Origin of the sequence: Pseudonocardia sp. TRM90224 (assembly GCF_021245725.1) — a bacterium.
GTDB lineage: Bacteria > Actinomycetota > Actinomycetes > Mycobacteriales > Pseudonocardiaceae > Pseudonocardia.
Genome location: NZ_JAJGSX010000018.1, coordinates 57185 through 144827 on the forward strand (window position 1 = coordinate 57185; position 87643 = coordinate 144827).

Consider the following 87643-nt stretch of genomic DNA (forward strand, 5'->3'; position numbering starts at 1 on the left):
CCTCGGCCGGCGTCCGGGTCAGCGCCGCGCGCAGCCCGGCCATGCCGCCGTGCAACTCGTAGTCGTCCACCGAGAGCGGGTCGATGATCCCGACGCGCTCGAAGGTGAGCCGCTGCTGGCGGCGCATCCACGGCAGCTCCTCGACGAGCCCGAGGCCCGCCGCGGTGCCGTCGAGCAGGCCCGCGGCGAGCAGCCCGTCGACCTCCTCCGGCGCGACGGGGCCGTACCCGACCCGGCCGGCCGCGGTCTCGACCTCCACCAGCGGTTCGAGCCAGAGCATGCCGCGCGAGCCGGTCCGGACGATCTCGACGCCGGGCCCGGCGATCGCGGCGATCCGCTCGGCGACCTCGTCGGCCCCCACGGAGCGGGCCGCGGAGTCGCGCGGGACGTACACCTTCATCGGGCATCTCCCAGCAGCGCGTCGAATCGGGCGGGTGCGACCCGGCCGTGCAAGCGGTCGCCGACCTGCACCGCAGGCCCCAACGCGCAGTTGCCGAGGCAGAACACCTCGTCCAGGGTCACCGCGCCGTCGGCGGTGGTCTCCCCGAAGCCGACGCCGAGCGCGGCCTTCGCGTGCTCGACGAGCGCTTCCGCGCCGACCGACTGGCACGCCTCCGCGCGGCAGATCCGGACGGTGGTGCGGCCCGGCGGGGTGCTGCGGAAGTCGCGGTAGAACGTCACGACGCCGTGCACTTCGGCGATCGAGAGGTTGAGGGCGTCGGCGAGCACCGGGACGACCTCGGGGTCGACGTAGCCGAGCTCGGCCTGGATGTCGTGCAGGATCGGCAGCAGCGCACCGCGCTCGCCGTCGTGGGCCCGCGCTGCGGCGAGCGCACACTCCTTCGGCGAGCGCACGTGCGGCGAGACACTGGTCATGCTGGCACTTTCGCAATCGAGGAACCGCAGGTCAAAGCACGGTTTTGGATGGGGTGATAATCGCGGCCTATCACGGCTGTGTGCTCTCCACCTCGGTGATCGTGAAGCTCCCCGCGTCGAGCACGAACCCGCGGACCACCGTGTCGGGCAGCAGGAACGGGTCGTGCCGCAGGCGGGCCATCCCGCGGCGGACGTCCACCACCGGGTCGGCGAAGGCGTGCGTGCGCCACTGCGGGCGCATGCCGACCTCCGCGGCCAGCTCCTCGGTGAACTCGTCGTCGGTGAAGCTCGCCATGCCGCAGCCGAGGTGCTGCAGCAGCACGACGTTGCGGGTGCCCAACTTGCGCTGGCTGATCGTCAGCGAGCGGACGACGTCGTCGGTGACGACCCCGCCCGCGTTGCGGACGACGTGCACCTCCCCGAGCTCGAGCCCGAAGAGCGTCAGCACGTCGATCCGGGTGTCCATGCAGGTCACCACGACCGAACGCAGGACCGGTACGGCGGGCAACCCCGGCGCCATCGCCGCGAGGCGATCACCGATCGCGTCGTGGCGGCGCACCATGTCGTCGATGCTCAACGGCTGTCCTTCCCCTACAAACGAGGACTGCGGAGGCGCGACCACACCGCGCCCCCGCAGTCCCTCGGACCCAAGGAACGCCCTGAGCAACTCCGACCTGCTGCGCGGGCCGGAGTTGCCCAGGACCCTCCTTGCTACGAGTCCGTGCCCTTGCCGATCGGCACGGGGTCGCCCGTGCTGGTTGTCGACTTGGGACGACCCGGCTGGGTCAGGAACAGCGCCACGAACGCTGCGAAGAGCGAGATCGAGCCGGCGAGCGTGAACGCACCCGCGTGGCCCCACGTGCCGACCACCACGGCGCCCATACCGGAGCCGGCGAGGCCGGACACCAGCTTGGAGCTGTAGACGAGGCCGTAGTTGGAGGCGTTGTTGTTCTCGCCGAAGTAGTCCGCCGTCATCGCCGCGAACATCGGGAAGATCGCGCCACCACCGAAGCCGGAGATGCTGGAGAAGATCAGGAAGAACAGCAGGCTCTTCTCGTTCGCCGACCAGAGGATGCCGTACTGCGACAACCCCAGGACGATGCAGACGAAGATCAAGCACCGCTTGCGCCCGTACCTGTCGGACAGCCAGCCGATGACACCGCGCCCGGTGCCGTTGACGATGGCCTTGAGCGACATCGCCGTTGCGACGATCCCGCCCGCGAACCCGGCTTCCTGCCCGATCTCCACCTGGAACGCGATGCCGAAGATGTTCACGCCGGAGGTGCAGAGCAGGCAGAACCACATGAGCGCGACACGGCCGGTCTGCCATGCCTCACGCGGGGTGTACTGCCGGACCGCGGGCGGGTTCATCTTGAGCGCGCGCTGGGCGCGCGGGTCGTTCGACGGAGCCAGCGGGTCGACGTCCGCGGGCCACCAGTTCTTCGGCGGGTCCTGGAAGAAGTAACCCGACACCGCAACCGTCGCAGCCAGGAACAGACCGACGGCGACCAGGACCCACTTGAAGTTCGTCAGGTCCATGTAGCCGGTGAAGAGGAACACGAACGGCACCGAACCGTAGGCGAAGCCGCCGTTGACGAACCCGGTCTTCCCGCCCTTCCGTTCCGGATACCACTTGCCGACCATGTTCACGCAGGTTGCGTAGACCATGCCGGCACCCATACCGGAGAACGCGCCGAACCCGATGTACGCGACGACGACGTGCGGCGCGTACGCGAGCGACAGGTACCCGATCAACGTGCCGACCGCACCGAGCATCATCGCCCAGCGAGCCGGCAGCTTGCCGCTCTCCCTCAGTTTCCCGGCCGGGAAGGCCACCGCGGCCTGGAAGAACACCCACACCCCGAGCATCCAGAAGATGTGCAGGCTGCTCCAGCTGTGCGCGATATGCAGCGTCTCCTCGGCCGAGGCGAACGCGTACTCGGCCGAACTGATGCCCATCATGCCGATCCACGGCAGGATGACCATCCACTTGCGCTTGCAACCCATGATGTCGATGTCGGTCTCGCCAAGCCGGTATATCCGGCCGTTGGCGTCAACTACCTCGCGGTACGGCTGTGCTGTGGTGGTCACGCTCGACGTCTCCTTTGACGGACAAGTGCGCGGGGAGTGCGGCCTCTTTCCTGCTGCAATACGTGCTGTGGTTCCTCAGATCAGGCCTGCAGCGCGGGCCCATCGGTACTTGGCGCCGAGCACGGCAACCGGCTTCTCGGTCGTGTAGGGGTAGGCGACGACCCCGTGCTCGTAGAGGTACTGGCTCGCCTGCTCGACCTCGGTGTCGCCGGCGAGCGATGCCACGATCGGCTTGTCGATCCCCGCTGCCCTCGCCTCGGCGGCGACCTTCGCCACCAGCTCGGCGAAGACCATCGGCGGCGTGACGATGGTGTGCCAGTAACCCAGGATCAGCGCGTGGATCCGGGGGTCCTGCAGCCCGAGGCGGATCGTCGCCTCGTACGTGCTCGGCGGCTCACCACCGGTGATGTCGACCGGGTTGCCGGCCGCACCGAACGGCGGGATGAACGCCCGGAAGGCCTCGTCGAGGTCCTGCGGGATCGTCATCAGCTGCAGCCCGTTCGCCTCGCAGGCGTCGGAGAGCAGCACACCGGAACCACCTGCGCCGGTGATGATGACGACGTTCTCGCCCTTGGGTGTCGGCAGCACCGGCAGCCCTCGTGCGTACTCCAACATGTCGTTCAGGCCGTACGCCCGCACGACGCCCGCCTGCCGGAGGATGTCGTCGTAGACCTTGTCGTCGCCGGCGAGCGCCCCGGTGTGCGAGCTGGCTGCCCGCGCTCCCGACGCCGTCCGGCCGGCCTTCAGCACGACGACCGGCTTCTCCTTGGTCGTGCGCTGTGCTGCTGCGACGAATGCCCTCCCGTCTTTGAGGTCCTCGAGGTGCATCGCGACACACGTGGTGTTGTCGTCGGTCGCGAAGAACGTGAGCAGGTCGTCCTCGTCGATGTCGGACTTGTTGCCCAGCCCGACGATCGCCGACACACCGGTGTTGGTGCTGCGGGCGAAGCCGAGGATCGCCATGCCGATGCCGCCGCTCTGCGAGGTCAGCGCGACCCCGCCCTTGACGTCGAACGGCGTGCAGAAGGTCGCGCACAGGTTGTCGTGCGTGGAGTAGTAGCCGTAGATGTTGGGGCCGAGCAGCCGCACCCCGGATTCGCGGGCCGCGGTCACGAGCTCTTCCTGCAGCTCGACGTTGCCGGTCTCGGCGAACCCGGAGGGGATCAGCACCGCTACCGGCACACCTTTGGCGCCGACCTCGCGCACCGCGCCGACGACGAACTTCGCCGGCACCGCGAACACCGCGACGTCCACGTCACCGGGCACGTCCCCGATCTTCGCGTAGGCCTTGCGGCCCAACACCTCGTCGGCCTTGGGGTTGATCGGGTAGATCTCGCCGGCGTACCCGCCGTCGACGAGGTTGCGCATCACCGAGTTGCCGATCTTGCCCGTCTCGTTGGACGCGCCGATCACCGCGACGGCCCGCGGGTGCATCAGCCGGTTCATCACCGCGAGGATCTCCTCGGGCGAGTGCTGCACCGGTGCGACGGTCTCCTCGGTCTCCAGCAGGATCCGGACGTCCGCGGCCGACGCGCCGTCTGGCCGGGCGAAGACCGGGTTGAGGTCGATCTCCCGGATCTCGGGGAAGTCGCTGACCAGGTCCGAGACCCGCACGATGACGTCGGCGAGCGCGCCGGCGTCGGCCAGCTCCGCACCGCGAGCGCCCTTGAGCACCTCGGCGGCGGCGATCGAGTCGAGCATCGACCGCGCGGTGTCGAGGTCCATCGGGGCGAGCCGGAACGTGACGTCCTTCGTGACCTCGACGAGCACGCCGCCGAGCCCGAAGACGACGACCTTGCCGAAGGTCGGGTCGGTGGTCGCCCCGATGATCACCTCGTGCCCGCCGGAGAGCATCTGCTGCACCTGCACGCCGTCGATGTCGGCGTCGGCGTCGTACGCCTTGGCGTTGGCGATGATCTCGTCGAAGGCAGCCTTCACCGCGTCGGCACCCTCGACGCCGATCTTGACGCCGCCGGCCTCCGTCTTGTGCAGGATGTCGCGTGAAACGATCTTCATCGCGACCGGTCCGCCCAGGTCATCGGCTAGGCGTACAGCATCGTCGGCCGTTGTGGCGAGACCCTCCCCGGGTACCGGGATCCCGTAGGCCTCGCAGATCAGCCGTCCTTCCGGCGCGGTCAGCGAGTCGCGGCCCTCTGCGCGCGCCTTGCCGAGCGCCTCGCGGACCACGTCGCGGTCGTACGCCACCTCAGATCACCCCTGCTTCCTGCAATTGCGCGAAACGCTCGGGGTCCAGCCCCAACTCGTCCACGAAGACGTCCTTGTTGTGCTGTCCGAGCAGCGGCGAGGTCTCGATCTTCACCGGGGAGTCGGAGAGCTTGATGGGGCAACCGACGGTCGTGAACGAGCCCCGCTCGGGGTGCTCGACCGTCACGATCATGTTGTTCTCGGCGAGCGACGCGTCCTCGATCAGCTCCTTGGTGGAGAGGATCGGGCCGCAGGGGATGTTGTGCGCGTTGAGCTGCGCCAACACCTCCCACTTGTCCAGGTGCATCGACCATTCCTCGATGAGCTGGAACATCTTGCCGAGCTTGGGCAGGCGCGCCTCCGGGGTGGCCCACTCCGGGTCCTCCGTGAGGTCGGGACGGCCGATGAGCTGGCTGATCGGCGCCCACCCCGGTGGCTGGACGATCACGTAGATGTAGTCGTTCGGGCCACCGGGAGCGCACTTGACCGCCCACCCCGGCTGCCCGCCGCCCGACGCGTTGCCGGAGCGCGGCACCTCCTCGCCGAAGTCCTCGTTCGGGTACTCGGCGAGCGGGCCGTGCGCGAGCCGCTGCTGGTCGCGCAGCTTCACGCGGCACAGGTTGAGCACCGCATGCTGCATCGCGACGGAGACCCGCTGCCCGCGACCGGTCGAGTTGCGCTGCACCAGCGCCGCGAGGATGCCCGCGACGGCGTGCATGCCGGTGCCGGAGTCACCGATCTGCGAACCGGTGGCCACCGGCGGGCCGTCCTCGAACCCGGTGGTGCTCATCGAGCCGCCCATGGCCTGCGCGACGACCTCGTACGCCTTGTAGTGCGTGTACGGGCCCTCGCCGAAACCCTTGATCGACGCGTAGATCAGCTTGGGGTTGAGCTCCTGCAGCCGGTCCCACGTGAAGCCCATGCGGTCGACGGCGCCGGGTCCGAAGTTCTCGACGAGTACGTCGGACTCCTTCACCATCTGCGTGAAGAGCTCCTTGCCCTCGTCGCTCTTCATGTTCAGCGTGATGCTGCGCTTGTTGCAGTTGAGCATCGTGAAGTAGAGGGAGTCGACGTCGGGGAGGTCGCGCAGCTGCTTGCGCGTGATGTCCCCGCTCGGGGCCTCCAGCTTGACGACGTCCGCGCCCAACCAGGCGAGGATCTGGGTTGCGGAGGGACCGGACTGGACGTGGGTCATGTCGAGGACGCGGACCCCTGCGAGTGCACCGTTGCCGTCGCTCATGATCGTCACCTCACTTGTACATCGTCTGGTTCATGGTTCCGGGCGCGTACACGTCGGGATCGACCCAGACGTTGATCAAGGACGGCTTGCCGGACTCGCGGGCGCGCTGCAATGCCGGGCCGATGTCGGCCGGGTCGCGCACCTCTTCGCCGTAGCCGCCCAGCATCTGGGCGAACTTGTCGTAATGGACGTCGCCGAGCGTGTTCCCGACCCGGCCGCGGTCCTCGCCGTACTTGGCGATCTGGCCGTAGCGGATCTGGTTCATCGACGAGTTGTTGCCGACGATCCCGACGAACGGGAGGTTGTAGCGCACGAGCGTCTCGAAGTCCCAGCCGGTGAGGCTGAAGGCGCCGTCACCGAAGAGCGCGACGACCTCCTTGTCCGGCCGCGCGAGCTTCGCGGCGAGCACGAACGGGACGCCGACGCCGAGCGTGCCGAGCGGACCCGGGTCCATCCAGTGGCCGGGCGACTTCGGCTGCACGACCTGCCCGGAGAAGGTGACGATGTCGCCGCCGTCCCCGATGTAGATCGAGTCCTCGGTCAGGAACTCGTTGATCTCGTGCACCAGCCGGTACGGGTCGATCGGCGAGGCGTCGGAGTGCTGGCGGGGCAGCCGCTTCTCGACGGCGGCGGTCTCCACGGCGCGCAGCTCGGCGACCCAGTTGGAGCGGTTGGGGTGCTGGCGGCCCGACGCCGCGGCCGTCACGGCGGCGAGCACTGCGCCCGCATCGCCGACGATGCCGAGGTCGATGTCGCGGTTCTTGCCGACCGTGCGGTAGTCGAGGTCGATCTGCACGACCTTCGCGGTCGGGGAGAGTCGGCGGCCGTAGCCCATCCGGAAGTCGAACGGGGTGCCGACGATGATGATCAGGTCGGCCTCGTTGAACGCGTGCCGGCGGGCGAGCTGGAAGTGCATCGGGTCGCCGGGCGGGAGCGTGCCGCGGCCGGCACCGTTCATGAACGCGGGGACCTCGAGCGCGCGCACGAACTCGATGGCCGCGTCGGTGGCGCGGCACGTCCAGACCTGGCTGCCCAGCAGCACGCACGGCTTCTCCGCGCGGGAGACCAGCTCGGCGAGCTTCTCGATCGAGGCGGGATCGCCGATCGACTTCGTCGAGGCGCGGTAGGCACCGGCCGTGGGGATCCGGGCCTGCTCCGCGGGGACCTTGGCGTCGAGCACGTCGCGCGGGATCTCGAGGAACGCGGGGCCGGGGGCGCCGTTGTAGCACTCGCGGAACGCCATCGAGACGAGGTCGGCGACGCGCGCGGTGTGCGGGACGGTCGCGGCGAACTTGCTGATCGGGGTCATCATGTCGACGTGCGGGAGGTCCTGCAGCGAACCCATCTTGTGCTGCGAGAGGGCACCCTGGCCGCCGATCAGCAGCATCGGGCTCTCGGCGCGCAACGCGTTGGCGACACCGGTCACGGCGTCGCTGGTGCCGGGACCCGCGGTCACGACCGCGCAGCCGGGGCGTCCGGTGATCCGGGCGTAACCGTCGGCCGCGTGCGCCGCCACCTGCTCGTGGCGGACGTCGATGACCTGGATTCCCTCGTCGACGCACCCGTCGTAGATGTCGATGATGTGGCCGCCGCAGAGGGTGAAGATCGTGTCGACGCCCTCCGCCTTCAGCGCCTTCGCCACCAGGTGGCCACCCGAGATGGTCTCCGGTACTGCCGGCGCATCCGCCCCGTTGAGGGCGGTGCCGTCGGGGATTGTCTGCGTCATCGTCAGCGTCATCTCCTGGCTCGTTAGCTCGACCACCGGCACTGCCCGGCAGCCCAACGGGGGTGATGACCAGCGTTGATGCCGATCACCCCATACTGCATACCGTATGGTGGATTCCTACCTCATGAGAGGTTCCACGTCCAGGCCTTCTGAAGAAGTCGTGCTTACTGCATACTGCATACAATCGACCGAAGGGGTGCGACGTGAAGGTTGCGGTACTGGGCGCCGGTGCGATCGGCGCATACGTGGGAGCGGCCTTGTGCCGGGCGGGTGTCGAGGTCCACCTCGTGGCCAGAGGCCCGCACCTGGCGGCCATGCGCAAGTCGGGCGTGATCGTGCACAGCCCGCGCGGCGACTGGGTCGCCCACCCGCACGCCACCGACGACCCGGCCGAGATCGGCCCCGTCGACCACGTCTTCCTGGGGCTCAAGGCCAACGCCTACGCGGCGGCCCGCGACATGGTCGCTCCCCTGCTGCACGAGAAGACCACGCTGATCGCCGCGCAGAACGGCATCCCGTGGTGGTACTTCCACAAGCTGAAGGGCCAGTACGAGGACCACCGGATCGAGAGCGTCGACCCGGGCGGTGCCGTCACGGCCGCGTTGCCGCTCGAGCGGGCGATCGGCTGCGTCGTCTACGCGGCCACCGAGATCGAGTCGCCCGGCGTCGTCCAGCACCTGGAGGGCACCCGCTTCTCCATCGGCGAGCCCGACGGCAGCATCTCCACCCGCTGCACCGAGTTCGCCGACGCGATGGCCGCCGGCGGCCTCAAGTGCCCTGTCGAGCCCGACCTGCGCAACGACATCTGGGTCAAGCTGATGGGCAACATCGCCTTCAACCCGATCAGCGCGCTCACGCGGGCGACCATGGCCGGGATCTGCCGGCACCCCGGCACACGCGGGATCGTCGCCCAGATGATGGAGGAGACCGTCGACGTGGCGCGGCGGGTCGGCGCGAACCCGCAGATCTCGGTGGAACGTCGCCTCGCGGGCGCCGAACGCGCCGGGGAGCACAAGACCTCGACGCTGCAGGACCTCGAACGCGGCCGCCCGATGGAGCTGGACGTCCTCATCACCGCGTGCGTCGAGCTCGCCGACCTGACCGGTGCCGAGGCACCGACCCTGCGCACCATCGCCGCCGTCGCCGACCTGCTCAGCGAGAACGTGGCGTAGCGCCTCAGCCGCTCCCCACCGCGACGAACGGCACCCCCGACCAACTCGGCGGGGGTGCCGTTCGCGCATGTCGTGGGGTCTCCGCACATCGACGACGCTGTGCGGAGGCCCCATGACGTAAGGACAAAGAAACTTCCCCACCGTTTTGCCTACTTACACAGGCCCGAGGGTGTGCAGGTTGGCAAAACGGTGGGGAAGTTCGGGGGTCGGCCACGAAGTTCCCCACCGTTTTGGGTGGATGCGCGCTCGCAGGGCGCGCATGTGCCCAAAACGGTGGGGAAGTTGGCGGTCAGCCGCGCTCGCCGGCCTCCAGGAGCTCGGGGACGGGCTCGAACTCCTTGACGGCGTCGAGGGAGGGCCCCATCGCCGCGTTGGCCTCCCGCTCCACCATCACCTCGACGAGGACGGGCAGCTGCGCCGCCTCCGACTCGAGCGTCGCCCAGCTGAGGGCGTCGGCGAGGTCGGCGGGGTCCTCGACCCGCCTGGCCGGGCAGCCGAACGCCTCCATGAGCTTGACGTGGTCGATGCCGCCCTCGCCGTAGTGCAGGTCGACGGCGTAGTTCATGTCGTAGGGCAGCTCGGCCTGGCGGATCAGCCCGAGGTACTCGTTGTTGACCATCACGATGACGAACGGGATCTTGTACTGCGCCGCGACGGCGATCTCCTCCATGAGGAACTGGAAGGAGTAGTCGCCGACGACGGCGACGACCTTCCGGTCGGGGTAGGCGCACTTCACCCCGATCGCGGCCGGGATCTCCCAGCCGAGCGGCCCCGCCTGCCCGCACACCAGGTAGTGGCGCGGCTTGAACGTCTGCTGGAACTGCCCCGACCAGATCTGGTAGAGCCCGATCGCCGTGACGAACGTCGTGTCCGGCCCGAACGCCTCGTTGATCTCCCGGTAGACGCGCGGTGGCTTGATCGGGATGTCGTCGAAGTCGTCGCGGCGCAGCAGCGTGCCGCGCAGCTCCGCCACCCGGGCGGGCCACTCCCCCGCCGCCGCGACGGGCGCCACCTTCTTCGCCTGCTCGGTGAGCGCCGCGAGGGTCGGCTTCGCGTGCCCGACGATGCCGAGGTCGGGCTCGAACACCTTGCCGATCTGCGTCGGCTCGATGTCGACGTGGATGAACTGCCGACCGCGCCGGTAGGTCTCCAGGTCGCCGGTGTGCCGGTCGCCGAACCGCGCGCCGATCGCGAGCACGAGGTCGCTCTCCAGGAACGCCGCGTTCCCCCACCGCGTGGAGGTCTGGATGCCGGCCATGCCGGCGAACAGCGCGTGGTCCTCCGGGAAGGCCCCCTTGCCCATGAGGGTGACCTGCACCGGCACCTGCAGGTGCTCGGCCAGCTCCCGCAGCTCGTCCCACGCCTCCCCGACGATCACACCGCCACCGGCGAGGATCATCGGTCGCTGCGCTTCGAGGAGCATGTCGACCGCAGCCGCGACCGGTTCCGGACGCGGCTGCGGGACGTCGATGGGCAGGGGCGCGTCGATCGCGGCGTCGTAGAGGCACGTCCCGCGCTGGACGTCGATCGGGAGGTCGATCAGCACCGGCCCGGGCCGGCCCGACCTGGCGATGCGGAACGCCTCGCGGAACACCCACGGCGCCTGCGCCGGCTCCTTGAGCTGGACGGCCCATTTGGTGACGGGTTTGGCGATCTCGACGATGTCGACCGCTTGGAACGCCTCCTGGTGCAGCTTCGAGCGTGCTGCCTGGCCGGTGATGCAGATGATCGGGATCGAGTCGGCGAGCGCCGTGTACAACCCGGTGATCATGTTGGTGCCGGCCGGGCCGGACGTCCCGATCGACACCCCGACCTTGCCGGTCGCGCGCGCCCACCCGTCGGCGGAGTGCGTCCCGCCCTCCTCGTGGCGAACCGTGAGGTGCTTGATGCCGCTGTGCTGCAGCGCGGCGTAGAGCGGGAGGATCGCGGCGCCCGGTATGCCGAAGACGGTGTCGACGCCCTCGGAGCGGAGCACCGAGGCAACCGCTTCCATGCAGGGGATCCTGGTTGCGGTCATGTGGTTGCCCTTCCCGAGACGTTCTCCAGCACCTTCAGCAGCACCGAGTGGTCCTGCCCGCCGTAGCCCTGCCCGCGAGCCGCGGCGACGAGCTGGGCGACAAGCCCCGTCACCGGGAGCGCGACGTCGGCCTCCCGCGCGGCGGCGAGCGCGATGCCCATGTCCTTGTGGTGCAGGTCGATGCGGAACCCGGGCGCGAACCGCCGCTCGACCATCGACTGCCGCTTGAGCTCCAGGATCCGGCTGCCGGCGAGCCCGCCAGCAAGCACGTCGAGCCCGGCGGACGCGTCGACGCCGGACGCCTCCAGCAGCACGATCGCCTCGGCGACCAGCGCGTACGTGCCGGCGACGACCAGCTGGTTCGCGGCCTTGACGGTCTGGCCCGCGCCGCTCGCCCCGACGTGCACGACCGTCGTCCCGAGCACCTTGAGCACCGGCAGCGCCGCGGCGAACGCGGCCTCGTCGCCACCGACCATGATCGAGAGCACGCCGTCGATCGCGCCCTTCTCCCCGCCGCTCACCGGCGCGTCCAGCGCGCGCACGCCCTGGACGGCGGCCCGCTCCGCGACGGCGCGTGAGGTCTCGGGCCGGATCGTGCTCATGTCGATGAGCAGCGCGCCGTCGACGGCGTTCTCCAGCACTCCGCCCGGCCCGAGCACAACCTCCTCGACCTGCGGCGAGTCCGGAAGCATCGTGATGACGATCTGGGCCTTGGCGGCGGCCGCGATGTTCGGCGCCGCCATCCCGCCCGCGGTCACGAGCTGCTCGACGCGCTCGGCGCTGACGTCGTAGCCGAGCACGCGGTACCCGGCGGCGGCGAGGTTCGCCGCCATCGGGCTGCCCATGATCCCGAGACCGACGAATCCGATGGTCGTGCCCGAACCGCTTCGCTCGCTGGCGTCGCTCATGCCGCCTCCTCGCTGTCGCTCGTCGGCCGCATTCGCTGCGCTGCTGTGCCGAACGGTGAACTCGCAAGCTCGTTCACGCAGCCTCCTTCAGGGTCGAGAGCCAGCCGAAGCTGGCCGCGCTGGGGCCGACGGGCCGGTACTCCAGCCCGACGTGCCCGCTGTAGCCACTTGCGTCGAGCCCGCCGAGCAGCGCGGGCCAGTCGAGCTCGCCGGTGCCGGGCTGCCCGCGGCCGGGCGTGTCCGCGATCTGGACGTGCCCGAACGTCGCGCCCTCGGCCTCGACCAGCCGCTGCACGGGCTCCCCCATGCGCGCGAGGTGGTAGAGGTCGGCGAGGAAGCCGACGTTCTGCTGGCCGGAGCTGCGGACCCGCTCGACGAGGTAGTTCGCGTACTTCGACGTCGTGACCGGGTAGTTCGGGCTCTCGAACGAGTTGAGCGCCTCGATCACGACCGTGGCCCCGACCCGCTGCGCCGCCTGCGCGGCCAGCACGAGGTTCTCCGTCGCCAGCTCCTCCTGCGCCTGCGCGCCGACCTCCGGGTCGCGGTTGCCGTAGAGCGCGTTGAGCACGGTGGTGCCCATCTGGCCGGCGAACCCGGTCGCGACGTCGATGTTGGCGAGGAACCGGGCGCTGTCACCGGGCCGCGAGAGCAGCCCGCGGTTGCCCGCCGCCATGTCGCCGGCGTCGAAGTTGAGCCCGACGAGCTGCGTCCCGGCATCGGTGATCGCGCCGGCCAGCGCGTCGAGCTCCTTGTCGGACGGCTCGGGACCGTCGAACGGCCACCACATCTCGACGGCGTCGAACCCGGCCTCCGCAGCGGCGGCCGGGCGCTGCAGCAGGGGCAGCTCGGTGAACAGGATGGACAGGTTGACGCCGAATCGCAGACTCAGTTGGGAGGAGAGTGTCATGCCGCAGCCACCAGCAGCGCACGCAGCAGCGACGCGGTCTCGCTCGGCGTCCGCCCGACCCGCACGCCGACGGCCTCGAGCGCCTTCGCCTTGGCCTCCGCGGTGCCTGCCGAGCCGGAGACGATCGCGCCGGCGTGGCCCATCGTCTTGCCCTCCGGAGCGGTGAACCCCGCGACGTACCCGACGACGGGTTTGCCGACCTCGGCGTGGATGAACTCGGCCGCGCGCTCCTCCGCGTCGCCGCCGATCTCACCGATCATGACGATCGCGTCGGTCTCGTCGTCGTCCTGGAAGGCGCGCAGGCAGTCGATGTGCGTCGTGCCGACGACCGGGTCGCCGCCGATGCCGACGCACGTGGAGAAGCCGATGTCACGCAGCTCGTGCATCAGCTGGTAGGTCAGGGTGCCCGACTTCGAGACGAGCCCGATCCGCCCGGCACCGGTGATGTCCGACGGGATGATGCCGGCGTTCGACTTCCCCGGCGAGATGATCCCCGGGCAGTTGGGACCGATGATCCGGGTCGTGCCGCCGTTCGCGACGGCGTGCGCCCAGAAGTAGGCCGAGTCGTGCACCGGGATGCCCTCGGTGATCACGACGGCCAGCCCGACGCCGGCGTCGATCGCCTCGACCACCGCGCCCTTGGCGAACCGCGGCGGCACGAACACGACGGTCGTGTCGGCTCCGGTCGCCGCGATCCCCTCCTCGACGGACCCGAAGACCGGCAGCTCGACGTCGCCGATCCCGACGCTCTGGCCGCCCTTGCCGGGGGTCACCCCGCCGACGACGGTCGTGCCGGCCGCGAGCATCCGCGTGGTGTGCTTGAGGCCCTCCGAGCCGGTCATGCCCTGCACGAGCACCCGCGACTTCTCGGTCAGGAAGATCGCCATCAGGAACGCCCCTCACTCGCGAGCTCGGCAGCGAGCTGCGCGGCCGCATCCATCGTGTCCACCACTCTGACCAGCGGGTGTGTCGCCGCATCGAGGATCGCGATCCCGGCATCGACGTTGTTGCCGTCGAGCCGCACGACGATCGGCTTGGTCGCACTCGCGCCGAGGATGCCCAGCGCCGCGACGATCCCGTCGGCCACCTGGTCGCAGGCGGTGATGCCGCCGAAGACGTTCACGAACACAGAGCGCACGTCGGGGTCGCGCAGGATGATGTCCAGGCCGTCGGCCATGACCTGCGCGTTCGCGCCGCCGCCGATGTCGAGGAAGTTCGCCGGGCCCACGCCGTGGGCCTGCCCGGCCAGCGCGACGACGTCGAGCGTGGCCATCACCAGCCCGGCGCCGTTGCCGATCACGCCGACCTGGCCGTCGAGCTTGACGTAGTTGAGGCCACGCTCCGCCGCGGCGGTCTCGAGCGGGTCGCGGGTGGCGGGGTCGTCGAGCTCGGCGTGGTCGGGGTGGCGGAAGGCGGCGTTGCCGTCGAGGGTCACCTTGCCGTCGAGCGCGGTGATCCGGCCCTGGCTGTCGGCGGCGAGCGGGTTGACCTCGACCAGCGTGGCGTCCTCCGCGACGAACGCGTCCCACAGCGCGACGAGCACGTCCGCGGCGTCCGGCGGGAGCAGCGCCGCGGCGGCGATCTCCTTGGCCTTGGCCTCGTCGCAGCCGGTCAGCGCGTCGACCGGGATCTTGGCGAGCGCGTCGGGACGTTCGACGGCGAGCTGCTCGATCTCCATGCCGCCCTCGGCGGAGGCCATGGCGAGGAACGAGCGGTTCGCGCGGTCGAGCAGGAACGACACGTAGAACTCGCGCGCGATGTCGGACGCCTCGACGACGAGCACGCGGTGGACGGTGTGGCCCTTGATGTCCATGCCGAGGATCGCCTCGGCCGCGACGGCCGCTTCCTCGGGTGTGCGGGCGAGCTTCACACCGCCGGCCTTGCCTCGCCCACCGGTCTTGACCTGCGCTTTGACGACCACGGCTGTGCCGAGCTCGCCGGCGATCTGCTCTGCCTGCTCGGCACTGGAGGCAACGCGCCCGCGCGGTACGGCAACGCCGTGTGCCGCAAAGAGGTCGCGCGCCTGATGTTCGTAGAGATCCACGTTGTTCTCTCCCGTCTCGTCGCAGTGTCGACCGTATGCAGTATGCAGAAATCTGTCCAGAGGCCTTGTGCTCCACGTCACTCAGGTTCACCATTCCGCATACAGTATGGAAGGAGCCGTCATGACTGAGGTCCGCGACTGGAACGGCCGCACCTACCGCGTCGGCGAGCAGCCGGAGGAGCTCATCGGGCGACCGCGCTCGGCCGTGCTCCGCAACGCCTGGGCGGCGATGGCCGCGGTCGGGGTGCTGCAGTACGGATTCGGCGCGGCCGTGCCCGCGCTGACCGAGCGCAACGGCTGGTCACTCGTCGAGACGTTCTGGCTGCTCGCGGTGTGGGTGGTGTTCCAGGCCGGCGCCGGGTTCCCCGTCGCGCACCTGCGCGAGCGCGGACGGCTCGGATCGCGATCGGTGATGGTCGCCGGCGCCGTGCTGTGCGGGATCGGGGTGCTCAGCCTCGCCCACGGGACCGATCTCGTCGTCGTGCTGCTCGGGTACTCCGTGCTGGGCGGGACGGGCGCCGGGCTGGTCTACGCGGCGTGCACCTCGACCGTCGCGAAGTGGTACCCGGACCGGATGGCGGCCAAGGTCGGGCTCGTGACCGGCGCGTTCGCGTACGGGTCCGCGCCGCTCGTCATCGCCGCGGTGATCGGGCTGGACGCCGCGACCCTGCCGATCGCGCTCGACGTCGTCGCCGTGCTCGTCGTGCTGCTGGTGCTGGTGCCCGGTGCCGGCCTGCAGGAGCCGCCGGCGAACTGGTGGCCCGCCGACGTCGACCCGCGGGCGTGGGCGCTCGCGCGGCGCAGCAACCCGCCGGCCGTCCGGGACTACTCGGCGCAGCAGGCCCTGCGCACCCGCGCGCTGCCGGTGATGTGGGCGATCCTGCTGTGCGCCGGCGCGGTGGCGCTGTTCAACGCGGCGTTCGTCGTCGTGTTCGCCGCGGGCATCGGCGCGGGAACGGCGGCCGTGGCGCTCGCCGCGGGCCTGCTCGTCGGGGTCGGCGGTGCGAGCCGCGCGGTGGCCGTCGGGATCTCGGAGCGTCGCGGCCGCTGCCGGACGATCGCGGTGGTGCTGCTCGTGCAGGCGCTCGGGCAGGCACTGCTCGCGGCGGCTTCGGCGTCCGGTTCAGCGGCCGTGCTGGTCCTGGTGCTGGGAGCGTGTGTCGCCGGGATGGGCGGCGGCGGCTTCTACCCGCTGTTCGCGAGCCTGGCCAGGGAGTTCTTCGGCGAGCGCAACGCGCTGACCGTGCATGCCGTGGTCTACAGCGCCAAGGCCGGTGGCGGTCTGCTCGGGATCGGGCTCGCCGCCTCGGCCGTCGTGGCCTGGGGCTTCACCGGGACGTTCCTGCTCGCCGCCTGCGTCTCGCTCGGCTCGGCGTGGGCGACCGGCGCCCTGCAGCGTCCCGGCCTGCGCAGCCTGCTGCCCCTGCACCGCCCGATGCCGGCCGGCTGACCCCAGGGACCCGAAACTTCCCCACCGTTTTGCCGACTTGCACGCCGTTTCGGGTGTGCAGGTTGGCAAAACGGTGGGGAACTTCGTCGTTGTGGCGGCGCGTCAGCCGGCGGCGTCGCCGTCGAGCTGCTCCGGGACGTCGCTCAGCTCGCCGGCGGCCTTCTTCTCGAAGTACGAGGTGCGGGTGTGCTCGGTGTGCGCCCGCATCACGGCGCCGGCCTTCTCGGCATCGCCGGCTGCGATCGCGTCGATGAGCTCGGCGTGCTCCTTCCACGACTGCGCGCCGCGGTGCCGGGCGACGGGCGTGTAGTACCACTGCACCCTGCGGTCGACCTGCGCCGCGAGCTCCAGCAGCACGGTGTTGCCGGCCAGTCGCATGACGAGCGCGTGCAGCTCCGCGTTCGCCGCGACGACGGCCGGGATGTCCTGCCCCGTCCACGCCGCGGTGCCGCGCTCGCACACCTCACGCAGCTGGGCGACACCGTCCTCGGACGCGTGCAGGGCAGCCAGCCGCGCCGACTCCGCCTCCAGCAGCCCACGCACGGCGAGCAGCTGGTCGGCCTCCTCGTCGCTGGGGTTGTGCACGAACGCACCGTGGCCGGGGCGCAGGTTCACCCAACCGTCGTTGCTGAGCGCCTGCAGCGCCTCCCGCACGGGCTGGCGCGATACGCCGAGCGTCACCGCGAGCTCGTTCTCGACGAGGTGTTGGCCGGGCCGCAGGCTCCGGCTCACGATCATCTCGAGGATCGCCTCGTACGCGCTCTCGCGCAGCGGGACCGGCCGCGCGATGCGCCGCCCGGGTACGTCGTGCGCCGCTCGCATCTGTTCAGCTCCATGCAGTCGGAGTGTCTACTGGTTACAGCATACGATCTACCAAGTGCGAACCTGCGGGTGAATCCCCTCACGTCCGCACAATTACCCATTGAGGTGCCGAGCAAGCAGCTCACCGAGCGCGCCGCTCACGTCCACCATCCCAGCAACGTCCACCAGCGCACGAGCCAGCATCGGCTGCGGCTCGCGCTCGGTGAGCACCAGCCCTATCCGATGGGTGCGGGCCGGCCCGTCCACCGGGATCACCCGCATGCCGTCAGGCACGCCGAACAGGTGCAGCCACGCGTGCGCGACGACCGTCGACCACCGGCGGGTCGCCACGTGCGCGTAGAGCGCCGAGACGGTGTCGGCCTCGACCGAGGGCGTCAGCTCGACGCCGGCCGCGGCGCAGTAGCGGTCGATGATCCGCCGGTTCTGCATGACGGGCGAGAGCAGGCACATCGGCGTGTCCACCAGCTCCGCCCATCCGACGGCCCGGTGCTCGGCGAACGGGCCGTCGGCGTCGGTGAGCAGGAGGTAGCGCTCGCGGTAGAGCGGGACCGTGCGCACCGCGCCGAGCGGCTCGCCGTCGACGTAGGTCAGCCCGACGTCCAGGTCGAACTCCGCGAGCCGGTTGACGATCTCCCGGCTCGACAGCGACTCGATCGAGAGCCGCACCTGCGGGTGCTGCGCGCAGAACGCGGTCGTCAGCAGCGTGACCGCGGCCAGCGCCGTCGGGATCGCACCGACCCGCAGCACGCCGGACAGACCCTCGCGCATGCTGGAGATGTCGCCGCGCAGGGCGTCCTGGTCGGCGACGATCCGCTGCGCCCAGACGACCGCCCGCTCGCCCTCCGGAGTGAAGCCTTCGAAACTGCGCCCGCGGAGCACGATCTGCACACCCAGCTCGGCCTCCAGCCTGCGGATCCCCTCCGACAGCGCGGGCTGCGAGACGTGGCACGACTTCGCGGCGCGGCCGAAATGCCGCTCGCGCGCGAGCGCGCTCAGGTACTCCAACTGTCGCAGCAGCACCGCACAGGACTACCCGCTGAGAACGGCCGTGTCGAACACCAGCGTGTCGGAGGCGATCCGCCCGTCGCGCACGGCGACGTGGTCGACAGCGCGGATCGTGCCGAACGGGCCCGTCGCCATCTCGTAGACGACGACGGCCTGCTCGGCGTCGCCGAGTGCCGCAACCACCTTCACACCGACGACGACCTGGGCGAACTCGGCCATCGCCGCCACCACGGGCCCGACCCCGGCCAACGACACCCGCGGGCTCTCGAACACGACGTCCTGCGCGAGGCACGCCGAGACGGTCTCCATGTCGCCCCGCCCGAACGCTTCGATGAACCGCACAGCGACGTCCACCGGCTGACGAGATCCGCTCACGTTGATGCTCCTACCGACGATCGAGCGGGCAAGCGGACGCCTGCCCGGTCGGTAGGACGGGCCCAGGCGCCAGAAGTCATCACGCTGCACCAAACTTCGGGGTCCGGCCTCGCAACTTGCCCACCGTTTTGCCAACTTGCAGACCTGCGGGGCCGTGCAGGTTGGCAAAACGGTGGGGAAGTTCGCTACTCGGGCGGCACGATGCCCGCGCGGTAGGCGATCACGACGAGCTGGGCGCGGTCGCGGGCGTGCAGTTTCGTGAGCAGGCGGCTGACGTAGGTGCGCGAGGTCGCGGGGCTGATCGTCAGCTCGCGCGCGATCTCGTCGTTCGACAGCCCGCCCGCGACGAGCACGAGCACCTCGCGCTCCCGCTCGGTCAGCCGCTCGAGCTCGGGGGACGGCCGGGGCCGCACCTGGTCGCGGGTCGCGTCCATGAGTCGCCGGGTCACCGAGGCCGACAGCGTCGCCTCGCCCTTCGCCACAGCGCGTACGGCGGCGCGCAGCTCGTCGGGGTCCGTCGTCTTGAGCAGGAAGCCGGCCGCGCCCGCACGGATCGCGTCGAAGACGTGCTCGTCCGTGTCGAACGTCGTCAGCACGAGCACGTGCACGGACGCGAGCCGCTCGTCGGCCATGATCGCCTTGGTGGCCCCGATGCCGTCGAGGCCCGGCATCCGCACGTCCATCAGCACGACATCGGGGACGTCGCGGCGCACGAGAGACAGCGCGGCGTGCCCGTCGGCGGCTTCCCCGATCACCTCGATGTCGGGCGCGCGTTCGAGCAGCGCACGCAGCCCGGCCCGGACGAGGTGCTGGTCGTCCACGACGGCAACCCTGATCACGACAGCTCCACGGGGAGGGTGGCACTGACCTCGAACCCACCGCCGGGCAGCGTGCCGGCGCTGACGGTACCGCCGAGCAGCGCGGCCCGTTCCCGCATCCCGGAGATGCCGTGCCCGCCGTGCTCACCGGACCCGCCGGCGCCACCCCGCCCGTCGTCGGTCACCCGGATCGCGAGCCGTGTGTCGCCGTAGCGGATGCACACCTCCGCCGCGGTCGCGCCGGCGTGGCGGATGGTGTTGGTCAGGGCCTCCTGGACGATCCGGTACGCCGTCGAGTCGACGGCCGCGGGCAGCGGCTCGCGCTCCCCCTCGACCCGCAGCGTCACGGGCAGCCCGCCCGCGGTCGCGGAGGCGACCACCCGGTCGAGCTGGTCCAGCCCGCCGACGGGCGCCGAGCGGTCGGGGTCGTCGGGGTCGCGCAGCAGGCCGACGGTGCTGCGAATCTCGCGCATCGCCTGCTCGCTCGCGGTGCGGACGTGCCCGAGCGCGACCTTCGCGCCTTCCGGGTCGTCCTCGACGGCCTCGGCCGCGACACCGGCGTGCAGGGATATCACCGAGACGGTGTGCGCGAGGACGTCGTGCACCTCGCGGGCGATCCGCAGCCGCTCCTCCTCCACCCTGCGCGCCGTCTCCAGCTCACGCTCGTGCAGCAGCTGCCGCTCGCGCCGGCGCTGCTCGGAGCGCCACATGCGACGCGCCCGGGTGCCGGCGCCGAGCGCGACGGCGGCGGCCATCGTCGAGATGCTGGTGGCGAGCTCGTACCCGAAGACGAACCGCGGGTCGTCGCCCTCCGCCAGCCGGGCGACGGTCGAGATCACGATCAGCCCGGCGATCGTCAGCACCGCCCACCAGGTCAAGCCGGCCTCCGCCGCGCTGTAGAGCGCCAACGCCACCGGCACCGCGAGGCCGATCATCGGGTAGCCGGCCGCGTAGTAGGCGATGATCCCGATGGCGCTCGCCAGCAGCGTCAGCAGTGGATACGAGCGGCGCACCAGCATCAACGCGCCCAGCCCCACCGCGAACATGTACGCGGTGAGGTCGGGCCGGCGCTCGCCGCCGAGGTTCACGTAGATCGCGAGCGAGACGACCACCGCGACTGTGACGCCCAGTGCGACGTCGACCGCAACGGCCGTCCGGCCGCTCGTCAGCCGCTCCGCCAGGCTCGCCATGGAACGAGCGTATTCAGCTGTTGCGCGATGCGACATCAACCGGATGCGTCACCGCATGTCGCTTCTCGACGTACCGAGGTCGCGATTCAGGCACGACGTCTCCACGCCGGTCGCTCCATACGGTCCCTCGCCATGAGGACGCTCGGGATCGCCGTGCTCGGACTGTTCAGCGGCCTGCTGCTCGGCTTCGTGCTGACGGATGTCATCGCCGTCGCCGCCGGTGCGGCCAGCGGGAAGCTGCCCGACTCGCTGTGGCTGCTGCTCTTGCTGGGCTGGCTGACACCCGGCTGTGCCGTCGTCGGTGTGGTCGTGGCGATCACCATCGACCGGAAGCGGCGGGCGCGATGACAATCTCGCGGCGTTCGTTCGTCCGGCTCGGCGCGGCCGGTCTGCTGCTTCCGGCAGCCGCGGGCTGCGGCGTGCGCCTCGGTGGGCTGTCCGCCGGCAACAACTCGGCGCAGGGCAGCGCGGGCAGCGAGCTGAGCAGCGCAGCGCCGCTGCCGGCGCCCTTCACCCGCCCGCTGCCGATCCCCGACGTGCTCGCCCCGGTGCGCAGCGACGCCGAGGGCGATCACTACGAGATCACCCAACGCGCGGCGCAGGCGGAGCTCCTGCCGGGGCTCCCCACCGAGGTCTGGGGCTACAACGGCACGTTCCCCGGCCCGACGATCGTGTCGCAGCGCGGCCGGCCGACGATCGTCACCCATCGGAACGAGCTGCCGGTGCCGGTTGTGGTGCACCTGCACGGCGGGCGCACTCCCGCCGAGCACGACGGCTACCCGACCGACATGATCCTTCCGGTCGGCGGTGCGGATCACGGCCATCAGATGGGCGGGATGTCGGCGACGGGCAGCCGGGCCTACGTCTATCCGATGGACCAGCCCGCGGCGACGCTCTGGTACCACGACCACCGCATGGACTTCACGGGCCCGCAGGTCTACCGCGGGCTGGCCGGCTTCCACCTCGTCCACGACGACGCCGAGGACGCGCTCGGCCTGCCGGCGAGCGATCGCGACATCCCACTGATGATCACCGATCGGGCGTTCGCCGCCGACGGCTCGTTCGCCTACCCCTCGGTGGACCCGTCGCTGACCGGGACGCCGGGAGTCACCGCCGAGTACATGAGCGGTGTGCTGGGCGACTGCATCTTGGTCAACGGTGCGCCGTGGCCCGTGCTGGAGGTCGACGCCGCGCGGTATCGGTTCCGGCTGCTCAACGCGTCGAACGCGCGGCGCTACCAGCTGGAGCTCGACCCGCCGGCGCCGATGGTGCAGGTCGGGAGCGACCTCGGACTGCTCGCAGCACCGGTCGCGCACGAGCGGATCGACATCGCGCAGGCGGAGCGGTTCGACATCGTGATCGACTTCTCGCGGTACGCCGTCGGCGACGAGGTGACGCTGGTCAACCGGTACGGCTCCGGCGGCGCCGCGTACGTCATGCGGTTCCGGGTGGCCCGCCGCGCGCCCGACGGCAGCCGGATCCCGCAGCGCCTCGCCGACGTCCGCCTGCTGACGCCGTCGGACACGATGGTGCGGCGCTCGTTCGTCTTCGCGCGCGGTGGCGCCGAGGCGCACGGCATGACGCTGTGGACGGTGAACGACCAGCCGTTCGACCCCGCCTTCTCGCACGCCGACCCCCGGCTCGGATCGGTCGAGCTGTGGCGGGTGCGCGCGTTGAACGTCGAGCACCCGTTCCACATCCACCTCGCGCAGTTCCAGGTGCTCGGCAAGGGCGGGCAGGGCCCCGGCCGGTTCGACGGCGGCTGGAAGGACACCGTCAACCTCGACAACGGCGATCACGCCGACCTGCTGGTCCGCTTCGACGGCCACCGCGGCCGGTACGTGCTGCACTGCCACAACCTGGAGCACGAGGACATGATGATGATGGCCAACTTCGACGTGGTGTGAACGGCCTTCCGCACGCGAGGGCAGGAAAGCCACTTTCCGGCCCCCACAGGGCAGGAAAGTGGCTTTCCTGCCCTCCCCCAACCTCCGGTGAGCTGCGCGGAGGGGGTCCGATCCCGGGCCTGGCCGAACCGACGGACCAGCTGCCCGCCCGCGGGCTGGCTACGCCGGCTTCGGTACCCGCCGGCTGCTGACGAGCGTCAGGGCCGTCAACGCCGCCACCCCCGCGAGCCCCGCCGAGACCAGCAGCACCGTTGTCGCGGCCGTCGCGTAGCCCTGCTCGGCGGGCCCGGCCGTCCCGACGAGCCGCGCGGTGAACAGCGCGCCGAGCGCGGCGGTGCCGATGCCCGCGCCGAGCGACGCGAGGCTGGTGACCGTGCCGGCGACCATCCCGGCACGCGACTTCGCGGTGACGTTCATGGCCACCGTGAAGACCGGCGAGCCGGCGAGCCCGCCGCCCAGGCCCCAGAGCAGGAGCGCCGGCAGCAGCGCGAGCGGGTGCACGGCGGGTGAGATCACCACCGCGGCCCAGACCGCCCCGGCCGCCTTGATCCCGTAGCCGGCGGCGATGAGGTGGCCGGGCGCCATCCGGGCCTGCAGCTTGCCCCCGACCAACCCCATGCCGATCTGGGCGAGGAATACCGGCGCGAGCAGCAGCCCGGTCTGCGTCGGCGCCAGGTGCAGCGAACCGTCGAGGAACTGCACCAGGTAGACGGTGCCGCCGATGGTCAGCACGCGGGAGAGGAAGATCGCCACCGCGGCGCCGGTGAAGGCCGGCACCCGGAAGAGGTCCAGGTCGAGCGTCGGCGCTGCGACCCTGCGCTGGAGCACGAGGAAGCAGACGATGCCGGTGCCCGCGACCCCGAGCTGGACGAGCGTCGCCGCGGACGTCCAGCCCTGCTCGCCACCGCGCAGCAGCCCGTACGTCAGCAGCCCGAGCGACCCGATGAGCAGCAGCGTCCCGGCCCGGTCCAGCGGCTTCGGGTCGGGCGAGCAGACGTCGGACGGCAGCACCCGCCACGCCAGCACCAGCGCGCCGATCCCGAACGGGATGTTGATCAGGAACATCGACCGCCAGCCCAGCGTGTCCACCAGCACGCCGCCGAGCAGCGGCGCGACCAGCCCGGCGGCGCTGGCCAGCGAGCCCCACTTGGCGATCGCCATCGCCCGCGCGCTGCCCTCGTACGCGTGGCTGATCAGCGGCAACGCGTTCACCATCAGGATCGCGCCGCCGATGCCCTGCACCGCGCGGGCGGCGTCGAGCTGCACGATGTCACCGGCGAGACCGCACGCCAGCGACGCGAGCGTGAAGAGTGCGAGGCCCCCGAGGTGGACCCGGCGCCGGCCCCAGCGGTCGGAGAGGCTGCCGACGGCCTGGTTCACCGCGCCCATCGTGATGACGTAGGCGACGACGACCCACTGCACGCCCGCGAGCGGACCGCCGAGATCGGCGTGGATCGCGGGCAGGCCGATCGTGACGATGGTCAGGTCGATCACGACCAGCCCGCTGCCGATGGCGACCAGCCCGAGCACGGCTCGCGCCCGCGGCGTGACGGGCTCGGTTGACGGCGTCGAACGCACCCTGCATACCTCCCTGCCGAACGAACTCGGCGAGAACGCTATGCAGCCCCTCGCTGACTCGAACCGCGTACGCAGCCAAGCCGTATCGCGTTCCGGCCAAACCGGCGTCACCAGGTGACGTGGACGGCCACCGGGCCGGTGTCGGCGTGGGCACGGACCCACTCGATGTCGTGCACGGAGCCGACCAGCCGCAGGTCCGGGAGCTGTCGCGACAACGCGGCCAGGGCCACCCCGAGCTCCAGCCTGGCCAACGCCGCCCCGAGGCAGTGGTGCGGGCCGCGGCCGAAGGCGAGCTGGCGGTCCACCTCCCGCTGGAAACGGCCGGGGTCGAACCGGTCGGGATCGGCGAAGTGCTCCGGGTCGCGGGCAGCCGCACCGAGCCGGGCGAGCACCAGGTCACCCGCCCGGATCCGGACCCCGGCCAGCTCGACATCGGCGTGCGCCCACCGCGGGAAGACCTCGCCGATCAACCCGATCTGCATCCGCGCGACCTCCTCGACGGTTGCAGCCAGCTCGTCCGGCGGCGCGATGCCGACCTTCGCGAACCGCCCCTCCGTGACGAGCAGGGTCGCGCCGACGGCGATCGCATTGGTCGCGGTGAGGTAGCCGGACGCCAGCACGGTGAGCGCGAGCGTGGTCAGCTCGGCGTCGTCCAAGCGCCCGTCGTCGGTGTCGCGCACGGTGATCAACGCGCTGAGCAGATCGTCGCCGAGCGACCCGCGTTTGGCCGCGACCAGTCCCGCGACATACGCGCCGAACTCCGCCCACGCCTGCTGCACACCTGCTTCGGCGGCGCCGGCGACGAAGTCGGCCCGGCTCGCCGCGTCGGCGAGCGCGCGGAACCGCTCCCGGTCGGTCGGCACCACCCCGAGCAGCTCCGCGATCACCCCGATCGAGAGCGGCGCGGCGAAGTCGGCGACCAGGTCGGCGGGCGGCCCGGTGTCCTCGACCCCGGCGGCGAGCTCGGCCGCCAGCTCCTCGACGCGGGGCCGCAGCGCCTCTACCCGGCGCGGTGTGAACGCCTTGCCGACCAGGCGCCGCAACCGCGAGTGCGGTTCGCCGTCCTGCAGCAGGGTCGCGCCGCCTTCGCCGCCCGTGCCCGGCGCCGCGACGCCGAACCGCGGGTCGCCGAGCACGGCCGCGACCGCGTCGTACGAGGTCACCAGCCAGGCCGGGCGACCGTCGGCGGTGGTCACGGCGGCCACCGGAGCCTCGGCCCGCAGCTCGGCGTAGGCCGGTGGTGGTTGGAGCGGCTCGGGGAGATCGAGCGGGAGGGTCCTGGTCATCGTCAGCACCTTTCGTTTTACGTTGCAGTCGCAATGTAAAACAGATGCGGCGGTTTTTCAATGCAGGTGCACTGTGAAAGCATGGCCCCATGCCGAAGGTGGTCGACCACCACGAACGCCGCACCCGGATCGCCGCCGCGCTGCTCCAGGTCGCCGCCGACCGCGGGATCGAGGCGGTCAGCCTGCGGCACGTCGCCACCGAGGCCGGCGTCTCGTCCGGGATGGTGCAGCACTACTTCCGCACCAAGGACGAGATGATGACGTTCGCGCTGGCGGTGGTCGCCGAGAACGTCATGGCCCGGATGGCCGGCCAGCCCGTGGCGGAGACGCCCGCCGCGATGATCCGGGCGCTCGTGATCGAGCTGCTGCCCTTCGACGAGCAGCGGCGGATCGAGGGCCGCGTGCTGCTGGCGTTCCACGCGCACGCCACGAACAACCCGACCATCGCGGCGCTGCTGCGCGAGAACGCCGACCAGCTCCGGACGTACCTCGCCGAGCGGATCCGGACCGAGCAGGCGGCGGGGACGACCACCGCCGCCCTCGACGCGGGCCACATCGCCACAGGGCTGCTCGCGCTGGCCGACGGGCTCGGCGTCAACGTCCTCGTCGAGCACTACACCGCCGACGAGGCGCTCGCGACGTTCGACGCGTACCTGACGGCCGTGCTCGGTTGACGCTTCCCGCGTACGCTTGGCTCCCGTGTCGATTTCCGGCCAGCTGCTGCGGATCGTGCAGCCGCCGATGGGTGCGGCGCTCGTCGCCACCATCGCGCTCGGGAGGAGCGCGACGGGGCACGAGCACGCGCACGTCGGGCTGCACCAGATCGCGTGGGCACGCACGGGCGTGCTGCGCATCTCGATCGGCCCGACCACGTGGGTGCTGCCACCGAGCCGCGCGCTGTGGATCCCCGCCGACGTGCCGCACCGCACATCCGCCCCGACCCCGACCTCGCTGCAGAGCATCTACCTGCGTCGCGAGCGCTGCCCCGACCGCTGGACGGAGCCGACGGTGCTCGCGGTCGGCCCGCTGCTCGCGGCGTTGATCGACCACCTGTGCACGGTCGACCTCGGCGACGCGGAACGGGCCCGCGCCGAGGAGGTGCTGCTCGACCAGCTCGCGCCGGCGCCGGTCGCGTCCGTCGAGCTGGTGTGGCCGGTCGACGGCCGGGCGCGGGCGGTCGCCGACGCCCTCGCGGCCGACCCCACCGACCAGCGCGACACCGCTGCGCTCGCCCGCATGGCCGGCACCAGCGAGCGCACCCTCACCCGGCTGTTCCAGCAGGAGACCGGGTTCGGCCCCGGCCGGTGGCGCACCCGGCTCAGGGTGCGCCACGCGCTGGAACTGCTGGCCACGGGCGTGCCGGTGGGGGCGGTCGCGAACCGGGTCGGCTACGGGACGTCGAGCGCGTTCGTAGCGGCGTTCCGGCGAGAACTGGGGGCCACCCCCGCAGCGATCTTCGGAAGCTGACCACGACCACCCGAAGGCGCCGGCCAGGTCGGTTGCTACCGGCGGACGAGGGGCAGCGTCGCGCAGTGCAGCCCGCCGGGGAAGCGGGTGATCTCGGAGAAGTCGACCATCACGGGCGTGATGCCGCGGCGGCGCAGCTCCTCGGCGATGCGCTCGTCCGTGTGCTGGACGACGAGCCGGTCGGGTCCGAGCGCGACGGTGTTCACCGCTAGCCCGCGCACCTCTTCCGCGGTGACCTCGATCAGGTCGAAGCGCGACTCCAGGTACTCGCGGCTCTTCGCGGTGAACGCCGCCGGGTTGTAGAGCCCGACCTCCGGCGAGGCCAGCGTGAAGTGCACGTCGAGGTGCACGACGGCGAGCTGGTCGAACTCCAGCGCAACGACGTCGCGCCTGATGCCGGCCGCCACCAGCGCCGCGCGGAACGACTCGACGCCGGCTTCGTCGGTGCTCTCCCCGCGCCCCACCAGCACGTCGTCCTTCGTGACGAGCACGTCGCCGCCCTCGATGGTGCCGCTCTCCAGCTCGTGCACCTTCGACAGCCGCGGCAGCAGCGACGCCAGCCCCTTCTGCTCGCCGCGCCGGAACTCCGTCGCCGGTCGGGCGAGGAAGAACGTGTCGTCGACGGCGAACCCCATGTCCCGCGTGTAGAGCTGCAGCGCGCAGTCGACGTCGTCGGCCCAGTGCACGGTCACGCCGTGCGCCTCGAGCAGGGTCACCAGCCCGGCGTGCTGCTTCGCCGCGACCTCCGCGTCGGGCTCCTCGAGGCGGAACCGGCTGATGAAGTCGGCGGTGAACTCGTCCAGCTCCGCGGGCTCCTCGCCGAGGATCTCCTTCAGTGTGAAGGGCTTGTGCGGCCCGAGCAGCACCTCGCGCAGCTCCCCCACGTCGCTGCTGACGCCGATCTCGATGGTCGATCCGCTCATGTCTCTCCGTTCGTCGTGATGCTTGCCAGCAGCCGCCTCGTGACGGCGGTGTGCAGTGCGACCCCGTGCTCCAGCGCCTGCTCGTCGATGAGCAGGCGCGGCGAGTGCACCGGGCCGGACGGAAGGTGCGCGGCCCCCGCGCCGAGGAAGGCCATCGCGCCGGGCACCCCAGCGAGCACCGCGGAGAAGTCCTCCGAGGCCATCACCGGAGTGGGCAGCTCGTGCACCATGAGGTACTCCCGCGCGGCGGCCCCGACGTGCGCGGCGACGGCGGCGTCGTTGACCGTCACGCCGCACGGGTTGCTCCAGAGCACCGCGGCATCGGCGTCGTGCGCGGCCGCGATGCCGGCCACGACGCTGTCGAGCCGCGTGCGCACCGCGGCCCGGGTCGGCTCCGAGACCGCGCGGACGGTCCCCGCGAGCTCCGCCGTGCTCGGCAGGACGTTGGGCGCGTCGCCGGCCTTGATCCGGCCGACGGTGAGCACCGCGGGATCCCACGCGTCGGCCGTCGCGGGCACGACCGTCGCCAGCTGGCCGACGATCGCGCAGGCCACGGTGATCGGGTCGACGGCCTCGTGCGGGACGGAGCCATGCCCGCCCGAACCGCGCACGACGATCGTGAAGACGTCCGCGGAGGCCATCAGCGGGCCTGCCCGCAGCGCCACCGAGCCGGTCGGCAGCTGCGGGGTGACGTGCAGGGCGAACGCGGCGTCGACGCCGTCGAGCAGGCCCTCCTCGACCATCGCCGCGGCCCCGCCCGCGCCCTCCTCCCCCGGCTGGAACGCGAACACCACGCGGCCGGCCAGCTCGTTGCGCTGCGCGGCCAGCACGTGCGCGGCACCGAGCAGCATCGCCGTGTGCGCGTCGTGACCGCAGGCGTGCATGGCGCCGGGTACCTCCGACGCGAAGGCCAGCCCGGTCTCCTCCCACACCGGCAGCGCGTCGGTGTCGGCGCGCAACAACACCGTCGGGCCGGGCCGCGCGCCCTCCAGCGTCGCGACGACCGAGGTCAGCCGCTCGCCGGTGCGGACCTCCAGCTCGAGACCAGCGAGCGCGGCGAGCACAACCGATTGCGCGTACGGGTTGAGCAGCCCGATCTCGGGCCGCCGGTGCAGCACCCTCCGCACCTCGACGACATCGATCACGGCGCAGCCCGGACTGCAAGGATCCGCTCGTAGAGCCGCGCCCAACCCGGGTGGGCATCGAGCACAGACAGACGCTCGTGGTCCGGGCGCCCGGCGAGTGCACCCGCGACGCACGCCCAGAACGTCGGTTCCGGGTTGTCGCCGAACCCCCGCTGGATCTCACGCAGGTCCGCGACCACCGCGTCGAGACTGGTCCCAGCGACGATCCCCTGGATCGCGGCCCGCATGCGCCGGTCGGCGTGCTGGAGTGCGGCCAGCCGCCCCAGCTCGACCAGCGGCTGATGATGGTCGTCGACCCGGACGTCGACGAGCCGCTCACCGCCCGGCTCACCATCGACGACGAGCAGCGCGGCCGACTGCCTGCCGCGTACGTCACCGCCGAGCTTCTCGCCGGCCCGCAACGCGTCGAGCAGCCGGGACGCGAGGTCGCCTGTGGAAAGACCGAACCGCTCGGCCATCGCCGTCCAGATGCCGTCGGCGGCGAGCATGTTGCCCTGCGCCACCACCCCGTCGCCGGTGGCGGTGCCGGCGAACGGGACGCACGCGGTGCCCGTCCGGCCGGCCGCGGCACCGCGGGTGTCGACCAGGCCGACCTGCCGCAGCGGCGCCTGGTCGTCGGCGCCCAGCAGCCGCCGCACCGCGTCCGGCGGCGCGACCCCGGCCACCAGCATGGCGGTCAGCTCGGCCGAGTGCGCCGCTCCGGGGATCGACTGCGTGACGCCGGCCCCGACCCCCGCGACGGCCCACGGCGCCGCCGCGCCCACGGCGAACGCGTGCGACGCGACCGCCACCCCCAGCTGCCCGGTGCGGTCGCACCGGGCGGCGATCGAGAACGTCATGACCCGCCCATGACGCCCGGCTGGTGCGGCGAGCCGTGGTAGTGGACCATCTTCCAGTCGCCGTCGCGGCGCTGGTAGACCTCGGTGCTGCGGTAGGTCTGGTCGAGGTTGCCGCCGGCCTCGGCGCCGGCAGGGCCGAAGTCGATCACGAGCCGGCACATGTAGGAGACGACGGCGAGATCGCCGCTCAGCTCGTACCGCTCGTCCCACGCCGTCGAGACGGTCTCCTGTGTCGGCACGTCCGCCGCCATCACGGTCAGCCGCTCCCAGAGGTCGACGATGCCGTCGACGCCGAAGAAGTTGCTGCCCATCGTGTTCCACATGACGAAGTCGTCGGGCCCACCGGGCGCGATGTTCGCGCGCAGCCAGGCGATGTCGCCGACGGCGTTCGCGTCGACCCAGCCGCGGTGCAGCTCCTCGATGCGCCGCAGGTCGGCCTCGCGGGTGGTTGCTGTCGTCATTCCCGGTCTCCCTTCACGCCAGCCTGCGGATGGCCTGTGCCGGGCAGGCCTCGATGGCCTCCTCGGTCACGGGCACCCGATCGGCCGGGACGTCGTCCTTCGTTGCCACCGCGTAGCCGAAGTCGTCGAGGTCGAAGACGTCGGGCGCGAGGTCGTAGCAGAGCGCGTAGGCGGCACATCGGGTGCCGTCGACGTCCACACGCATGTCAGCTCTCCCTTCCATCTGGTGGGCACACCCGGAACCGGGTGGTGCCGTCGGCGCGGGGCAGCCGCGCGCAACGCGGGCACGGCGCGGCGAGGTGGGCCTCGACCTCGCCGGAGAAGTGGGCCAGCAGGCTCCCCGCGGCCGTCGCGGCGGCGTCGAGGGTTCCGCAGGCGCCACGGCCGCGGAGGTGCTGCGACCACTGCGCGAGCCGATCCAGCTGGTCGGGATCGGCCTCGGCGGTGCGCAGCCGTGCGACGACGCCGGCCATCGCACCGGTCCCCTTGACGCAGCTGCCGCACTGCCCTGCGTTGGAACGGTCGAAGAACGCGAGCACGTCGGCAGCGGCGTCGACGGGGCAGTCGTCCGCGCCGAGCGCGATGAACGCGGCGCAGCCCAGCATGCTGCCGGACTCGCGCAGGCGGGTGTCCAGCAGCGGCAGCTCGGCCGCGCTCGGCGGCAGCAACCCACCGGAGAAGCCGCCGGCGAGGAACCCACGGGTGGCGTCGAGCCCGAACCGCTCGCACAGCTGCCCGAGCCGTGTGGTCGGCTCGGCCTCGGTGAGCACCGGTCGGGTCGCCCCACCGGAGAGCGTCACCATGACGTCGGTCCGCGGCGAGCGGGTGACCAGCGCGATCCTGGCCAGCGACTCGACGTTGAGCACGAGCGTCGGGCGGCCGCCGACCCCGCGCTCGAACGGGCGCGGCGGCTTGGCGGTCGGCTTCGCCGGGCCGCCGTCGATCGCGCGCACGACCGCCGTCTCCTCGCCGGAGACGAAGCCCGGCTCCGCCGCGAAGATCTCGACCGGCGCCCCACGTTCGGCGACCGCGGCCCGCATCGACGCCAGCGAGACCTCGTCGGAGGCGTAGAGCACCATCCGCTCCGCGCCGGCCGCACGCCTGGCCAGCAACATTCCCTCCAGCACGAGGTGCGGCCGGGTCCGCATGAGGTACCGGTCCTTGACGCTCGCCGGCTCGCCCTCTTCGCCGTTGGCGACGAGCACGCGCGGACCGGTCTCCGCCGCGACAGCCTTGACCTTCGTCAGGACCGGGAAGCCGGCACCGCCGCGACCACGCAGGTCGGTGGCCCACAGCGCCGCCATGATCGCGACCGTCGTCCAGCCCGTCGCGCTGTCGCCGCCCCCGGCGAGGTGCTGCTCGTAGCACTCGCGGCCGCGTTCGTGGACCGCCCCGCCGGCGTGGCTCGATGCAACGACCAGCACGGGCTGGGTGCTCGGCGCGTTCATGGGCGGCGGATCGGTAGGCGGTCGACGCGGCGCAGTGAGGACCCCACCGCCCGCTCCACCCCACCGGGCCCCAGCTCGAACTCCGGCCACGCGGCGAGCAGCGCCGCCAGCCCGACCTGCCCTTCGAGCCGGGCGAGCGGCGCGCCGAGGCAGTGGTGCATGCCGATGCCGAACGCGAGGTGCCGCGCGCCCGTCCTGGTGATCGAGAACCGCTCCGGATCGGGGAACTCGGCGGGATCCCGGTTCGCCGCGCCCCCGATGAGCACCACTGCCTCCCCCGCCGGCACCGGCACCCCGCCGACCACCATCGGCTCCGTCGTGATCTCGACGCCGTACTGGAACGACGGCTCGTACCGCAGGACCTCCTCGACGGCGGCCGGCATCAGCTCCGGTCGGGCGCGCAGCTCGGCCAGCTCCGCCGGGTTGCCCAGCAGCGTCGCGACGGCGTTGGCGATCAGCGCCGTCGTCGTCTCGTAGCCGGCGTTGAACAGCAGCAACGCGCTCGACACGATCTCGTCGTCGGTCATCCGGTCGCCGCCGGACTCGGCTTGCGCGAGCGCGGTGAGCAGGTCGGGCTTCGGCACCCTGCGCCGCTCCTCGACGAGCCCGAGGAGGTGTTCGGTGGATTCGGCGAGCGCAGCGGTCGCGGCCGCGAGCACCTCCGGTGTCACCACCGGCGCCCCGGTGGCGCCCATCATCTCCGCGCGCCGGACGGCCGCGGCCCGATCGGCCTCCGGCACCCCGAGCAGCTCACCGATCAGCGAGCTGGTCAGCGGCAGCGCGAGGTCCGCCACCACGTCCATCTCGTCGCCCGCGGCGGCGACCAGCGCCTTCGCCTTCGCCTCCAGCCCAGGTCGCAGCGCCGTCACCGACGCCGGTGTGAACGCCATTTGGAACAGCTGGCGCAGCCGCCGGTGCTCCGGGTCGTCCATGAAGACGAACATGCTGCGCTGCATCCTGGCGAGCGGCCCGTCGACGCCGTCGAGGTGCTCCTCGGCGAACTGCTCGTAGTCGGGCCGGGCGGCCGGGTTGCTGCTGGCCCGCGGGTCGAGGTTGACCGCTCGCAGCTCCTGGTAGCCCGTGACGAGCCACAGGCCGTCGTTGCCCAGCAGCACCGGCGACTGCTCACGCAGCTTGCGGTAGAGCGGGTACGGGTCCTCGCCGGCCAGGTCGACGATCCCGACGTCGGCGGTGGGTACCGAGGCCGTCGTCACGGGCGCACCCGCAGGCCGCGCAGCAGCGCCGGGATCTCCTCCGGGGGGTTGACCAGCCCGAGCGCGACCTCGTCGATGCCGGTCGCAGCGAAGCGGCCGAGCACGTCCGCGAACGTCTCCGGGGTGGCGACCAGCGCGAGCGCCGACACCTTCGCCGTGGTCATCGGGAGCGCGCCGCGGGCCAGCTCGGCCTCGGTGAAGACATCGGGAGCAGTGGTGGCGAACCCGGCCGGGGCGAACCCCGCGAGGATCGGCGCGATCATCGCCGCGGCGGTGTCCTCGTCCGCCGCGACCGCGCCGAGCACCGTCGCGGAGATCCGGAACGACGACCGGTCGCGGCCGGCGTCGACGAGCGTCTTCACCACCGAGTCGACCGTCGAGGCCAGGTACTCCAGCGACGCGCCCGCAGTCAGCGAGACGCCGTCGGCGACCCGCGCGGCCAGCTCGAGCATCCGCGGCCGGACTGCCATGAGATCGATCGGCGGCGCCACCGGCGGCGGCGCGAACAGCCGGAAGTCGACGAACCGGTGCCCCGCGTACTCGCCGTCCACCACCTCACCCGCGAGCAGGCGGCGCAACACCGCCACGAACTCCTCCGCGGTGCGCAGGCCGCGACGGTGGTCGGCGCCCAGCGTCGCGACCATCAGGGCGTCGCCGAGACCCACCTGCACCCGCACCCGACCCGGCGCGATGGTCGCGAGGTCGGCGAGCTCCATCGCGAACAGCGCGGGGTGCCGGCTGACCGGCGCGGACCCGACGATCCCCACCTCGATCCCCGAGGTGCTCGACAGCGCGGCTGCCGCCGGCACCACAGCGTCGGTGAACCCGAGGTGCTCGCACATCCACACGCCGTCGAGCTCGGCGTCCTCCGCCGCCGTCGCCGATCGCAAGGTGGCATCGAGCGGGCCGAACCCGCTGAAACTGAGACTCAGTCGCACGACGATCGTCCTTTCACCGGATCACACGGATCCGGGTGACGGTGAATGCGGCGGCCGCGAGGAACACGGCCGACGCGATGAAGAGGCCGGTGAAGCCACCACCCACGTTGAGGATCACGGCGCCGAGCGCGGGCCCGGCCAGGCTGGGGAAGGAGTTGGCGCCCTGCAGCACACCGAGCACGCGGGCCCGGTCCGAGTCGCTCGGCAGGACGTCCGTCGCGACCACGAGGTCGATCGTCGAGTAGATGCCGAAGGCGGTGCCGGCGAGCAGGCCGGTGACGAGGATCCCCGTCCACGAGGACCACACCAGGTTGACGACGCTGAGCGCGGCGAGCGCGAGCGCGGCGTAGACGATGAACGCCTTGCGGAAGCCGAGCCGGTCCGACAGCACGCCGGCCAGCACCGAGGAGATCATCATCGCGGCCGCGTAGTAGGTGGTCATCTCGGCCATCCGGGTGGCCAGCTCGGCCGCGTCGCCGTCGCCGAACCCGAGCACCTGCTGTGCCCAGTACAGGACGAACCCGAGCGACAACGCGGTGCCGAGGAAGACCAGGAACCGGGTCGCCCACGCCCACCCGACGTCGGGATGGCGGCGCGGGTCGACCCATATGCAGGCCGTCAACTCCCGCCAGTCCCACGCGCGCGCCGTACCGGTCCGCGTCGGCGGCTCCTTGATCAGCACCAGCATGACGAGCGTCGTGAGCACGAGCAGGGTGGCGATCGCGAGGTAGGACTCCAGCACCGCGCCGCCGGCCGCGCTGATCATCCACGTGCCGAGCGCCGGCCCCAGTGCCGCCGCGATGCCCACCAGACCCGTGACGGTGCCGCGCTTGGCCGTCGGCACCTGGTCGGCGACCAGCGCGAGCGACGCCGCCACCAGCCCGGCGATCCCGACCTGCAGGAGGCTGAACCCCAGCATCAACGTCGCGATGTCGGCGGCCGCGCCCGAGACGGTCAGTCCCACGGCGGCGGCCAGCCCGCTCGCGGCGGCCCACGGCCGGCGCCGCCCCCACCGCGAACGGGTGCGGTCCGACGCCATCCCGACCAGCGGCGTCGTGACGATCGCCGCCAGCCCACCCACCGTCGAGACGACCGCCAGCGTGGTGGCCCTGCTCTCCCCCGAGAGCAGGGACGACTGCAGCGGCAGCAGGAACTGCAGCGGCGCCAGCAACGCCGTCATCGTCCCAACCGACGCCGCCACGAACCCGATGCGGAACCGGACTCCGACCCGCTCGGCCGGCTGCGCCACGACCCCGCCGGCCCCGCCGAGCTCGCCGGCCGTCACCGTCGGTTGCCGTAACGTGTGCGGCCGTGCCGAAGATCGTCGACCACGACGAACGCCGCGAAGAGCTGATCACGGCCACCTGGCGGACGATCCGCAAGCTCGGCATCGCCGGCGCGACCACCCGCGAGATCGCGAAGGAAGCCGGCATCGCGCACGGGCTGCTCGCGTACTACTTCGCCGACAAGAACGCGATGCTGGAGGCCGCGCTCGACCGCGCGTACGTCGTCGCGGCCGAGCAGCTCGTCGCCAGGATCAGCGATCTGACCGGGGTCGCCGCCGTTCGCGAGACGCTCCTGGCCGCGCTCCCGATCGGCGACAACCGCCCGGAGGTGGAGGTGCTCGTCGCGTCGTGGGGCGCGATGGTCACCGACGAGGCCCAGCGCACCCGCCGGTACACGAGCTTCCGGGAGTGGCGCGACACGGTGCGGCTGCTGGTCGCCGCCGCCGTCGCTGCCGGCGAGATGACCGCGGAGCAGACCCCCGGCGAGATCGCCGACGCGCTCGTCGCGCTGGCCGACGGCCTCACGCTGCACGCCGTGATGGCGCCGGCGGACTACCCGGCGCAGCGGCTCGTCGCAACCGTCGACAAGGCGATCGAGCGCTATCGCTGACGGCCCGCTCATCCGCGGACGAGCGGCATCGTGGCGCACCGGAACGAGCCCGGCAGCGTGGTGATCTCGGAGACGTCGATCGGGATCGGGGTGATGCCGCGGTCGTCGAGCAGCCCGGCGAGCCGGTGCGCACTTTCGCTGACGACGATGGTGTCGGGGCCGAGCGCCACGGTGTTGACCTGCACGTCACGCGCTTCTTCCGCGGTCGCCTCGATGAGGTCGAAGCGCTTCTCGAGCTCCTTGCGGGCCGCCGGAGTGAACGCCGATGGCGAGAAGATCCCGATCGACGGGGAGGCCATCGTGAACTTCGTGTCGAGGTGCATCACCCCGCCGTGCGCGAACTCGATGGGCACGACCGCACGCTCGATGCCGGCATCTGCCAGCGCCGTCCGGAACGCGGCGACCCCCTGCTCGTCGGTCTCCTCGCCGAGCCCGACCAGCACGTCGGTGTCGGTGACGATGACATCGCCGCCCTCGATCGTCCCGCTCGGCAGCGTGAGCACCCGCCGCACGCGGTCGTACACGTGCCGCATGCCGGCCTGCTCCGCCCGGCGCCAGGCCTCCCGGGAGCGGGTGCGGATCAGCACGTCGTCGACGACGACCGCCAGGTCGCGCGGGTAGAGCTGCAGCGGGACGTCGGGGACGTCCTCGACGGTGTGCACCACGACGTCGAAGCCGCGCAGGACGTCGACGAACACCGCGAACTGCTCGGCGGCAACGGCGGCGTCCTGCAGTTCCATCCGGTTGTGCGCCGCGAGCCGGTCATGGGCCGCGCTGGGCTGGACCACCCTGCGGAAGTCGGCCTCGGTCGCCGGTTTCACGATCCCGACGACGACCTCACGCAGCCGTCCGACGTCGCTGGTGACGCCGATCTCGATCACATCAGACACGGCTGCTCTCCTCCGTCGCGATGAACGAACCGATCATTCGGGCGAGCGCGGCCGGCGCCTCGACCATCGGGAGGTGCCCCGCGCCGGGTACGACCTGGAGGTTCGTGCCCAACGCGGCCGCCGCCTGCTGCGCCGCTTCCGCCGAGCACGTGCGGTCGTGCTGCCCGCGGGCGACGAGCACGGGGCAGAGAGTCCGCTCCGCGGCCGGGCGGAAGTCCTCCGAGAACCCGGCGATGATCAGCTCGGCGACGGTGTCCTCGGTGTTGTCCAACGCCACCCGGTCGGCCTCCGCGATCCACTCCGGATCGGCGCCGGGCGCGAACGTCCACTCCGGGCCGATTGCCGCGAAGAACGCGTGGACACCGACCTCGCGCAGGTAGCCGAGCGCCTGGTCGCGCATCGCGGGCGCCGGGTCCAGTGCGGTGCCGACGGCGGTCAGCGACTCGACCCGGCCGGGGTGCGCGGCCGCCAGCGCGATGCCGACCGCCCCGCCGAAGGACGAACCGACGACGTGCGGGTGCGCCCAGCCGAGCCGGTCGAGCACGGCGACGACGTCGGTGACCTGGCGTGCGCTGCCGAGCGGGAGCGCCCGGGTCGACGCGCCGTGCCCACGCAGGTCGACGGTGGCGACCGGGCGGCCGTCGAACATGGGCACGATCCGCGACCACACGCTCCCAGCGCTGTTCAGCCCATGTAGGAACAGCAACGGCGTGCCCGGGCCGTCGCCGTGCACCGTCACCGCGACCGTGCCGCCGGGCACGTCCACCCGGATCACGTGGCCGGCCCTTCGAGCGGGACGTACGCCATCACGTTGCGCTGGAAGTCCTGGATGCCGTGCTCGTAGCGGTGCGCGATCGGGCCGACCGAGAACTTCGGCGAGCGCAGGCCGCGCTGCACCGACTCCGCGCAGAAGACGTCCTCCTCCGGGACGGTCATCTTCTTGCCCTTGCGCAGCGCCGCCATCAGCGACGCTGAGTCGCGATCACCGGCGCGCACGCTCGCGGTGACGTCGACCGCGGCGTCCTTGACCCGGGCGGCCGTCCGCCCGACGAGCCCGCGCATCGCCGAGAGCACCATCTTCGTGCTGGTGCCGGGCGCGACCCTGGCGCGCAGCTCGAACGTCGTGGTCTCCGGGCCGGTCGGCACGATCTCGGCCGACGCCCAGTAGGTGGCCCCGGTCAGCACGAACAGGTTCGGGAAGATCAGCCCGTACGACGACCCGTACCAGCGGGGATCGTCGAACAGCGGTCGCATGCCGCTCCTGACGTCGTCCGGCGGCAGCTGCCCCGGCAGCTTCGGCGGCTCGTAGAAGAACCAGTGCCGGGGCGCGCACGCGCGCTGCTCCTGGCGCTTGTGGTCCATGCTCGCGAGGTTCTCCGCGTGCACGTACCCGAGGTGGTAGTTGTCGAGCGCGCCCTCCATGAACACCTTCCAGTTGCACTTCACGTCGTGCTTCTCGCCGGCGGCCGGCTCGACGAGCCGGGTGATGTCGCCGTAGGGCGCGAGGTGCGCCGGCAGCTCGCCGAGCCACTCGCTGAACGGCTGCGCGTCGGGGTCGGGGTGGACGAACACCAGCCCGCGCCACACCGCGAGCGATGCGCGGTGCAGGCCCAGCTTCGAGCGGTCGAGCTGCTTGCCGATCTCGTTGCGCTGGGTGACGGCGAGCAGGCAGCCGTCGAGCCCGTAGGTCCAGTTGTGGAACGGGCAGACGATCTGCCGCTCGACCCGACCGTCCCCCGGCAGCACGGCTGCGCCCCGGTGGCGGCAGACGTTGTGGAAGGCGCGCAGCGTGCCGTCGTGGTCGCGCACGACGACCAGCGGATGGCGGCCGACCTGGACCGAGCGGTATGAGCCGGGCCTGCCGAACTCGTCGGTCGGCCCGAGGTAGCGCCAGGTGCGGCTGAACAGCTCGGTCTGCTCGCGCTCGTACCACTCCTGCTCGAAGTACGTGCTCGGCGGCAGGAGCTGGTTGGCCCCCACGCCGCGGACGGCCGCGCCGGTCATGTCACACCCTCTTCGTTGGCCAGCTGTTCAAGAACAAGAATAAACGTACCTCCATATTTTTATTCTGTCGAGGTAGGTTGCCGAAGTGGATCTCTTCACGTTGGACGGCAAGACCGCCGTCGTCACCGGCGGCACCCGCGGGATCGGCCTCATGATCGCGAAGGGGCTGCTGCGGGCCGGCGCCGATCAGGTCGTCGTGAGCTCGCGCAAGGCCGACGCCGGCGAGGCCGCAGTGCGGGAGCTGGCGCCGTACGGCAAGGCCGTCTCGATCCCGGCCGACCTGTCGCGGGAGGACGAATGCGTGCGGCTGGCGGCCGAGGTCGCGGCACTGACCGACCGCGTGCACGTGCTCGTCAACAACGCGGGGGCGGCGTGGGGCGCGCCGCTGGAGCAGTTCCCGGCGCTGGGCTGGGACAAGGTGCTCGACCTGAACCTCAAGTCGCCGTTCTACCTGACCCGCGCGCTGCTGCCGGTGCTGGAGGCGGCGGCGAGCGCCGACGACCCGGCCCGGGTGATCAACATCGGCAGCATCGACGGGCTGCGCACCCCGTCGCTCCCGACGTACTCATACTCGGCGAGCAAGGCAGGGGTCCACCAGCTCACGCGGGTGCTCGCCCGCGAGCTCGGACCGCGCAACATCACCGTCAACGCGATCGCGCCGGGCCCGTTCGACACGAAGATGGTGTCGTCGCTCGACAAGGACCAGGCCGCGTCGCTCTCACCGCTGGGCCGGATCGGCCGCGACGACGACATGGCGGGCATCGCGGTCTTCCTGTCGAGCCGCGCCGGCGCCTACGTCACGGGCGCCGTCATCCCGGTCGACGGCGGCCTCACCACAACCACCTGACGAACTTCCCCACCGTTTTGCCAACCTGCACACCCAAAACGGCGTGCAAGTAGGCAAAACGGTGGGGAACTTCTACGTCACGTCGTGGGGGCGCTGCCGTTGCCGTTCCACTGCTGCTCCGCGGGCGGCGGTGCGGCGTGGCTCGGCGGCATGGCGGTCGGGCCGGGGTAGGCGGGCACCGCGTGCAGCGCCGGCGTCTGGGCGGGCGTCTGCGCCGGCAGGCTCATCGCGGGCTCCGGCTGCTGCGGCTGGACGTGCTGGGGCTGCTGCTGCTGCGGCGGCGGGTACGACTCCGCCTCGTGCGCGTTCGACGGCGCCGGGACGACGATGTCGCTCGCGCCCGGCGCGGCGATCTCGTCGGGACCGGAGTCGCCGGGGATCGCGCCGTTGAGCAGCTTGCGGGTGGCGTCGAGCTGCTGGGTGAGGCGCGTGCGCAGCGTGTGCAGCACACCGACCTCACGACGGGCCTCGTCGACGCGGTGGTTCACCGCCTGGCCGGCCTCGGACAGCATGGACTTCGCCCGCTCGTCGGCCTCGTCGAGCACGGCCTGCGCAGTGCGCTTCGCCTCCGAGTGCATGGCGGCGAACTGCGCCATCGCCTCGCGGCAACGCAGCGCGAGCGTCCGGCGGAACTCCTCCTCCGCCTGGCCGCGCGCGACGATCGCCTCCTCGTCGAGCCGCGCCCGCTCCTCCGCGGCCGCGATGCGCATGCGCTCGATCTCGCGCATCGCGTCGGGTTCGGCCCAGTTGTAGCCGGCGGACTGCGAGTCGAGAGCCGTCTGCAGCGGTCGGGCGAGGTCCTCGTCCCCGACGGCCGCGATGATCTCCGCGGCGTGCGCGGCCGCCTGCGCGGACACCTCGGCGCGCTTCTCGCCGAACTCGTCCTGCGAGAGCCGCAGCAGCACCTGCAGCCGCTCGCTCATCCGCTCGACGGTGTCGGCAGGGCCGCCCATGATCCGCAGGTCGGCCTTCAGCCGCTCGACCTCCGCCCGCGACGCCTCGAGCTCCTTCATCGTCGCGTCGAGCTGCATGGTCAGCTGGTTGGCCTGGGCCACCGCGGCGGCGCCGTCAGTCGCAAGGATCTTCATCTCGGCATCGAGCCGACTGAGGTGTTGAGTCACCTCTTCGTGGTCGTAGCCCTTGCGCACGACGGAGAACATCGCAGTCGCGGGCCCCCGCTCGCCTGTCGTCATGTGAGAACGGTAGGAGCACCTCTGCCTTTTTGTGCACGTCACAGGGCACGTTTCACCCCGTCGTGATCAAGATCGGGGCCCGGTCCCCCCGATGGGGTCACGTGACCACCGCTTGACACGACCAAATCGGTCGCCGAGTGTGACCTCGCGTCCCCTATAGATCCGGAGGTCGTCATCGACAACGAGCTGCGCCGCGATCTGCGCGGGCTCATCGACCGGATCTGCTCGGACTTCCCCGACGCCTACTGGCGCGGTCTGGACGAGACGCGCAGCTACCCCGACGAGTTCGTCGCCGCGCTGACCGGCACCGGCTGCCTCGGCGCGCTCGTCCCCGAGGAGTACGGCGGGCTCGGGCTCGGCCTCGGCGACGCCACCGTGCTCCTGGAGGGCATCAACGCCAACGGCGGCAACGCCGGCGCCGTGCACGCGCAGATGTACACCATGGGCTCGGTGCTGCGGCACGGCAGCGAGGAGCAGAAGCGGCGGTACCTGCCAGGCATCGCGTCCGGCGAGATCCGGCTGCAGGCGTTCGGCGTCACGGAACCGACGGCCGGCACGGACACCACCAGCATCAGCACGACGGCCACGCGCACCGACGACGGGTACGTCCTCAACGGGCAGAAGGTGTTCATCTCCCGCGTGCAGCACTCCGACCTCATGCTGCTGCTCGCCCGCACCACCCCGCGCGACGAGGTCGAGCGCAAGTCCGACGGGATGTCGATGTTCATCGTCGACCTGCGCGAGACGAAGGGCATCGACGTGCGGCCGCTGCGCACGATGATGAACCACGAGACGAACGAGGTGTTCTTCACCGACGCCCACATCCCCGCCGACGCGCTGCTCGGCGAGGAGGGCAGGGGCTTCCGCTACGTGCTGGACGGGATGAACGCCGAGCGGATCCTCATCGCGGCCGAGTGCATCGGCGACGGGCGGTGGTTCGTCGAGCGGGCGAGCCGGTACGCGGGCGAGCGCAAGGTCTTCGGGCGGCCGATCGGCCAGAACCAGGGTGTGCAGTTCCCGATCGCCCGCGCGCACGTGCACGTCGAGGCCGCCGACCTGATGCGCTGGAAGGCGGCCGACCTCTTCGACGCCGGGGAGCCGTGCGGCGCCGAGGCGAACATGGCCAAGATGCTCGCCGCCGATGCCTCGTGGGAGGCGGCGGAGGCGGCGCTGCAGACGCACGGCGGCTACGGCTTCGCCGCCGAGTACGACATCGAGCGCAAGTTCCGCGAGACCCGGCTCTACCAGGTGGCGCCGATCTCGACGAACCTCGTCCTGTCGTTCGTCGGGGAGCACGTGCTGGGCATGCCGCGCTCGTTCTGACGCGAACTTCCCCACCGTTTTGTGCATCCGCGCGCCGATTCGGCGCGCAAGTGCACAAAACGGTGGGGAACTTTGGGTGCGCCTTCGCCTGGCCTTGATCGTCGTTCACGTGTTAGACCCCTCTGGTCCATCTTCAGTTCATGTTGGGGGTCTGATGACTGGTGGGATGAACCGGCGATCGCTGCTCGCCCGCGCGGGTGCGGTCGGTGCGGGTGCGGCAGTGCTGGGCAGCGTCGACGCGCTGTTCGCCGGCAACGCAGCGGCGGCTGCGATCGCCGAGCCGGGCGGGTGGGGCCCACTGGTCCCCGACCCGGCCGGGCTGCTCGACCTGCCGGCCGGCTTCAGCTACACCGTGATCAGCCGCGAGGGCGACGACCTGCGATCGGGCCAGGGCAAGGTGCCGAGCAGGCACGACGGGATGGCGGCGTTCCCCGGTCACCGGCGCGGCGTGACGCTCGTGCGCAACCACGAGTGCCGTCCCGACGCACCGATCGGCGTCCCGCCGCTCCCGGACTTCACCTACGACCCGGCCGCGAAGGGCGGCTGCACGGCGCTCGAGCTGGACCACTCGCGGGCGCTGGTCTCCGAGCAGGTCGTGATCGCCGGGACGGCCGTGAACTGCGCCGGCGGCCCCACACCCTGGCGCACGTGGCTGACCTGCGAGGAGTCGGAGGACAAGGCCGGGAAGAACGGCTACACCCGCGACCACGGGTTCGTGTTCGAGGTCGACCCCCACAACATGACGCGCAACCGCAACCCGCAGCCGTTGAAGGCGATGGGACGGTTCCAGCACGAGGCCGTCGCGATCGACCCGGGCACGGGCATCGTCTACGAGACCGAGGACGCGTTCGAGAAGCCGTTCGGGCTCTACTACCGCTTCCTGCCGACGAAGCCGCGCGGCAAGTGGCGCAGCCTGCTCGCCGGCGGGGAGCTGCAGGCGATGCGCGTGCCCGGCGTGCCCGACCTCTCGGTCGTCCAGGAGCCCGGGACGCACTTCGAGGGGATCGAGTGGGTGCCGGTGCCCGACCCGCTCGCGCAGGAGACCCCGATCCGCCTGCAGGACTTCGGCCCCGGCGGCATCACCCACGCCCAGAAGCTCGAAGGCAACTACTGGGGCAACAACGGGGTGTACTTCGTGTCGAGCTTCGCGCGGGCCGCCGAGGGCTCGGCCGCCGAGCACAACGGGCAGGTCTGGCACTACAACCCGAAGCTCAACACGCTGACGCTGGAGATCGTCTTCGGACCGAAGATCGACCCGGAGCTGCCCGGCGAGTCACCCGACAACATCGCGCTCTCCCCGCACGGCGGCCTCTTCGTCTGCGAGGACGGGTCCGGCGGCCAGCACGTCTACGGCGTCGACCGGAAGGGGCAGGTGCACCCGCTCGCCCGCAACCGTCAGAACACCGGCTCGGCGGAGGAGCCGGAGTTCGGCGAGTTCGCCGGCGTGACCTTCAGCCCCGACGCCCGCACGCTCTTCGTGAACGTCTACAACCCCGGGACCACGTTCGCCATCACCGGGCCCTGGTGAGTGCCCGCCGCACGCCCGCCTTCCGCACGACAGGGCAGGAAAGCCACTTTCCTGCCCTGTGAGGGCCGGAAAGTGGCTTTCCTGCCCTCCCCCGCCACCAACCTCTCGGCGGCGATCCCCCGAGGGCGTTACTTCTGCAGCACACCCGCGTCGACGGGGAGCGCTATGCCCGTCACGTAGCGGGCGTCCGCCGAGACGAGCCAGGCGACGGCGGCGGCGACGTCCTCCGGCTCCACCATGGCGACGGGGAGCAGGTTGCCCAGATCGAAGTCCGCGTCGCTCTGCGCCATCACCGCAGCGAACGCATCGTTCACGACCATGGGCGTGTTCACGCCCGTGGGGTGGACGGTGTTCACCCTGATCGAGTGCGGCGCCAGCTCGACCGCGAGCGAGCGGGCGAGGCCGACGACCCCGTGCTTCGCGGCGCTGTAGTGCGCGACCCCGCGCATGCCCTTGAGCCCCGCGATCGAGCTGGTGATCACGATCGAGCCGCCGTTGCCGGCCTCGATCATCGCCGGGATGGCCGCACTGACCGTGCGCCACACGCCGGTCAGGTTGACGTCGACCATCTCCTGCCACGTCTCGTCGGGCATCGACCACGTGTTCGCGGCGTACGACACGATCCCGGCGTTGGCGCAGACGATGTCGATCCGGCCGAACTCGGCGACCGCCTCCGCTACCAGCGCGCGCAGCGCGTCACCTTCCCGTGCGTCGGCCTCGCGGGCCAGGATCTGCCCGCCGACCTCCTCGACGAGCCGCGTCGTCTCCTTCAGGTCCTCCGGCGTCGCCATCGGGTACGGCACGGACGCGAGCTGCTGGCAGACGTCGAACGCGACGACGGCTGCGCCCTCCTGCGCCAGCCGCACCGCGATCGAGCGTCCCTGCCCCCGCGCCGCGCCGGAGACCAGCGCCACCTTGCCATCGAGCCTGCCGTCGAGCTTTCCTGCCAACGTTCCCCTCCACCGATGACGGCGCCTACCCGAGCGCCTCCCGCCACTGCCTCGACCAGCCCACGAGCTGCTCGTCCGTGCCGACGTCCCCGGCGAACTGCATCCCGAGCGGCAGCCCGCGCAGCTCCCCAGCGGGCAGCCCGAGCACCGGCATCCGGGCCTGCGTCCACGGCAGGTTCATCCCGGCGTCGCCGGTCGACGCCAGGCCGGCCGGCGCGGGCCCCAGCGCAGACGGCGACACCCACACGTCGACGCCTTCCGCGCGGCTGCGCTCGGCGAGCTGCCGCGCGAAGACCTCCCGCTGCTCCAGCGCAGCGCGGTAGTCCGCGTCGGAGACGGCCCGACCGTCCCGGATCAGTTCCACGGTCGCCGGCCGGTAGCTGCCGAGGTGCACGTCGAACCACTGCGCGTGGCCACGGGCGAACTCGAACAGGTTGATCCGGTAGTGCCGCATCCGCGCCTCGACGATGTCGGGCAACATCGGGACCCGCAGGACGGTGTGACCGGCCGCGACGAGCTTGCCGACCCGCTCCTCGAAGACCGCGAGCGCGGCCGGCTCGACCTGCGCGAGGAAGGGCCCGGCGGGCACGCCCAGCACCGCGCCGCGATCGGCACGCGCGGGCGCCCAGGTGTCGCAGAGCACCGCCATCGCCGTCTCCAGCACGTCCAGGTCGGCCGCGAACGCACCCACCGTGTCGAACGTCGGCGCGTTCGCGATCACACCGTCGGTCGGGATCCGCCCGTATGTGGGCTTGAACGCCGCCACCCCGCAGAAGGCCGCCGGGCGCAGCACCGAGCCGACCGTCTGCGTGCCGATCGCGAGCGGGACGATCCCGGCCGCGACGGCGGCGGCCGAACCGGAGCTCGACCCGCCCGGGGTGTGCGCGGGGTTGCGCGGGTTGCGCGTCGGCCCGGGCGCGCTGAACGCGAACTCGGTGGTGACCGTCTTGCCGAGCACGACGGCACCGGCCGCCCGCAGGCGGCTCACCGCGCTCGCCTCCGGACCGTCGAAGAGCGCGTGCGGCAACGCCGTGCCCGCACCGGTCGGCAACCCTTCGACGCTGAAGATGTCCTTGATCCCGACGGGCACGCCGTGCAGCGGCCCCGCGGGCAGCGCCGCGACCTGCGCGGTCAGCCGCTCGCGCCGCGCCGGCTCGTCGACGAACGCGTGCAGGAGGGGATCACGGCGCTCCAGTGCGTCCAGCGCCTGGAGTGCAGCCGTTGCGCCGTTGCCCGCCACGCCCCCCATTCAGCCACATCCGAGCTGGCAAGATCCTCAAGATTCGGTCACGGCAGCACGTCGGCGTGGTCCTCCAGCTCGGCAGCCGTCGGCGGCTCGTCCTGCGTCATGTTGGCGCGCCAGTAGCCGGTGAACGCCACCGAACGCTTCTCCAGGCCACGTTCGTCGACGAGGTGCCGGCGCAGCGCGCGGACGGTGGACGCCTCACCCGCCAGCCACGCGAACACCGGTCCCGGCGGCAGCTCGGCGGCGCGGACCGCCTCGACCAGCAGGTCGGGGCCGTGCGGCCGGTCGCCGCGGTGCACCCAGTTGACCGTGACGTCGGCGAGCGGCTCCCAGGACTGCTCCTCCCTGGCGTCGACGACCTCGGCGAACACGACGGCCCGCTCCCCCGCCGGGAGCGACTCCACCCAAGCCGCCATGGCCGGCAGCGCCGTCTCGTCCCCCACGAACAGCTTGGACGTGCCCGGTTCGGCCGTCCGGAAATGGCTGATCGCGGGCCCGAGCAGGCCGATCATCGCGCCGGCCCGCGCGGCGGCGGCCCAGCTCGACGCCGGCCCGTCGCCGCCGTTCTCGCCGTGCATCACGAAGTCGATCTCGACCTGCTGCCGGTCGGCGAGGTGCCGGCGCACCGAGTACGTGCGCATCCACGGCCTGCGCTCCTCCGGGACCGCCATGAAGCTCTGGTACCAGCGCATCTTGTCGCCGTCGGGGGGCGGGAGCGGAACCTCCGGCCGCCCCCCGTCGCGCGAGAAGAACAGTTTGACCTGCTGGTCGGGCGCGAGCGGGCGGAAGCCCGCGAGCCCCGGCCCGCCGAACGTGATCCGCCGCATGTGCGGCGTGACCAGCTCGGACGAGATCACGTACACCTCGGAGTAGGACAGTTCGCTCACGGATCACCCCTCATCATGGATTAGGTGATCCTAAGCTAACTACTTCAAGGCGCCTACGCTCAAGCCGTCCTGGATCTTTCGCTGGAAGGCCGCGTAGACCACGACAACCGGCAGCAACGCGATCACCAGACCGGCGAACAGCGCGCTCCAGTCGCTGCGGTACCCGGTGTCCGACGCCAGCAGCGTGAGCCCCTGCGACAGCACCTTGTAGTCGGTCGACTTCATGATCGCCAAGGGCAGCAGGAACTGGTTCCACAACCCGAGGAAGTTGAAGATCGCCACGCTGATCAGCCCCGGCTTCGCCAGCGGCAGCATGATCCGGAAGAACGCGCCCGCGTGCGAGCAGCCGTCCAGCATCGCCGCCTCGGCCAGCGCCCCCGGCAGGGTGCGGAAGAAGCTGGTGAGGAAGAAGACCGTGAACGGCAGCGCGTACGCGGTGTAGACGAGGATCAACCCGTAGTAGGTGTCGATCATGCCCAGGTTCTGGACGATGAAGAAGAGCGGCACCAGCGCGAGGAAGATCGGGAAGGTCATCCCGCCCACGAAGGCGTAGTAGATGATGTTGCGCCCGGGGAACTCGTAGCGGGCGAGCACGTAGGCCACCATCGCCCCGAACAGCATCACCAGCACCACTGACGCCACGACGACGATCGTGCTGTTGATGAAGTACTTGCCGATCTCGGCGTTCGTCCACGCGCGCACGAAGTTGTCGAAGCGCCACTCGCCCGGCAGCCCCCACGGTGAGGTGAAGATCTCCCGGTCGGTCTTGAACGCCGTCAGCACCGCCCAGACCAGCGGCACCAGCGAGATCAACGCCCACACCACGAGGAAGCCCGTGGAGAAGAGGTTCAGCGTCCGCTCGCCTGCCGTCGGCCCCTCCGCGTTCCCAGACCGTTCGGTCGTGGTGGGGAGGGTCGATGCCCGCTCGCGCGTCTCGATCACACCTGCGTCCGTCTGGTTCATGTCAGAACTCGATCCGCTCTCGCCGGGTTGCCCGCAACGCGACGACCGCCAGCACGATGAACACCAGGCACAGCGCAACGCCGATGGCCGTCGCGTAGCCGAACCGGCCCTCGACGAACGCCTTGCGGTAGAGGTACTGCGACACGATCAGCGTGGAGTTGTCCGGGCCACCCTCCGGCAACATCGCCTGGAACAGGGTGAACCCGTCCAGCATCGTGATGCCCAGGTAGATGTAGGACACCTGGATGCTGTCCCAGATCATCGGCAAGGTGATCGAGAAGAACGTCCGCATCCGCCCCGCGCCGTCCAGCGTGGCGGCCTCGAACACGTCGGTCGGCACCGACTTCATGGCCGCGCTGAACAGCACGTAGTAGAAGCCGACCGCGCCCCAGATCAGCACCACCGTGAGCGCGGGCAACGCGAACGTCGTGTCGCCGAGCCAAGGGCGGACCGCCCAGTCCAGGCCGATCACCCGGAGCAACGCGTTGAGCAGGCCCGCCTCGGGGTTGTAGAAGAACGTGAACAGCACACCGGCGAGCACCACTGGCACGACGTGCGGGAAGAAGAAGACCACCTGGTAGAACCGCGACCCCCGCACCCCGCCCCTGGCGAGGAGGCCGCGGCGCCCACCCAATGACGTCATGGTCGCCAGGAAGAGCGCGATTCCGAGCGTCACGACCGGGACGATGATCAGCAGCAGCAGGTTGTGCCACATCGCCTTCCAGAACAGCTGATCACCGGCGAGCTCGACGAAGTTGTCGAGGCCGATGAACTTCTGGTTGGCCGAGAACCCTCGCCAGTCGGTCATCGAGATGTAGAAAGCCTGCACGTACGGGCTCACCACGAAGACGACGTACAGCAGGAGCGGGAGAGCGAGGAAGCTCGCGATGAACCGGTACTTTCCGTAGCCCATGACGCCGTCTCAGCGGGTGTACTTGGGGACGTTCGGGTCCTTGGCCAGCTTGTCGGCTTCGGCCTGCACCGTGGTGATGAACCCGTTGGCGTCGATCCGGCCGGCCAGCAGGTTGCCCAGCTGGGCCTGCAGCACCGACTTCCAGAAGTTCACGTACCAGGTGTTGATCTTCCAGCTGAAGACGTTCGACCCCGCCTTGTCGAGCACGGCCGACATGGACTCCAGGCCCGGGGTCTTCTTCGCGCCCTCCGTCGCACCCTTCACGCCGGGGACCGACGCGGTGAGCTCGGCGAACTGCGCAGCGCCCGCCTTGGAGAGCATGATCCGCAGGTACTCCATGCCGCCGTAGACGTTCTTGGCCTTGGCCGGCACGAGGAACGCCTCGGTGGGCTGGGTGTGCACGGCCTCGACGGGCAGCGCCGAGCCCGGGCCGAGCACGGGGACGGGCGCCGCGGTCATCGTGAAGTCGTCCGGCGCGATCCCCTTCATCTCGTTCTCCAGCCATGAGCCGGAGACGTAGAAGGCGGCCTTGCCCTGCACCCACGCCGTCTGCGCCTCGGTGTGCTTGAGGCCCTCGCTGCCCGGCATGAAGTAGCCCTTGCGGACCATCTCCTCGAGCGCCTTCACCCCGGCGACGACGGTGTCCTGCTTCCAGGCGTCCGGCTCCAGGTTGTCGATCTTCTTGGCGACGTCCGGGCCGCCCTGCTTGATCGCCATTCCGAGCGAGAGGTCGAAGATGTAGTCGGCCGCGTTCGTGCCGCCGTAGGCCCAGGGCGAGATGCCGGTGGCCTTGATGGTCTCGCAGAGCGCCATCATCTGGTCGAGCGTGGTGGGCACCTGCCAGCCGTTCTTCTCGAACAGCGGCTTCGAGTACCACATCGGATAGCCCGCGTAGACATAGTTGAGCATGAGGAACTTGCCGTCGTAGGTGCCCTGCTCGATCACACCGGGCAGCAGCGTGTCGCGCACCTTGACGTTCGGGTCGTCGACCGACGGCGCGTCGAGCAGCGGCGTGAGGTCGGCGCACTGACCCTCGGCGGCGAGCGTCGCGTAGTCGATCTTCTGCGCGCCGGCGTCGTCGAGCACGTCCGGCGGGTTCCCACCGACGAACCGGGGCTGCATTTCCTGCGCGATCTGTGTCGTCGCGAGGTGGGTGATCTTCGCGTTGGGGAAGCTCTTCGTGTACAGCGCTTCGTGCGCCTTGGCGTAGTCGTCGCCGTAGCCACCCTTGAAGATGACGACCTCGAGGCCGAGGTCGGCCGGCACGCCGAGCGGGTTGGTCGCCGTCTTCTCACCTTGCGCGGCCGTGGTCCCACCGCCACCGCCGCCACCACCGGTCGCGCACGCGGACAGCAGTCCGGCACCAGGGACGGCCAGCAGTCCCGCTGCAGCAAGACGCTGCAGGAACTGTCTGCGGTCCAAGCCAGAGCTCGTCATTGAATCTCCTCGACTTCGAACGGCCGGCGTCCTGGCTGACGACGGCGGGCGGGGGAACGGTTCATGCTGGGCGCCGGATCCGGCCTGCGTAGCGGGCTTCCAGTGCGTCGTTGTGCACGTCGCCCTCCGGCACGTTCGCCGAGATGTAGACGGGCGGCGTCTCGTCGGCGTCGACCATGGTCCGCACGACCTCGGCCACGATCATCTGCGCGAGCAGCGCCGCGGTGATCGAGGAGATGGCGCAGACCTGGATGTCGCCCGCCGTGAGCATCGCGTCACCGTAGGGGGCGCCGTTGTCCAGCACCACATCCGCGATCTCGAAAAGTCTTTTCCCCGAAGGGTGCCGCGATGTGACGCGGGTGGTGTGCGCCATCGACGTGATCGCGATCAGCTGGTGGCCGCGCTCCTTCACCATCTGCGCGAGCTCCACGACGGAGCCGTTGCCACCGGAGTTGGACGCCATCACGAACACGTCCGCCGGGTGGGGCGCGTTGAGCTCGTAGAGCCGGCGCGCGACGGCCGGGTCGCGTTCGAGGTGCTCGGAGTAGAGCACGTCCGGTGGGTCGCCACCGAGCAGCACCAGGTCCCGCAGCGCGATCATGTTCGTCGGGACGAGCCCGCCGGCACGACCGGCTATCTCCATGGCCAGCGCTTGCGAGTGGCCGGTCCCGAAGGCCTGCACGACCCCTCCCGCGCGCAGCCCTTCGACGACCAGCTTCGCGGCTTCGGCCACACCTGCTGCCTGCTCGGCGGCGACCCGCCGGACCGCTTCCTCTGCCGCAGCGGCGAACGCCGCCGCGGACACCTCCACCGGAGCCATCACTCTCCTTCGTCGTCGGTCGGTCGGGCTGGGGGCGCGGGCGACAGCAGCGCGCTCCCCGAGGTCGGGCGCGGCTCAGGCGGCATCCGATGCCCCGCGACGGCGTCCGCGGTGCGGGCGAAGGCCGTCGTAGCGCTCTCGTGGGTGCGCTGCGCCACCGCGAGGTAGAGCAGGTCGAGCACGAGGATCTGGGAGTGGCGCGCCGACATCGCACCCGAGCGGAAGGAGGCCTCGCGCACCGACGTGCCCAGCACGTGGTCGGCGACGTCGGCGATCGGGGAGGAGGTGAAGTTGGTGAGCGCGACCGTCAGCGCGCCGCAAGCGCGGGCCTGCGCCAGCATCTCGATCGTCTCGGTGGTGCGCCCGCTGTGCGAGAGCGCGATGGCGACGTCGCCGGGCCGCAGCAGCGCAGCGCTGGTCAGCCCGTTGTGCACGTCGGACCACATCCAGCTGGCGATGCCGACCCGGTGCATGCGCAGCTGCATGTCGAGCACCACCGCGGCGCTGCCGCCGATGGCGTAGAAGTCGACGCGCCTCGCGCTCGCGATGGCGTCGGCGACCGCGTCGACCGCGGCGACGTCGAGCACGGCGGCCGTCTCGTGCATCGCCTGCAGGTCGACCGCGACGAGCGTCTTGAGCACCCGGGCGAGCGGGTCGGTCGGCAGCACGTCGGCGCCGATGCCCAGCTCCCAGCCGGCCTGGTCGGCGCGGCCGACGTCGGTGGCGATCCCGACCCGCAGCTCGGTGTAGCCGGCCACACCGAGCGTGCGGCAGAAACGCGTGACGGTTGCCGGTGAGGTGCCGCTGCGCTCCCCCAGCTCGACGATCGTCGCGCGCGAAGCCCATCCGGGATCCTCGAGGATCACCGCAGCCACTTGCCGAAGAGCGCCGGTCAGACTGGGTACGAGGTTCCGCAGATGGACCAGAAGTCCGCTCGCGCCCGCCTCGAGGGCGGAGTCGGAGCCTGCGGCCACACCCATGGATCATCCTTTCAGCCCGGCGGAAGGTGGTGAAAATTTCCACCAGGACGGGTGAAGTGTCAATACCGCGGTAACAGATTTTGACCGGCTCGTGACGAAGGAGCACCGGATGGACCTGTTCCTGGGCATCGACGTGGGCGGGACGGGCACCCGCGTGGCCGTCGTCGACGCCGATGGGCGGGTGCTGGGCAGCGCGCTCGGCGCGGGCGGCAACCCGATCACGCATCCCCGATCCACCGCGTTCGGCGTGCTGGCCGACACGCTGGGCACCGCGGTCGCCGGGCTCGCCGCCGGATCCGTTCGTTCGGTACGGGCGATGGTGGTCGGGATGGCGGGCAGCGGTTCGGTGCCGGCCGATGTGCTCGCGAGCGAGCTGGCGACGGTCGCCGGCACCGTCGGGATCACGTGCACGCCGGAGGTGGTCGGCGACGCCGTCACCGCGTTCGCCGCCGGCACCCCGGAGCCCGACGGTGTCGTGGTGATCGCCGGGACCGGCGCCGCCACCGTGCGGATGACCGGACGGGCGTGGACCGACGGCATCGACGGCGACGGATGGCTGCTCGGAGACATCGGATCTGCGTTCTGGCTCGGCCGCAAGGGCGTTCAGGCTGCGCTGGCGGCGCTCGACACCCGCCGGGAGGCGACCACCCTGCTGCCCGCGGTGACCGCCGCGCTGCTCGGCGCCCCGACCGCGAAGCCCGGCTCGCCGGCATCCGGCCTGTGGCTGCGCGAGCGGATCGTGGAAGCCGTCACGGCGCAGGCGCCGATCGCGCTGGCCCGGCTGGCTCCGCTGGTGAGCGTGGCCGCGGCCGAGGGCGACCCGGTGGCCGAGCGCATCGTCGCCGCAGCGGCTAGCGCGCTGGTCAGCAATGTCTCGGCGATCCGCGCCCCCGACGAGCGGACGCCGATCGTGCTCGCCGGCTCGGTCGCCGGCGGCCGCACCCCGGTCGCCGCGCTCCTGCGGGCCGAGCTGGATGCCGGGTGGCCGGGATGCGTCCGGGTCGCCGGCGACTGTGGGCTGGCCGCGGCGTGGCTCGCCGCGCTGGCGGGAGGGGTCCGCGGAGCGGCCGCGACCGAGCTGCACGGGTCGCTGTTCGGACGTGTCGCGTCGTAGTGGAGCAGCGGCCGAACGTCGTATAACCTCATCCGCAATACATCCGATGTCTATGAAGGGTCGCCCTATGAGCGTTGGACAGCGGATCACCGCCGTCCGCACCCTCGACGTCCGGTTCCCGACATCGCGCGAGCTCGACGGCTCCGACGCGATGAACCCCGACCCGGACTACTCGGCCGCCTACGTCGTGATCTCCACCGACGCGGGCGACGGCCTCGAGGGCCACGGATTCGCGTTCACGATCGGGCGCGGGAACGAGGTGCAGACCGCCGCGATCGACACGATCGGATCGTGGCTCGTCGGACGCCCGCTCGCGGAGACGCTCGACGGGCTCGGCGCGGTGTGGACCGAGCTGGTGCACGATTCGCAGCTGCGCTGGCTCGGTCCGGAGAAGGGCGTCATCCACATGGCGGTCGCCGCGGTCGTCAACGCGCTGTGGGACCTGCGCGCCAAGCGCGCCGGCCAGCCGCTGTGGAAGCTGCTGTCGGACCTCTCCCCGGAGGAGCTGGTCGACCTCGTCGACTTCCGCTACCTGACCGATGCGCTGACCAGGGACGAGGCGCTGGCGATCCTGCGCGCGGCCGAACCCGGCCGGGCCGAGCGCGAACGCGTGCTGCGTGAACGGGGCTACCCGGGCTACACGACCTCGCCGGGATGGCTCGGCTACGACGACGAGAAGCTCGCCAGGCTGTGCCGCGAGGCCGTCGACGACGGGTTCACGCAGATCAAGCTCAAGGTCGGCGCCGACCTCGACGACGACAAGCGCCGCATGCGGATCGCGCGCGACACCGTCGGCCCCGACATCCGCATCGCGATCGACGCCAACCAGCGCTGGGACGTCGGGCCCGCCATCGAGTGGGTGCAGGCGCTCGCCGAGTTCGAACCGTGGTGGGTCGAGGAGCCGACCAGCCCCGACGACGTGCTCGGGCACGCCGCGATCGCCCGCGGCATCGCGCCGATCAAGGTGGCGACCGGGGAGCACGTGGCGAACCGGGTGGTGTTCAAGCAGCTCCTGCAGGCCGAGGCGATCGCGTACATGCAGATCGACGCGACCAGGGTCGCCGGGGTGAACGAGAACATCGCGAACCTGCTGCTCGCGGCGAAGTTCGGAGTGCCGGTCTGCCCGCACGCGGGCGGGGTCGGGCTGTGCGAGCTGGTGCAGCACCTGTCGATGTTCGACTTCGTGGCCGTCTCCGGTTTGCTGGACGACCGCGTGATCGAGTACGTCGACCACCTGCACGAGCACTTCGTCGAGCCGGTCGTCATGGAGCGCGGCGCCTACCGCGCACCGACCGGGCCGGGAGCGGGCGCCGAGATGCACGAGGCGACGCTGGCGCGGTTCCGCTTCCCCGACGGCGCAGAGTGGGCGGAGGGGCAGGCATGACGGACTTCGCAGGGCTCGTCGCCGTCGTCAGCGGCGGCGGCTCCGGCATCGGGCTGGCCGCGGCGCAGCTGCTCGCCGAGCGCGGCGCGCGGGTGGCCTGCCTCGACCTCGACCCGTCGGAGGTGCCGGAGCCGCTCGTCGGGATCAGGGCCGACGTCACCGACGAGGCCTCGGTCGACGCGGCGGTGGCCGGTGTCGTCGAGCGGTTCGGCGGGATCGACATCGTGGTCAACAACGCCGGCATCGGCGCGCAGGGCACCGTCGAGACCAACCCGATCGACGAGTGGCAGCGGGTGTTCGACGTCAACGTGCTCGGCATGGTGCGGCTCTCCCGGGCGGCGCTGCCGCACCTGCGCAGGTCGAACGCCGCCGCGATCGTCAACACCTGCTCGATCGCGGCGACCGCCGGCCTGCCGCAGCGTGCGCTCTACAGCGCGAGCAAGGGTGCGGTGCAGTCGTTGACGCTCGCGATGGCCGCCGACCACGTCGCCGACGGGGTGCGGGTCAACTGCGTGAACCCCGGGACCGCCGACACCCCGTGGGTGGGCCGGCTGCTCGACTCCGCCGCCGACCCGGCCGCCGAACGGGCCGCGCTGGAGGCCCGCCAGCCGATGGGCCGGCTCGTGTCGGCGGCCGAGGTCGCCGCCGCGATCGCCTACCTCGCCAGCCCGCTCTCGGCTTCGACAACGGGCACGGCCCTGGCCGTCGACGGTGGGATGCAGGGCCTGCGCCTGCGCCCCCGCACGTAGAACTTCCCCACCGTTTTGGGCACATGCGCGCCGTTGCGGCGCGCATCCACCCAAAACGGTGGGGAACTTCGGGTACCGGGGGCGAAACTTCCCCACCGTTTTGCCAACCTGCACAGCCGTGAGGGCGTGCAAGTAGGCAAAACGGTGGGGAACTTCGGTCACTCGTAGAGGACGGCCTTGATCTCCGGGCTGTCGATGTTGGACTTGTCGTACCAGAAGTAGCCGGTGTCGATGACCTTCGGCAGCTGCTCCTTGTTCAACGCCTTCACCGCCGCCGAGACGAGCTGCTCGCCCATGCCGACCGGGTTCTGCGTGATCGCGCCGATCATCGCACCGGATCGGATGGCGTCCAGCTGGGCCTTGCCGGAGTCGAACCCGATGACCTTGATCCCGGTGGCGCCGCTCTCGGCGATGCCGCGGATGACCCCGACGGCCGAGCCCTCGTTCGCGCCGTAGATGCCCTTCACGTCCGGGTTCGACGCGATGATCGACTTGGTGATGTCGGCCGACTTGGCCTGGTCGCCGTCGCCGTACTGCGGCGGGAGCAGCTGGATGCCCGGCGCGTTCTTCTGCATCCAGTCGACGAACCCGTCTCGGCGGTCGATGCCGGTGCGGCTGGTCTGGTCGTGCACGACCAGCGCGACCTTGCCGGTGCCGCCGAGCGCCTCGGACATGTGCTTGGCCGCCTCGCCCGCTGCCGCCTTGTTGTCGGTCGCGGCGGTGGTGAGCGGGACGTCGCTGTCGACGCCGGAGTCGAACGCGATCACCGGGATGTTGCGGCTCTTGGCCTGCTGCAGCTGCGGCGCGAGGGCGCGCGAGTCGAGCGCGGCGATGCCGATCACGCTGGGCTGCTTGCCCAACGCGTTCGTCAACATCGTCACCTGCGCTTCGATCTCGGTCTCCTTCGAAGGGCCGTCGAAGGTGATCTGCACCTTTTGCTTGGCCGCTTCCTGCTCCGCGCCCTTCTTGACCGCCTGCCAGAACTGGTGCTGGAAACCCTTCGAGATGATCGCGATGTAGGGCTGGTCGCCACCACCACCACCGGCGGCCGGGCCGCCACCACCGCAGGCCGCGGCCGTCAGGGCCAGCGCGGCTGCGGCCAGCCCCGCAGCCACTCGTGTGATCCGCATGTCGAGCTCCCTTGGTCGAGGTCCAGGTCAGGTGGTTGTGGTGGCGCGCCTGCGCGCCATGTCGACGTACACCGCGAGCAGGATCACGATCCCGAGGATCACGTTCTGCCACTCCTGCGGGATCGACATGATCTGCAGCCCGTTGTTGAGCACCGAGATGATCAGCGCGCCGATCACGGTGCCGACGATCGTGCCTTTGCCGCCCGAGAGCGACGTGCCGCCGATGACGACCGCGGCGATTGCCTGCAGCTCGTAGCCCATCCCGGTGGCCGGCTGCGCCGATCCGAGGCGGGCCGAGATCATCACGCCGGCCAGGCCGGTGAAGAGGCCGGCGAGCGTGTAGATGGCGATCTTCCAGCGGCCGACGTCGATGCCGGAGAGCGCGGTCGCCTCCTCGTTGCTGCCGATCGAGTACGTGTAGCGGCCCAGCACCGTCTTGTTCAGCAGCACCCCCGCGACGACGGCCGCGAACGCCAGCACGAGCACGGCGTTGGGGAAGTTCGAACCCGGCACGAGGCTGCCGATCGAGAGGTCGATGTAGGCGGGGTGATCGCTGAAGTAGATCGGCGTGCTGCGCGAGACGACCAGCGCGAGCCCTTGCGCCACCAGCATCATCGCGAGCGTCGCAATGAACGGTGGCAACCGCAGCACAGCGACGTTCACACCGTTGATCAGCCCGAGCAGGCCGCCGAACAGGATCGCCAGCAGCACGCCGAGTGGTAGCGGGATGCCGAAGTCGACGATGAACTTCCCGGACATGACGGCGCAGAGCGCCATCCCGGTGCCGATCGACAGGTCGATGCCGCCGGTGATGATCACGAACGTGGTGCCGAGCGCGAGCAGCCCGATCACGACGGTCGAGAACAGGATGTTCGTGACGTTGCCGTAGTTGAAGAAGTTGGGGCTGACCACCGAGAAGAACGCGAAGATGATGATCAGACCGGCGAACGCGAGGAACTGCTGGATGCGGCCGCGCGCGGCACGCAGGGCGGGTGCCGGCGCCGCCGTCTCGCTCTTGGTCATCGACGTGCTCATGTCTGCGCGGCCTCCGGTCGCAGGGTGGCGAGCTCCATGACGGACTCCTGGGTCGCTTGTGCCGCGGCCAGCTCCCCGGTGACCCGACCCTCGCTCATCACGATGACGCGATGGGACATGCGCAGTACCTCCGGCAGTTCCGAGGAGATCATGACGATCGACTTGCCCTGAGCGGCCAGCTCGTTGAGCAGCCGGTAGATCTCCTCCTTCGCACCGACGTCGATGCCACGGGTCGGCTCGTCGACGATCAGCACGTCACAGTCCTTGACCAGCCACTTCGCCAGCACCACCTTCTGCTGGTTGCCGCCGGAGAGGTGCTTGACCGTCTGATCGACCGACGGCGTGCGGATGCCGAGCGCCCCGACCATCTCGGTGGCCTTCGCCCGCATCGCGCCGCGGCGCACGAACCCCCACGACTGGAAGAGGTCGCGCACGGAGCTGAGCGCGACGTTCGCGGTGACGTCCTGCTCCAGCAAGAGGCCGAGGTGCTTGCGGTCCTCCGACAGGTAGCCGATGCCCAACCGGGCCGCTTCCGCGGGGTTCGTGATGTGCACGGGCTTGCCGCGCAGCGCGACCTCCCCCGATACGACGGGGTCGGCACCGACGATCGCGCGCGCCACCTCCGTCCGCCCCGCGCCCATCAATCCGGCGACACCGAGGATCTCGCCCTCGCGCAGCTCGAAGGAGACGTCCCGCAGCAGCGTCTTCGTGGTGAGCCCGCGCACGGAGAGCACGGCGGGCCGATCGTCGCGCACGCCCTCAGGGCCGGCGCCGGCCGCGATCTCCCGACCGACCATCCGGACCACGACGTCACGGACCGTCGTGCCGTCGGCGTCGAGCGTGTCGACGTAGCGCCCGTCGCGGATCACCGTGATGCGGTCGGCGATGCGCTTCAGCTCGTCCATGCGGTGCGAGATGTAGATGACGCCGGTCTCGGGGCTGCGGAAGCGGCGGATCAGGTCGTGCAGCACCTCGACCTCGGCGTCGTTCAGCGCGGCCGTCGGCTCGTCCATGATCAGGACCTTGGCGTCGTACGACAGCGCCTTGGCGATCTCCACCATCTGCTGGCGGGCGACGGTCAGGTTGCCGACGATCTCGCCGGGCTCCAGCGGGAGGTGCAGCCGGTCGATGAGCTCGCGAGCACGCGCGGTGAGCGCGTTGTCGGAGAGGAACCCGCCGAGGACCCGCGGCTCGCGGCCGATGAAGATGTTCTGCGCGACCGTCAGGTCGGGCATCAGGTTGAACTCCTGGTGGATGATGCTCAACCCTTGCGCCAGCGCGTCGCGCGGGCCGTTGACCTGCAGCGGGCGCCCGTCGAGGAAGAACTCTCCCTCGTCGGGCTGGTGGATGCCGGTCAGCAGCTTCATCAGCGTCGACTTGCCGGCACCGTTCTCGCCCACGACGGCGAGCACCTCGCCGCGACGCAGCTCGATGTGCATCCCGGCCAGTGCCTGCACACCGGGGAATCCCTTGCTGACCCCGCGTGCTTCGAGCAGGGGGGTCACGTGACCACGCTCACGGGCGGTACCGTAGACATCCGATCTCTCCCCGGTCAAGACTGTTCGGCCGGGCGTGAGAGAGACGTGACCTGCAGAGACATCCGACCTCTAGTCGTGCAAAATCGAATGCTACACCCAGCCCATGCCGTCCCGCGGCATCTGTGGTGGGGTGCGAGCCGAACATGATCCGGAAAGGCGATGGAACTCATGGCGCCACTCGGCAGGAGCAGCGTTGAGGTGAGCCCGATCGGGTTCGGCGGCGCCGCGCTCGGCAACCTCTACAGCGAGGTGAGCGAGGCGGATGCGCGCGCGACGATCGACGCGGCATGGGACGCCGGCACCCGCTTCTTCGACACCGCTCCGCACTACGGCCTCGGCCTGTCGGAGCGCAGGATCGGGGCCGCGCTCGCGGGCCGTCCCCGCGACGAGTACACGATCTCCACCAAGATCGGGCGGCTGCTCGTACCCGTCCCGGGAGGAGCCGGCCGGCAGGACGAGGAGGGCGGCTTCGCCGTGCCCGCCGACCACCGGCGGGTGTGGGACTTCTCCGCCGACGGCGTGCGTCGCAGCCTCGACGACAGCCTGGCGCGGCTCGGGCTCGACCGGGTCGACCTGCTGCTGATCCACGATCCCGACGACCACTGGGAGCAGGCGGTCGGCGAGGCCTACCCCGCGCTGCACGAGCTGCGCGCCCAGGGCGTGATCGGCGCGATCGGGGCCGGGATGAACCAGTCGGCGATGCTCACCCGGTTCGTCCGGGAAACCGAGATCGACGCCGTGCTCATGGCCGGTCGCTACACGCTGCTCGACCAGTCGGCGGAGGCCGACCTGCTGCCGGCCTGCGCCGAGCGCGGTGTCTCGGTGATCGCGGCCGGGGTGTTCAACAGCGGTGTGCTGGCGACCGACGACCCGCCGGAGAACGCCACCTACAACTACGCGCCCGCAGCGACGGAGATCCGCGAGCGCGCGCTGCGGATCGGCGCGGTGTGCCGCCGCCACGGCGTGTCCGTTCCTGCGGCGGCGATCGCGTTCGTCGCGAGGCGGCCCGAGGTCGCGACCGTCCTGATCGGGGCCCGGACCCCCGACGAGATCCGCAGCAACGCCGTCTCGGCCACCGCGGAGATCCCGGAAGCGCTGTGGGCCGACCTCGCCGCGGAAGGTCTGATCGCCGCATGAGCGTCGTCGACGCGCACCACCACCTGTGGGACCCGGCGACCGGCGACAACCAGTGGCTGGACTCGCCCGGCCTCGAAGGGATCAACCGGGCGTACACGCTCGACGACCTGCGCGCCGTCGCACCCGCCGACGTCGAAGCGACCGTGCTGGTGCAGACGCTGAACTCCACAGCGGAGACCGAGCGGCTGCTCGCCGCGGCGGCGGGCTCGGCGCTCGTCGCGGGTGTGGTCGCGTGGGTCGATCTGACCAGCGCCGACGTCGGTGCCCAGCTCGACCGGCTTGCCGCCCAGCCCGGCGGCACGAAGGTCGTGGGCATCCGGCACCTCGCGCAGGACGAGCCCGACCCCCGCTGGCTGGCCCGCGAGGACGTCGCACGCGGGGTGGCCGAGCTCGGCCGGCGCGGGTTGACCTACGACGTGCTGGTGCGCGCGCCCCAACGAGCGGCGGCGCTGGAGCTCGCGCGGGCCGTCCCCGACGTGCGGCTGGTGCTCGACCACGCCGGCAAGCCGGGCATCGGCGACGGCGAGTGGGACGGCTGGGCGAGCTGGCTGACCGAGCTGGCCGCCTTCCCGAACGTCGACTGCAAGCTCTCGGGACTGCTGACCGAGGCCGCGCCGGGCAAGCAGGACGTCACCACCTTGCGCCCGTACGCGGAGCACGTCCTGGGCGCCTTCGGCCCCGACCGCGTGCTCTACGGCTCCGACTGGCCGGTGTGCGAGCTGGCCGGCGGCTACCCGGCGGTGTGGGCGAGCACGCAGGAGTTCCTCGCCGGCCTGTCGGAGGCGGAACGCACCGCCGTCCGATCCGGGACGGCCCGGCGCGCCTACGCGCTGCCCTGACGCCAACTTCCCCACCGTTTTGGGCACATGCGCGCTCAGGCGGCGCGCATCCACCCAAAACGGTGGGGAGATCGGCGAACTTGCCCACCGTTTTGCCTACCTGCACGCCCTCGAGGGTGTGCAGGTTGGCAAAACGGTGGGGAAGTTTACTGTTCGACCAGCGCGCTGCGGAGCCACTTCTCGACGTCGGCGATGTGGACGGTGGCCCAGGAACGGGCGACGTCTGGCTGGCGGGCCTCGATGGCGTCGCAGATCGCGGTGTGCTGCTCGATGGTCCGTGCGACCGCGCCCTCCTGGGTGAGGCCGCGCCAGATCCGCGCGCGGGTCGTCGGGCCGGAGAGCCCTTCGATCAGCGAGCAGAGCACGGCGTTGCCGCTACCCGCGGCGACCCTGCGGTGGAACTCCAGGTCGTTCGCGACGAGCGCTTCGACGTCGGGGTCGGGGTCGAGCTCGGCCAGCACCTCGCGCAGGCCTGCGACGTCTTCGGCCGGCATCGTCAGCGCCGCCATCGCCGTCGCCGCAGGCTCCAGGATCCGGCGCACCTCGAAGAACTCCAGCACGGTGTCGTCACGGTGGAAGTCGACGACGAACGTCATGGCGTCGAGCAGCAGGTCGGGGTCGAGGCTGGTGACGTACGTGCCGTCGCCCTGCCGCACGTCGAGCACCCTGATCAGGGACAGCGCCTTGACCGCCTCGCGCAGCGAGTTGCGCGAGAGCCCGAGCCGTTCGGCGAGATCCGCCTCGCGGGGCAGGCGCGCGCCCGGCCCCAGCTCGCCCGAGACGATCATCGCCTTGATCTTCTCGATCGCTTCGTCGGTGACCGGCACTCAGCCCTCCTGAACATCGGATGTCTGTGGAGGGTACGGGTAAAGCCGGCTATACCGCCGCAAGGGCGTCGATCTCCACCAGCATCACTTCGTGGGGGAGGTCGACGAACACGGTCGTCCGGCAGGGCAGCTCGCCGCTCGGCACGTGCTCGGCCATGTACGCGGCGTAGACCTCGTTCATCGCCGGGAAGTCGGCGCGGGTGGTGAGGTACACCCGCATCATGATCACGTCCTCCAGCGTCGCGCCGCCGGCCTCGATGATCGCCCGGACGTTCTCCAGCGTGCGCAGCGTCTGCTCCCGGACGTCGCCCTCGCCGATGTAGGTGCTGGTCGCCGGGTCCATCGGGCCCTGCCCCGACACCTGCAGCAGGCCGCCCTTGCGCAGGCCCTGGCTGTAGGTGTGGGCAGGTGCGGGTGCCGCGGTCGTGCTGACGACGATCTTGCCGGTCATGCGGGATGTCCCTTCCTCGGTTCGACAGGTCGCCACCCGCAGTCACGGGAGATGCGCTCGGTGACGGAGAGCAGGGCCGGCAGCAGGTCCAGCAGCCGGTCGTAGGTCATGACGATGTCGGGCACGGACACCGAGACGGCGGCAACCGCGCGGCCCGACGCGTCGCGGACGGGCGCGCCGACGCAGTTGATCGACGGCTCGTTCTCCTCGCGGTCGCGCGCCCAGCCCTGCGCACGGACCCGCGTGAGCTCGGCGCGGAACGCCGCCCGGTCGGTGATCGTGTTCGGGGTCGCCTTCGCGAAGGTCAGCGCGTCGAGCAGCACGTCGAGCTCACCCACCGGCAGGTCGGCCACCAGCACCTTGCCCGCCGCCGTCGAGTGCACCGGCGCCCGCAGCCCGATCCGCGACGCCATCCGGACGTGGTCGTGCGACTCCAGCTTGTCGATGTAGACGACCTCGGTGCCGGCCAGCTCCGACAGGTGCGTCGTGCGGCCGTGCGCACGGTTGAACGTGGTGAGGTGCGGCGCCGCGATCCCGCGCACCTCGCGCTGGTCGAGCCCGCGCGACGACAGCTCGTGGATGCGCGCGCCGAGGTGGTAGCGATGGCTACCGTCGCGGAAGACGAAGTGCTCGTCCGCGAGCGTGCGCAGCAGCCGCAGCACCGTGGTCTTGTGCACGCCGACGGCCGCGGCCAGCTCGTCGAGCGTCGCGGGCCCGGCACCCAGCCTGGTCAGGATCTGCAGCGCCTTACCGAGCGACTGGCTCATCAGCGTTCCTGACGTGCATCTCCGCCCACTCTCGCTCGGAGACGTCGAGCAGCGCCGCGGCGAGCGGCGGCGCGGAATCGCCCTCGATCATCAGGACGGCCGCCGCGCCGAGGTGGCCGCGGCGCAGGCAGCGCTGCACCGGCTCGTCGCGCAACACGCCGGTCAGCAGGCCCGCGGCAAAGGCGTCGCCGGCCCCGACGGGCTCCACGACGTCCACGGCGAGCGCGGGCTGCACGACGACGTCGCCGGCCCGGTCGACGGCGTACGCCTCCCGCGCCCCGTCCTTGACGACGACGAGCCGCGGCCCGGGGAGCAACGAACGCAGGGCGGCGGGCGAATCGGCACCGAACACGCGCCGGGCCTCGTCGGCGCCGACGAGCACGATGTCGGCCGCGCCGGCCAGTTCGACGACGACGGCCGGGTCGCCGTCGGGCCACATCTGCTCGCGCCAGTTGATGTCGAAGCTGGTCAGCGGCCCCTCGACGCGACGGGCGATCAGCAGCTCCCGCATCATCGCCGCCGACGTCGCCGAGATCGCCGCGGTGATGCCGCTCGTGTGCACCACTCGCGCCGAGGCCATCCGCTCCCGCACGGCGGGCACGTCGAGGAACGCCGGCCCCATCGCGGAGGCCGCCGACCCGGCGCGCCGGTAGAGCATGCGAGTCGCCGGCTGCCCGTCGGCGTCGACGTCGCTCGCCTTGGCGTAGCAGCCGGTCGGATGCTCGGGGTCGACCTCGATGCCGCCGGTATCGACGCCGTGGTCGCGCAGCTGGCCGACGAGGAACGTGCCGAGCGGGTCGTCTCCGACCCGGCCCACCCACGCCACGTCGACGTCGGCGGCCGCGAGCCCCATGGCCACGTTGAGCTCGGCGCCCGCCGGCAGGGCCGAAGCAATCAGGGCCGTCGCTGGATCGGGCGGGCCGTCGGACAGTGCGGGGAGGAGGGCGAGCGCCTCGCCGAGACAGACCACGGCAGCAGGCACTGGCCCCGCCCTCCTGATTGACGCGTTCGGCGCGGCGATGCTACAACCGCCGTAGCGACATACGCAACGATGGTTGCGTGAGACGCAACCGAGAAGAGGGTGCATGGACGGCACATCCGGGCTGCACGCGTGGGACAAGTCCCTGCCCGCCGCGGCGGACGGCATGGCGGCAACCGACTTCGTAGCGACGAAACCACGACTCTCGACCTTCAGCACACCCCTGCTGGTGCTCAGCTCACCCGCGATGGACGCGAACCTCGACCGGATGGCGGCGCACTGCGCCGAGCACGGACTCGCGCTCGCACCCCATGGCAAGACCACGATGGCGCCGGCGCTCTGGGACCGGATGCTCCGGGCGGGGGCGTGGGGCATCACGATCGCGAACGCGGCGCAGCTGCGGGTCGCGGTCACGTTCGGCGTGCGGCGGATCATCCACGCGAACGCGCTGGTCGACCCGGTCGCGCTGGCCTGGCTCGCCGACGTCCAGCGGGCCGACGCCGGCCTGCAGGTGCTGACCTGGGTCGACTCGACCGGCACGGTCGCCGCGATGGACGCTGCACTGGCCACGGCCGCGCCGTCGCACCCGATCGATGTGCTCGTCGAGCTGGGCGCGCCGAACGCGCGCACCGGCGCGCGGGACGTCGCGACCGCGCAGGCCGTCGCCGCCGCGGTCGACGCGAGCCCGTACCTGCGGCTGGCCGGCACGGCGGGTTACGAGGGCTCGCTCGCGCACGACGCGACGGACGCCTCGCTCGCGATCGTCCGTCGCTACCTGCAGGACCTCGCCGAGCTGCACGGATCGCTCGCCGTCGACGGCGACTCGATCATCACCGCGGGCGGCAGCTCGTTCTTCGACGTCGTCACCGAGGTGCTCGCCCCGCTGGCGGCCCCCGGCACCGAGGTGGTGCTGCGCTCGGGCGCCTACATGATCCACGACGACGGCTTCTACCGGCGCATCTCACCGTTCAGCCGCGACGGCGACGCGCCGTTCCGCTCGGCGATGCACGCGTGGGCACGGGTGATCTCGCAGCCGGAGCCGGGGCTGGCGCTGCTCGACGCCGGCAAGCGCGACGTCCCGTACGACGAGGGCCTCCCGGTGCCACAGCTGATCGCCGACCAGCTGGGCGCGCCCGCCATGCCACTGGAGGGCGAGATCACGGCCGTCAACGACCAGCACGCGTACCTCCGCTACGACCCCGCCACGGTGGTGCGGGTCGGGCAAGTGGTCCGGCTGGGTCTCTCGCACCCCTGCACGGCGTTCGACAAGTGGCGCTGGATCCCCGTGATCGACGAGGAGGACGTCGCCGACCCGGTGGTCACGGAGCTGGTCAGGACGTACTTCTGATGCGGACCCTCGTCCGGCACGCCGCTGTCGTCGACGGCACCGAGTCCGACCGGTACACCGCCGACGTGCTCGTCGACGGCGGACGGATCGCCGCGATCGGGACGGTCCGCGAATCGGCCGACCGTGTGATCGACGCCGACGGGCTGGTGCTCTCCCCCGGCTTCATCGACATGCACTCCCACTCCGACCTGCAGATCCTGCTCGACACCGAGCACCTCGCGAAGATCAGCCAGGGCTGCACCACGGAAGTGTTCGGGCAGGACGGCCTCTCCTACGCACCGGTGGACGACGCCGCGCTCGCGATGCTGCGCCGCAAGATCGCCGGCTGGAACTCCGACCCGGGCCCCGAGACGTTCACCTGGCGCAGCGTCGGGCAGTACCTCGACCGGCTCGACCAGGGCGTAGCGGGCAACGCGGCCTACCTCGTGCCGCACGGAGTGGTGCGCGCGCTCGTCTGCGGCTGGGACGACGTGCCGGCCACCGACGCCGACATCGCCGCCATGCAGGAGATCGTGCGCGTCGCGATGGCCGAGGGCGCCGTCGGGATGTCCGCCGGGCTGACGTACACGCCGGGCATGTACGCCGGGTCGGCCGAGCTGATCGCGCTCTGCCGCACGGTGGGCGAGCTCGGCGGGTTCTTCGCACCGCACCACCGCTCGTACGGCAAGGGCGCGCTCGACGCCTACGCCGAGATGATCGACCTCACCACGCGGGCGGGCTGCCCGCTGCACCTCGCGCACGCGTGCATGAACTTCAGCCCGAACAAGGGCCGGGGCGCGGAGCTCGTCGAGCTGCTGGACGGGGCGATCGCCCGCGGCGCCGACATCACGCTCGACACCTACCCCTACCTGCCCGGCGCGACGACGCTCTCGGCCGTGCTGCCGAGCTGGTCGTCGTCGGGTGGGCTGGACGAGACGCTGCGGCGGTTGCACGACCCGTCGGCGCTCGCGCGGATCAAGGACGACCTGGAGGTCCGCGGGTCCGACGGGCACCACGGTGTGGTCGTCGACTGGGACATGATCGAGATCAGCGGCGTGACCAACCCCGACCTCGACGGCGCCGTCGGCCGGACCGTCGCACAGCTCGCCCACGACCACGGCAAGGCGCCGTTCGACGCGTTCGTCGACCTGCTGGTCCGCGACGACCTCGGCACCGGGATCCTGCACCACATCGGGCACGAGGAGAACGTCCGGACGATCATGCGGCACTCCCGGCACACCGGCGGGAGCGACGGGATCCTCGTCGGCGCGAAGCCGCATCCCCGCGCTTGGGGGACGTTCCCGCGCTACCTCGGGCACTACAGCCGCGACCTGGGCGTCTTCTCGCTGGAGGAGTGCGTCGGGCACCTCACCGGACGCGCCGCCGCGCGGCTGCGGCTGCACGACCGCGGGCTCGTCCGCACCGGCTACGCCGCCGACCTCGTGCTGTTCGACCCGGCGACGATCGCCGACACCGCCACCTACCCCGACCCCCGCCAGGCGGCGACCGGTATCCCTTACGTGTTCGTGAACGGAGAACTCGCCATGGACGACGGACGCCGCACCAGCGCGCTGGCCGGGAAGGCGCTGCGCCGCCGAGCGGACGGGTCGGTCGCGTGAACCCGCTCGACCCGATGCACGTGATGGACGTGCTGCGCACCGACCGCGCGCTGACCGTTGTGCGCGCCGACCGGATCCCCGACCCGGTCGCGCTCTCGATCGCGCTCGCCGAGGGCGGCATCCGCACCGTCGAGCTGACGTTCACGACGCCGGGGGTGCTCGACCACATCACGAAGGCGGCGGGCGCCGGTGTGCTCATCGGCGCCGGCACGGTCATGTCGGACGAGCAGGCCCGTGCCGCGATCGACTCCGGGGCCCGGTTCCTCGTCACGCCGGGCCTGCGGCCCGCGGTCGCCGAGGTCGCCGTCGCCGCGGGCGTGCCGGTATTCCTCGGCGCCTTCACCCCGACCGAGGTCGCGACGGCCCTCGACCTGGGCGCGGCCGCCGTCAAGATCTTCCCGGCCGGACGGCTCGGCCCGAAGTACCTCTCCGACCTGCGCGGGCCCTACCCGGGCATCGGGCTGGTCCCCTCGGGCGGGCTGTCGGCCGACAACGCCGCGGAGTACCTCGCCGCAGGCGCCCTCGCCGTCAGCGCCGGGACGAGCGTCGTGCCGCCGGCGGTCGTCGAGGCCGGGGAGTGGGCGGAGATCACCGCCCGCGCCCGGACGTTCGCGGCAGCGATCGCGGCAAGGTAACCCGCTGCACCCACCCCGCCCGCCCGCGACGAGCGCGGGGGGTTGCGCGACGCATACGCCGGGCCGCTGCGCCGGCCACGACGAGGTCACGGACGGCGCTTCCTGTCGCCCGTCCGCGCTACCCTCCCGTCACCGAGCAGCGGCCGAGGGGGGTGGTGCGACGGTGATGAGCAACGTCGACGTGCTGTCCGAGCTGGAGCGCCGGGCGGCGGCTGAAGGCCGCATCGCGGCGGCCCTCGTCGAGCTCGAACGCCACCCCGGCCACATCCTGCTGAGCACCGCGACCCTCACCGGGCGCACGGCCGAGCGTTGGGCCGCCGCGTCCGCCGCGCTCGCCGGGTTGTGGCGCGATTTCGCGACCCACCAGCGGATCGTCGCCGACGCCGAGGCGGTGCGGGCGCGCAAGGCCCGTCCCGGCGAGCCCGAGCTGGCCGAGCTGCGCCGGTTGTTGGTCGAGGCGTCGATCGAAGAGCGGCGCACGGTCGTCGAGCGCCGGTTGAGCGGCGATGTCGTCGATGTCGAGACGATCACGTTGCCGGATCTCGCCGAGCGGATGGAGAGCGCGTTCAAGCTCGTCGACGAGCTGGTCGAGACGTGCGGCGCGCTGCACGCCCAGCTGCTCGCCGGCCTCACACCGCTCGCGGAGCGGGCCAACGCCGCCCGCGTGCTGGCGCACGAGCTGGGCGAGGACCTCACGGCGGTCACGGCGCGGATCGCGGCGCTCGACAGCGAGGGCACTTCCGACCCGCTCTCGCTCGCCGACGGCGTGCTCGCGGCCCGGCTCGCGGAGCTCGACGCCGAGCTGGGCGCCGCGTCGGCCGCGCTGGCCGAGCACGCCGCCGCGCGGGCCGGATGGGACGACACGATCGCGGCGCTCACGTCCGGCATCGCCGCGCTCGGTCCGCTGCGCTCCGCGGCGCTCGACGCGTGGCAGCACGCCGCCGAGCGGATCGTCGGCCCCGTCCCCGAGGTCCCGCCCGATCGGACGGCCGCGCTGGGCCGGCAGCTCGCCGAGCTCCAGGCGCCGGGGCCCTGGCAGGCCCGGGCGGCGGCCGCCGAGCGGCTGCGGATCTCCGTGGCCGAGGCGGCCGGCGAGCTGCGCACGGCCCACCAGCTCGCCACCGGCCTGCTGGAGCGGCGCGCCGAGCTCCGCGGGCGGCTGGAGGCGTTCCGCGCCAAGGCCACCCGGCTCGGCCACGCCGAGCGCCCCGAGCTGCTGGCGCTCGACAGCGAGCTGCGCGAGCTGTTGTGGAGCCGCCCGTGCGACCTCGCCGCCGCCACCCGCGCGCTCGCCGCCTACCAGCGCCACCTGCACGCACCCAACCCCACTGATCAGCAAGGACGCACCGCATGACGGCTGCACGTTGCCAACGCCCCGGATGCGATGGCCAGATCGAGGACGGCTTCTGCAACGTCTGCGGCCATGCCGGCGCAGCGGTGGAGGCGAGCGTCCGCACCGCGGCCGGCCGGCCCGACCTCACGGTCCCGACCGCGGCCGGGCACTTCAGCGGGAGCACCGGCAGCGGCCGGACCGGCCCGGGCAGCTGGGGCAGCGGGAGCACCGGCACCGGCGGCTCCCGCCCGACCCGACGCGGCTCCGGCCGCACCATGCGCACCGGCACCGCCCGCAGCAGGCTCGGCGCGGGCCTCGTCGACGTCCCGCCGGTGCCGCGGATCGACCCGTCCAGCGCCCTGCTGGCCGACCCGAAGGTGCCGGAGGAGAAGCGCTTCTGCGGCAAGTGCAACCAGCCGGTCGGCCGGGCCCGGGAGGACCGCCCCGGCCGGACCGCCGGCTTCTGCCCGAACGACGGCCACCCGTACAACTTCGAGCCGAAGCTGCGGCCGGGCACGCTCGTCGCGGGCCAGTACGAGGTGCGCGGGTGCCTCGCGCACGGTGGGCTCGGCTGGATCTACCTCGCCGTCGACCGCAACGTCGACGACCGGTGGGTCGTGCTGAAGGGCCTGCTCAACGCGGGCGACACCGACGCGATGGCCGCCGCCGTCGCGGAGAAGCGGTTCCTCGCGCAGGTCAGCCACCCGAACATCGTCTCGATCTTCAACTTCGTCGAGCACCCCGACGACGACGGCTCCGAGGTGGGCTACATCGTCATGGAGTACGTCGGCGGCTCGTCGCTCAAGCAGCTGCTGGAGGCGCGCAGGCTGCCCGACCGCACCATCGATCCCCTACCGGTCGCCCAGGCCATCGCGTATGCGCTGGAGATGCTGCCCGCGCTCGGCCACCTGCACTCGCTCGGGCTCGCGTACTGCGACTTCAAGCCCGAGAACGTGATCCAGTACGACCGCCAGCTCAAGCTGATCGACCTCGGCGCCGTGATCCGCATGGACGACCAGCTCAGCGCGATCTACGGGACGATCGGCTACCAGGCCCCGGAGATCGCGGCCGACGGCCCGTCGCCGGCCTCCGACGTGCACACCGTCGGGCGCACGCTCGCCGTGCTCGCGCTGGGCATGGTGCCGGCCCGCCGCGGCCGGCCCGCGATGCTGCCCGACCCCGCCGAGGAGCCGATCCTCGCCCGCCACGAGTCGTTCCACCGCGCGCTGCTGCGCGCGACCGACCCCGACCCGCTGTGCCGCTTCGAGTCGACCGACGAGATGGCCGAGCAGCTCGCCGGCGTGCTGCGCGAGGTGCTCTCCACCGACGACGGCAAGCCGCGGCCCGCGGTGTCGTCGGTGTTCGCGCAGCCGCGCGGCACGTTCGCGCCAGGGCTGCTCGCCCAGGGCAGCGAGGCCGGCCGGCCCGCGCCCCACCGGGTGGCCGCCGCGCTCCCGGTGCCGCTGGTCAACACCGCCGATCCCGCCGCCGGGTTGCTGGCCTCGCTGGCGACGACGGACCGCGGCGAGGTCGAGCGGATCGTCTTCTCCACGCGCAACCCGAGCGTCGAACTACGGCTGCGGCTGGTCCGGGCCTACCTCGACGACGGCGACGCGCGTGCGGCGCGTGGTGGGCTCGCCGACATCGCCGCCATGGAGCCCGACGACTGGCGGCTCGACTGGTACGGCGGCATCGCGGCGCTGATCGAAGGCGATTTTGCGAGCGCGTGCGCGGAGTTCGACACCGTCTACTCCACGCTGCCCGGCGAGACCGCGCCGAAGCTCGCGCTCGCGGCGGCCGCGGAGTGCGCGCGGGAGGACGCCCTGGCCGGGCGCTACTACGCGCTCGCCGGCCGACCCGACCCGAGCGTCGCCGATGCCTCGTTCGGGCTGGCCAGGGTGCTTCTGCGGGCGGGCGACCGGGGTCGCGCGCTGGCCGCGCTCGACACGATCCCGGAGAGCTCGAGCCGCTACGTCGCGGCTCAGCTCGCCGCGGTGCAGGCCACGCTGCTGCGCCGCTCCGGGGAGCGGGTCGGCGAGCCGGAGCTGCGAGCGGCGGCGGCCAGGGTCGAGCGGCTCCAGCTCGACCCCGCCACCAGCCACCAGGTGAGCGCGTCGCTGTTCACCGCGGCCGTCGAGCTGACCCCGGCGAACGGGCCGTATTTCCTGGGCACGCAGTGGAACGAGCGGGAGCTGCGGCTCTCGCTCGAACGCTGCCTCCGCACCTCGGCGCGGCTCACCTCGGATGCGCGCGAACGGGTCGAGCTCGTCGACAAAGCCAACGCCGCTCGGCCCCGAACGTGGATCTGATGCATGCTGCGCGCCGTGATGTGTCCTGATTGCGCGGAGCCCGTGCACGCCGACGACCTGTTCTGCGAGAGCTGCGGGCGCGATCTGCGGCTCGATCGCGACGCCACCCGCGCCACGGCGTCGCCCGAGCCGTGCGTGCGTTGCGGCACTCCGGCCGACGGCGAGTCCGACTACTGCTCGGGGTGTGGATTGCGCAGGAACGATGGCACCGACCACGTCGAGATCGACCTCGCCGTGCTCGCCGGGGTGAGCGACCGCGGGCTCGTGCACCGCCGCAACGAGGACGCGATGGCGCTGGGCAAGCTGGCCAGGGGCACGGAGGTGATCGCGGCCGTCGTCTGCGACGGGGTCTCCTCGGTGCGCGACCCGCAGCTGGCCTCCCGCAGCGCCGCCGAGACCACGCTGACCGGCCTGCTCGGCGCCGGGTCCGGGTCTGGGTCCAGCGATGAGCTCATCAGGTCCTCCGTCGCGACCGCGGCGAAGGCGGTCGCCACGCTCGCCGGCAGCAGCCTGCGCGACGCGCCGTCGTGCACGCTGGTCTGCGGGCTGGTCGAACGCTCCGACGACGGCACCGCCGCGATCTCCGTCGGATGGGTCGGCGACAGCAGGGCCTACTGGCTCTCCGACGCGGGCTCACGGCTGCTCACGCACGACCACTCGTGGGCGGCCGAGCAGATCGCGGCCGGCGTCCTCGACGAGGAGACCGCGATGTCCGCGCCGATGGCGCACGCGATCACCCGCTGGATCGGGGCCGACGGGCCCGCCGAGCCCGACGTCATGACGTTCACCCCGCAGACGCCCGGCGTGCTCCTGCTCTGCACCGACGGCTTGTGGAACTACGTGCCCGACGCCGACGAGCTCGCCGGCCTCACGCTGCCGACGGTGGCGGAGGAGGGCCCGATCGCGGCGGCGACCGAGCTCACCGGCATCGCCATCGAGGCCGGTGGCCGCGACAACATCACCGTGGTCGTCATCCCCGTATCCCCCGACCTCCCGAGGAGCACTGCATGACCGAGCCGCCCCGGTTCACCGTCGAGGTCGACTACAACCGCTATCTCGCCATCGACGCCACCAGCGTCGATGCGATCGTCACCGTCACCGCGACCGGCGATGCGCCGGCGGCGACGAGCGACGCCCTCGAAGTGATCATCATCGACTGCTCGACGTCGATGAGCGGCAACAAGATCCGTTCCGCGCGGCAGGCCACCGCGGCCGCGATCGCCGAGCTGCGCGACGGCGTGGCGTTCGCCGTCGTCGTCGGTACGCAGGACGCCAGGCAGCTCTACCCCGACCGCGGGGTCGCCCGCGCCGACGCGCGCACGCGCGCCGAGGCGACGACCTACGTCGAGCGGTTGGCGGCCAACGGCGGCACCGGCATCGGCAGCTGGCTCAAGCTGACCGGGCAGATCGCCGACGGGTTCGCCGGACCGCTCAAGCACGCGATCCTGCTCACCGACGGGCAGAACGGCGAGCGTGCCGTGCACTTCGACGCCGCGCTGCGGTCGGTCGTCGGCAAGTTCACGTGCGACTGCCGGGGTGTCGGCACCGACTGGCGGGTCGACGAGCTGCGCACGATCTCCTCGGCGCTGCTCGGCAGCGTCGACATCGTGGCCGATCCGGCCGACCTCGCCGCCGACTTCCAGGCGATCATGGGCGCGGCGATGGGCAAGAGCATGGCAGACGTCGCGTTGCGGCTCTGGACCCCGCGCGGCGCGTCCATCCGGTTCGTCAAACAGGTCTCGCCGACGGTGGAGGACCTGACGGGCCGCCGCAACGAGTCGGGGCCGCAGCGCGGCGACTACCCGTTGGGCTCGTGGGGCGCGGAGAGCCGCGAGTACCACGTTGCGATCGACATCGAGGCCGGCAGCATCGACGAGGACGTGCTCGCCGCGCGCATCAGCCTCGTCACCGCGGGCTCCGACGACGTGCTCGGCCAGCTGCTCGTCCCGGTCACCTGGACCGACGACACCGCGCTCTCCACGCGCATCGCGCGCGGGGTCGCCCACTACACGGGCCAGGCGGAGCTGGCGGAGGCGATCCAGGAGGGCCTCGCGGCCCGCAAGGCGGGCGATGTGGCGACCGCGACGGCGCGGTTGGGTCGGGCCGTCGCGCTGGCCGCGGAATCGGGCAACTCCGACACCGCACGGCTGCTGGAGCGGGTCGTCGACGTCATCGACGCGCCGTCGGGCACGGTGACGCTGCGCCGTTCGGTGTCGGACGCCGACGAGATGACGCTCGACACGCGTTCGACCAAGACCGTCCGGGTGCGGGGAGCGGAGCAGTGACGGCGACCTGCCCGGTCGGGCACGAATCGACCACCACCGACTACTGCGACGTCTGCGGGCGGCAGATCGGGGCGGCGCAGATCGGTGCAAGCCCGGACACCACCGGCGGTGCCGCCGGCAGCGCCACGAGCACGGCCCAGCTCCCGCCGGCCCCACCGGCCGCGGCACCCGCCGCGAACGTCTGCGCCAACTGCGGCGCGCGCCGCGACGGCCGGTTCTGCGAAGTGTGCGGGCACGACGGGGCCGTCGAGGTGGTCAACCCCGTCAAGCCGGCCGCGTCGACCCCTCCGCCGGAGCCGACGGCTGCCCCGGCCGCCGCCGTGCCGCAGAGCTGGAGCGCAACCGTCGAGGCCGATCGTGCCTGGTACGAGGAGGTGCGCAAGCGCAACGGGCCCGACGCAGGCGGGCTGGAGTTCCCGCCGTTCTGCCCGGAGCGCCGGTTCGAGCTGACCGGCGGCCGGCTGACCATCGGGCGGCGCAGCCGGTCGCGCGGCATCTTCCCGGAGATCGACCTCACCGGGCCGCCGCTCGACCCGGGCGTCTCGACGTTGCACGCGCTGCTGCAGGCCCGCGACGGCGGCGGCTGGGAGATCGTCGACCTCAACTCGACCAACGGCACCACGATCGGCGATACGAGCAGCACCATCGCGCCCAACACGCCGATCCCGCTCTCCGACGGAGATCGCATCCGCCTCGGCGCCTGGACGACGATCACGATCCGCGCCACCCCAACGTAAAGTTCCCCACCGTTTTGCCTACTTGCACGCCCGAAACGCCATGCAGGTTGGCAAAACGGTGGGGAAGTTCGGGTCAGTCGCGGTAGGCCGCTTCGGCGGGGCGCGGGACGACCTGGAGCTGCTGGCCCATCCACTTCTGGTTGCTCGCCAGCAGCGATCCGTCGTCGCGGCCCTTCTCCAGCACGGCGTTGACGAAGCGGACGAGGTCGGGCTGCGACTTGTTCATCCCCACGGCGTATCTCGCCTCGTCGAGCGCGCCGCCGACGACCCGCGTCTGCGGGTCCTGCGCGGCGAGGCCGGCGAGGATGATGTCGTCGCTGGACACCGCGGCGACCCGCCCGCGTTGCAGGTCGAGGACGCAGTCGGGCAGGTTCGGGTACGTCACGACGTCGAGGTTGTACTCCGGCTTGCGCAGCACGACCTCGGTCGTCGAGCCGCGTGAGGTGCAGACGCGCTGGCCGGCGAGCTGCTTGACGTCGGTGACCCCGCTCGCGGTCGGCACGAGGATCTTCTGCGCCGCCGCGACGTAGGCGGTGGAGAACTCGACGAGCTTCTGCCGCTCGCACGTGACGGTGAAGCTGTTGACCACGACGTCGACCCTGCCGTCGGCCGCTGCCTGTGCGCGGTCGGCGATGTTGAGCACGACGTACTGGACCTTGTTGGGGTCGCCGAAGATCGCCTGCGCGATCATCTTGACGACGTCGATGTCGGAACCTTCGAGCTCGCCGTTGGTCGGGTTGCGGAACCCGAGGCGGTACTTGCCCTGGTCGACGCCCGCGATGAGCCTGTCCCGCTTGAGGATCGTGTCCATCGTGGAGCCTGGCGGCATCTGACCGGGCGGCGGGAGCGGCCCCTCCGGGCGCAGGCTGTCGACCTTCTGCTGCTCGCAGCCTGCGGCCGGCGCCGGCGGCGGGGCCTCCTGCGTCGCCGTCGACGGCGGGGCCGGGGGCGGCGTCAGCCCCGTGATCACCGCGCTGCCCAGCGCGAGCACCCCCGCGATGCACAGGTAGACGAACGGGCGCCTGGCGTTGACGGTGTTCACCGGTACTCCCCCACCCTGCGTGCCACTCCGCCGATCACGGCGCCCGCGGCGATCAGCGCCAGCACCGTCGGGCCGGCCATCAGGCCGGCGAGCGCCGCGCTCGCCGCGCCGGCGTTGTCGTCGAACGCCTTCCGCTGGGTGTCGAGCGCCAATCCGAGGGCGGCGTCGAGCCGTTCGAACGTCGCCCCCGACCCGGTCGGGTCCGGCCCGACCGCGAGTTTCACGGCCTCGGGGAAGTTGCCGTTGTCGTCGGCCTCGCGCACCTTCCGGTGCGCCTCCCGCCAGCCGATCGCAGCCGACCTGATGCTCTCGACCTGCACCCCCGCCTGCTGCGCGTCGGCCAGCAGGCCCCCGTTGTCGTTCGGGCCCAGCACCTTTTCGAGCAGCTTCGTGAACTCCGAGTCGGCGCTGCCACCACCGCGCGCAACCAGCACGAGGCTCTCGTTGCTCCGTGCTTGGAGCACCTGGATCCGGGCGTCGTCGAGTGCCGTCGCCGCGGTCCGGTGCGTGCTGGCCTGGCTGATCTGGGCGGCGCCGACGAGCAGCGCGACCGACCACCACAGCAATGCCAGCACCATCGCGACGGCTGCACCGGCGAGGCCGAGGTTCAGCGTCCGGTTGGTGCGGCGCTGCTCGCGCAACGTGACGTCGACCAGCCCGGCCAGCACCGCGATGCCGAGCACCAGCACGATGAACGGGAACGCGATGCCCTCGCCGTAGGCCCTGCTGAGCGCCTCGTTCTCCAGCATCCGCAGCTTGTCGACGGCCGGCAGGATCGTCGAGCGCATCAGCTTCGAGCCGCTGTCGAGGTAGGACTGGCCCAGCGGCAGCCCTTGCCGGTTGTAGACCCGCGCCGTCTCGATCAGCCCGTTGTAGACGGGCAGCTGCTGGGAGATCGTCTTGATGTGCTCGGCGGCGGGGTCGTCGGCCGGGAGCAGACCGGCCGCATGCACGATCCGATCGGCCGCGCTGGCGATGTCGGCGTCGTACCGCGCCCGCACGTCGGCCGGCTCGATGCCGCCGGCGACGTAACCGCTGGTCGCCATCGCGTCGGAATCGGCCAGCGAGCGGTACAGCTCCGCGGCGTCGGCCCGCACGACGGCGATCCGCTGGCCCGCGTCGCGGACGTCGCCGGAGCGCGCGAGCCCGTCGAACAGGCTTACCAGCGCGAACACCACACACCCGACGACGAGCACCGCGCCGACCCTCCGCAGCCGGTCGGGCGTCGCCGTCCCGCGCGCGAGTGTCCGCAGCATCCGCCTCGCCTCGGCCGGGGCAGCGGTGCCCGGCGGTACGTCCGTGCGCGTCTCGACGCTCATGGTCCCCCCGGATCTCCGACGTCGGGCACAGCCTAGAGGCGTGCCCCGACACCGCGTCGACAACGACGTTGTTGCGTTTCGGGAGCACTCTCGACAGCAAGAACGTCGGTCACCCCGTGAACGCGGCGGCGTGGTCCTTCGCGAACTCGGCGAATCCGCGGGGCGCCCGGCCCGTGACCTCGGCGACGGAAGGATCGACGGCCGCCGCCTCGCCGCGGGCGTAGTGCGCGTAGTCCTCCACGAGGCCCTCGGCCTGCCAGTCGGGCAGCATCCCGCGCAGCGCCTCGGCGAACGCCGCCGGCGCGACGTCGACGAACGTGACCTGCCGGCCCGTCGCGGCACCGATCTCGGCCGCCATCTCGGCGTGGGTGAGGGCGGCCGGTCCGGTGATCGTGTAGGTGCGGCCTTCGTGGCCCGGCTCGGTGAGCGCGACGGCGGCGACCGCGGCGATGTCGCGCACGTCGACCGCGCTGATCTTCGCGTCGCCGATCGGCGCGAAGAACGTGCCCTGCGCCGCGATCGACCCGCTGAAGTTCAGCAGCCCCTGGAAGTACAGGTTGGGGCGCAGGAACGTGTAGCCGATCCCGAGCTCGCGGATCCGACGCTCGACGGCGGCGTGGTAGCGCAGGAACCGCACCGGCGAGTCCTCGGCCGCCGCGAGCTGGGAGAGCTTCACCAGGTGTCGCACGCCGGCCGCCGCCGCCAGCTCGGCGAACCTCTCCTGCTGCTCCTGCGCCCGCTCCGACGACGGCGTCACCAGGTACGCCGCGCGCACGCCGGTCAGCGCGGCGGCCACGGCCTCGGGATCGTCGAAGTCGGCCACCACCACGGGTACGTCGGCGCGGACCTTCGCCCGGCCCGACTCGCTGCGCACCATCGCCACCACCGGCACGCCCCGCTCGACCAGCAGGTCGAGCAGCGCCGATCCCGTGTTGCCCGTCGCGCCCGTCACCAGCACCCGCTCGCTCATCATGTGCCTCTTCCGCTCCGTGTCGAGAGCAGTGCTCTCGCTTGCGGTCAACAGTCACACAGCTGAAGCAGTTCGTCAAGAGCGGTGCTCTCTTTTTGTATCAGCGCTCAGCTGCGAACCTCAGCACGGTCCACGACGCCGCCGGGAGCTCCAGCTCGACGGAGCCGTCGGCGACGGTGGGCAGCGGCCGTCCCCCGACCCGCACCGCGTCCGGCTCGCCCGCGCTGTTGGCTCGCGTCGTGCCGTCGGAGGCGATGCCCTCGTGCGCGACCGGGCGCCACGAACCGCGCGGCAGCCGCACCCTGGCGGGCAGCACCTCCTGCGGCGAGCGGTTCACCATGAACACCGCAAGCTCGCCCGATTCCTCGTCCAGCGTCGCGGAGACGGCGAGCTGGTCGACGTCGTCGTGCCGCTTCGTCGAGAGCACCGGCGCCGTGACGGCGGCCCGCAGCACCTGCCCGCGCGCGTGCCGGGCGGTGAGCGCGAACGGGTCGAAGATGCTCTGCCGCCACGCCGGCCCACCGGGCTCGGTCCGGATCGGTGCGATCACGTTCACGAGCTGCGCCTGGCACGCGATCGCCACCCGGTCGGCGTGCCGCAGCAGGCTCAGCATCAGGTCACCGACCACGACGGCGTCGAGCGCGCTGTAGTTGTCCTCGATCAGCGGCCGCGGTGTCGAGCCGGCCTCGGGGAACGCCATCGCGTTCTCACCGACGAACCGCGACTGGTACCAGACGTTCCACTCGTCGAACGACAGCGTCAGCTTCTTGCGGCTGCGCAGCCGCGCACCCACCGCGTCGGCGGTCGCGACAACGGCCTCGATCTGCCGGTCCATGTCGGCCGCGCTGGCGAGGAAGCTGGCCGTGTCGCCGTCGTGCTCCTGGTAATAGGCGTGCAGCGAGACGTGGTCGACGAGCTCGTAGGTGTGCTCGAGCACCTCCGCCTCCCACGCGCCGAACGTCGCCATCCGGCTGTGCGAGCTGCCGCAGGCCACCAGCTCGATGTCCGGGTCGAGCCGGCGCATCCCACGCGCCGTCTCCGCCGCGAGCCGGCCGTACTCGGCGGCCGACTTGTGGCCCATCTGCCACGGCCCGTCCATCTCGTTGCCCAGGCACCACAGCCGGACGTCGTGCGGCTCGCGGGTGCCGTTCTTGATCCGCAGGTCGGACAGCGCCGTGCCCGACGGGAAGTTGCAGTACTCCAGCAGCTCGCAGGCCTCCTGCATGCCGCGGGTGCCGAGGTTGACCGCCATCATCGGCTCGGCGCCGAGTCGCCGCGCCCAGCCGAGGAACTCGTCGGTGCCGACCTGGTTGGTCTCCAGCGCCTTCCACGCGCGCTCCAGCCGCACCGGCCGCTCGTTGCGCGGGCCGACGCCGTCCTCCCAGCGGTAGCCCGAGACGAAGTTGCCGCCCGGGTAGCGGATCACGGTGGCGCCCAGCTCGCGGGTCAGCTCCAGCACGTCGCCGCGGAAGCCGTCCTCGTCGGCCGTGGGGTGCTCCGGCTCGTGGATGCCCCCGTAGACGCATCGGCCCATGTGCTCGACGAACGACCCGAAGAGCCGTCGCGGCACCGGCCCGACGCGAAAGGAGGAATCCAGCACGACATCGGCGATCGGCGTCATGGGCCCGTTCTACCTTGCGACTTCCAACGATGTAAAGAAGTTCGTCCCACCCCTTGACCGGAACGCTCGGCACCCGCAACCATGAGGCCGACGTCACATACATCGTTGTAAACAACGTTGTACACGCGAGGGGGTGGCGCACGTGGGTCTCGACGGCGAGGCCGGGTCCATCAGCCGCAGGAGCGTGCTGCTCGGGCTGCTCGGCGCCGGTGCGCTCAGCGCGTGCGGCGGCGTTCCCGCAGCCCAGGAGCTGCGGTTCTGGCACCTCATGACCGGCGGCGACGGCAAGATCATGCAGAAGATGCAGGCCGCCGCCGCGGCTTCGACCGGCGTGCGCATCAACACCACCGTGCTGGCCTGGGGCGCGCTGTACTACACGAAGCTCGCGATGGCCTCCGCCGGCGGGCGCGCGCCCGACATGGCCGTCCTGCACCTCTCCCGCCTGCCCGGGTACGCACCCGGCGGCCTGCTCGACGCCTGGGACGTCGACCTGCTCGGCGAGCTGGGCGCGCCGCTCGACGCGTTCCCGCAGTCGGTGCTGCGGAGCAGCCAGCAGGCGGGCGAGCTGTTCGCGTTGCCGCTCGACACCCACCCGTTCGTGATGTTCTACGCCCCGCCGGTGCTGGAGCGGGCCGGGCTGCTCGGCCCCGACCGGCGGATCGTCGAGCTGGCGGGCGCCGACCGGTTCTTCGAGGCGCTCGCCGAGGTGCAGAAGGTGACCGGCTCGTACGGCGCCGCGTACGGCTTCCTCTCCGACGCGTCGCAGGCGTGGCGCCTGTTCTGGACGCTCTACCGGCAGACCGGCGCGACCATGGAGCTCGCCGACGCACCGGCCCGGATGGACCCCGACGCCGCGGCCAGGGCCGTCGACTTCGGGAAGCGGCTCTTCGACGGCACCCTCGCCACCGGCAACGACAGCTACGCGTCCGCCATCGCGTCGTTCGGCGCGGGCCGCAGCGGCATCTACTTCTGCGGCGAGTGGGAGCTGGTGTCCTTCCAGGAGCTGGAGATGGACTTCGACATGGCACCGTTCCCCACCGTCTTCGACGTCCCGGCAGCGGCCGCCGATTCGCACGTGTTCGTGCTCCCCCGCCGCAGCGTCGTCGACCCGGCGGCGCGGGAGGCGACGCACCGGTACGCGGCGGCGCTGCTGAAGGAGTCGCTGGCGTGGGCGCGCGCCGGGCACATCCCGGCGTACCAGCCCGTGACCAAGTCGGCCGGCTACGCCGACCTCATGCCGCAATCGCACTACACGGCGGCGCAGGACGCCGTCGCGCTCGACCCGCAGGCGTGGTTCACCGGTGCCGGCTCGACGTTCCAGACGCGCATGTCGCAGGCGTTGAGCGCGGCCTGGAGCGGCGGGCCGGGCACCGCCGAGACGGTCCGGACGCTGCAACGCGAGCTGGACACCTTCGCCTCGAAGCCGAACCCGGCATGACCGCCCGCGAAGCGGTGCGCGCAGGCACCGGGCGCGCCGACACCGGCCGGCCGTGGTCGTCGTCCGGGTTCTGGTTCGTGGCGCCGTTCGGTGTGCTCTTCGTGGCGTTCCTGGCGTTCCCGCTGCTCTACGGCCTGTGGATGAGCTTCACCGGGGAGAGCCTCACCGGGCGCGGCGGCCTGGTCGGGCTGGACAACTACGTGGAGGCGTTCACCGACCCGCTGGTCTGGACCACTCTGCTCAACACGCTGTGGTTCACGGTGATCAGTACGGTGCCGCTGGTCGTCATCGCGCTGGTGATGGCGCTGCTCGTCGATCTCGGCCTGCCGGGGCGGTGGCTGTGGCGCCTCGCGTTCTTCGCGCCGTACCTGCTGCCGGTGGCGGCGGTGGCGCTGCTCTGGCAGTTCCTCTACCAGCCGGAGCTCGGGCTGATCAACAACTTCCTCGCCGGCTTCGGCGCGGCGGCCGTGCCGTGGCTGACCACCAAGGGCGTCGCCATGGCCGCGGTGGCAGCGACCACCGTCTGGTGGACGGTCGGGTTCAACTTCCTGCTGCTGCTCGCCGGCCTGCAGGCGATCCCGCAGCAGCTGTATGAGGCAGCTGCGCTCGACGGTGCGGGCGGGTGGCGCCAGACGTGGTCGGTGACGCTGCCCCAGCTGCGCCGCACGCTCGTGCTGGTGGCGGTGCTGCAGGTGCTGGCGTCGCTGAAGGTGTTCGACCAGATCTACCTGATGACCACCGGCGGGCCGGACGACTCGACGCGCTCGGTGATCCAGTACATCTACGACACCGGCTTCACCGGCTACCGGCTCGGCTACGCCTCCGCCATCGCCTACGTGTTCTTCGTGGTCATCGCGGTGATCTCCGTCGCGCAGCTGCGGCTGCTGCGGAACAGGGAGGGATGAGATGGCAGCCCCGACGCTGACCCCACCGCGGCAGGCCACCCGCGTCGCCGAGCGGCGGCGCAGCGCGCCGACGGCCCGTCCTCGGGTGCCGCGGGCCATCGCGTTCGTCGCGCTCGCGCTCATGGCCGCACTCTGGCTGCTCCCGCTCGCGTGGGCGCTCGTCACCTCGCTCAAGTCGGAGACCGACGCCGCCGCGGTGCCGGCGACGTTCCTGCCGGAGAGCGGATTCACCTTCGAGAGCTACGCGAACCTGTTCGCCGCCGGGGACGTCGTGACGTGGCTGGTCAACAGCCTCGTCGTCGCCACGCTGGTGACGGTGCTGACGGTGGCCGTATCCGCAATGGCGGGCTACGGCTTCTCGCGCACGCTGTTCCGCGGGCGGCGGTGCATGTACGCGGTGACGATCGCCGCGATCGTCGTCCCACCGCAGATCCTGATCGTGCCGCTGTTCCGGGAGATGCTCGCCCTGAACCTCGTCGACACCCTCGCGGGCATCATCGCGCCGCAGGTCGTGGCGCCGGTGATGGTCTACATCCTGAAGAAGTTCTTCGACGCCGTGCCGCTGGAGCTGGAGGAGGCGGCACGCATCGACGGCGCCGGGCCGTGGCGGATCTTCTGGACGATCGTGCTGCCGCTCTCCCGGCCCGTCGTCGCGGCGGTGTCGATCTTCGTGTTCATCGCCGCGTGGAACAACTTCCTCTGGCCGTTCGTGGTGACCACCGACGCCGAGCTGATGACGCTGCCCGTCGGGCTCGCGATCGTGAAGAGCCCCGCCGGGCTCCAGTGGGCGCTGACGATGGCCGGTGTCGTCATCGCCGCGCTGCCGCTGCTGATCGTGTTCATGCTGTTCCAGCGCCAGATCGTGCGCAGCGTCGCGACGACCGGCCTGGGCGGCCAATAGGATCCCCCGGTGCCCGTGACCTTGAGGGACGTCGCCGACCACGCCGGGGTCTCGGTCAAGACCGTCTCGAACGTCGTCAACGGGTTCCGGCACGTCAGCCCGGACACCAGGGCCCGCGTGCAGGAGGCGCTCGACCGGCTCGGCTACCAGGTCAACCTGTCGGCCCGCAGCCTGCGCGCGGGGCGCACCGGGATCATCGCGCTCGCCGTGCCCGAGCTGCGCCAGTCGTCGTACTTCTCCGAGCTGGCCGGTGCCGTGATGCAGCACGCCGAGGAGCGCGGCCTGGTCGTCCTGATCGAGCAGACCCTGCAGAGCCGGCAACGCGAGCTCGACGTGCTCTCCGGCGCGCGCAACCGGCTCGTCGACGGAGTGATCTTCAGCCCGCTGGAGCTGGGCCCCGACGACCTCGCGACCGCACCGGCCGGCCTGCCGATCGTGCTGCTGGGCGAGCGGGTGGCGGCCGGTGGACCGCTCGACCACGTCTCGATCGACAACGTCGCGGCCGCGCGGGAGGCGGTGACGCACCTGCTGCGGATCGGGCGGCGGCGGATCGCGGCGATCGGGCTGCACCCCGACGAGCGCATCGGCACCGCGGAGCAGCGCTTCCGCGGCTACGCCGAGGCGCTGACCGGCGCCGGGCTGCCGCTGCGGCGTGAGCTGCTCGGCGACACCGGGCCGTGGCACCGCGAGAACGGCGCGGCGTGCATGCGGGCGTTGCTCGCCCGCGACCCGCGGCCCGACGCGGTGTTCTGCTTCAACGACATGCTCGCCGTCGGGGCGCTGCGCGAGCTGCTGCGCTCGGGCGTCCGGGTGCCGGAGGACGTCGCGCTGGTCGGGTTCGACGACGTCGAGGAGGCGCGGTTCAGCACCCCGAGCCTCACGACCGTCGCGCCCGACCTCGACGGCGTCGCGCGCGCCGCCGTCGGGCTGCTGCAGAGCCGGATCAGCGGCGACCGCCCACCGGGCGCGCCGCACACCGTCACGCGGCAGCACCGCCTCGTCGTCCGGGAGTCGACCGTCGGCCTCCCCCGCCCCTGAAGTTCCCCACCGTTTTGTGCACTTGCGCGCCGATTTGGCGCGCGGATGCACAAAACGGTGGGGAACTTCTACGGGCGGTCGGCCATCACGTGTTCCGCCCGCTCCAGGTCGCCGGCGTAGGTGATCTTGAAGTTGCGCTCGTCGCCCGGTACCCAGCGCACGTGCACGTCGGGGGCGAAGCGGGCGATGCAGGACGCCGTGTCGGTGCCGGCGAAGCCGACCCGCGCGGCCTCCTCGTACGCGGCGAGCAACCGGTCGGCGACGAACGCCTGCGGCGTCTGCACCGCGACGAGCCCGGCCGGCGCCGGCCCGGCGAGCCCCAGGCCGTCGGCGGTCACCGCGACGACGTCATCGCGGCGCAGCCCCGGCACCGCCCCGCCGTGGGTCCGCGCGGCCGTGAGCACCGCGTCGACCAGCGGCGCGTCGGCCATGGGTCGCGCGCCGTCGTGGATGAGCACGACGTCGATCCCGCCCTCGTCGATCCGGGCCCCCTCGATCCGGCTCGCGAGCTTGCGCAGCCCCGCCAGCTCCGACTCCTGACGGGTCGCGCCGCCGGTCACTATCTCGACGCCGGGACAGGCCGCGTCGACGGCCGCGCGCAGCGCCTCGTCGACGTGCGGGTCGCCCTCGCGCACGACGAGCACAACCGGCCCGACATCGGGGTGCTGCGCCATCGCCACGAGCGACCACACGATGACCATGCGCCCGGCGAGCGGCAGGTAGACCTTGTTGCGCGCGGCACCCAGCCGGGTGCCGCTGCCCCCCGCGAGCACGATCGCGGCGGCATGCGCGGAGAGGGACACACACGACAGTCTGCATGCATACAGGTGGTGGGTCGGACGCCTCCCGCCAACGATCCGTATCGTCGAAGGATGAGCGCGTCCCGATGGAACGTCGCCGACATGCCGGCGCAGGACGGCCGCTCGGTGGTCATCACCGGCGCGAACAGCGGTCTCGGGCTGGTCGCCGCCCACGAGCTGGCCGCCGCGGGCGCCCATGTCGTGATGGCGTGCCGCAACGTGGAGAAGGGCGAGGCGGCGGCCGCGACCGTCGACGGCTCCGTCGAGGTCCGCCAGCTCGACCTCGCCGATCTCGGCTCGGTGCACAAGTTCGCCGATTCGATCACCACGCCCATCGACGTGCTGGTCAACAACGCCGGCGTGATGGCGGTGCCACTGGGCCGCACCGTCGACGGCTTCGAGACCCACCTCGGGACGAACCACCTCGGCCACTTCGCGCTCACCGGCTTGCTCCTCGACCGGGTGCGAGATCGGGTTGTCACCCTGACGAGTGCGCTTCACCGGATCGGGCGAATCCGGCTCGACGACCTCAACTGGGAACACCGGCGGTACGAACGGTGGTCGGCGTACAGCCGCTCGAAGCTCGCGAACCTGATGTTCGCCTACACGCTCCAGCGCAGGCTCGTCGCCGCGGGTTCGACGCTGCGCTCGATGGCGGCGCATCCCGGATATTCGGCGACGAACCTGCAGTCGAATTCGCCGGTTCGCGCGGAATTGCTGTTCATGTCCTTCATGAACCGATTCATCAGCCAGCCCGCGGCGGCCGGCGCGCTGCCGCTCCTGCACGCCGCGACCGTCACCGACCTGCCCGGCGGCTCCTTCATCGGGCCCGATGGACCGGGCGAGGCATGGGGTCGTCCGCGACCGGTCGGGTCGAGCGCCCAGTCACACGACCGTGACCTGCAAGAGGGACTCTGGAGGGAATCCGAGTCGCTCACAGGGATCACCATCGATGTCGCCCATACGCGTAACTGACGGGCCACGGCATAGTAATGATCGTCACTCGCAGTAGGCTCCGACCGGTTTCATCGCCGGTCGGCGTCTGTTTCGGAGCAGTGGAGGGCAATCGGTGAGCGGGGGAGAAAGCGACGGCACACGTGCCGGTCGCCGTCGTCCCCCCACCGGGCAGCCGCAGGAGCCGTGGCCGCGGCGCGCCGAGCGCGAGCAGGGTCCCGGCCAGCAGCGGACGGCACGCGTGCGGGCGGTGAACGACCGGCGCCCGGCGGGCGAGCCGCGCGGCAGCGGTGGCCGGCCCAACAACCGCCGTCCCGTCGAGCCTCCGGCCGAGCCGATGACCAGCGCGTTCCGCGCGACGCCCACCGAACGCGCCGAGCCGCCCGCCGAGCCGATGACGAGCGCGTTCCGCGCGGCGCCCACGCAACGGGGCGAGCCGAGCACCACCGCGATCCCCCAGGTCGGCAAGCGCGGCCGGGCCGCCAAGCCCGAGGTGGAGGCGGCGAACACCACGGCGCTGCGCCAGGTCCCCGCCCGGCGCCGGCCGGGCGCGCGCCCCGGCCGCGACGACGAGGCCAGCACCAACAAGATCCCGAAGGTCCGCGAGCCCGTCGACCAGGACCCGCCGACCAGGCCCGTCGGGCCCACCCCGCCGCGCCGCGGCGGCATCGGCGACACCCGCAACCACGACGAGCGGCACACCGCGGAGACCGAGCGGATCGAGCCGACCGATGCGGAGATCGTCGAGGAGCCGGCGCTCGACGACGGCTACGGCGATTACGACGACTACGGCGATTACGACGAACCCGTTGAGCCGGCGCAGCGCCGCACGGCCCGCCGCGGGCCGGAGCGCTCGCTCGGCCGCGCGTTGATCGCCACCGCCGCCGCCACCGTCGCGCCCGGCGCCGGCCACCTGCTGCTGCACCGCCGCCGCACCGGCGCGGTGATCCTCGGCGTGTTCCTGCTGGTCGTCGTCTCGGTCGTGCTGCTCGTCATGACGGCCGACCGCACGACGCTGCTGGAGAACGCGCTCTCGACCCGCGTACTGGTGCTCGCCACCGTCGGCGCCCTGATCGCCGCCATCTCGTGGATGGCGGTCATCGTGCGGACCTACGTGCTGGCGCGCCCGCGCGGTCTCGGCCTGGCCAGGCAGGCGATCGGCGTGGGTGTCGTGGCGGCGCTCTGCATGGTGATCGCGGCACCGTTCGGCTTCGGGGCGAACCTCGCCAACTCGCAGCGCAGCCTGCTCGACACGCTCTTCACCGGCGGTGGAGGCACCGACGCCGCCGAGGCGATCGCGAAACCGCGCCTCAACATCCTGCTCGTCGGCAGCGACGCGGGCCCGGACCGCCGGGGCGCCCGCACCGACACGATGATGGTCGCGAGCCTCGACACGAAGACCGGGCGCACCACGCTGTTCTCGCTGCCGCGCAACATCGAGCGCGCGCAGTTCCCGGAGAACACCCCGATGGGTGAGAAGTTCCCCGACGGGTTCCGCGAAAAGGGCAACCCGGGCGCGGGCGACTACTTCCTCAACGCCGTCTACGCGTGGGGCCGCGACCACCCCCAGGACACGCCGCAGGGCCCGACGCAGGACCCCGGTCTGAACCTCCTGCACCAGTCGATCGAGACGATGCTCGGCCTGAAGCTCGACTACTTCATCGAGGTCGACATGCACGGCTTCGAGTCGATCATCGACGCGGTCGGCGGCGTGACGCTCGACGTCGGGCCCGAGCGGCTGGCCATCGGCGGCATCGGACCGCACGGCGAGAAGATCAAGCCGACCGGGTACATCGAGCCGGGCGTGCAGAAGCTCGACGGGCGGCTCGCGCTGGCGTTCGCGCGAGCCCGCACCAACTCGTCCGACTACGCGCGCATGGGCCGCCAACGCTGCCTCCTGCAGACCCTGCTGACGCAGAAGAGCCCGGCCGACATCCTGACGAACTTCCAGGCCGTCGCCGCCGCCACGAAGAACAGCGTCTCCACCAACATCCCGCAGCAGGTGCTGCCGGCGCTGGTGTCGCTGGCCGGCAAGGACAGCGTGGCGCTGGAGAGCGTGTCGTTCGACCCGTCGCTGCCGGACCCCGACCAGGACGACGGCCACTTCAACACCGGCGACCCGAACTTCGACCTGATGCGCAAGGTCGTCCAGGACACCGTCAGCGGGCGCCCCGCCGCACCGCCGCCCACCGCGAGCACCCCGACGCAGCGGCCGACGACGTCGGCGAAGCCGAGCTCGACCGAAACCCCCGAGCCGAGCTCCACGGCCCCGACGTCCCTGGCCGCCGCCTGCGGCTGAGAGCGGACGCCACGCCCGAGACTCCGCGCACGCGCGGTAGCGATATGTGCGTTCTGCACACGTGGGCAGGAAAGCCACTTTCCTGCCCTGTGAGGGCAGGAAAAAGTGGGTGACGTCCCCAGGAGTGGTGTAACTCCACTTCGCGGAGGCTCTGCGGTTCAGATCATGCCGTGATCAGCGCGGGTGTGGCTAGGTTGCGGTCGGTGGGGCGGGCGGTGAGCAGAGTCATGGT

81 protein-coding genes (1 of these 81 only partly in view) are annotated in these 87643 nt (G+C 71.6%); 29 read left to right on the forward strand and 52 right to left on the reverse strand.

Features of this window, described 5'->3' with window-relative positions; genetic code table 11:
• The 7 genes from LL648_RS23710 to LL648_RS23740 all read right to left on the reverse strand — a co-directional run.
• Nucleotides 1-400, reverse strand: the 5' end (the start) of a protein-coding gene (locus LL648_RS23710) for a formate dehydrogenase beta subunit (protein ID WP_232664893.1). Its footprint begins 1112 nt before the window's first position; only the first 400 of its 1512 coding nucleotides appear in the window; the start codon lies at nucleotides 398-400; its stop codon lies beyond the left edge, outside the window.
• Nucleotides 397-876 carry a formate dehydrogenase subunit gamma gene (locus tag LL648_RS23715; RefSeq protein ID WP_232664894.1) on the reverse strand — a complete coding sequence of 160 codons (480 nt, stop codon included), beginning with the start codon at nucleotides 874-876 and terminating at the stop codon, nucleotides 397-399. The genes LL648_RS23710 and LL648_RS23715 overlap by 4 nt, the downstream gene beginning before the upstream one ends.
• 70 nt (nucleotides 877-946) lie before the next feature.
• Complete coding sequence (locus LL648_RS23720; RefSeq protein ID WP_232664895.1) at nucleotides 947-1453, reverse strand: beta-class carbonic anhydrase; 507 nt, start codon at nucleotides 1451-1453, stop codon at nucleotides 947-949.
• Nucleotides 1454-1587: 134 nt separating this feature from the next.
• The gene (locus LL648_RS23725; RefSeq protein ID WP_232664896.1) at nucleotides 1588-2967 is read right to left on the reverse strand and encodes an OFA family MFS transporter; all 1380 of its coding nucleotides are present in this window, start codon (nucleotides 2965-2967) and stop codon (nucleotides 1588-1590) included.
• Between the two features lie 75 nt (nucleotides 2968-3042).
• A complete protein-coding gene (locus tag LL648_RS23730) occupies nucleotides 3043-5172 on the reverse strand; it encodes an acetate--CoA ligase family protein (RefSeq protein ID WP_232664897.1) in 2130 nt (709 codons plus the stop codon).
• Between the two features lies 1 nt (nucleotide 5173).
• Nucleotides 5174-6412, reverse strand: coding sequence for a formyl-CoA transferase (gene frc, locus LL648_RS23735; protein ID WP_232664898.1), 1239 nt, complete (start codon nucleotides 6410-6412; stop codon nucleotides 5174-5176).
• Nucleotides 6413-6422: 10 nt separating this feature from the next.
• Nucleotides 6423-8150 (reverse strand): thiamine pyrophosphate-binding protein, encoded by a 1728-nt coding sequence (locus tag LL648_RS23740; protein WP_374112096.1) that lies wholly within the window; start codon nucleotides 8148-8150, stop codon nucleotides 6423-6425.
• 191 nt (nucleotides 8151-8341) lie between these two features.
• Here LL648_RS23740 and LL648_RS23745 point away from each other — a divergent pair, with 191 nt between their 5' ends.
• Nucleotides 8342-9310 carry a 2-dehydropantoate 2-reductase gene (locus LL648_RS23745; RefSeq protein WP_232664899.1) on the forward strand — a complete coding sequence of 323 codons (969 nt, stop codon included), beginning with the start codon at nucleotides 8342-8344 and terminating at the stop codon, nucleotides 9308-9310.
• A gap of 289 nt (nucleotides 9311-9599) precedes the next feature.
• Here LL648_RS23745 and gcl read toward each other — a convergent pair whose 3' ends face one another.
• The 5 genes from gcl to sucC are packed head-to-tail and all read right to left on the reverse strand — an operon-like array spanning nucleotide 9600 to nucleotide 15186.
• The gene (gene gcl, locus LL648_RS23750) at nucleotides 9600-11303 is read right to left on the reverse strand and encodes a glyoxylate carboligase (RefSeq protein WP_232664900.1); all 1704 of its coding nucleotides are present in this window, start codon (nucleotides 11301-11303) and stop codon (nucleotides 9600-9602) included.
• Nucleotides 11304-11323: 20 nt separating this feature from the next.
• The gene (locus LL648_RS23755) at nucleotides 11324-12316 is read right to left on the reverse strand and encodes a 2-hydroxy-3-oxopropionate reductase (RefSeq protein WP_255686325.1); all 993 of its coding nucleotides are present in this window, start codon (nucleotides 12314-12316) and stop codon (nucleotides 11324-11326) included.
• Nucleotides 12309-13142, reverse strand: coding sequence for a hydroxypyruvate isomerase family protein (locus tag LL648_RS23760; protein WP_232664902.1), 834 nt, complete (start codon nucleotides 13140-13142; stop codon nucleotides 12309-12311). The genes LL648_RS23755 and LL648_RS23760 overlap by 8 nt, the downstream gene beginning before the upstream one ends.
• A complete protein-coding gene (gene sucD, locus LL648_RS23765; protein WP_232664903.1) occupies nucleotides 13139-14029 on the reverse strand; it encodes a succinate--CoA ligase subunit alpha in 891 nt (296 codons plus the stop codon). The genes LL648_RS23760 and sucD overlap by 4 nt, the downstream gene beginning before the upstream one ends.
• Complete coding sequence (gene sucC / locus LL648_RS23770) at nucleotides 14029-15186, reverse strand: ADP-forming succinate--CoA ligase subunit beta (RefSeq protein WP_232664904.1); 1158 nt, start codon at nucleotides 15184-15186, stop codon at nucleotides 14029-14031. The genes sucD and sucC overlap by 1 nt, the downstream gene beginning before the upstream one ends.
• Before the next feature lie 121 nt (nucleotides 15187-15307).
• Here sucC and LL648_RS23775 point away from each other — a divergent pair, with 121 nt between their 5' ends.
• Complete coding sequence (locus tag LL648_RS23775) at nucleotides 15308-16636, forward strand: MFS transporter (protein ID WP_232664905.1); 1329 nt, start codon at nucleotides 15308-15310, stop codon at nucleotides 16634-16636.
• A 102-nt stretch (nucleotides 16637-16738) separates the two neighbouring features.
• Here the strand turns inward: LL648_RS23775 and LL648_RS23780 are convergent, their stop codons facing one another.
• The 5 genes from LL648_RS23780 to LL648_RS23800 all read right to left on the reverse strand — a co-directional run bounded on the left by LL648_RS23780 (nucleotide 16739) and on the right by LL648_RS23800 (nucleotide 20846).
• A complete protein-coding gene (locus LL648_RS23780) occupies nucleotides 16739-17458 on the reverse strand; it encodes a GntR family transcriptional regulator (protein ID WP_232664906.1) in 720 nt (239 codons plus the stop codon).
• 93 nt (nucleotides 17459-17551) lie between these two features.
• A complete protein-coding gene (locus LL648_RS23785) occupies nucleotides 17552-18478 on the reverse strand; it encodes a LysR family transcriptional regulator (RefSeq protein WP_232664907.1) in 927 nt (308 codons plus the stop codon).
• A gap of 9 nt (nucleotides 18479-18487) precedes the next feature.
• Nucleotides 18488-18838, reverse strand: coding sequence for a nuclear transport factor 2 family protein (locus LL648_RS23790; protein ID WP_232664908.1), 351 nt, complete (start codon nucleotides 18836-18838; stop codon nucleotides 18488-18490).
• A gap of 185 nt (nucleotides 18839-19023) precedes the next feature.
• Nucleotides 19024-19677: a response regulator gene (locus tag LL648_RS23795; protein ID WP_232664909.1), complete on the reverse strand. Its 654-nt coding sequence runs from the start codon at nucleotides 19675-19677 to the stop codon at nucleotides 19024-19026.
• On the reverse strand, nucleotides 19674-20846 hold the full coding sequence (locus LL648_RS23800; protein ID WP_232664910.1) for a sensor histidine kinase: 1173 nt from the start codon (nucleotides 20844-20846) through the stop codon (nucleotides 19674-19676). The genes LL648_RS23795 and LL648_RS23800 overlap by 4 nt, the downstream gene beginning before the upstream one ends.
• A 132-nt stretch (nucleotides 20847-20978) precedes the next feature.
• Between LL648_RS23800 and LL648_RS23805 the strand changes: the two genes are divergently transcribed.
• Together LL648_RS23805 and LL648_RS23810 are read left to right on the forward strand one after the other, a co-directional pair.
• Nucleotides 20979-21194, forward strand: coding sequence for a DUF5957 family protein (locus LL648_RS23805; RefSeq protein ID WP_232664911.1), 216 nt, complete (start codon nucleotides 20979-20981; stop codon nucleotides 21192-21194).
• Complete coding sequence (locus LL648_RS23810; RefSeq protein ID WP_232664912.1) at nucleotides 21191-22753, forward strand: multicopper oxidase family protein; 1563 nt, start codon at nucleotides 21191-21193, stop codon at nucleotides 22751-22753. The genes LL648_RS23805 and LL648_RS23810 overlap by 4 nt, the downstream gene beginning before the upstream one ends.
• A gap of 159 nt (nucleotides 22754-22912) precedes the next feature.
• On the opposite strand, the gene LL648_RS23815 is transcribed toward LL648_RS23810, so the two are convergent.
• Nucleotides 22913-24331 carry an MFS transporter gene (locus tag LL648_RS23815; RefSeq protein ID WP_232664913.1) on the reverse strand — a complete coding sequence of 473 codons (1419 nt, stop codon included), beginning with the start codon at nucleotides 24329-24331 and terminating at the stop codon, nucleotides 22913-22915.
• A 107-nt stretch (nucleotides 24332-24438) separates the two neighbouring features.
• Complete coding sequence (locus tag LL648_RS23820; RefSeq protein ID WP_232664914.1) at nucleotides 24439-25617, reverse strand: cytochrome P450; 1179 nt, start codon at nucleotides 25615-25617, stop codon at nucleotides 24439-24441.
• An 89-nt stretch (nucleotides 25618-25706) separates the two neighbouring features.
• On the opposite strand from LL648_RS23820, the gene LL648_RS23825 reads away from it, so the two are divergent.
• Nucleotides 25707-26291, forward strand: a complete 585-nt coding sequence (locus LL648_RS23825) for a TetR/AcrR family transcriptional regulator (RefSeq protein ID WP_232664915.1) — start codon at nucleotides 25707-25709, stop codon at nucleotides 26289-26291.
• A gap of 25 nt (nucleotides 26292-26316) precedes the next feature.
• On the forward strand, nucleotides 26317-27084 hold the full coding sequence (locus tag LL648_RS23830; RefSeq protein WP_232664916.1) for an AraC family transcriptional regulator: 768 nt from the start codon (nucleotides 26317-26319) through the stop codon (nucleotides 27082-27084).
• A gap of 35 nt (nucleotides 27085-27119) precedes the next feature.
• On the opposite strand, the gene LL648_RS23835 is transcribed toward LL648_RS23830, so the two are convergent.
• Genes LL648_RS23835 through LL648_RS23875 form a run of 9 tightly spaced genes read right to left on the reverse strand, consistent with a single transcriptional unit; the run spans nucleotide 27120 to nucleotide 35337 of the window.
• Nucleotides 27120-28007 (reverse strand): dimethylarginine dimethylaminohydrolase family protein, encoded by an 888-nt coding sequence (locus LL648_RS23835; RefSeq protein WP_232664917.1) that lies wholly within the window; start codon nucleotides 28005-28007, stop codon nucleotides 27120-27122.
• Complete coding sequence (locus tag LL648_RS23840) at nucleotides 28004-29152, reverse strand: M20 metallopeptidase family protein (RefSeq protein ID WP_232664918.1); 1149 nt, start codon at nucleotides 29150-29152, stop codon at nucleotides 28004-28006. The genes LL648_RS23835 and LL648_RS23840 overlap by 4 nt, the downstream gene beginning before the upstream one ends.
• The gene (locus LL648_RS23845) at nucleotides 29149-29991 is read right to left on the reverse strand and encodes a DUF1028 domain-containing protein (RefSeq protein ID WP_232664919.1); all 843 of its coding nucleotides are present in this window, start codon (nucleotides 29989-29991) and stop codon (nucleotides 29149-29151) included. Before LL648_RS23845 ends, LL648_RS23840 begins: the two co-directional genes overlap by 4 nt.
• Nucleotides 29988-30452 carry a YybH family protein gene (locus LL648_RS23850; RefSeq protein WP_232664920.1) on the reverse strand — a complete coding sequence of 155 codons (465 nt, stop codon included), beginning with the start codon at nucleotides 30450-30452 and terminating at the stop codon, nucleotides 29988-29990. Before LL648_RS23850 ends, LL648_RS23845 begins: the two co-directional genes overlap by 4 nt.
• A 13-nt stretch (nucleotides 30453-30465) precedes the next feature.
• Entirely contained in the window at nucleotides 30466-30657 is a 192-nt protein-coding gene (locus LL648_RS23855) for a ferredoxin (protein WP_232664921.1), read from the reverse strand.
• Nucleotide 30658: 1 nt separating this feature from the next.
• Nucleotides 30659-31900 (reverse strand): NADH-ubiquinone oxidoreductase-F iron-sulfur binding region domain-containing protein, encoded by a 1242-nt coding sequence (locus LL648_RS23860; RefSeq protein WP_232664922.1) that lies wholly within the window; start codon nucleotides 31898-31900, stop codon nucleotides 30659-30661.
• Nucleotides 31897-33114 carry a cytochrome P450 gene (locus LL648_RS45350; protein WP_232664923.1) on the reverse strand — a complete coding sequence of 406 codons (1218 nt, stop codon included), beginning with the start codon at nucleotides 33112-33114 and terminating at the stop codon, nucleotides 31897-31899. The genes LL648_RS23860 and LL648_RS45350 overlap by 4 nt, the downstream gene beginning before the upstream one ends.
• Complete coding sequence (locus LL648_RS23870; protein ID WP_232664924.1) at nucleotides 33111-34052, reverse strand: LLM class flavin-dependent oxidoreductase; 942 nt, start codon at nucleotides 34050-34052, stop codon at nucleotides 33111-33113. Before LL648_RS23870 ends, LL648_RS45350 begins: the two co-directional genes overlap by 4 nt.
• Before the next feature lie 13 nt (nucleotides 34053-34065).
• A complete protein-coding gene (locus LL648_RS23875; RefSeq protein WP_232664925.1) occupies nucleotides 34066-35337 on the reverse strand; it encodes an MFS transporter in 1272 nt (423 codons plus the stop codon).
• Between the two features lie 26 nt (nucleotides 35338-35363).
• Here LL648_RS23875 and LL648_RS23880 point away from each other — a divergent pair, with 26 nt between their 5' ends.
• Nucleotides 35364-35948 carry a TetR/AcrR family transcriptional regulator gene (locus LL648_RS23880; protein WP_232664926.1) on the forward strand — a complete coding sequence of 195 codons (585 nt, stop codon included), beginning with the start codon at nucleotides 35364-35366 and terminating at the stop codon, nucleotides 35946-35948.
• 8 nt (nucleotides 35949-35956) lie between these two features.
• Here the strand turns inward: LL648_RS23880 and LL648_RS23885 are convergent, their stop codons facing one another.
• The 3 genes from LL648_RS23885 to LL648_RS23895 are packed head-to-tail and all read right to left on the reverse strand — an operon-like array spanning nucleotide 35957 to nucleotide 38842.
• Nucleotides 35957-36838 (reverse strand): dimethylarginine dimethylaminohydrolase family protein, encoded by an 882-nt coding sequence (locus LL648_RS23885; RefSeq protein WP_232664927.1) that lies wholly within the window; start codon nucleotides 36836-36838, stop codon nucleotides 35957-35959.
• Complete coding sequence (locus tag LL648_RS23890) at nucleotides 36831-37613, reverse strand: alpha/beta fold hydrolase (RefSeq protein ID WP_232664928.1); 783 nt, start codon at nucleotides 37611-37613, stop codon at nucleotides 36831-36833. The genes LL648_RS23885 and LL648_RS23890 overlap by 8 nt, the downstream gene beginning before the upstream one ends.
• Nucleotides 37610-38842 (reverse strand): aromatic ring-hydroxylating oxygenase subunit alpha, encoded by a 1233-nt coding sequence (locus tag LL648_RS23895; protein WP_232664929.1) that lies wholly within the window; start codon nucleotides 38840-38842, stop codon nucleotides 37610-37612. Before LL648_RS23895 ends, LL648_RS23890 begins: the two co-directional genes overlap by 4 nt.
• Before the next feature lie 85 nt (nucleotides 38843-38927).
• Here LL648_RS23895 and LL648_RS23900 point away from each other — a divergent pair, with 85 nt between their 5' ends.
• The gene (locus tag LL648_RS23900; RefSeq protein ID WP_308190387.1) at nucleotides 38928-39689 is read left to right on the forward strand and encodes an SDR family oxidoreductase; all 762 of its coding nucleotides are present in this window, start codon (nucleotides 38928-38930) and stop codon (nucleotides 39687-39689) included.
• Nucleotides 39690-39766: 77 nt separating this feature from the next.
• Here the strand turns inward: LL648_RS23900 and LL648_RS23905 are convergent, their stop codons facing one another.
• Nucleotides 39767-40882 (reverse strand): hypothetical protein, encoded by a 1116-nt coding sequence (locus tag LL648_RS23905; RefSeq protein WP_232664930.1) that lies wholly within the window; start codon nucleotides 40880-40882, stop codon nucleotides 39767-39769.
• 198 nt (nucleotides 40883-41080) lie between these two features.
• Between LL648_RS23905 and LL648_RS23910 the strand changes: the two genes are divergently transcribed.
• Both LL648_RS23910 and LL648_RS23915 read left to right on the forward strand, forming a co-directional pair.
• On the forward strand, nucleotides 41081-42205 hold the full coding sequence (locus LL648_RS23910) for an acyl-CoA dehydrogenase family protein (protein WP_255686336.1): 1125 nt from the start codon (nucleotides 41081-41083) through the stop codon (nucleotides 42203-42205).
• Between the two features lie 154 nt (nucleotides 42206-42359).
• Nucleotides 42360-43733, forward strand: coding sequence for an alkaline phosphatase PhoX (locus LL648_RS23915; protein ID WP_232664931.1), 1374 nt, complete (start codon nucleotides 42360-42362; stop codon nucleotides 43731-43733).
• A 128-nt stretch (nucleotides 43734-43861) separates the two neighbouring features.
• Here the strand turns inward: LL648_RS23915 and LL648_RS23920 are convergent, their stop codons facing one another.
• The 8 genes from LL648_RS23920 to LL648_RS23955 all read right to left on the reverse strand — a co-directional run bounded on the left by LL648_RS23920 (nucleotide 43862) and on the right by LL648_RS23955 (nucleotide 51929).
• A complete protein-coding gene (locus LL648_RS23920; RefSeq protein WP_232664932.1) occupies nucleotides 43862-44683 on the reverse strand; it encodes a mycofactocin-coupled SDR family oxidoreductase in 822 nt (273 codons plus the stop codon).
• 25 nt (nucleotides 44684-44708) lie between these two features.
• On the reverse strand, nucleotides 44709-45932 hold the full coding sequence (locus LL648_RS23925; protein WP_232664933.1) for an amidase: 1224 nt from the start codon (nucleotides 45930-45932) through the stop codon (nucleotides 44709-44711).
• 38 nt (nucleotides 45933-45970) lie between these two features.
• Nucleotides 45971-46816, reverse strand: coding sequence for a siderophore-interacting protein (locus tag LL648_RS23930; RefSeq protein ID WP_232664934.1), 846 nt, complete (start codon nucleotides 46814-46816; stop codon nucleotides 45971-45973).
• A 39-nt stretch (nucleotides 46817-46855) separates the two neighbouring features.
• Nucleotides 46856-47779, reverse strand: coding sequence for a carbohydrate ABC transporter permease (locus tag LL648_RS23935; RefSeq protein ID WP_232664935.1), 924 nt, complete (start codon nucleotides 47777-47779; stop codon nucleotides 46856-46858).
• Nucleotide 47780: 1 nt separating this feature from the next.
• Nucleotides 47781-48692 (reverse strand): carbohydrate ABC transporter permease, encoded by a 912-nt coding sequence (locus LL648_RS23940; protein WP_232664936.1) that lies wholly within the window; start codon nucleotides 48690-48692, stop codon nucleotides 47781-47783.
• Nucleotides 48693-48701: 9 nt separating this feature from the next.
• The gene (gene ngcE / locus LL648_RS23945) at nucleotides 48702-50129 is read right to left on the reverse strand and encodes an N-acetylglucosamine/diacetylchitobiose ABC transporter substrate-binding protein (RefSeq protein WP_232664937.1); all 1428 of its coding nucleotides are present in this window, start codon (nucleotides 50127-50129) and stop codon (nucleotides 48702-48704) included.
• A gap of 61 nt (nucleotides 50130-50190) precedes the next feature.
• The gene (locus LL648_RS23950) at nucleotides 50191-50949 is read right to left on the reverse strand and encodes a sugar isomerase domain-containing protein (RefSeq protein ID WP_232664938.1); all 759 of its coding nucleotides are present in this window, start codon (nucleotides 50947-50949) and stop codon (nucleotides 50191-50193) included.
• The gene (locus LL648_RS23955) at nucleotides 50949-51929 is read right to left on the reverse strand and encodes a MurR/RpiR family transcriptional regulator (RefSeq protein WP_232664939.1); all 981 of its coding nucleotides are present in this window, start codon (nucleotides 51927-51929) and stop codon (nucleotides 50949-50951) included. The genes LL648_RS23950 and LL648_RS23955 overlap by 1 nt, the downstream gene beginning before the upstream one ends.
• A gap of 109 nt (nucleotides 51930-52038) precedes the next feature.
• On the opposite strand from LL648_RS23955, the gene LL648_RS23960 reads away from it, so the two are divergent.
• The 3 genes from LL648_RS23960 (at nucleotide 52039) to LL648_RS23970 (ending at nucleotide 55176) form a co-directional block, all read left to right on the forward strand.
• Complete coding sequence (locus LL648_RS23960) at nucleotides 52039-53043, forward strand: N-acetylglucosamine kinase (protein WP_232664940.1); 1005 nt, start codon at nucleotides 52039-52041, stop codon at nucleotides 53041-53043.
• 67 nt (nucleotides 53044-53110) lie between these two features.
• A complete protein-coding gene (locus LL648_RS23965) occupies nucleotides 53111-54427 on the forward strand; it encodes an L-fuconate dehydratase (protein WP_232664941.1) in 1317 nt (438 codons plus the stop codon).
• Nucleotides 54424-55176 (forward strand): SDR family NAD(P)-dependent oxidoreductase, encoded by a 753-nt coding sequence (locus tag LL648_RS23970; RefSeq protein WP_232664942.1) that lies wholly within the window; start codon nucleotides 54424-54426, stop codon nucleotides 55174-55176. Before LL648_RS23965 ends, LL648_RS23970 begins: the two co-directional genes overlap by 4 nt.
• A gap of 158 nt (nucleotides 55177-55334) precedes the next feature.
• Here the strand turns inward: LL648_RS23970 and LL648_RS23975 are convergent, their stop codons facing one another.
• From LL648_RS23975 to LL648_RS23985, 3 genes are read right to left on the reverse strand one after another with little or no spacing between them, the layout of a single operon-like run.
• Nucleotides 55335-56306: an ABC transporter substrate-binding protein gene (locus LL648_RS23975; protein WP_232664943.1), complete on the reverse strand. Its 972-nt coding sequence runs from the start codon at nucleotides 56304-56306 to the stop codon at nucleotides 55335-55337.
• A gap of 27 nt (nucleotides 56307-56333) precedes the next feature.
• On the reverse strand, nucleotides 56334-57341 hold the full coding sequence (locus LL648_RS23980; RefSeq protein WP_232664944.1) for an ABC transporter permease: 1008 nt from the start codon (nucleotides 57339-57341) through the stop codon (nucleotides 56334-56336).
• On the reverse strand, nucleotides 57338-58846 hold the full coding sequence (locus tag LL648_RS23985) for a sugar ABC transporter ATP-binding protein (RefSeq protein WP_308190388.1): 1509 nt from the start codon (nucleotides 58844-58846) through the stop codon (nucleotides 57338-57340). The genes LL648_RS23980 and LL648_RS23985 overlap by 4 nt, the downstream gene beginning before the upstream one ends.
• Nucleotides 58847-59047: 201 nt before the next feature.
• Here LL648_RS23985 and LL648_RS23990 point away from each other — a divergent pair, with 201 nt between their 5' ends.
• Entirely contained in the window at nucleotides 59048-60016 is a 969-nt protein-coding gene (locus LL648_RS23990; RefSeq protein WP_232664945.1) for an aldo/keto reductase, read from the forward strand.
• A complete protein-coding gene (locus LL648_RS23995) occupies nucleotides 60013-60855 on the forward strand; it encodes an amidohydrolase family protein (RefSeq protein WP_232664946.1) in 843 nt (280 codons plus the stop codon). The genes LL648_RS23990 and LL648_RS23995 overlap by 4 nt, the downstream gene beginning before the upstream one ends.
• Before the next feature lie 146 nt (nucleotides 60856-61001).
• Here the strand turns inward: LL648_RS23995 and LL648_RS24000 are convergent, their stop codons facing one another.
• From LL648_RS24000 to LL648_RS24015, 4 genes are read right to left on the reverse strand one after another with little or no spacing between them, the layout of a single operon-like run.
• Nucleotides 61002-61682, reverse strand: coding sequence for a FadR/GntR family transcriptional regulator (locus LL648_RS24000; protein WP_232664947.1), 681 nt, complete (start codon nucleotides 61680-61682; stop codon nucleotides 61002-61004).
• Nucleotides 61683-61731: 49 nt separating this feature from the next.
• The gene (locus tag LL648_RS24005) at nucleotides 61732-62133 is read right to left on the reverse strand and encodes a RidA family protein (protein ID WP_232664948.1); all 402 of its coding nucleotides are present in this window, start codon (nucleotides 62131-62133) and stop codon (nucleotides 61732-61734) included.
• A complete protein-coding gene (locus tag LL648_RS24010) occupies nucleotides 62130-62900 on the reverse strand; it encodes an IclR family transcriptional regulator (protein WP_232664949.1) in 771 nt (256 codons plus the stop codon). The genes LL648_RS24005 and LL648_RS24010 overlap by 4 nt, the downstream gene beginning before the upstream one ends.
• Nucleotides 62881-63882 (reverse strand): sugar kinase, encoded by a 1002-nt coding sequence (locus LL648_RS24015; RefSeq protein ID WP_232664950.1) that lies wholly within the window; start codon nucleotides 63880-63882, stop codon nucleotides 62881-62883. Before LL648_RS24015 ends, LL648_RS24010 begins: the two co-directional genes overlap by 20 nt.
• A gap of 103 nt (nucleotides 63883-63985) precedes the next feature.
• On the opposite strand from LL648_RS24015, the gene LL648_RS24020 reads away from it, so the two are divergent.
• The 8 genes from LL648_RS24020 to LL648_RS45355 all read left to right on the forward strand — a co-directional run bounded on the left by LL648_RS24020 (nucleotide 63986) and on the right by LL648_RS45355 (nucleotide 74124).
• On the forward strand, nucleotides 63986-65227 hold the full coding sequence (locus LL648_RS24020; RefSeq protein ID WP_232664951.1) for an amino acid deaminase: 1242 nt from the start codon (nucleotides 63986-63988) through the stop codon (nucleotides 65225-65227).
• Nucleotides 65227-66825, forward strand: coding sequence for an N-acyl-D-amino-acid deacylase family protein (locus tag LL648_RS24025; RefSeq protein ID WP_232664952.1), 1599 nt, complete (start codon nucleotides 65227-65229; stop codon nucleotides 66823-66825). Before LL648_RS24020 ends, LL648_RS24025 begins: the two co-directional genes overlap by 1 nt.
• Complete coding sequence (locus LL648_RS24030) at nucleotides 66822-67460, forward strand: bifunctional 4-hydroxy-2-oxoglutarate aldolase/2-dehydro-3-deoxy-phosphogluconate aldolase (protein ID WP_232664953.1); 639 nt, start codon at nucleotides 66822-66824, stop codon at nucleotides 67458-67460. Before LL648_RS24025 ends, LL648_RS24030 begins: the two co-directional genes overlap by 4 nt.
• Before the next feature lie 166 nt (nucleotides 67461-67626).
• Nucleotides 67627-68814 (forward strand): hypothetical protein, encoded by a 1188-nt coding sequence (locus LL648_RS24035; protein WP_232664954.1) that lies wholly within the window; start codon nucleotides 67627-67629, stop codon nucleotides 68812-68814.
• Complete coding sequence (locus LL648_RS24040) at nucleotides 68811-71102, forward strand: serine/threonine-protein kinase (protein WP_232664955.1); 2292 nt, start codon at nucleotides 68811-68813, stop codon at nucleotides 71100-71102. The genes LL648_RS24035 and LL648_RS24040 overlap by 4 nt, the downstream gene beginning before the upstream one ends.
• Before the next feature lie 18 nt (nucleotides 71103-71120).
• A complete protein-coding gene (locus LL648_RS24045) occupies nucleotides 71121-72113 on the forward strand; it encodes a PP2C family serine/threonine-protein phosphatase (protein ID WP_232664975.1) in 993 nt (330 codons plus the stop codon).
• Nucleotides 72110-73387 carry a vWA domain-containing protein gene (locus LL648_RS24050; RefSeq protein WP_232664956.1) on the forward strand — a complete coding sequence of 426 codons (1278 nt, stop codon included), beginning with the start codon at nucleotides 72110-72112 and terminating at the stop codon, nucleotides 73385-73387. The genes LL648_RS24045 and LL648_RS24050 overlap by 4 nt, the downstream gene beginning before the upstream one ends.
• Complete coding sequence (locus LL648_RS45355; protein ID WP_232664957.1) at nucleotides 73384-74124, forward strand: FHA domain-containing protein; 741 nt, start codon at nucleotides 73384-73386, stop codon at nucleotides 74122-74124. The genes LL648_RS24050 and LL648_RS45355 overlap by 4 nt, the downstream gene beginning before the upstream one ends.
• Nucleotides 74125-74197: 73 nt before the next feature.
• Here LL648_RS45355 and LL648_RS24060 read toward each other — a convergent pair whose 3' ends face one another.
• From LL648_RS24060 to arfA, 4 genes are all read right to left on the reverse strand, one after another.
• A complete protein-coding gene (locus LL648_RS24060) occupies nucleotides 74198-75166 on the reverse strand; it encodes a transporter substrate-binding domain-containing protein (protein WP_232664958.1) in 969 nt (322 codons plus the stop codon).
• Complete coding sequence (locus LL648_RS24065; protein ID WP_232664959.1) at nucleotides 75163-76485, reverse strand: hypothetical protein; 1323 nt, start codon at nucleotides 76483-76485, stop codon at nucleotides 75163-75165. Before LL648_RS24065 ends, LL648_RS24060 begins: the two co-directional genes overlap by 4 nt.
• 109 nt (nucleotides 76486-76594) lie before the next feature.
• On the reverse strand, nucleotides 76595-77458 hold the full coding sequence (locus LL648_RS24070; RefSeq protein WP_232664960.1) for an SDR family oxidoreductase: 864 nt from the start codon (nucleotides 77456-77458) through the stop codon (nucleotides 76595-76597).
• Nucleotides 77459-77555: 97 nt separating this feature from the next.
• Nucleotides 77556-79076: an arabinosylfuranosidase ArfA gene (gene arfA / locus LL648_RS24075; protein WP_232664961.1), complete on the reverse strand. Its 1521-nt coding sequence runs from the start codon at nucleotides 79074-79076 to the stop codon at nucleotides 77556-77558.
• A gap of 142 nt (nucleotides 79077-79218) precedes the next feature.
• Between arfA and LL648_RS24080 the strand changes: the two genes are divergently transcribed.
• The 4 genes from LL648_RS24080 to LL648_RS24095 are packed head-to-tail and all read left to right on the forward strand — an operon-like array spanning nucleotide 79219 to nucleotide 83358.
• The gene (locus LL648_RS24080; RefSeq protein WP_232664962.1) at nucleotides 79219-80514 is read left to right on the forward strand and encodes an extracellular solute-binding protein; all 1296 of its coding nucleotides are present in this window, start codon (nucleotides 79219-79221) and stop codon (nucleotides 80512-80514) included.
• The gene (locus tag LL648_RS24085; RefSeq protein ID WP_232664963.1) at nucleotides 80511-81419 is read left to right on the forward strand and encodes a carbohydrate ABC transporter permease; all 909 of its coding nucleotides are present in this window, start codon (nucleotides 80511-80513) and stop codon (nucleotides 81417-81419) included. The genes LL648_RS24080 and LL648_RS24085 overlap by 4 nt, the downstream gene beginning before the upstream one ends.
• A gap of 1 nt (nucleotide 81420) precedes the next feature.
• Nucleotides 81421-82320 carry a carbohydrate ABC transporter permease gene (locus tag LL648_RS24090; RefSeq protein ID WP_232664964.1) on the forward strand — a complete coding sequence of 300 codons (900 nt, stop codon included), beginning with the start codon at nucleotides 81421-81423 and terminating at the stop codon, nucleotides 82318-82320.
• 9 nt (nucleotides 82321-82329) lie between these two features.
• Nucleotides 82330-83358 (forward strand): LacI family DNA-binding transcriptional regulator, encoded by a 1029-nt coding sequence (locus tag LL648_RS24095; RefSeq protein WP_232664965.1) that lies wholly within the window; start codon nucleotides 82330-82332, stop codon nucleotides 83356-83358.
• 68 nt (nucleotides 83359-83426) lie between these two features.
• On the opposite strand, the gene LL648_RS24100 is transcribed toward LL648_RS24095, so the two are convergent.
• Nucleotides 83427-84161: an IspD/TarI family cytidylyltransferase gene (locus tag LL648_RS24100; RefSeq protein ID WP_232664966.1), complete on the reverse strand. Its 735-nt coding sequence runs from the start codon at nucleotides 84159-84161 to the stop codon at nucleotides 83427-83429.
• Between the two features lie 69 nt (nucleotides 84162-84230).
• Between LL648_RS24100 and LL648_RS24105 the strand changes: the two genes are divergently transcribed.
• Together LL648_RS24105 and LL648_RS45360 are read left to right on the forward strand one after the other, a co-directional pair.
• Entirely contained in the window at nucleotides 84231-85133 is a 903-nt protein-coding gene (locus tag LL648_RS24105; RefSeq protein WP_232664967.1) for an oxidoreductase, read from the forward strand.
• Nucleotides 85134-85227: 94 nt separating this feature from the next.
• Nucleotides 85228-87411, forward strand: a complete 2184-nt coding sequence (locus LL648_RS45360; protein ID WP_232664968.1) for an LCP family glycopolymer transferase — start codon at nucleotides 85228-85230, stop codon at nucleotides 87409-87411.
• Nucleotides 87412-87643: the final 232 nt, after the last annotated feature.

What these genes read in the sequence shown, in the direction of transcription:
- LL648_RS23850 (WP_232664920.1), bottom strand. Translation starts at nt 30,452, where the DNA reads ATGACGACAGCAACCACCCGCGAGGCCGACCTGCGGCGCATCGAGGAG.
- LL648_RS23775 (WP_232664905.1), top strand. Translation starts at nt 15,308, where the DNA reads ATGACTGAGGTCCGCGACTGGAACGGCCGCACCTACCGCGTCGGCGAG.
- LL648_RS23975 (WP_232664943.1), bottom strand. Translation starts at nt 56,306, where the DNA reads ATGCGGATCACACGAGTGGCTGCGGGGCTGGCCGCAGCCGCGCTGGCC.
- LL648_RS23995 (WP_232664946.1), top strand. Translation starts at nt 60,013, where the DNA reads ATGAGCGTCGTCGACGCGCACCACCACCTGTGGGACCCGGCGACCGGC.
- LL648_RS23855 (WP_232664921.1), bottom strand. Translation starts at nt 30,657, where the DNA reads ATGCGTGTGGACGTCGACGGCACCCGATGTGCCGCCTACGCGCTCTGC.
- LL648_RS23780 (WP_232664906.1), bottom strand. Translation starts at nt 17,458, where the DNA reads ATGCGAGCGGCGCACGACGTACCCGGGCGGCGCATCGCGCGGCCGGTC.
- LL648_RS24085 (WP_232664963.1), top strand. Translation starts at nt 80,511, where the DNA reads ATGACCGCCCGCGAAGCGGTGCGCGCAGGCACCGGGCGCGCCGACACC.
- LL648_RS24050 (WP_232664956.1), top strand. Translation starts at nt 72,110, where the DNA reads ATGACCGAGCCGCCCCGGTTCACCGTCGAGGTCGACTACAACCGCTAT.
- LL648_RS24070 (WP_232664960.1), bottom strand. Translation starts at nt 77,458, where the DNA reads ATGATGAGCGAGCGGGTGCTGGTGACGGGCGCGACGGGCAACACGGGA.
- LL648_RS24090 (WP_232664964.1), top strand. Translation starts at nt 81,421, where the DNA reads ATGGCAGCCCCGACGCTGACCCCACCGCGGCAGGCCACCCGCGTCGCC.
- LL648_RS24020 (WP_232664951.1), top strand. Translation starts at nt 63,986, where the DNA reads ATGGACGGCACATCCGGGCTGCACGCGTGGGACAAGTCCCTGCCCGCC.
- LL648_RS24010 (WP_232664949.1), bottom strand. Translation starts at nt 62,900, where the DNA reads ATGAGCCAGTCGCTCGGTAAGGCGCTGCAGATCCTGACCAGGCTGGGT.
- arfA (WP_232664961.1), bottom strand. Translation starts at nt 79,076, where the DNA reads ATGACGCCGATCGCCGATGTCGTGCTGGATTCCTCCTTTCGCGTCGGG.
- LL648_RS23860 (WP_232664922.1), bottom strand. Translation starts at nt 31,900, where the DNA reads ATGAACGCGCCGAGCACCCAGCCCGTGCTGGTCGTTGCATCGAGCCAC.
- LL648_RS23935 (WP_232664935.1), bottom strand. Translation starts at nt 47,779, where the DNA reads ATGAACCAGACGGACGCAGGTGTGATCGAGACGCGCGAGCGGGCATCG.
- frc (WP_232664898.1), bottom strand. Translation starts at nt 6,412, where the DNA reads ATGAGCGACGGCAACGGTGCACTCGCAGGGGTCCGCGTCCTCGACATG.
- LL648_RS23940 (WP_232664936.1), bottom strand. Translation starts at nt 48,692, where the DNA reads ATGGGCTACGGAAAGTACCGGTTCATCGCGAGCTTCCTCGCTCTCCCG.
- LL648_RS23895 (WP_232664929.1), bottom strand. Translation starts at nt 38,842, where the DNA reads ATGACCGGCGCGGCCGTCCGCGGCGTGGGGGCCAACCAGCTCCTGCCG.
- LL648_RS23805 (WP_232664911.1), top strand. Translation starts at nt 20,979, where the DNA reads ATGAGGACGCTCGGGATCGCCGTGCTCGGACTGTTCAGCGGCCTGCTG.
- LL648_RS23990 (WP_232664945.1), top strand. Translation starts at nt 59,048, where the DNA reads ATGGCGCCACTCGGCAGGAGCAGCGTTGAGGTGAGCCCGATCGGGTTC.
- ngcE (WP_232664937.1), bottom strand. Translation starts at nt 50,129, where the DNA reads ATGACGAGCTCTGGCTTGGACCGCAGACAGTTCCTGCAGCGTCTTGCT.
- LL648_RS24025 (WP_232664952.1), top strand. Translation starts at nt 65,227, where the DNA reads ATGCGGACCCTCGTCCGGCACGCCGCTGTCGTCGACGGCACCGAGTCC.
- LL648_RS23820 (WP_232664914.1), bottom strand. Translation starts at nt 25,617, where the DNA reads ATGACCAGGACCCTCCCGCTCGATCTCCCCGAGCCGCTCCAACCACCA.
- LL648_RS23825 (WP_232664915.1), top strand. Translation starts at nt 25,707, where the DNA reads ATGCCGAAGGTGGTCGACCACCACGAACGCCGCACCCGGATCGCCGCC.
- LL648_RS23925 (WP_232664933.1), bottom strand. Translation starts at nt 45,932, where the DNA reads ATGGGGGGCGTGGCGGGCAACGGCGCAACGGCTGCACTCCAGGCGCTG.
- LL648_RS24045 (WP_232664975.1), top strand. Translation starts at nt 71,121, where the DNA reads ATGTGTCCTGATTGCGCGGAGCCCGTGCACGCCGACGACCTGTTCTGC.
- LL648_RS23835 (WP_232664917.1), bottom strand. Translation starts at nt 28,007, where the DNA reads ATGAGCGGATCGACCATCGAGATCGGCGTCAGCAGCGACGTGGGGGAG.
- LL648_RS23965 (WP_232664941.1), top strand. Translation starts at nt 53,111, where the DNA reads ATGAGCGTTGGACAGCGGATCACCGCCGTCCGCACCCTCGACGTCCGG.
- LL648_RS23845 (WP_232664919.1), bottom strand. Translation starts at nt 29,991, where the DNA reads ATGACGTTCTCGATCGCCGCCCGGTGCGACCGCACCGGGCAGCTGGGG.
- LL648_RS23950 (WP_232664938.1), bottom strand. Translation starts at nt 50,949, where the DNA reads ATGGCTCCGGTGGAGGTGTCCGCGGCGGCGTTCGCCGCTGCGGCAGAG.
- LL648_RS23760 (WP_232664902.1), bottom strand. Translation starts at nt 13,142, where the DNA reads ATGACACTCTCCTCCCAACTGAGTCTGCGATTCGGCGTCAACCTGTCC.
- LL648_RS24105 (WP_232664967.1), top strand. Translation starts at nt 84,231, where the DNA reads ATGAGCGCGTCCCGATGGAACGTCGCCGACATGCCGGCGCAGGACGGC.
- LL648_RS23970 (WP_232664942.1), top strand. Translation starts at nt 54,424, where the DNA reads ATGACGGACTTCGCAGGGCTCGTCGCCGTCGTCAGCGGCGGCGGCTCC.
- LL648_RS24035 (WP_232664954.1), top strand. Translation starts at nt 67,627, where the DNA reads ATGAGCAACGTCGACGTGCTGTCCGAGCTGGAGCGCCGGGCGGCGGCT.
- LL648_RS23740 (WP_374112096.1), bottom strand. Translation starts at nt 8,150, where the DNA reads ATGACGCTGACGATGACGCAGACAATCCCCGACGGCACCGCCCTCAAC.
- LL648_RS23800 (WP_232664910.1), bottom strand. Translation starts at nt 20,846, where the DNA reads ATGGCGAGCCTGGCGGAGCGGCTGACGAGCGGCCGGACGGCCGTTGCG.
- sucD (WP_232664903.1), bottom strand. Translation starts at nt 14,029, where the DNA reads ATGGCGATCTTCCTGACCGAGAAGTCGCGGGTGCTCGTGCAGGGCATG.
- LL648_RS24065 (WP_232664959.1), bottom strand. Translation starts at nt 76,485, where the DNA reads ATGAGCGTCGAGACGCGCACGGACGTACCGCCGGGCACCGCTGCCCCG.
- LL648_RS23810 (WP_232664912.1), top strand. Translation starts at nt 21,191, where the DNA reads ATGACAATCTCGCGGCGTTCGTTCGTCCGGCTCGGCGCGGCCGGTCTG.
- LL648_RS24040 (WP_232664955.1), top strand. Translation starts at nt 68,811, where the DNA reads ATGACGGCTGCACGTTGCCAACGCCCCGGATGCGATGGCCAGATCGAG.
- gcl (WP_232664900.1), bottom strand. Translation starts at nt 11,303, where the DNA reads ATGGAAGCGGTTGCCTCGGTGCTCCGCTCCGAGGGCGTCGACACCGTC.
- LL648_RS23915 (WP_232664931.1), top strand. Translation starts at nt 42,360, where the DNA reads ATGACTGGTGGGATGAACCGGCGATCGCTGCTCGCCCGCGCGGGTGCG.
- LL648_RS23715 (WP_232664894.1), bottom strand. Translation starts at nt 876, where the DNA reads ATGACCAGTGTCTCGCCGCACGTGCGCTCGCCGAAGGAGTGTGCGCTC.
- LL648_RS23955 (WP_232664939.1), bottom strand. Translation starts at nt 51,929, where the DNA reads ATGGGTGTGGCCGCAGGCTCCGACTCCGCCCTCGAGGCGGGCGCGAGC.
- LL648_RS23905 (WP_232664930.1), bottom strand. Translation starts at nt 40,882, where the DNA reads ATGACGACAGGCGAGCGGGGGCCCGCGACTGCGATGTTCTCCGTCGTG.
- LL648_RS23980 (WP_232664944.1), bottom strand. Translation starts at nt 57,341, where the DNA reads ATGAGCACGTCGATGACCAAGAGCGAGACGGCGGCGCCGGCACCCGCC.
- LL648_RS24005 (WP_232664948.1), bottom strand. Translation starts at nt 62,133, where the DNA reads ATGACCGGCAAGATCGTCGTCAGCACGACCGCGGCACCCGCACCTGCC.
- LL648_RS23960 (WP_232664940.1), top strand. Translation starts at nt 52,039, where the DNA reads ATGGACCTGTTCCTGGGCATCGACGTGGGCGGGACGGGCACCCGCGTG.